The 111,056-nt window shown below is 53.7% G+C and carries 96 protein-coding genes, 1 rRNA gene, 2 pseudogenes and 1 riboswitch; of the genes and pseudogenes, 59 read left to right on the top strand and 40 right to left on the bottom strand.

Features of this window, described 5'->3' with window-relative positions; all coding sequences use genetic code 11:
• A 5S ribosomal RNA gene (gene rrf, locus FN082_RS10275) occupies positions 1–106 on the top strand; the annotation flags it as partial.
• Between the two features lie 108 nt (positions 107–214).
• On the opposite strand, the gene FN082_RS10270 is transcribed toward rrf, so the two are convergent.
• Positions 215–652, bottom strand: coding sequence for an acetyltransferase (locus tag FN082_RS10270; protein WP_142981535.1), 438 nt, complete (start codon positions 650–652; stop codon positions 215–217).
• 156 nt (positions 653–808) lie between these two features.
• On the opposite strand from FN082_RS10270, the gene metA reads away from it, so the two are divergent.
• The 4 genes from metA (at position 809) to aceK (ending at position 6,861) form a co-directional block, all read left to right on the top strand.
• Entirely contained in the window at positions 809–1,738 is a 930-nt protein-coding gene (metA, locus tag FN082_RS10265) for a homoserine O-acetyltransferase MetA (RefSeq protein ID WP_139540778.1), read from the top strand.
• A gap of 259 nt (positions 1,739–1,997) precedes the next feature.
• Positions 1,998–3,599 (top strand): malate synthase A, encoded by a 1,602-nt coding sequence (gene aceB, locus FN082_RS10260; protein WP_142981534.1) that lies wholly within the window; start codon positions 1,998–2,000, stop codon positions 3,597–3,599.
• A gap of 160 nt (positions 3,600–3,759) precedes the next feature.
• Positions 3,760–5,064, top strand: coding sequence for an isocitrate lyase (gene aceA, locus FN082_RS10255; protein WP_139540780.1), 1,305 nt, complete (start codon positions 3,760–3,762; stop codon positions 5,062–5,064).
• 54 nt (positions 5,065–5,118) lie between these two features.
• Positions 5,119–6,861 (top strand): bifunctional isocitrate dehydrogenase kinase/phosphatase, encoded by a 1,743-nt coding sequence (gene aceK, locus FN082_RS10250; protein ID WP_139540781.1) that lies wholly within the window; start codon positions 5,119–5,121, stop codon positions 6,859–6,861.
• Positions 6,862–6,875: 14 nt separating this feature from the next.
• On the opposite strand, the gene FN082_RS10245 is transcribed toward aceK, so the two are convergent.
• Positions 6,876–7,280, bottom strand: coding sequence for an ASCH domain-containing protein (locus FN082_RS10245; protein WP_142462603.1), 405 nt, complete (start codon positions 7,278–7,280; stop codon positions 6,876–6,878).
• Between the two features lie 9 nt (positions 7,281–7,289).
• Positions 7,290–8,117: a glyoxylate bypass operon transcriptional repressor IclR gene (gene iclR / locus FN082_RS10240; protein WP_139540782.1), complete on the bottom strand. Its 828-nt coding sequence runs from the start codon at positions 8,115–8,117 to the stop codon at positions 7,290–7,292.
• A 196-nt stretch (positions 8,118–8,313) separates the two neighbouring features.
• On the opposite strand from iclR, the gene metH reads away from it, so the two are divergent.
• Both metH and FN082_RS10230 read left to right on the top strand, forming a co-directional pair.
• Entirely contained in the window at positions 8,314–11,997 is a 3,684-nt protein-coding gene (gene metH, locus FN082_RS10235) for a methionine synthase (protein WP_142981533.1), read from the top strand.
• Positions 11,998–12,261: 264 nt separating this feature from the next.
• Positions 12,262–13,893: a Na/Pi cotransporter family protein gene (locus FN082_RS10230; protein ID WP_142981532.1), complete on the top strand. Its 1,632-nt coding sequence runs from the start codon at positions 12,262–12,264 to the stop codon at positions 13,891–13,893.
• Between the two features lie 223 nt (positions 13,894–14,116).
• Here the strand turns inward: FN082_RS10230 and pepE are convergent, their stop codons facing one another.
• Complete coding sequence (gene pepE / locus FN082_RS10225; protein ID WP_142981537.1) at positions 14,117–14,806, bottom strand: dipeptidase PepE; 690 nt, start codon at positions 14,804–14,806, stop codon at positions 14,117–14,119.
• A gap of 91 nt (positions 14,807–14,897) precedes the next feature.
• Positions 14,898–15,515 carry a TetR/AcrR family transcriptional regulator gene (locus FN082_RS10220; protein WP_142462591.1) on the bottom strand — a complete coding sequence of 206 codons (618 nt, stop codon included), beginning with the start codon at positions 15,513–15,515 and terminating at the stop codon, positions 14,898–14,900.
• 108 nt (positions 15,516–15,623) lie between these two features.
• Here FN082_RS10220 and FN082_RS10215 point away from each other — a divergent pair, with 108 nt between their 5' ends.
• The 5 genes and pseudogenes from FN082_RS10215 to FN082_RS10190 all read left to right on the top strand — a co-directional run.
• Entirely contained in the window at positions 15,624–17,108 is a 1,485-nt protein-coding gene (locus FN082_RS10215; protein ID WP_208436570.1) for an efflux transporter outer membrane subunit, read from the top strand.
• Entirely contained in the window at positions 17,098–18,213 is a 1,116-nt protein-coding gene (locus FN082_RS10210; protein WP_142981531.1) for an HlyD family secretion protein, read from the top strand. The genes FN082_RS10215 and FN082_RS10210 overlap by 11 nt, the downstream gene beginning before the upstream one ends.
• A gap of 11 nt (positions 18,214–18,224) precedes the next feature.
• Positions 18,225–19,766: a DHA2 family efflux MFS transporter permease subunit gene (locus tag FN082_RS10205; RefSeq protein ID WP_142981530.1), complete on the top strand. Its 1,542-nt coding sequence runs from the start codon at positions 18,225–18,227 to the stop codon at positions 19,764–19,766.
• 358 nt (positions 19,767–20,124) lie between these two features.
• Positions 20,125–20,490 (top strand): hypothetical protein, encoded by a 366-nt coding sequence (locus tag FN082_RS10195; protein WP_142462588.1) that lies wholly within the window; start codon positions 20,125–20,127, stop codon positions 20,488–20,490.
• Between the two features lie 142 nt (positions 20,491–20,632).
• Positions 20,633–20,728 (top strand): annotated as a pseudogene (locus tag FN082_RS10190) (type II toxin-antitoxin system CcdA family antitoxin); the annotation flags it as partial.
• Between the two features lie 194 nt (positions 20,729–20,922).
• Here the strand turns inward: FN082_RS10190 and FN082_RS10185 are convergent.
• The 8 genes from FN082_RS10185 to FN082_RS10150 all read right to left on the bottom strand — a co-directional run bounded on the left by FN082_RS10185 (position 20,923) and on the right by FN082_RS10150 (position 27,690).
• Positions 20,923–21,732, bottom strand: coding sequence for a shikimate 5-dehydrogenase (locus tag FN082_RS10185; RefSeq protein WP_142981529.1), 810 nt, complete (start codon positions 21,730–21,732; stop codon positions 20,923–20,925).
• A complete protein-coding gene (sorE, locus tag FN082_RS10180; RefSeq protein ID WP_142981528.1) occupies positions 21,725–22,957 on the bottom strand; it encodes an L-sorbose 1-phosphate reductase in 1,233 nt (410 codons plus the stop codon). The genes FN082_RS10185 and sorE overlap by 8 nt, the downstream gene beginning before the upstream one ends.
• 178 nt (positions 22,958–23,135) lie before the next feature.
• On the bottom strand, positions 23,136–23,960 hold the full coding sequence (locus tag FN082_RS10175; RefSeq protein ID WP_105889496.1) for a PTS system mannose/fructose/sorbose family transporter subunit IID: 825 nt from the start codon (positions 23,958–23,960) through the stop codon (positions 23,136–23,138).
• An 11-nt stretch (positions 23,961–23,971) separates the two neighbouring features.
• The gene (locus tag FN082_RS10170) at positions 23,972–24,769 is read right to left on the bottom strand and encodes a PTS mannose/fructose/sorbose transporter subunit IIC (protein ID WP_142514418.1); all 798 of its coding nucleotides are present in this window, start codon (positions 24,767–24,769) and stop codon (positions 23,972–23,974) included.
• Positions 24,770–24,956: 187 nt separating this feature from the next.
• Positions 24,957–25,451, bottom strand: a complete 495-nt coding sequence (locus FN082_RS10165; protein ID WP_112215913.1) for a mannose/fructose/sorbose PTS transporter subunit IIB — start codon at positions 25,449–25,451, stop codon at positions 24,957–24,959.
• Entirely contained in the window at positions 25,451–25,858 is a 408-nt protein-coding gene (locus FN082_RS10160; RefSeq protein ID WP_139540797.1) for a mannose/fructose/sorbose PTS transporter subunit IIA, read from the bottom strand. The genes FN082_RS10165 and FN082_RS10160 overlap by 1 nt, the downstream gene beginning before the upstream one ends.
• A gap of 9 nt (positions 25,859–25,867) precedes the next feature.
• Positions 25,868–26,671, bottom strand: a complete 804-nt coding sequence (locus FN082_RS10155; RefSeq protein ID WP_142981527.1) for an SDR family oxidoreductase — start codon at positions 26,669–26,671, stop codon at positions 25,868–25,870.
• A gap of 71 nt (positions 26,672–26,742) precedes the next feature.
• Positions 26,743–27,690: a sugar-binding transcriptional regulator gene (locus FN082_RS10150; protein WP_328592129.1), complete on the bottom strand. Its 948-nt coding sequence runs from the start codon at positions 27,688–27,690 to the stop codon at positions 26,743–26,745.
• A 424-nt stretch (positions 27,691–28,114) separates the two neighbouring features.
• Here FN082_RS10150 and rluF point away from each other — a divergent pair, with 424 nt between their 5' ends.
• Positions 28,115–28,984 (top strand): 23S rRNA pseudouridine(2604) synthase RluF, encoded by an 870-nt coding sequence (rluF, locus tag FN082_RS10145; RefSeq protein WP_112215910.1) that lies wholly within the window; start codon positions 28,115–28,117, stop codon positions 28,982–28,984.
• Here the strand turns inward: rluF and FN082_RS10140 are convergent.
• The gene (locus tag FN082_RS10140; protein ID WP_110277236.1) at positions 28,981–29,253 is read right to left on the bottom strand and encodes a DUF3811 domain-containing protein; all 273 of its coding nucleotides are present in this window, start codon (positions 29,251–29,253) and stop codon (positions 28,981–28,983) included. The genes rluF and FN082_RS10140 overlap by 4 nt on opposite strands.
• 194 nt (positions 29,254–29,447) lie before the next feature.
• Here FN082_RS10140 and FN082_RS10135 point away from each other — a divergent pair, with 194 nt between their 5' ends.
• Positions 29,448–29,804, top strand: a complete 357-nt coding sequence (locus FN082_RS10135) for a type II toxin-antitoxin system RelE/ParE family toxin (protein ID WP_139540800.1) — start codon at positions 29,448–29,450, stop codon at positions 29,802–29,804.
• A complete protein-coding gene (locus tag FN082_RS10130) occupies positions 29,801–30,139 on the top strand; it encodes a helix-turn-helix domain-containing protein (protein WP_139540801.1) in 339 nt (112 codons plus the stop codon). The genes FN082_RS10135 and FN082_RS10130 overlap by 4 nt, the downstream gene beginning before the upstream one ends.
• A 167-nt stretch (positions 30,140–30,306) precedes the next feature.
• Here the strand turns inward: FN082_RS10130 and panS are convergent, their stop codons facing one another.
• Together panS and lysC are read right to left on the bottom strand one after the other, a co-directional pair.
• Entirely contained in the window at positions 30,307–31,257 is a 951-nt protein-coding gene (gene panS, locus FN082_RS10125; RefSeq protein WP_139540802.1) for a ketopantoate/pantoate/pantothenate transporter PanS, read from the bottom strand.
• A gap of 131 nt (positions 31,258–31,388) precedes the next feature.
• On the bottom strand, positions 31,389–32,738 hold the full coding sequence (gene lysC / locus FN082_RS10120) for a lysine-sensitive aspartokinase 3 (protein ID WP_142462582.1): 1,350 nt from the start codon (positions 32,736–32,738) through the stop codon (positions 31,389–31,391).
• Between the two features lie 180 nt (positions 32,739–32,918).
• Positions 32,919–33,152, bottom strand: a riboswitch (Lysine riboswitch).
• Positions 33,153–33,504: 352 nt separating this feature from the next.
• On the opposite strand from lysC, the gene pgi reads away from it, so the two are divergent.
• Positions 33,505–35,154, top strand: a complete 1,650-nt coding sequence (pgi, locus tag FN082_RS10110; RefSeq protein WP_139540804.1) for a glucose-6-phosphate isomerase — start codon at positions 33,505–33,507, stop codon at positions 35,152–35,154.
• Positions 35,155–35,255: 101 nt separating this feature from the next.
• Here the strand turns inward: pgi and FN082_RS10105 are convergent, their stop codons facing one another.
• Entirely contained in the window at positions 35,256–35,711 is a 456-nt protein-coding gene (locus FN082_RS10105) for an acyltransferase (protein ID WP_142462580.1), read from the bottom strand.
• Positions 35,712–36,039: 328 nt separating this feature from the next.
• On the opposite strand from FN082_RS10105, the gene psiE reads away from it, so the two are divergent.
• A complete protein-coding gene (psiE, locus tag FN082_RS10100) occupies positions 36,040–36,450 on the top strand; it encodes a phosphate-starvation-inducible protein PsiE (protein ID WP_110277227.1) in 411 nt (136 codons plus the stop codon).
• 316 nt (positions 36,451–36,766) lie between these two features.
• Here psiE and malG read toward each other — a convergent pair whose 3' ends face one another.
• From malG to malE, 3 genes are all read right to left on the bottom strand, one after another.
• The gene (malG, locus tag FN082_RS10095; protein WP_110277254.1) at positions 36,767–37,657 is read right to left on the bottom strand and encodes a maltose ABC transporter permease MalG; all 891 of its coding nucleotides are present in this window, start codon (positions 37,655–37,657) and stop codon (positions 36,767–36,769) included.
• Positions 37,658–37,671: 14 nt separating this feature from the next.
• A complete protein-coding gene (gene malF / locus FN082_RS10090) occupies positions 37,672–39,216 on the bottom strand; it encodes a maltose ABC transporter permease MalF (protein ID WP_142981526.1) in 1,545 nt (514 codons plus the stop codon).
• 186 nt (positions 39,217–39,402) lie between these two features.
• Positions 39,403–40,593 carry a maltose/maltodextrin ABC transporter substrate-binding protein MalE gene (gene malE / locus FN082_RS10085; RefSeq protein WP_139540808.1) on the bottom strand — a complete coding sequence of 397 codons (1,191 nt, stop codon included), beginning with the start codon at positions 40,591–40,593 and terminating at the stop codon, positions 39,403–39,405.
• Between the two features lie 370 nt (positions 40,594–40,963).
• Between malE and malK the strand changes: the two genes are divergently transcribed.
• The 5 genes from malK (at position 40,964) to ubiA (ending at position 46,058) form a co-directional block, all read left to right on the top strand.
• Positions 40,964–42,073: a maltose/maltodextrin ABC transporter ATP-binding protein MalK gene (malK, locus tag FN082_RS10080; RefSeq protein WP_139540809.1), complete on the top strand. Its 1,110-nt coding sequence runs from the start codon at positions 40,964–40,966 to the stop codon at positions 42,071–42,073.
• 97 nt (positions 42,074–42,170) lie between these two features.
• On the top strand, positions 42,171–43,460 hold the full coding sequence (locus FN082_RS10075) for a maltoporin (protein WP_142462579.1): 1,290 nt from the start codon (positions 42,171–42,173) through the stop codon (positions 43,458–43,460).
• Between the two features lie 112 nt (positions 43,461–43,572).
• Entirely contained in the window at positions 43,573–44,490 is a 918-nt protein-coding gene (gene malM, locus FN082_RS10070) for a maltose operon protein MalM (protein ID WP_139540811.1), read from the top strand.
• Positions 44,491–44,678: 188 nt separating this feature from the next.
• Complete coding sequence (gene ubiC, locus FN082_RS10065; protein WP_142981525.1) at positions 44,679–45,176, top strand: chorismate lyase; 498 nt, start codon at positions 44,679–44,681, stop codon at positions 45,174–45,176.
• A gap of 12 nt (positions 45,177–45,188) precedes the next feature.
• Complete coding sequence (ubiA, locus tag FN082_RS10060) at positions 45,189–46,058, top strand: 4-hydroxybenzoate octaprenyltransferase (protein ID WP_139540813.1); 870 nt, start codon at positions 45,189–45,191, stop codon at positions 46,056–46,058.
• A gap of 57 nt (positions 46,059–46,115) precedes the next feature.
• Here ubiA and plsB read toward each other — a convergent pair whose 3' ends face one another.
• Positions 46,116–48,539, bottom strand: coding sequence for a glycerol-3-phosphate 1-O-acyltransferase PlsB (gene plsB / locus FN082_RS10055; protein WP_139540814.1), 2,424 nt, complete (start codon positions 48,537–48,539; stop codon positions 46,116–46,118).
• Between the two features lie 129 nt (positions 48,540–48,668).
• On the opposite strand from plsB, the gene FN082_RS10050 reads away from it, so the two are divergent.
• The 4 genes from FN082_RS10050 to FN082_RS10035 all read left to right on the top strand — a co-directional run bounded on the left by FN082_RS10050 (position 48,669) and on the right by FN082_RS10035 (position 51,502).
• Complete coding sequence (locus FN082_RS10050; RefSeq protein WP_139540815.1) at positions 48,669–49,037, top strand: diacylglycerol kinase; 369 nt, start codon at positions 48,669–48,671, stop codon at positions 49,035–49,037.
• A 121-nt stretch (positions 49,038–49,158) separates the two neighbouring features.
• Complete coding sequence (lexA, locus tag FN082_RS10045) at positions 49,159–49,767, top strand: transcriptional repressor LexA (protein WP_139540816.1); 609 nt, start codon at positions 49,159–49,161, stop codon at positions 49,765–49,767.
• A 72-nt stretch (positions 49,768–49,839) separates the two neighbouring features.
• Positions 49,840–51,156, top strand: coding sequence for an MATE family efflux transporter DinF (gene dinF, locus FN082_RS10040; RefSeq protein WP_139540817.1), 1,317 nt, complete (start codon positions 49,840–49,842; stop codon positions 51,154–51,156).
• A gap of 136 nt (positions 51,157–51,292) precedes the next feature.
• Positions 51,293–51,502: a CsbD family protein gene (locus tag FN082_RS10035; RefSeq protein ID WP_110274589.1), complete on the top strand. Its 210-nt coding sequence runs from the start codon at positions 51,293–51,295 to the stop codon at positions 51,500–51,502.
• Positions 51,503–51,716: 214 nt separating this feature from the next.
• On the opposite strand, the gene zur is transcribed toward FN082_RS10035, so the two are convergent.
• The gene (zur, locus tag FN082_RS10030; protein ID WP_139540818.1) at positions 51,717–52,232 is read right to left on the bottom strand and encodes a zinc uptake transcriptional repressor Zur; all 516 of its coding nucleotides are present in this window, start codon (positions 52,230–52,232) and stop codon (positions 51,717–51,719) included.
• A gap of 114 nt (positions 52,233–52,346) precedes the next feature.
• Between zur and FN082_RS10025 the strand changes: the two genes are divergently transcribed.
• The 3 genes from FN082_RS10025 to pspG all read left to right on the top strand — a co-directional run bounded on the left by FN082_RS10025 (position 52,347) and on the right by pspG (position 54,323).
• Positions 52,347–52,835, top strand: a complete 489-nt coding sequence (locus tag FN082_RS10025; RefSeq protein WP_139540819.1) for a cupin domain-containing protein — start codon at positions 52,347–52,349, stop codon at positions 52,833–52,835.
• 104 nt (positions 52,836–52,939) lie between these two features.
• Positions 52,940–53,938, top strand: coding sequence for a tRNA dihydrouridine(20/20a) synthase DusA (gene dusA, locus FN082_RS10020; RefSeq protein WP_139540820.1), 999 nt, complete (start codon positions 52,940–52,942; stop codon positions 53,936–53,938).
• 142 nt (positions 53,939–54,080) lie between these two features.
• Entirely contained in the window at positions 54,081–54,323 is a 243-nt protein-coding gene (pspG, locus tag FN082_RS10015) for an envelope stress response protein PspG (RefSeq protein ID WP_142462574.1), read from the top strand.
• A 382-nt stretch (positions 54,324–54,705) separates the two neighbouring features.
• Here pspG and FN082_RS10010 read toward each other — a convergent pair whose 3' ends face one another.
• Positions 54,706–55,689: a quinone oxidoreductase gene (locus FN082_RS10010; RefSeq protein ID WP_139540822.1), complete on the bottom strand. Its 984-nt coding sequence runs from the start codon at positions 55,687–55,689 to the stop codon at positions 54,706–54,708.
• A 61-nt stretch (positions 55,690–55,750) separates the two neighbouring features.
• Here FN082_RS10010 and dnaB point away from each other — a divergent pair, with 61 nt between their 5' ends.
• The 4 genes from dnaB to aphA all read left to right on the top strand — a co-directional run bounded on the left by dnaB (position 55,751) and on the right by aphA (position 60,710).
• Positions 55,751–57,166 carry a replicative DNA helicase gene (dnaB, locus tag FN082_RS10005; protein ID WP_139540823.1) on the top strand — a complete coding sequence of 472 codons (1,416 nt, stop codon included), beginning with the start codon at positions 55,751–55,753 and terminating at the stop codon, positions 57,164–57,166.
• Between the two features lie 151 nt (positions 57,167–57,317).
• The gene (alr, locus tag FN082_RS10000; protein WP_142981524.1) at positions 57,318–58,397 is read left to right on the top strand and encodes an alanine racemase; all 1,080 of its coding nucleotides are present in this window, start codon (positions 57,318–57,320) and stop codon (positions 58,395–58,397) included.
• A gap of 208 nt (positions 58,398–58,605) precedes the next feature.
• Positions 58,606–59,799 (top strand): aromatic amino acid transaminase, encoded by a 1,194-nt coding sequence (gene tyrB / locus FN082_RS09995; RefSeq protein WP_142981523.1) that lies wholly within the window; start codon positions 58,606–58,608, stop codon positions 59,797–59,799.
• 197 nt (positions 59,800–59,996) lie between these two features.
• Positions 59,997–60,710, top strand: a complete 714-nt coding sequence (aphA, locus tag FN082_RS09990) for an acid phosphatase AphA (protein WP_142462570.1) — start codon at positions 59,997–59,999, stop codon at positions 60,708–60,710.
• A 13-nt stretch (positions 60,711–60,723) separates the two neighbouring features.
• On the opposite strand, the gene FN082_RS29975 is transcribed toward aphA, so the two are convergent.
• Positions 60,724–60,861, bottom strand: coding sequence for a hypothetical protein (locus tag FN082_RS29975; protein WP_180349646.1), 138 nt, complete (start codon positions 60,859–60,861; stop codon positions 60,724–60,726).
• Between FN082_RS29975 and FN082_RS09985 the strand changes: the two genes are divergently transcribed.
• Together FN082_RS09985 and FN082_RS09980 are read left to right on the top strand one after the other, a co-directional pair.
• Positions 60,853–61,269, top strand: coding sequence for a secondary thiamine-phosphate synthase enzyme YjbQ (locus FN082_RS09985; protein ID WP_142464662.1), 417 nt, complete (start codon positions 60,853–60,855; stop codon positions 61,267–61,269). The two genes, FN082_RS29975 and FN082_RS09985, sit on opposite strands and share 9 nt — an antisense overlap.
• A 2-nt stretch (positions 61,270–61,271) precedes the next feature.
• Positions 61,272–61,625, top strand: coding sequence for an MmcQ/YjbR family DNA-binding protein (locus tag FN082_RS09980; protein WP_139540828.1), 354 nt, complete (start codon positions 61,272–61,274; stop codon positions 61,623–61,625).
• 2 nt (positions 61,626–61,627) lie between these two features.
• Here the strand turns inward: FN082_RS09980 and FN082_RS09975 are convergent, their stop codons facing one another.
• The 3 genes from FN082_RS09975 to uvrA all read right to left on the bottom strand — a co-directional run bounded on the left by FN082_RS09975 (position 61,628) and on the right by uvrA (position 65,316).
• Positions 61,628–61,945 carry a hypothetical protein gene (locus FN082_RS09975; protein WP_139540829.1) on the bottom strand — a complete coding sequence of 106 codons (318 nt, stop codon included), beginning with the start codon at positions 61,943–61,945 and terminating at the stop codon, positions 61,628–61,630.
• A gap of 2 nt (positions 61,946–61,947) precedes the next feature.
• Positions 61,948–62,358 carry a hypothetical protein gene (locus FN082_RS09970; RefSeq protein ID WP_142981522.1) on the bottom strand — a complete coding sequence of 137 codons (411 nt, stop codon included), beginning with the start codon at positions 62,356–62,358 and terminating at the stop codon, positions 61,948–61,950.
• A gap of 132 nt (positions 62,359–62,490) precedes the next feature.
• The gene (uvrA, locus tag FN082_RS09965; RefSeq protein WP_142981521.1) at positions 62,491–65,316 is read right to left on the bottom strand and encodes an excinuclease ABC subunit UvrA; all 2,826 of its coding nucleotides are present in this window, start codon (positions 65,314–65,316) and stop codon (positions 62,491–62,493) included.
• A gap of 246 nt (positions 65,317–65,562) precedes the next feature.
• Here uvrA and ssb1 point away from each other — a divergent pair, with 246 nt between their 5' ends.
• Positions 65,563–66,090: a single-stranded DNA-binding protein SSB1 gene (gene ssb1, locus FN082_RS09960; protein WP_004097799.1), complete on the top strand. Its 528-nt coding sequence runs from the start codon at positions 65,563–65,565 to the stop codon at positions 66,088–66,090.
• 91 nt (positions 66,091–66,181) lie between these two features.
• Here ssb1 and FN082_RS09955 read toward each other — a convergent pair whose 3' ends face one another.
• On the bottom strand, positions 66,182–67,744 hold the full coding sequence (locus FN082_RS09955) for an MltF family protein (RefSeq protein WP_235892118.1): 1,563 nt from the start codon (positions 67,742–67,744) through the stop codon (positions 66,182–66,184).
• A 608-nt stretch (positions 67,745–68,352) separates the two neighbouring features.
• On the opposite strand from FN082_RS09955, the gene FN082_RS09950 reads away from it, so the two are divergent.
• Positions 68,353–70,620 (top strand): TonB-dependent siderophore receptor, encoded by a 2,268-nt coding sequence (locus FN082_RS09950; RefSeq protein WP_139540833.1) that lies wholly within the window; start codon positions 68,353–68,355, stop codon positions 70,618–70,620.
• A 269-nt stretch (positions 70,621–70,889) separates the two neighbouring features.
• Here FN082_RS09950 and FN082_RS09945 read toward each other — a convergent pair whose 3' ends face one another.
• Positions 70,890–71,237, bottom strand: a complete 348-nt coding sequence (locus tag FN082_RS09945; protein ID WP_139540834.1) for a helix-turn-helix transcriptional regulator — start codon at positions 71,235–71,237, stop codon at positions 70,890–70,892.
• 710 nt (positions 71,238–71,947) lie between these two features.
• Here FN082_RS09945 and bamA point away from each other — a divergent pair.
• A pseudogene (bamA, locus tag FN082_RS09940) lies at positions 71,948–74,371 on the top strand (outer membrane protein assembly factor BamA).
• A 296-nt stretch (positions 74,372–74,667) separates the two neighbouring features.
• Positions 74,668–75,042 (top strand): anti-adapter protein IraM, encoded by a 375-nt coding sequence (iraM, locus tag FN082_RS09935; protein WP_142462564.1) that lies wholly within the window; start codon positions 74,668–74,670, stop codon positions 75,040–75,042.
• Between the two features lie 6 nt (positions 75,043–75,048).
• On the opposite strand, the gene FN082_RS09930 is transcribed toward iraM, so the two are convergent.
• Genes FN082_RS09930 through FN082_RS09920 form a run of 3 tightly spaced genes read right to left on the bottom strand, consistent with a single transcriptional unit; the run spans position 75,049 to position 77,590 of the window.
• Positions 75,049–75,810 carry an inositol monophosphatase family protein gene (locus tag FN082_RS09930; RefSeq protein ID WP_142981520.1) on the bottom strand — a complete coding sequence of 254 codons (762 nt, stop codon included), beginning with the start codon at positions 75,808–75,810 and terminating at the stop codon, positions 75,049–75,051.
• Positions 75,807–76,838: a LacI family DNA-binding transcriptional regulator gene (locus tag FN082_RS09925; RefSeq protein WP_142981519.1), complete on the bottom strand. Its 1,032-nt coding sequence runs from the start codon at positions 76,836–76,838 to the stop codon at positions 75,807–75,809. Before FN082_RS09925 ends, FN082_RS09930 begins: the two co-directional genes overlap by 4 nt.
• Positions 76,835–77,590 carry an MBL fold metallo-hydrolase gene (locus FN082_RS09920; RefSeq protein WP_142981518.1) on the bottom strand — a complete coding sequence of 252 codons (756 nt, stop codon included), beginning with the start codon at positions 77,588–77,590 and terminating at the stop codon, positions 76,835–76,837. Before FN082_RS09920 ends, FN082_RS09925 begins: the two co-directional genes overlap by 4 nt.
• A 163-nt stretch (positions 77,591–77,753) precedes the next feature.
• On the opposite strand from FN082_RS09920, the gene FN082_RS09915 reads away from it, so the two are divergent.
• The 4 genes from FN082_RS09915 to FN082_RS09900 all read left to right on the top strand — a co-directional run bounded on the left by FN082_RS09915 (position 77,754) and on the right by FN082_RS09900 (position 81,731).
• Positions 77,754–78,803 carry an ABC transporter ATP-binding protein gene (locus FN082_RS09915; protein WP_142981517.1) on the top strand — a complete coding sequence of 350 codons (1,050 nt, stop codon included), beginning with the start codon at positions 77,754–77,756 and terminating at the stop codon, positions 78,801–78,803.
• 29 nt (positions 78,804–78,832) lie between these two features.
• Positions 78,833–79,972 (top strand): ABC transporter substrate-binding protein, encoded by a 1,140-nt coding sequence (locus FN082_RS09910; RefSeq protein WP_139540841.1) that lies wholly within the window; start codon positions 78,833–78,835, stop codon positions 79,970–79,972.
• Between the two features lie 71 nt (positions 79,973–80,043).
• Positions 80,044–80,874, top strand: coding sequence for an ABC transporter permease (locus tag FN082_RS09905; protein WP_142462559.1), 831 nt, complete (start codon positions 80,044–80,046; stop codon positions 80,872–80,874).
• Entirely contained in the window at positions 80,874–81,731 is an 858-nt protein-coding gene (locus tag FN082_RS09900) for an ABC transporter permease (RefSeq protein ID WP_180349647.1), read from the top strand. The genes FN082_RS09905 and FN082_RS09900 overlap by 1 nt, the downstream gene beginning before the upstream one ends.
• Before the next feature lie 37 nt (positions 81,732–81,768).
• On the opposite strand, the gene FN082_RS09895 is transcribed toward FN082_RS09900, so the two are convergent.
• Positions 81,769–82,050: a YjcB family protein gene (locus FN082_RS09895; protein WP_004097808.1), complete on the bottom strand. Its 282-nt coding sequence runs from the start codon at positions 82,048–82,050 to the stop codon at positions 81,769–81,771.
• Positions 82,051–82,593: 543 nt separating this feature from the next.
• On the opposite strand from FN082_RS09895, the gene FN082_RS09890 reads away from it, so the two are divergent.
• On the top strand, positions 82,594–84,198 hold the full coding sequence (locus FN082_RS09890; protein WP_142981516.1) for an EAL domain-containing protein: 1,605 nt from the start codon (positions 82,594–82,596) through the stop codon (positions 84,196–84,198).
• On the opposite strand, the gene soxS is transcribed toward FN082_RS09890, so the two are convergent.
• Positions 84,183–84,512, bottom strand: a complete 330-nt coding sequence (gene soxS / locus FN082_RS09885) for a superoxide response transcriptional regulator SoxS (protein WP_139540844.1) — start codon at positions 84,510–84,512, stop codon at positions 84,183–84,185. The genes FN082_RS09890 and soxS overlap by 16 nt on opposite strands.
• Before the next feature lie 85 nt (positions 84,513–84,597).
• Between soxS and soxR the strand changes: the two genes are divergently transcribed.
• The 4 genes from soxR to FN082_RS09860 all read left to right on the top strand — a co-directional run bounded on the left by soxR (position 84,598) and on the right by FN082_RS09860 (position 89,515).
• Positions 84,598–85,056, top strand: coding sequence for a redox-sensitive transcriptional activator SoxR (gene soxR / locus FN082_RS09880; RefSeq protein WP_004109476.1), 459 nt, complete (start codon positions 84,598–84,600; stop codon positions 85,054–85,056).
• A gap of 258 nt (positions 85,057–85,314) precedes the next feature.
• Positions 85,315–85,983 carry a glutathione S-transferase family protein gene (locus tag FN082_RS09875; protein ID WP_142981515.1) on the top strand — a complete coding sequence of 223 codons (669 nt, stop codon included), beginning with the start codon at positions 85,315–85,317 and terminating at the stop codon, positions 85,981–85,983.
• A gap of 388 nt (positions 85,984–86,371) precedes the next feature.
• Positions 86,372–87,721 (top strand): NCS2 family permease, encoded by a 1,350-nt coding sequence (locus FN082_RS09865; RefSeq protein ID WP_139540847.1) that lies wholly within the window; start codon positions 86,372–86,374, stop codon positions 87,719–87,721.
• 147 nt (positions 87,722–87,868) lie between these two features.
• A complete protein-coding gene (locus FN082_RS09860) occupies positions 87,869–89,515 on the top strand; it encodes a Na+/H+ antiporter (protein WP_139540848.1) in 1,647 nt (548 codons plus the stop codon).
• Positions 89,516–89,628: 113 nt separating this feature from the next.
• Here the strand turns inward: FN082_RS09860 and FN082_RS09855 are convergent, their stop codons facing one another.
• Complete coding sequence (locus FN082_RS09855; protein WP_142981514.1) at positions 89,629–90,510, bottom strand: LysR family transcriptional regulator; 882 nt, start codon at positions 90,508–90,510, stop codon at positions 89,629–89,631.
• Between the two features lie 103 nt (positions 90,511–90,613).
• Between FN082_RS09855 and FN082_RS09850 the strand changes: the two genes are divergently transcribed.
• The 7 genes from FN082_RS09850 to FN082_RS09820 all read left to right on the top strand — a co-directional run bounded on the left by FN082_RS09850 (position 90,614) and on the right by FN082_RS09820 (position 97,904).
• Positions 90,614–91,024, top strand: a complete 411-nt coding sequence (locus tag FN082_RS09850; RefSeq protein ID WP_139540850.1) for a CidA/LrgA family protein — start codon at positions 90,614–90,616, stop codon at positions 91,022–91,024.
• Complete coding sequence (locus FN082_RS09845; RefSeq protein WP_142981513.1) at positions 91,017–91,706, top strand: LrgB family protein; 690 nt, start codon at positions 91,017–91,019, stop codon at positions 91,704–91,706. Before FN082_RS09850 ends, FN082_RS09845 begins: the two co-directional genes overlap by 8 nt.
• A gap of 627 nt (positions 91,707–92,333) precedes the next feature.
• Positions 92,334–92,867, top strand: coding sequence for a fimbrial protein (locus tag FN082_RS09840; RefSeq protein ID WP_142981512.1), 534 nt, complete (start codon positions 92,334–92,336; stop codon positions 92,865–92,867).
• A 56-nt stretch (positions 92,868–92,923) separates the two neighbouring features.
• Positions 92,924–93,610 (top strand): fimbrial assembly chaperone, encoded by a 687-nt coding sequence (locus FN082_RS09835; protein ID WP_142462554.1) that lies wholly within the window; start codon positions 92,924–92,926, stop codon positions 93,608–93,610.
• Entirely contained in the window at positions 93,564–96,155 is a 2,592-nt protein-coding gene (locus FN082_RS09830; RefSeq protein ID WP_142981511.1) for a fimbria/pilus outer membrane usher protein, read from the top strand. Before FN082_RS09835 ends, FN082_RS09830 begins: the two co-directional genes overlap by 47 nt.
• Positions 96,152–96,778 carry a fimbrial protein gene (locus FN082_RS09825; RefSeq protein WP_142981510.1) on the top strand — a complete coding sequence of 209 codons (627 nt, stop codon included), beginning with the start codon at positions 96,152–96,154 and terminating at the stop codon, positions 96,776–96,778. The genes FN082_RS09830 and FN082_RS09825 overlap by 4 nt, the downstream gene beginning before the upstream one ends.
• Before the next feature lie 22 nt (positions 96,779–96,800).
• On the top strand, positions 96,801–97,904 hold the full coding sequence (locus tag FN082_RS09820) for a type 1 fimbrial protein (RefSeq protein ID WP_142981509.1): 1,104 nt from the start codon (positions 96,801–96,803) through the stop codon (positions 97,902–97,904).
• Positions 97,905–97,949: 45 nt separating this feature from the next.
• Here the strand turns inward: FN082_RS09820 and actP are convergent, their stop codons facing one another.
• The 3 genes from actP to acs all read right to left on the bottom strand — a co-directional run bounded on the left by actP (position 97,950) and on the right by acs (position 102,049).
• Positions 97,950–99,599, bottom strand: a complete 1,650-nt coding sequence (gene actP / locus FN082_RS09815; protein WP_142981508.1) for a cation/acetate symporter ActP — start codon at positions 99,597–99,599, stop codon at positions 97,950–97,952.
• Positions 99,596–99,910: a DUF485 domain-containing protein gene (locus tag FN082_RS09810; protein ID WP_142462549.1), complete on the bottom strand. Its 315-nt coding sequence runs from the start codon at positions 99,908–99,910 to the stop codon at positions 99,596–99,598. Before FN082_RS09810 ends, actP begins: the two co-directional genes overlap by 4 nt.
• 180 nt (positions 99,911–100,090) lie before the next feature.
• A complete protein-coding gene (acs, locus tag FN082_RS09805; protein WP_139540858.1) occupies positions 100,091–102,049 on the bottom strand; it encodes an acetate--CoA ligase in 1,959 nt (652 codons plus the stop codon).
• Positions 102,050–102,460: 411 nt separating this feature from the next.
• Here acs and gltP point away from each other — a divergent pair, with 411 nt between their 5' ends.
• A complete protein-coding gene (gene gltP, locus FN082_RS09795) occupies positions 102,461–103,774 on the top strand; it encodes a glutamate/aspartate:proton symporter GltP (protein ID WP_139540859.1) in 1,314 nt (437 codons plus the stop codon).
• A gap of 34 nt (positions 103,775–103,808) precedes the next feature.
• Here the strand turns inward: gltP and FN082_RS09790 are convergent, their stop codons facing one another.
• Together FN082_RS09790 and fdhF are read right to left on the bottom strand one after the other, a co-directional pair.
• Positions 103,809–104,492 carry a tetratricopeptide repeat protein gene (locus FN082_RS09790; RefSeq protein ID WP_139540860.1) on the bottom strand — a complete coding sequence of 228 codons (684 nt, stop codon included), beginning with the start codon at positions 104,490–104,492 and terminating at the stop codon, positions 103,809–103,811.
• 222 nt (positions 104,493–104,714) lie between these two features.
• Positions 104,715–106,862, bottom strand: coding sequence for a formate dehydrogenase subunit alpha (fdhF, locus tag FN082_RS09785; protein WP_142462548.1), 2,148 nt, complete (start codon positions 106,860–106,862; stop codon positions 104,715–104,717).
• A 1,157-nt stretch (positions 106,863–108,019) separates the two neighbouring features.
• On the opposite strand from fdhF, the gene alsE reads away from it, so the two are divergent.
• From alsE to tkt, 3 genes are all read left to right on the top strand, one after another.
• A complete protein-coding gene (alsE, locus tag FN082_RS09780) occupies positions 108,020–108,700 on the top strand; it encodes a D-allulose 6-phosphate 3-epimerase (RefSeq protein WP_139540862.1) in 681 nt (226 codons plus the stop codon).
• 72 nt (positions 108,701–108,772) lie between these two features.
• Positions 108,773–109,732 (top strand): transaldolase, encoded by a 960-nt coding sequence (gene tal, locus FN082_RS09775; protein ID WP_142981507.1) that lies wholly within the window; start codon positions 108,773–108,775, stop codon positions 109,730–109,732.
• Positions 109,732–111,056, top strand: a 1,325-nt coding sequence (gene tkt / locus FN082_RS09770; RefSeq protein WP_142981506.1) for a transketolase, incomplete at its 3' end; no start/stop codon positions are given. The genes tal and tkt, both read left to right, overlap by 1 nt.

Below are 111,056 nucleotides of genomic sequence, written 5' to 3'. Positions count from 1 at the left end.
GTAGCGCGGTGGTCCCACCTGACCCCATGCCGAACTCAGAAGTGAAACGCCGTAGCGCCGATGGTAGTGTGGGGTCTCCCCATGTGAGAGTAGGGAACTGCCAGGCATCAATCAAGTGAAGAGCCCATCCTGACGGATGGGCTTTTTGCGTTTTTATGGCTTTGAAAATTTGAAAAATACCGGATGTCGGTTTTACCGCATCCGGTCTCGAACATTACTCATGTACCAAATTGAGCAATGGATAAGGTTTTCCAAGATCATCCGTCTCTGAACGTCCCGTCACCTTAAACCCCATCTTCTTATAAAATCCGACAGCCTGCTCATTCTGTTCGTTAACATTAGTCGTTAGTGTTGGTGTCAGGGTTAGCGCATGCTCAATGAGCAATTTCCCTACCCCACAGCCGCGGACATCGGGATCGACGAACAACGCGTCCATATGTTCACCAGTAAGAAGCATAAAGGCGATAGGCTCATCTTTCTCCGTCACCGCTACCCACAGTGGTGCTTCGGGCAAAAATGATCTCACTAACTCTTCCAGCTCTACCCTATACTCCTTCGACAGGAAATTGTGCGTTGCATCGACCGAACGACACCAGATCGCAATGAGTTTTTCCCCTTCGTCATGCCGTGAACGGCGGATACTAATAACCATATATTCTCCTTTTATTCATTCTTATATTCTAACTCAAATATCTCCGTGAAATTTTTTCACCCTGTACTTGCAGGCTCGACATTCACCAGATTCCTGGGTATCTTCAGCTATCTGGATGTCTAAACGTTTATACGTATGCTATGAGGTAATAAAGTTATGCCTATTCGGGTGCAGGACGAGCTGCCGGCCGTCAATTTCTTGCGTAATGAAAACGTCTTTGTGATGACGACGACTCGCGCGACAACTCAGGAAATCCGCCCGCTGAAGGTGCTCATCCTCAATCTGATGCCGAAGAAAATCGAAACCGAGAACCAGTTTCTGCGGCTGCTTTCAAATTCTCCGCTGCAGCTTGATATCCAGCTGCTACGCATTGATGCTCGGGAGTCGCGCAATACACCGGCGGAGCACCTGAATAACTTCTATTGTAATTTTGAAGATATTTGCGATCAGAATTTTGATGGCCTGATTGTTACCGGCGCGCCCTTAGGTTTGGTTGAGTTTAATGACGTTGCCTACTGGCCGCAGATCAAGCAGGTGCTGGAGTGGGCTAAAGATCATGTTACCTCAACGCTATTTGTCTGTTGGGCGGTACAGGCCGCGCTCAATATTCTCTACGGCATCCCAAAACAGACTCGTTCCGAAAAAATTTCAGGGGTATACGAACACCATATTCTACAGCCCCATGCCTTATTAACCCGTGGTTTTGACGACTCTTTCCTTGCCCCACATTCACGCTATGCCGATTTTCCGGCTGTATTGATTCGCGACTACACGGATTTAGAGATTCTGGCGGAGACGGAAGAGGGTGATGCCTACCTCTTTGCCAGTAAAGATAAGCGCATCGCCTTCGTTACCGGGCATCCTGAATATGATGCGAATACTCTGGCCAGCGAGTTTTTCCGCGATGTGGAAGCGGGCCTCGATCCGCAGGTTCCACACAATTATTTCCCGCAAAACGATCCGCAGAATAAACCGCGAGCCACCTGGCGAAGCCATGGCAACCTGCTGTTTATCAACTGGCTCAACTATTACGTTTACCAGATCACGCCATACGATCTACGCCATATGAATCCGACGCTGGATTAATCTTCTACATAACACGATCCTAAAGCGTTTCAGCATTTTGCCTCTGGCACCTTCGGGTGCCTTTTTTATTTCCGAAATGCGGCTCATATTGTAATTAAACTTTATTTATAATGTTATCAATAGGTTAAATTATAAATTAATTAAAAATGGAAATTGTTTTTGATTTTGAAAAATAAATGCGTAGTCTTAATTGTGCTGAACGAAAACTACACAACGATCTTACGTTCGCGCCAACTGGATCAACCAAGAGGAGCAGCACATGACGCAGCAGGCGACAATTACTGATGAACTGGCTTTTAGCCAGCCCTATGGCGAGCAAGAGAAGCAAATACTTACGCCTGAGGCAGTCGAATTCCTGACCGAACTGGTGAGTCGCTTTACGCCTGAGCGCAACAAATTGCTGGCAGCGCGCATCCAGCAACAGAAGGCAATTGATAACGGCAAGCTTCCTGATTTTATTTCGGAAACAGCTTCCATTCGTAATGGTGACTGGAAAATTCGCGGCATTCCTGAAGACTTGCAGGATCGCCGGGTAGAAATTACCGGCCCGGTTGAACGTAAGATGGTCATTAACGCGCTCAATGCGAACGTGAAAGTCTTTATGGCTGATTTCGAGGACTCGCTGGCACCCGAATGGAGCAAGGTCATTGATGGGCAAATTAACCTGCGTGATGCGGTTAACGGCACTATCAGCTATACCAACGAAGCAGGAAAGATCTATCAGCTCAAGCCAGACCCGGCATTACTGATCTGTCGCGTACGTGGTCTGCATCTGCCGGAAAAACACGTGACATGGCGCAGGGAAGCGATTCCCGGCAGCCTGTTCGATTTTGCTCTCTATTTCTTCCACAATCACAAAGCCTTACTGGCAAAAGGTAGTGGGCCGTATTTCTATCTGCCGAAAACTCAGGCCTGGCAGGAAGCCGCGTGGTGGAGTGAAGTCTTTAGCTTCACTGAAGACCGCTTTGAGCTGCCGCGCGGCACCATCAAAGCCACTTTGCTGATTGAAACGCTGCCGGCCGTCTTCCAGATGGATGAGATCCTGCACGCGCTGCGTGACCATATTGTGGGTCTGAACTGCGGTCGCTGGGACTACATTTTCAGCTATATCAAGACGTTGAAAAATCACCCGGATCGCGTTTTGCCAGACCGCCAGGTCGTGACGATGGACAAACCTTTCCTCAGCGCCTACTCGCGATTGCTGATTAAAACCTGCCATAAGCGCGGTGCGTTTGCGATGGGCGGCATGGCGGCATTTATTCCGAGCAAAGATGCTGAGCGAAATAATCAGGTACTGAATAAGGTAAAAGCCGACAAATCGCTGGAAGCCAATAACGGCCACGATGGCACCTGGATCGCCCATCCGGGGCTGGCGGATACCGCGATGGCCGTCTTTAACGGTGTGCTGGGTGAGAACAAAAACCAGCTGTTTGTCACCCGCGATGACGATGCGCCAATTACCGCCGAGCAGCTGCTGGCCCCCTGCGAAGGTGAACGAACTGAAGAAGGCATGCGCGCCAATATTCGCGTGGCGGTGCAGTACATCGAAGCATGGATCTCCGGCAACGGCTGCGTGCCGATTTACGGTCTGATGGAAGATGCGGCAACGGCCGAGATCTCCCGTACCTCTATCTGGCAGTGGATCCATCACGAGAAAACCCTGAGCAACGGCAAGCCGGTGACCAAAGCGCTATTCCGCCAGTGGCTGGCTGAAGAGATGCGGGTGATTCAGGACGAACTGGGCGAGCACCGCTACAGCAGCGGACGCTTTGATGAAGCCGCCCGCCTGATGGAACAAATCACCACCTCCGATGAGCTTATTGATTTCTTAACTCTGCCAGGTTACCGCCTGCTGGCCTAATTCACCCACAATTTACCCTATGGATTTCGCGTTGCAGGAAGGCGACAAGCATGAGAATCCCCAGGAGCTTACTTAGGTAAGTGACTGGGGTGAACCTGCGCAGCCAACGAACCTGCGGCGCGAAAGATGACGGGTAAAAAATAATATGGAGCATCTGCACATGAAGACCCGTACCCAACAAATCGAAGAATTAAACAAAGAATGGACCAACCCGCGCTGGGAAGGTATTACCCGCCCGTACAGCGCCGAAGACGTGGTGAAGCTTCGTGGCTCAGTCAACCCGGAATGTACCCTGGCCCAACTGGGTGCGGCTAAGATGTGGCGCTTGCTGCACGGCGAAGCGAAAAAAGGCTACATCAACAGCTTAGGCGCGCTGACCGGTGGACAGGCGTTGCAGCAGGCGAAAGCGGGCATTGAAGCGATCTATCTTTCTGGCTGGCAGGTCGCGGCGGACGCCAACCTGGCCTCCAGCATGTACCCGGATCAATCGCTCTATCCGGCGAACTCGGTACCGGCGGTTGTTGATCGGATCAACAACACCTTCCGCCGCGCGGATCAGATCCAGTGGTCTGCTGGCATTGAGCCGAACGATCCGCGTTACACCGATTATTTCCTGCCGATCGTCGCCGATGCGGAAGCTGGGTTTGGCGGCGTGCTTAATGCCTTTGAGCTGATGAAATCGATGATTGAGGCCGGTGCAGCGGCCGTTCACTTCGAAGACCAGCTGGCATCGGTGAAGAAATGCGGCCATATGGGCGGGAAAGTGCTGGTACCGACCCAGGAAGCGATTCAGAAGCTGGTTGCTGCACGTTTGGCGGCAGACGTGATGGGCGTGCCAACGCTGGTGATTGCCCGCACTGATGCTGATGCGGCGGATTTAATTACGTCAGACTGCGACCCTTACGATCGCGAATTTATCACTGGCGACCGTACCAGCGAAGGTTTCTTCCGTACCCACGCCGGTATCGAACAGGCGATCAGTCGCGGGCTGGCCTACGCACCGTATGCTGACCTGGTGTGGTGCGAAACTTCTACCCCGGATCTCGAGCTGGCGAAACGCTTTGCCGATGCGATTCACGCCAAATATCCGGGCAAGCTGCTGGCCTACAACTGCTCGCCGTCCTTTAACTGGCAGAAAAAACTGGATGATAAAACTATCGCCAGCTTCCAGCAGCAGCTGTCGGATATGGGCTACAAGTACCAGTTCATCACCCTGGCCGGTATTCACAGCATGTGGTTCAACATGTTCGACCTGGCACACGCTTATGCGCAGGGCGAAGGTATGAAGCACTACGTTGAGAAGGTTCAGCAGCCGGAGTTTGCGGCGGCTAAAGATGGTTACACCTTTGTCTCTCATCAGCAGGAAGTCGGTACCGGCTACTTCGACAAGGTGACTACCATTATCCAGGGCGGAGCCTCGTCAGTCACGGCGTTAACCGGTTCAACAGAAGAAGATCAGTTCTGATGATTTCCTCCTCTCCCTCTCTCCGGGGGGAGAGGGATGGGTGAGGGGGAAAATATGACGCGTGGCCTGGAATTATTGATTGCTCAGACTATTTTGCAGGGTTTTGACGCCCAGTACGGGCGTTTTCTTGAAGTGACTTCCGGCGCCCAGCCGCGTTTTGAACAGGCTGACTGGCATGCCGTCCAGCAGGCAATGAAACAGCGCATTCATCTCTACGATCACCATGTCGGTCTGGTCGTCGAACAGCTGCGCTGCATTACTGATGGCAAAAATACCGATGCTGACTTTTTGCTGCGGGTGAAAGAGCACTACACCCACTTGTTGCCGGATTACCCTCGCTTCGAAATTGCGGAGAGCTTTTTCAATTCCGTCTATTGCCGGTTGTTTGACCACCGCTCGCTGACTCCCGAGCGGCTTTTTATTTTCAGCTCTCAGCCCGAGCGCCGTTTGCGCTCTATCCCGCGTCCTCTGGCAAAAGATTTCTTCCCCGAGCGCGGCTGGGATACCTTGTTACGCAAAGTATTATCTGACCTTCCTTTCCGCCTGCCATGGCAGGACAGGGGGCGCGATATCGGTTATATCACCGCTTGCTTGCAGGAAGCGCTTGGCAGCGAGCTGCTCTCCCAATCGCATCTGCAGGTGGCGAATGAACTCTTTTATCGTAATAAGGCCGCCTGGCTGGTCGGTAAGCTCGTGACGCCAATGGCGACTCTGCCCTTTCTGCTGCCAATCCATCGTACTGATGAAGGCGAACTGTTTGTCGATGCCTGTCTGACGACGCATGCCGAAGCGAGCATCGTTTTTGGCTTCGCCCGTTCCTATTTTATGGTTTACGCGCCGCTGCCCGGCGCGTTGGTTGAGTGGCTACGCGAGATTCTGCCGGGAAAAACCACCGCCGAACTGTATATGGCGATTGGCTGCCAGAAGCATGCGAAAACGGAGAGCTATCGCGAATACCTGCACTATATCTCCCGCAGCGATGAGCAATTTATCGAAGCGCCGGGGATCCGCGGAATGGTGATGCTGGTGTTTACATTGCCTGGGTTTGACCGGGTATTTAAAGTCATTAAAGACCGTTTTGCGCCGCAAAAAGAGATGACCGCCGCCCACGTGCGCGCCTGCTATCAGTTGGTTAAAGAGCACGATCGCGTGGGGAGAATGGCGGATACCCAAGAGTTTGAAAACTTTGTGCTGGAGAAACGGCAAATTGCGCCTGAACTCATGGCCCTGCTCCAAACCGAGGCCGGAGCAAAAATTACCGACCTCGGGGATCGGATCATCATCAGCCATCTCTATATCGAGCGGCGAATGGTACCGCTGAATATCTGGCTGGAGCAGGTGGACGGCCAGGCGCTGCGCGATGCGGTAGAGGAGTATGGGAACGCCATTCGCCAGCTGGCCGCCGCCAATATTTTCCCCGGCGATATGCTATTTAAAAATTTTGGCGTCACGCGCCACGGCCGGGTGGTGTTCTACGATTACGATGAAATTTGCTATATGACGGAAGTGAATTTCCGCGAAATTCCGCCGCCGCGCTATCCGGAAGATGAGTTAGCCAGTGAGCCGTGGTACAGCGTCTCGCCGGGCGATGTTTTTCCGGAGGAGTTTCGCCACTGGCTGTGCGCCGACCCGCGTATCGGGCCGCTATTTGAAGAGATGCATGCCGATCTTCTGCGCGCCGACTACTGGCGGGCGTTGCAAACGCGGATTCGAGAAGGCCACGTGGAGGACGTCTACGCCTATCGCCGCCGCCAGCGCTTTTGCGTGCGCTACGACAACCTACAGCAGGCGGGTTAAGCAAATGGCCTGGTTCAGGCCACTTCAATAACGGCGAATTCTTCGTAAACCAGCTCCATATCCGGCGCCCAGGTGCCTTCGCGCTCAAAAAACGCCTGATGCGCAGATTGCCAGTAAGCCAGGCTCAAATCACCTTCGCCTTCCAGCGCGGCCAGTTCCGCGTTCATTTCGTTAAAACGGATCAGCCGGAGCGCCAGGGTGCGTATCACGCATACGGCTTTACCTTTGCCGTCCAGCACAATGTGGTATGCCCCTGGCGTCACGGGCGGCTGCTCTTGCTGATAGCTGGCAAGCGAGCCGCAGGTGCCGCGTTTTTTGCCCGTGACGACCAGGGCCGCCAGCTCGTCGGCGAGCTCCGGTGAATCGCCGAAAGACCAGCAAAAAGCAGAAGGATATTTATCCTGCCAGTAGGATTTCAGATCGCTCATTCATCGAACCCCGCCGTACGCCAGCGTCACTTCTTTCGCCGCCTTGATCACCATGGCGCCGAACTCGGTGACGCGGTCATCGGTAATGCGCGAAATCGGCCCGGAGATTGAGATAGAAGCAAACGGCTCGCGGTGTTCATCATAAATACATGATGCCACGCAGCGCAGACCTAGCGCGTGTTCTTCGTCATCAAACGAATAGCCGCGCTTACGCGTCTGGGCCAAATCTTCTTTCAGATGCACCGGCGACACCAGCGTGGCGTGAGTATAAGCATGCAGGCCTTTACGATGCAGCAGGCTGGTCACTTGCTCTTCACTCAACTGCGACAGAAAGGCTTTTCCCGCGCCGGAAGCGTGCATCGGCAGCTTGCCGCCAATTGGCGCCGACATACGCATCAGTTGGGTACACTGTACCTGGTCGATGATAATCGCCTGATGGTCGCCCTGGTCCAGCACCGCGAGGTTTACCGTCTCGCCGGAATCTTCCATCAGTTGGCGCAGAATTGGATGGACGATAGCCAGCAGGTTGCGGCTTTGCAGGAAGCTGCTGCCGACAACAAATGCATGCGCCCCCACCGACCAGTGTCCCAGCTCGCCAACCTGGCGAACAAAGCCCAACTGCTGCATGGTGGTCAGCAGGCGGTGAGTCGTAGAGTTAGGTAAGCCGGCCTGCTGGGCCAGTTCGGTTAGCGCCACGCTGCCGTGAGATTCAGAAATCCATTCGAGCAGCTTCAGCCCACGAGTCAGGGACTGTACTTGTCCGCCAGCCGGTGCGGCTGCGGGGGCTGCAGGTTTTCTACCGCGTTTTGCGGGAACGGGGGTCGCCATTGCTGACTCCTTTTTTCTGTATCGTGGAAATGATTTTCGTTTTATTTGGCGATAATGCAATCACTACCCGACTGATCGGATGAGTGAAGCTGAACATGTCTCATCTTGCCCGCTGTTCTCTTTTCCGCCCCTTCGGTTTGTGCCAGTATGGCCTGTTAAGTTTTTTCGGTCTGGTTGAGCGTTGTCGGGAGCGAGTGTGAGCAGCAAAGTTGAGCAACTGCATCAGCAGTTAAAAGAACGTATTCTGGTTCTGGATGGGGGCATGGGCACCATGATCCAGAGCTATCGTCTGAGTGAGCAGGACTTTCGCGGCGAACGCTTTGCCGACTGGCCGTGCGATCTGAAAGGCAACAACGACCTGCTGGTTCTCAGCAAGCCGGACGTGATAACCGCTATCCACGACGCCTATTTTGCGGCCGGGGCGGATATCATTGAAACCAACACCTTTAACTCGACGACCATCGCGATGGCGGATTACCAGATGGAATCCCTGTCGGCGGAGATCAACTTTGCAGCGGCTAAACTGGCTCGCGCCAGCGCCGATGCCTGGACCGCGCGCACGCCGGAAAAGCCGCGTTACGTCGCAGGTGTTCTCGGTCCAACTAACCGCACCGCCTCAATTTCCCCGGACGTCAACGACCCGGCCTTTCGCAACATCACCTTTGACGGGCTGGTGGCGGCCTATCGCGAATCCACCAAAGCGCTGGTGGAAGGCGGGGCGGATCTGATCCTGATTGAGACGGTCTTCGATACCCTTAACGCCAAAGCGGCGATTTTTGCGGTGAAGGAAGAGTTTGAAGCGCTGGGCGTCGACCTGCCGATTATGATTTCCGGCACCATCACCGACGCCTCCGGGCGCACGCTTTCCGGCCAGACTACCGAAGCTTTTTATAACTCGCTACGCCACGCCGATGCGCTCACTTTCGGCCTCAACTGTGCGCTAGGCCCGGATGAGCTGCGCCAGTACGTGCAGGAGCTGTCGCGCATTGCCGAATGCTACGTCACCGCGCACCCGAACGCCGGTTTGCCGAACGCCTTCGGTGAGTACGATCTGGATGCTGACACCATGGCGGCGCAAATCCGTGAATGGGCAGAGGCTGGCTTCCTGAATATCGTTGGCGGCTGCTGCGGCACCACGCCGGAACATATCGCCGCCATGAGCCGCGCCGTTGAAGGGCTGACGCCGCGCCAGTTGCCGGAGCTGCCAGTAGCCTGCCGCCTCGCAGGCCTTGAGCCGCTGAACATCGGCGATGACAGCCTGTTTGTGAACGTCGGCGAACGAACCAACGTGACCGGCTCGGCGAAGTTTAAACGCCTGATTAAAGAAGAAAAATACAACGAAGCACTGGATGTGGCCCGCCAGCAGGTGGAAAGCGGCGCGCAGATTATCGATATCAACATGGATGAAGGCATGCTCGACGCCGAAGCGGCGATGACGCGTTTCCTCAACCTGATCGCCGGTGAGCCGGATATCGCCCGCGTGCCGATTATGATCGACTCCTCGAAGTGGGACGTCATCGAGAAAGGGCTGAAGTGTATTCAGGGCAAAGGCATCGTCAACTCCATCTCGATGAAAGAGGGCGTTGAGCCGTTTATCCATCATGCCAAAAAGGTGCGCCGCTACGGTGCCGCCGTGGTGGTGATGGCCTTTGATGAACAGGGCCAGGCCGACACCCGGGATCGTAAAATTGAGATTTGCCGCCGGGCGTACAAAATTCTCACCGAAGAGGTGGGCTTCCCGCCGGAAGACATCATTTTTGACCCGAATATTTTCGCCGTGGCGACCGGCATTGAAGAGCACAACAACTACGCCCAGGACTTTATCGGTGCCTGTGAAGATATCAAACGCGAGCTGCCGCATGCGCTAATTTCCGGCGGCGTCTCCAACGTCTCATTTTCGTTTCGTGGCAACGACCCGGTGCGCGAAGCGATTCACGCAGTATTCCTCTACTACGCCATCCGTAATGGCATGGACATGGGCATTGTCAACGCCGGTCAGTTGGCGATTTACGACGACCTGCCCGCCGAGCTGCGCGATGCGGTTGAAGATGTGATCCTTAACCGCCGCGATGATGGCACTGAACGTCTGCTGGATCTGGCGGAGAAATATCGTGGCAGCAAAAGCGATGACAACGCAAATACGCAACTGGCGGAATGGCGTAGCTGGGACGTTAAAAAGCGCCTCGAATACTCGCTGGTGAAAGGCATTACCGAATTTATCGAGCTGGATACCGAAGAAGCCCGTCAGCAGGCCGCGCGCCCGATTGAAGTGATTGAAGGCCCACTGATGGACGGCATGAACGTAGTCGGCGATCTGTTTGGTGAAGGGAAAATGTTCCTGCCGCAGGTGGTGAAATCCGCCCGCGTGATGAAGCAGGCAGTGGCGTATCTCGAACCGTATATCGAAGCCAGCAAAGAGAAAGGCTCCAGCAACGGCAAGATGGTCATTGCGACCGTGAAGGGTGACGTGCACGACATCGGCAAAAATATCGTTGGCGTGGTGCTGCAATGTAACAACTATGAAATCGTCGATCTTGGCGTGATGGTCCCCGCAGAGAAAATCCTTAAAACTGCCCGTGAAGTGAATGCGGATCTGATTGGCCTTTCCGGACTGATTACTCCGTCGCTGGACGAAATGGTCAACGTGGCGAAGGAGATGGAGCGTCAGGGCTTTACCATTCCGCTGCTGATCGGCGGCGCGACGACTTCGAAAGCGCATACGGCAGTGAAAATCGAGCAGAACTACAGTGGCCCGACGGTCTATGTGCAAAACGCCTCGCGCACCGTAGGCGTTGTTGCCGCGCTACTGTCTGATACTCAGCACGATGATTTTGTTGCCCGCACGCGTAAAGAGTATGAAACCGTGCGCATTCAGCACGCGCGCAAAAAGCCGCGTACGCCGCCGGTCACGCTGGAGGCTGCGCGCGATAACGATTTGGCCTTTGACTGGGAAAACTATACGCCGCCGGTGGCCCATCGTCTGGGCGTGCAGGAAGTTGAAGCCAGCATTGAAACGCTGCGTAACTATATCGACTGGACGCCGTTCTTTATGACCTGGTCGCTGGCCGGGAAATATCCGCGCATTCTGGAAGATGAAGTGGTCGGCGAAGAAGCGCAGCGACTGTTCAAAGATGCTAACGATCTGCTGGATAAACTGAGCGCTGAGAAAGCGCTTAATCCGCGCGGCGTGGTGGGGCTGTTCCCGGCAAACCGCGTCGGCGACGATGTGGAAATCTATCGCGATGAAACCCGTACCCATGTGCTGAACGTGGGGCGTCATCTGCGTCAGCAGACCGAGAAAGTCGGCTTTGCAAACTACTGTCTGGCGGATTTTGTCGCCCCGAAATTGTCAGGGAAATCGGACTACATCGGCGCGTTCGCGGTAACAGGCGGTCTTGAAGAGGACGCGCTGGCCGATGCTTACGAGGCGCAGCACGATGACTATAACAAGATTATGGTGAAGGCGATTGCCGACCGTTTGGCGGAAGCCTTTGCCGAATATCTGCATGAGCGCGTACGTAAAGTGTACTGGGGTTATGCGGCGAATGAGAACCTCAGCAACGAGGAGCTGATTCGCGAAAACTACCAGGGGATCCGCCCGGCGCCCGGTTATCCGGCCTGCCCGGAACACACCGAAAAGGCGACCATCTGGGAGCTGCTGGAAGTGGAAAAACACACCGGTATGAAGCTAACCGAATCTTTCGCTATGTGGCCAGGAGCCTCGGTCTCCGGCTGGTACTTCAGCCACCCGGACAGCAAGTATTTCGCGGTAGCGCAAATTCAGCGCGATCAGGTGGAGGACTATGCGTTGCGTAAAGGGATGAGCGTGGCGGAAGTTGAACGCTGGTTAGCGCCGAATTTGGGATATGACGCGGACTGATTCGCCAATCAGTTATCTTTCCTTACAACTAACAGGGCGCTCAATTAGCGCCCTGTCTCTTTATTGTGTTTAAACCCTTATACTGAAAGAAGGCTGTGACCTCTCGGGAAAAGTGTCTACACGCAGTCATTCGAGATGCGTCGAGGCGGCAAACCGGTGAATCTCCAGGAGCTTACTCAAGTAAGTGACTGGAGTGAGCTGGTGCAGCCAACAAAGAGGCAGCTTGAAGGATAAAGTGTATAAATATAAGGAGAAGCTGATTCCGTGTTAACTCTGCTACACCTGCTTTCTGCCGTCGCCCTGCTGGTGTGGGGCACCCATATTGTTCGCACCGGCGTGATGCGCGTCTACGGTGCACGCCTGCGAAGCGTTCTGAGCAGCAGCGTGGAGAAAAAGCCGCTCGCCTTCTGCGCGGGGATCGGCGTCACCGCGCTGGTCCAGAGCAGCAACGCCACCACCATGCTGGTGACCTCATTTGTCTCTCAGGATCTGGTAGCGCTGGCCCCCGCGCTGGTAATGGTGCTGGGGGCGGACGTCGGTACCGCGCTGATGGCAAGGGTGCTGACCTTCGACCTGTCATGGCTTTCGCCGCTGCTGATTTTTATCGGCGTGATTTTTTTCCTTGGGCGCAAGCAAACGCGCGCAGGCCAGCTCGGACGCGTGGGGATTGGCCTGGGGCTGATTCTTCTCGCGCTGGAGCTGATCGTACAGGCGGTGCATCCCATCACCCAGGCCAACGGCGTGCAGGTGATTTTCGCCTCGTTGACCGGCGATATTATGCTGGATGCGCTGATTGGCGCGGTATTCGCGATCATCAGCTATTCAAGCCTGGCCGCGGTGTTGCTGACCGCCACGTTAACCTCGACCGGCGTGATTTCATTTCCGGTCGCACTGTGCCTGGTGATTGGCGCTAACCTTGGCTCCGGGCTGCTGGCGATGCTCAATAACAGCGGGGCGAATGCCGCCGCGCGCCGCGTTGCGCTTGGCAGCCTGCTGTTCAAGCTGGTGGGCAGCCTGATTATCCTGCCGTTTGTTCATGTCCTGGCGGAGGTGATGCATAAGCTGCCGCTGGCGGAAGCTGAGCTGGTTATCTACTTCCACGTCTTCTACAACCTGATCCGCTGTATCGCCATGGTGCCGTTCGCGGAGCCGATGGCCCGCCTCTGTAAGCGTTTGATTCGCGACGAGCCGGAGCTCGACGCGCACCTGAAGCCGAAGCATCTGGATACCTCGGCGCTGGATACCCCCGCGTTGGCGCTGGCCAATGCTGCTCGTGAAACGCTACGTATTGGCGATGCGATGGAGCAGATGCTGGAGGGTTTGCGCAAGATCATGCACGGTGAGTCTCGTGAGGAGAAAGAGCTTCGGCGGATGGCGGATGACATCAACGTGCTTTATACCGCGATTAAGCTCTATCTGGCGCGCATGCCGAAAGAGGAGCTGGCGGAAGAGGAATCCCGTCGCTGGGCGGAGATCATCGAAATGGCGCTTAACCTGGAGCAAGCTTCGGACATTGTCGAGAGAATGGGCAGCGAGATCGCCGATAAATCTCTGGCTGCGCGCCGCGCTTTCTCCATGGAGGGGCTGAAGGAGCTGGATGGGCTGTACGATCAGTTACTGAGTAATCTACAGCTGGCGATGTCGGTCTTTTTCTCCGGTGACGTGCCGAGCGCCCGTCGTCTGCGGCGTAGTAAGCATCGTTTTCGCATTTTAAACCGCCGCTATTCGCATGCCCACGTTGACCGCCTGCATCAGCAAAACGTGCAAAGTATTGAAACCAGTACGCTGCATCTGGCGCTACTGGGCGATATGAAGCGTCTGAACTCGCTGTTCTGCTCGGTGGCCTATAGCGTGATGGAGCAGCCGGATGAGGACGATGAGCGGGATGATTATTAACCGGTGATGTCGCAAAAATCCCCGGTGGCGCTGCGCTGACCGGGCTACAGGTTCACAGCAGTCTGCGGTTTGGTCACCCGGACAAGGCGCGTCAAGCGCCGCCTCCGGGAAATTCCCCGGGTCGCGGCAGACGCCTTACCCGGGGCTACAGGCCCGTGCGGTCTGGGGTTGGGTAGCCCGGACAGGTGCGCAGCACCGCCTCCGGGAAAGTGAGATCAAGGGATCAGAAACGATGCCCTGCGTTTAGAGTTACTGCCTCTTCTCCCGCCCTGAACACCAGCGTCGGGTTCGGGCCGCCGAGGGTCGCGTGGCCCTGTGTCACCTGAATCCAGTTGCCTTCCGGCAAGCCGATAATTGTCAATTCCGGCGCAACCACCAGCAGCTCGCGAATGCGCTGTTCACGGGTTTCGCCTTGATGGCCTTCCGGCAGAGCGTTGGTGAAATGCGGGTTAATTTGTAGCGGGAACAGCCCCAGCGCATCAAAGCCCTGAGGGTCGACAATCGGCATATCGTTAGTGGTGCGGATGGTCGGGCAGGCAAGGTTAGCCCCCGCGCTCCAGCCGACGTACAGCGCGCCGCGCTTCACTACGTCCACTATCGGTGCCAGCAGGCCGCGTTCGCGGCACTCTTTCAGCAACTGGAAGGTATTGCCGCCGCCGACGATAACTATCTCTGCGTTTTCAATCGCCGAAACCGGGTCAGCCACGCTGTGAATTCCGGTAACCGCCACGTCCATTGGGCCAAAGACGGCGGCGGTTTTTGCAGTGTAGTCATCCCAGTTTTGCGTCACCCCGGCGAAAGGAATAAACACCGCTGAGCGACGGCCATTTAGCTGCCCGGCAATCGTCGGTAGCGCATGTTCCAGCCAGGCTTTGCCCGGCAGCGTTGAGTTACTCAATAACAGCAGTTCCATCATTTCTCCATTCAGCCAGATAATTCGTCGGTTGTGGATGTTAGCATAGCTTATCATTCTGCTGGCTGACGTGGCTCACGCTAGAATGAGCTTAACGCGGGAGGTAAGCCGCCATAAACACCTCGACGGCGCGCGCCGTGACCTGCCGCACTTCTTCATCATCAACGCTCTCTTGCTGGCGGAATAAGAACCGGTCCATTAGCTCCGCTTGCAGCAATGCGCTCAGGTGCAACGCCGTAATGCGCGGATCGGCGCGGCGCAGCAAACCATTCTCCATCGCGAGAGATAAAAAGTCGGCGATCAGCTGCTGAACGCGCAGGATGCCGCGCTGATAGATAAGATCGCCCAACTTGTTGTTACCGGAACCGGCAATCGCCAGCCGCTGGTTGGATTGCACATCCGGAGAGTAGATAAAGTGCAAAAAGCGTTGACCAAACTGATTCAGCGCCAGCGTAATGTCGCCGCGCTCCAGCATTGATGGCTCCACCAGCTTGAGCACCGCGGAGAATTCTTCTTCGCACAGGCGCGACATCACCTCAAAAAACAGCTCATCTTTCGAAGCGAAATGGTTATACAGCGTGGCCTTCGAGCCGCCGACGCGGGCGCAAATCTCGGCCATTGAAGCGCCTTCATAACCCAGTTCGCGAAATACCTGCGTGGCTTCATCAAGGATGCTTTGTCGTTTTGCTTCGGTTCTGGTGATTTTCATAATTGGCGACCGGCTGAGAAAAGAAAGGGCTGTTCAATTTTATCACGACTCTGATACACTCCAAAACTGTACCGTACAGTACAGTTCAATATCAGGATAGACATAATTATGGATCAGGATGCCTTACCTTCATTTTTTACGCGCTCGGCCTGCTGCAGAACGCTGATGCCGCTGGCAGCCGCGCTGTGGCTGGTCGGCTGCGCGCAGCTACCGGATGCACCGCCGAAGGCGGAACTTAAGTCTGTTGAAAGCTACGGGGCCAGCACGCTGCCGCTCAATGCTGAAGTCGTCTGGCCGACGCAGCAGTGGTGGCGCAGCTACGGCGACAGCCAGCTCAATACCCTCATTGATGAGGCGCTGGCCAATTCCCCCGATATGACGATTGCCGCCGCGCGTTTGCGCAGCGCCGAGGCCAGAGGCCAGCAGGCGCGATCGACACTGCTGCCGCAGCTCAGCGCGTCGGCGACGGCCAGCCAGCAGCGTCAGTCCTACAACTATTTACTGCCGCGGGAAATGTCGCCCATTGGCTGGAAAGAGTACGGCCAGGCGACGCTCGACCTTTCGTGGGATCTGGATTTCTGGGGCAAAAACCGCGCCTCGCTGGCGGCGGCGACTTCGGTGATTGAGGCGACCCGCGCGGAGCAGTATCAGGCGCAACTGGAGCTGTCCGCAGCGGTCGCGATGGCGTATGCCAATCTGGCGCAATATTACGCCGAACGCGACAGCGTCGCGGAGGTGGTGGAGGCGCGGCGTAAAACAGCTGAGCTGTTTGATAAACGCTATCACAACGGTATGGAAACCCGCTCGGCCCTGCATATTGCCCAGTCGCGGCTGGCCGCCGCGCAGGGCGAACTGCAGGTGCTTGATGAGCGCATCCAGCTTACGCGCTATCAGCTTGCAGAATTGCTGGGGGCCGGGCCGGATCGCGGACTGGCCATCAAGCGGCCGCAAATTAATTTGCACAACGTACGCGGACTGCCGGAACAGCTCCCCGTCAACCTGCTGGGCCGTCGCCCGGATATCGTCGCCGCCCGTCTGATGGCGCAGGCGCAGGACAGCGAAGTCAGCGCCCGCAAAGCGGCGTTTTACCCCAACATCAACCTGTCGGCGTTTGTCGGCTTCCAGGCGCTGGGGCTGGATAACCTCATCGAATCAGGATCGAAATTCGGCAATGCCGGACCGGCTATCTGGCTGCCTATCTTCAGCGGGGGTCGCCTGCGCGGCGAGCTGCGCGGCGCGATGGCCGAGTACGATATCGCCGCCGCCCGCTACAACGCTACCGTCACCCATGCGTTGCAGGAGGTGGCGAGCGCGGGGCTGAGTCAGAAAGCCCTGACGGCGCAAATTGCCAGCGCGCAGACGGCGGCAACCGAGGCCAGCGAGGCCTGGCGGGTGGTGAGTAAACGCTATGAAGGAGGTCTGGCGACGTACATCGACGTGTTGTACGCCCAGGACTCGGTACTGGAATGTCAGCGCCGGCTTGCCGTGGTGCAGTCGCGCGCCTTCTCTGTTGATGTCGCGCTACAGCGCGCGCTGGGTGGCGGCTACCAGCAGCCGCAGGATGAAGAAGCAAAAGGATCTGATGATGTCTAAAACCCCAAACGTAAGCCAACAACGACGTAAAAAGCAACTAGCGATGTTGGCAGGCCTGGTTATCGTCGCCGGGGTGCTATCCGGCGGATACTGGTTTTTTCATGGTTCGCATTTTGTCGCTACCGATAACGCCTATGCGGCGGTGGAAATCACTCAGGTGACGCCGTCGATTAGCGGGACGGTCAGCGAGGTACTGGCCAAAGATACGCAGGTGGTGAAAAAGGGCGATCTGCTGGTGCGTATCGATCCTACCGACGCCCGGCTGGCGAAGGCCCAGGCGGACGCGGAGCTGGAAAACACCATCCGGCGGGTGAAGGGCTACTTCACCACCGACAGCAACCTCCATTCGCAGATTCAGGCCCGTGAAGCGGATGAACTGCGGGCGGCGGCGCAGCTGGCGGTCGCGCAGGCAGATTTTTCCCGCGCCAGTATCGATCTGAAGCGGCGCAAGGCGCTGGTGGCCGACGGCGCGGTATCCGGCGATGAGCTGACGCAGGCGCAGAACGCCTGGGATAGCGCCAAAGCCCGGCTGGCGGCGGAGCAGGCGGCGGCCAGCCAGGCGAAAGCTAACCGAGCGTCGGCCCTTAGCGCGCGGGAAACCAACGCCGTGCGCATCCGCGACACCTCGGTGGAAAACCATCCTGAAGTGGCGCTGGCCCGCGCACGCCGCGATCAGGCCGCCGTCGATCTGGCGCGTACTGAAATTCGTGCGCCGGTCGAAGGCATTATTGCTAAACGTCAGGTTGAACCGGGGCAGCGCGTGCAGGCGGGGATGCCGCTGATGACCGTCGTGCCGGTCCATGAGATGTACGTCAACGCCAACTATAAAGAGGTGCAGCTAACCAACGTTCGCGTCGGCCAGCCGGTGGAGCTGCATGCCGATCTGTACGGCAGCTCCGTGACCTATCACGGCGTGGTGGAAGGCTTCTCCGGCGGCTCCGGCTCAGCGTTTTCCGCCATTCCGGCGCAGAACGCCACCGGCAACTGGATCAAGGTTGTTCAGCGCCTGCCGGTACGTATCAAGCTTGACCCGATCGAGCTGGATAAACATCCGCTGAAGGTGGGGCTGTCAATGCACGCTGAAATCGACACCCGTGGGCGCTGATGGGGGATGGTATGAATCAGTCTGTTGCAGAGCCGCAAATCCAGCCGCTGACCGGCGCTGCGCTGTGGCTCGCCGCGATTATCCTCGCGACCGCCAACTTTATCGCCGTGCTGAATATGACCATCGCCAACGTGGCGGTGCCGCATATCGCCGGTGCCCTGGGGGCCGCCAGCAGTCAGGGCACCTGGGTGATCACCGCCTATGCCGTAGGGGAGGCGATCACCGTGCCGCTGACCGGCTGGCTGGCGTCGCGCTTTGGCTCGGTGCGGGTGTTTATCGCCTCGATGGTGCTGTTTGGCGTCTTTTCTATTATTTGCGGTATTTCCGGTTCGATCGGCATTCTGGTGGTGGCGAGGGTCTTCCAGGGGCTGAGCGGCGGGCCGCTGATGCCGCTGTCGCAGACGCTGCTGATGCGCATCTTCCCGCGCGAGAAAGTCTCTGCCGCGATTGGCCTGTGGTCGATGACGACGATGGTCGCACCGGTGGTCGGGCCGATCCTCGGCGGCTATCTGTGCGATGATTTCAGCTGGTCGTGGGTCTTCTTCCTTAACGCGCCGATTGCCGGGATCAGCGCCTTCTTTGCCTGGAATCTGCTGAAACGCTATACCGATAAGTTGTCGCGCAGCGGTATTGACGTGATCGGACTGGTTCTGCTGGTGGTATGGGTAGGCGCGCTGCAACTGATGCTGGATGAAGGGAAAAACCTCGACTGGTTCTCGTCAAATACCATTATCACCCTCTGTGTTGTAGCGGTGGTGGGGTTTATCGCCTTTCTTATCTGGGAGTGGCACGAGGAGACGCCGGTGGTGGACCTGCGGGTTTTCCGCCATCGCGGCTTTTCGGTCAGCGTGCTGACCATCAGTCTGGCGTTCGCTGCCTTCTTTGGCGTTAACGTACTGACGCCGCTGTGGCTGCAAAACTTTATGGGCTACACCGCAACGCAAGCGGGGTTCGCCACCGCATGGACCGGGGTCAGTTCTTTCCTCGTTGCGCCGCTGGTGGCGATGGCTGCCGGTCGTTTCGACCCGCGCAAGCTGGTGTTCTGGGGCGTGCTGTGGATGGGCGTGGTTTCATTTTGGCGCGCCATCGCCAACACCGATATGGCGTTCTGGGATGTCTCCCTTCCGCTGCTGGTGCTCGGGTTCGCGCTGCCGTTCTTCTTTATCCCAACCACCACTCTGGCGCTGGCCAGCGTCGAGGAACGGGAGATGGACTCCGCCGCCGGGCTGATGAACTTCCTCCGTACCCTCTCAGGCGCGTTTGCTACTTCGCTGGTGACCACCGTCTGGGATAACCGTATCACCTATAACCACGCTGAACTGGTGGGGATTGTGGACAGCGACGGCAGCGTGCGCGAGATGCTGACCCACAGCGGGATGCCGGTGGATGCGGTGAATCAGGCGATTGACGGTTTGATTGTCGGCCAGAGCTCGATGCTGGCGACCAACCAGATGATGATCGGTATCGGCATCGCGTTTGTGATCGCCGCCAGCGTTATCTGGCTGGCGCCGCGCCCTTCACGCGTGGTGGAGGCCGGCGCGGGCGGGCACTAAGTCTTACCTTTACGCTAAACCCCCCCGGCGCAGCGAGGCTGTTTGCGTCGGGGGTTTAAATATCAAACCCCTTCTGTTTTAACTCTTTTCTGATAATTCGCTTAATCCAGGCGGCTAACGATTCGTCTCCATCCAAACGTTGTGCCTCTTCCATTGCCTTTCTCAGTTCCGGGTCCAGGCGAAACTGAAACGGTGGGTTTCCTCTTCTTTCATTCATGTGTGTTGACACCTAAATTACACTGGGGTAGTGTGAGCATGTGTGATGACACATTACTATCACATGCTAAAAATGACAACGCCCCGAAAGTGCAGCAACACGATCGGGGCGTCTGACCACCACATTATACGAGGTAATGCTATGGCTGCTGCTAATCGTACCACTAACGCCTGCCCCGAGTCTTTCTCCACGATCCCCGAGGCTAATCTGCTCCATTTCCCGCTTGTCGACGCGATCCATCATCTCGATTTTAGTCCGTTAACTCCTGAAGAAAATCTGGCGCTCTCTTTTGGCTGCGAGGAGTGTCTGGCGGGGTTGTGCCATACGCTGCATTTTCTGGGTGACAGCCTTGTCACGATGGCTAACGAAGATCCGGTGCCTTTTTCCGCCGAAAGCGTATGTCAGTTAGGGCATAGCCTGGCCTGCATCAGCCAGTTGATTCCTGCGCTGGCGCTGCTGGAAGCGAAGGCAGATCGGCAAGTTTTTGCCAGCGACTCTCTGAATTAATCTGGAAAGCGCCTCGCAGACCAGTGATGTGGGGCGTGTTACATCTCAGGAAATACGATAAGTTTGAGAGGAAGAAATGTTATCTGGAGAGCCTGGTATGCAAAAAGATACGCGAGAAGAAGGGGCACCAGCGGATGAAGCGTCCGGGTGGCAATGGGAAAATCAGCGTTCGATTGATGCCATTAACCAGTGGGTGGCTGAAAATGGCTCATTTAGCGATTTTCAGCGATCATTTTAACTATGTCTTCCCGGTGGCGCTGCGCTGACCGGGCTACACAGGTCCATGCGGTCTGAGGTTTGGTAGCCCGGACAGGCGCGTCGAGCGCCGCCTCCGGGACATTCCGCGGATAGTTTACTGAGCGTTAACCCTCACCCAGCCCTCTCCCTTAAAAAGGGAGAGGGAGCACATTGTGCCTGAGTCTGGGTGGCGACTTACCCTCTGGCAAACGCCGAGGCTTCGGCGACCAGCGCATCGTCAGGGCGTACGCCGGTGTAGAGCGCAAACTGCTCCACGGCCTGTAAGGCAATGACTTCCGCGCCGCTGATCACCTGCTTATCCAGCCGCTGTGCTAGCTTGATAAGCGGGGTTTCTGGCGGCAGGGCGACCACATCAAACACCACGCTGGCCTGTTCCACCATCGTCTGGCTGAAGGCCAGGGTTTCGCTTTCCGCGCCGCCCGCCATACCGAGCGGGGTGACGTTAACCAGAATATCCACCGGCAGCCCCTCCGGCTTTGGCTGCCATTGAAAGCCATACTGCTTCGCCAGCGCCAGACCATTATCACGGTTACGGGCGGCGATAATCACGTCGTGGAAACCGGCATCGCGAAAGGCGGCGATCACCGCTTTGCCCATCCCGCCGCTGCCCTGGATCATCACTTTGGCGGAGGAATCGAGTTGGTTACTGTCAATCAGGCTTTTCACCGCGATGTAGTCCGTGTTCAGCCCGGTCAGTTTACCGTCGTCGTTGACAATGGTATTAACCGAGTCGATCACCTTCGCCGAAGGGTCGATAGCGTCGAGAAACGGCATGCAGCTCTCTTTAAACGGCATCGATACCGCGCAGCCGCGAATACCTAACGCGCGCACGCCTTTGACCGCCGCTTCAATATCCTTGGTCGTAAAGGCTTTATAGATGTAGTTCAGTCCCAGCTTTTCATACAGATAGTTATGAAATCGGGTGCCGAAGTTGCCCGGACGCCCTGCCAGGGACATACACAGCAGCGTGTCGCGATTAATCATGAGTAATATCCTCCGCGTGGGCCAGCAGGTACTCTTCCGCCTCTTTTGACCAGATGCCGTGGTTGTGCTCCATAATCGCCGCCAGCTCCGGGTCGCTAATTTCGCCAAGCGGCGTGAGCGGGATATTTTTCCCGGTGTAGACCAGCTTTTTACCGCCGCCAACTGCCGGTAAATCCAGAGTAGTATCGCCCGCCGCGTTAAGTCCCAGAATATGGGTCACTACTTTGGCGGTCTGAACCTTTTTCGCCTGCATCAGCGCTACGGCGGCGCGCATATCGTCGGTATTACCGCCGGAGGTGCCCACATAGTGGGTGAAAGCGTAATGCACATCGTAAAAGTTGATCGGTGCGCTGAACTGTTTATCCTGCGGACCGGCAAAGAAGTTCAGGCAGCCGTCAGCAGCCAGCAGCGATGAAGCCATGGTGATGAGCTGTTCATTCGGGACGAAAACGAAAATATCGTCAAAACCGTGACCGCCGGTGAGCGCCATCAGCGTTTCGCGGCTGGCATCATTGCCATCAAGATAGTGAATCAGCGTTTGCGGCTCGGATGGATAGTGCTGACGCGCATAGCTGAGCTTTGGCTTATTGGTGTCGGTAACCACCAGCAGCGACGGGTTGATCGGGCCATGCAGCGCGTAATCGATAGCCAGCAGCCCCATCGGGCCAGTGCCGCCGAGGATCAGCGTGCGTCCCTGCGGGCGAATGCCCATCGTGTGATTGTAGGTCCCTTCCTGCAGATGATAGTTAGCGTTGAACGCGCCAATCACGCAGGAGAGCGGTTCCACCAGCGAGCCTTCAAACCAGGTATCGCCTTCCCATGAGAGCAGGCAATCCTGCTCCATCACCTCGTTGGGGATCACCACGTGGGTTGCTTCGCCGCCGATCCAGGGGAATGAATAGCCGGGGCAGTCCGGGCGGTCCGGCAGCTGCAGGTTGGCCTGAATCACATAGCGCTGACCGGCGTGAAACTTGTGCTGCCACTTTTTACCGACGGCGATAATTTCACCGCAGAACTCATGGCCGATGATGATCGGGTTGGTCGCCACATCGTCCGGCACTTTTTTATGGTCCTCGCCCTGATTCGCCTCTTTCCAGGAGGAGAGACACAGACTGTCGGTGACCACGCGGGCGAGGATTTCATCATCCTGCATCGCCGGGAGTTCGAAGGTTTCCAGGCGCAGGTCGCGTTTGCCGTATAAGCGCAGGGCTGTTGTTGTTTGCATGTTTACCACCTCATCCCCTTCATCTTTCGCATTACGGCTGTGTTGGCTTCCTTCACGCACCCTGGTCACGTAGTGGATCTACGCTCCCAGGGATACGTTCAGTTGCCGCCTTGCCGTACTACGAAATCTTTTGGGGCTAACTTGTTGAAGTAGCCCCGGCATCGCCGGAGCGGAATAATCAGGACAGGAAGCCCAGCGCGTTACCGATAATCCCCAAACCAAACAGGGCGAAAATCAGCCATACCGGGTTCACTTTTTTATTAAGCAGACGCACCATCAGCAGCGTCAGGCCAAGGGCCAGCAGGCCGGGGCAGAGCTGATCGAGGATGTTCTGCACGGTCATGGTGACGGTCGAGCCATCGGCGCCCGGCGTTTGCGAAACCACCAGCGGCACGTTGATGGTGGTCCACTTGGTGACCAGCACGCCCATTACAAACAGGCCCAGAATGGAGGCCCCTTCGGTCAGTTTTTGCAGCAGGTTGCCGCCCATATCGCTGACGATATTGACCCCTTTGCGAAAGCCCAACTGCAGTCCGTACCATTTCATGGCCAGACGTACTGCGTTGAAAATAAAGAAGAACAGCAGCGGGCCAAGAATATTGCCGGAGAGCGCCAACGATGCGCCGAGGGCAGCGGTAATCGGCCGCAATGTCCCCCATACCAGCGGGTCGCCAACCCCGGCCAGCGGGCCCATCAGGCCGACTTTGATACCGTTGATTGCGCCGTCGTCGATAGCCGCGCCATTAGCCCGCGCTTCCTCCATCGCCACCGTTACGCCAATGACCGGGCCGCAGACCGCCGGGGTAGTGTTAAAGAACACCAGATGGCGTTTCAGCGCGGCAACCTGATCCTCTTTCAGCGGATAGAGACGCTTAATCGCCGGGATCATGTCGTAGCAAAAGCCAAGCCCATGAATTCGTTCGAAGTTGAATGACGCCTGCTGCAGGTTGGATCGCAGAAACATGCTCACCAGGTCGCCTTGGGTAATTTTTCTCTGTTCCATGTTGGGCTCCATCAGTCGTCAAGCTGGTCAAGGGCGGTGGAAGAGGTGGCTGTGGCCTGTGGTTCAGGCTTACGCCACTGCGGGTTCAACTGGATATAAATCAGCGCGATGATGACCCCCACGCCGCCGAAGGCCAGCAGGCTGAAGTCGAGATAGCCGCCCGCGAGGAAGCCGAGGAAGAAGAAGGGCATCAGATACTTCACGCCCATCATGCGCAGCACCATGGCGTAGCCGACTACGACGATAAAACCGCCAGCGATTTGCAGACCGCGAGTGACGAATTCCGGGATGGCGTTAAGCATATTGCTGACCATATCGGCGCTAACGAACAGCGAGACCACCAGCGCGGGGATAGCGACGCGCAGCGCCTGGACGCCCAGCGCCGAGACGTGCAGCAAATCGATGGTCCCAAAGCGCGCCTCTTCTGCTGCTTTATCCGCCGCATGCTGGAACACCACGGTAATGGTACGGGCGAACACGGTGAGCACCTGGCCCGCGGCGGCGACCGGTAACGCGATAGCTATCCCGGTGGCGATGCTTTGATGGCCGACAATCACCAGGATGGCCGAGATAATACTGGCCAGCGCCGAGTCCGGAGACTGCGCTGCACCGACGTTCATCCAGCCCAGCGCAATGAGCTCCAGGGTGCCGCCGAGCATAATCCCGGTTTTTAAATCCCCGAGAATTAAGCCAATGACGGTACAAGCGATTAATGGGCGGTGGGTCTGGAATTCATCCAGCACGCTGCCCATCCCGGCAATACAGGAAAAAATAAATATGGCTATTATTTGTAGGGTACTAATTTCCATAATTATGACCTTTAAGATGAGTGTAACCCTGCCTGTTACGGCATTTACACGATGTCCTTCAGGCTGCCTCTTTGTTGGCTACATTCTCTCGCTCCAGTCACATAGTTATCTATGCTCCTGGTGACTCGCTCATTTGCCGCCGCGATGCATCCAGAATGACAGTGTGTAATAAAACAGGCGCGATTTATTATTCTGTAACGGACTGCTCTGCTATTTTGTCGAGAATATTAACCGATGGATCGGAGGCCACGACGCGTAAATCGAGTTTAACGCCCAGCTTATCCAGTTGCTGGAAGGCGTTAATATCCGCTTCGTCTAATGACACCGCTTTGGTTAATTGTTTTTTACCCGGTCGCCAGGCCATGCCGCCAATATTCAGCGTCGCTATTTTCACGCCCTGCTGCACCATGGTTAATACGTCCTGCGGGTTAGTGAATAAATAAAAAACCGTTTCGTCTTTATATTGCGGGTTGTGATATACGGCGACGGCTTTTTCGAGATTCACTACGTTAACCTTCATGCCCGGAGGTGCGGCCTGACGCAGTAACGTACGGCGAACTTCGTCGTTATAAACATCGTCATTACAGATAATAATTCGCTGGGCGTTGGCCACTTTTGACCACACGGTGGTGACCTGACCATGAATTAAACGGTCATCAATACGGGCGAGCGTAATGTTCATCAGAAATCCTCCTCAACGGTTTCCGGCTGCCGCCAGGTGACACAGCACTGGCTGGCGATGGCTTCCAGGTGTTGGCACAGTTCGTCAGCGTTCATCGTTTGCTGGTTATCCACCAGTTCCAGAGCCAACGGTAGCGACAAGCCGCTGATGACCCGAAGCTGCGGGTTGCTCATCGCCAGCCCGGCGGCGGCGTTCCACGGGCTGCCGCACTGTAAATCGACGGCAATAAGCCATTGCTCATCACTGTGAGTGCTTACTAACTTTTCAATCTTTGTGGCGATATCCCCCGCGTTCTCGCCGGGGATAAATTCCACGGCGTTGACGTTGACATCGCCGTAGACCATGCGTACCGAGTCGAGCATGGCGCAGGCCAGCTGGCCGTGGGCACAGAAGATGACATTAACCATTTTTCCTCCTTAGCCGCGCGTTTTTCCGCCCGCGATGTTAGTGGTTACTCCGGTGATATAGCTGGCGCGTTCTGAGAGCAGATAGCAAACAAAATCAGCGACTTCAGAGAGGCGACCTGAGCGACCAATCGGAATGGAGTTCTTGGTGTAGCCTTCGCGTAGCTGTTCAACGGTGATGCTGCGGGTCCAGGCCAGCGCTTCTTCGTATTCCGGCGTACGCAGTCCTGTTTTTTCCAGAATGCCGGGCGCAACGCCTACAACGCGGATGCCGTGTTTGCCCAGTTCTTTCGACCAGGAGCGGGTAAAGCTATTCAGCGCGGCTTTGGTTGCGGCATAGCAGCTCTGGCCTTCGGAGCCTTCCAGCCCGCTTTCGGAGGAGACGTTAACGATCACGCCGTCGCGCTGTTTGACCATCTGGCGAGCCACTGCTTGCGACATCAGGAACACGCCTTTCTGGTTGATATTTACCATTTTTTCGAATGCGGCTTCATTTAATTCATAACGACCGGCCGGCGCTTTCTCATCGACAAGTAAACGAGGGAAGTTAACGCCCGCATTATTTACCAAACCATCAATACGGCCAAAATGTTGAATAATACTGTCGACGGTCTTATTCACTTCGCTGGCACTGGAAATATCAGTTGGCCAGAAAGTATAATTTTCACCGTCCTGATGTTTATCACCGCCGTGAATATCGCTCATCTGCACATTGGCGCCCTGGGCTAATAACTCATCGACAATGGCCAGACCAATTCCTGATGCGCCGCCGGTAACAATAATAATTTTGTCTTTTAAATTTAACCACGTTTTCATTATCGACTCCTGTTTTCTTTAGATAAAGGGATCCCCCGCAGCAGGGCTGCGTGAAATCATATTTTTGAAATTTACTTCAGCAATAACTCGGCGGTTTCTCTGTTTGTCACCAGGCAGTTAATGTAATTGCCGTTTAATGCGCCAAGAATACCGGAGTATTTTTCCTCACCCATCGCGATACCTACCGAATAACGCGCCTGCTTAAGTTTTGCCATCTCAATAGAGAGCGTTTTTTCGCTCATCGCGGTTTCAACCATCGCGCCGTCAATATTGTAAAAACGTGAGCAGATATCACCAGCCACGTGACGAGCATTGAGGTCATCACTCTCTTCGCTGCCGTAAAATGCATGCCAGTTGGCGCCGTCGCGAATCGCCGGAGAACCAATCCCTACCAGCGCAACGTCGAGGTTATCCCAATAAGAGGCGATGGTTTTAAAGTGCCTGGACTGCATAATACCGTTGCGAATTAATGTGTTATCCAGCAGCGCCGGAAAGTCGGCGAGATGCGATTCGGCCTTCAGCTTCGCCGCCGCGCCGTAGGTCAGCGTATTGACGTGGTAGCGGCTTTCCAGTTTGCCAGAGGGGCCGCCGATGATCGGCACGCAAATGACCTGACGCGACTGGCTGGCCTGCGGCAGATTCTCTACCAGCGCACGCACCGCGCGACCCCAGGAGAAACCGACGATATCGCCTGGTTCCAGCAACCTGTCGACCAACTGTGCGCCGTGCTGACCGATAAGATTAAGCTGGTCCTCTTCCATCAGAGAGTCGCAGGTGGCGACTACCGCCTCTTTGAGGCCAAACTTTTGTTTGAGTTGCTGCTCAAGCCACAGGTTTTCGTTGTAGTCGTAGTTGATGGCGATAGTGACGATGCCCTGCTCGCGACCGCGTTTCAGTAGACGGCTGATGGTGGTGCGATAAATCCCCAGTTCGCGGGCAATCTGCGCCTGGGTCATATCCTGCTCATAGTAGAGCTGGGCGATTTTCACGATCAGGCGGATATCGTCGCTATTTTCCATCGTCATCTTTCGACTCCTGCACATTTGTGCAAATCACATATTTGCTGTCCTGATCTGATATAACCCTATCGATGCTGTACTTCAAAGCAATTTTCATCTATTTCATAATGATGTACTGGCGGTTTATGTTGCACATTTGATGTGATGGTGGGCGGTTTATGGCACGTTTGTGCGGGTAGTGCTAAGGGTCTGATTCTGCTTTATTTCGCCAGGCAAAGTTGCAGAAGTCTTAAAGGAACACTTTTGTGTTGAAAGGCGCGATAGATCACATTTAGCGCCAGGCAGTGAGTACGCGATTATTTTTTATCGCCCGCAAGGTAGGGTATATTTCGCGTTTTAAACATAAAAGCATTCAAGTTTTATCAAGGCGGCAAGAGAGTGAGCGCCCGGACAACTTGAAGGATGAAGTGTTTCAGGAGACGTTATGCTGCCCGACTCATCAACCCGACTCAACAAATACATCAGCGAAAGCGGAATATGCTCGCGTCGTGAAGCCGACCGCTTTATCGAACAAGGCAACGTTTTTATCAACGGCAAGCGCGCCACCATTGGCGACCAGGTGAAAGCTGGCGACGTGGTAAAGGTCAATGGTCGGTTGATTGAGCCGCGTGAAGCGGATGATTTAGTGCTGATTGCGCTGAACAAACCCGTTGGCATTGTCAGCACCACCGAAGACGGCGAGCGCGACAACATCGTCGATTTCGTTAACCACAGCAAACGCGTTTTTCCGATTGGTCGTCTGGATAAAGACTCGCAGGGGCTGATCTTTCTGACCAATCATGGTGATCTGGTTAACAAGATCCTGCGCGCTGGTAACGATCACGAAAAAGAGTACCTGGTTACCGTCGATAAGCCGGTGACCGATGAGTTTATCCGTGGGATGGGGGCGGGCGTACCGATTCTCGGCACGGTGACGAAGAAGTGCAAAGTCAAAAAGGAAGCCCCGTTTGTTTTTCGCATTACTCTGGTGCAGGGGCTGAATCGCCAGATCCGCCGCATGTGCGAGCACTTTGGCTATGAAGTGATGAAGCTTGAACGCACGCGGATTATGAACGTCAGCCTGACGGGGATCCCGCTGGGGGAATGGCGCGATTTAACCGATGATGAGCTGATCGATCTGTTTAAGCTGATTGAGAACTCCTCTTCAGAAGCGAAACCGAAGGCCAAAGCGAAGCCGAAAACGGCGGGGATTAAACGCCCGGTAGTGGCAATCGAAAAGACGGCTGAGAAATCACGCCCGGCGTCGAACGGTAAACGTTTTGTTCAGCCGGGGCGCAAAAAGAAAGGGCGCTAACGCCTGCCGCGCGTCGGCGTACTTGCCGACCAGGAAAATGATGCTTCACTGTCCGGTTTATAAGCCTGCTTTTTCTTCAACTGGCGGGCTTTTTTTGCCTCTGCTTCGCGTAAAACCATCAGTTTATCGATGTACTCTTTTTTCACGCTGTTGGTTTCCGCGTTAGTCAGCGGACGGCCATGCGCAATGCGCGCGCGGTCGAGTAGAGTTTTCAGTTCGCGCTGTTCGCGTTCGGTCATCTCTTTTTGGGTAATGCGGGGGAGTGCCATAGTGGTGCCCTCAGTTAGCCGATGACTTCAGTGTACGGTATTCGATACAAAATAGAACTAATCCTGAAAGCGACTCGCAGATTATTCCCTTCTGAAGTGACGGGCCGTTCTGGCTGACGTAGCGTAGCAATGGACAAGCGCTCGTCTCGGCTATCTCTCTTTGTTTTGTATAAAATTTTATACAAGAATGTGGTATGCTATTACAGAAGCGAGAACATAAGTCTATTGCATGGATTGGAAGTTCGTTTGAGGACTTGCTTAGTTTTCCTGAAGACGTTCGTAAAGATGCCGGATACCAGTTGCATCGTTTACAAGCGGGCTTAGAGGCTGCCGACTGGAAACCGATGTCGGAAATTGGTCGTGGAGTGGAAGAAATAAGGCTTCGTCAGACGTCCGGGACATTCCGGATTATCTATCTTTCCCGTTTTGGCAATGCGGTGTATGTCCTGCACTGCTTCAGTAAAAAAACACAGCGAATTTCCGACCATGATAAACGCATAGCAAGAGTTCGTTTCCAGGCCGTTCAGCAAGAGCACAGGAGCCATAAATGAGCAAAGTCATCGACAGTAACATTCGCCATATCACCTCTGCGGATGCCAATATTTTTGCCGAATTGGGATTTGATGAGACTCAGGCAAACCTGCTCCAGCAGGGCGCTGAGCGTGAAGTTGAGCAGCTTATTATTCTTAAGCAACAGCTTATGCAGGAGATCTCTGACTGGATTGATGAGAACCATCTGAAACAGACGGAGGCCGCAGCGAAATTAAACATCTCCCGCCCCCGGGTTTCGGATGTCGTTAACCTAAAAACGAATAAATTCACCCTGGATGCGCTGGTGATGATGTTGGGAAAATTAGGCAGACCGGTCACGCTCCTGGTGGGTTAAGACAATGCTTCCAATGTACGGTAAGTATAAAACCCGCAAACTCGTAGCTTTGGTAAGCGCGGCACCATCAGGTGAGATCCCGGAGGCGGTGCTGCGCATCTGTCCGGGCTACAAAACCCGCAAACCGCACGGACTGTAGCCCGGTCAGCGCAGCGCCACCGGGAAAATTACGGATTGTTAGCTTTTTTTCCCGTTTTACGCGATTCATCCGCAATCGGCTTCCCTGACCAGTAACCCGCCAGCAGCGAGCCGGAAAGATTGTGCCATACCGAGAACAGCGCGCCTGGCAGCGCAGCCAGCGGACCAAAGTAGATTTTCCCCAGCGCGGCGGCCAGACCTGAGTTCTGCATCCCTACCTCAATCGCCAGCGTACGGCAGGTGGATTCATCAAAACCAAACAGTCGTCCGCCCCAGTAGCCGCCGAGCAGGCCGATGGTGTTGTGCAGGATAACCGCGATGATTACCACAAAGCCCACGGAGGCGATATGCGAAGCGGAACCAGCCACCACGGCGCAGATAATCGCCAGAATGCAGACCATTGAGAAAGCGGGAAGGAACGGTTCTACCGCCCTTACGACTTTTGGCAGCAGGTGATGCACCACCAGCCCCAGCGCAATCGGGATCACCACGATTTGCAGAATGCTGAGCAGCATCCCCATCACGTCCACCTGAATATGTGCATCGACGTAAAGGCGCGTCAGCAGCGGCGTTGCCACCACGCCGACCAGCGTGGAAACCGACGAGATGGTGACCGACAGTGCCACATCGCCTTTCGCCAGAAATATCATGACGTTGGATGCTGTACCGCTGGCGACGCTACCGACCAGTACCATCCCGGCAGACAGTTCCGGCGGCATATGAAAAATCAGCGCCAGCAGCCAGGCGGCAAGTGGCATCACCAGATAGTGCAGAAAAATCCCCGCGGCCACCGGTGCCGGACGGGAAAGGACGCGTTTAAAATCGTCCACTTTCAGGTGTACGCCCATACCGAACATAATCAGCATCAGCAGCGTCGGGACCCATGGACCAACGGGAGTGAAAGTGGAGGGCGTGTAATACGCGATAACCGAGAGCAGCAGCGCCCATAATGGGAACAGCCGCGTAAGCGTGGCGAGCATGTTGTTTTCCTTACGATTGACGCGCCATACTCAGAAAATCCCGAGTAATGGTGAGTCTGTTGTGTTGATGTTGTTATAAAAAAGCCGGGTTCGAGCCCGGCTATAGGTATTGTTTATCGTGCTAAGCGATATTATTCAAATAAATTATGGTGCAATTTCTGCACCACTTTCTCGGCATCCGCGCCCGGTACCAGGAAGCACAGATTGTGACTGGATGCGCCGTAGCAAATCATACGAATGTTGAACGGCTCCAGGACGCCAAATACCTCTTTACCAACGCCGCATGCTTTCGATAGTTCGTTGCCAATGATGGCGACCAGCGCCAGATCCTGCTCGACCTCTACGCGGCACAGGGAGGAAAGCTCGGTCAAAAGCGCTTGAGTCAGCAGGGTATCGCCAGCGGAGGTTGAGCCGGTGGTATCCATGGTCAGCGCCACGCTCACTTCGGAAGTGGTGATCAGATCCACGGAGATACTGTGACGCGCCAGAATACTGAATACTTCGGCGAGAAAACCGCGCGAGTGCAGCATATTCAGGCTGTGCAGGGTCAGCAGGGTCTGCTTGCGGCGCAGCGCCAGCGCGCGGAACAGCGGCGGATTTTCGGTGTCTTTGCACACCAGCGTACCGCCGGCTTTTGGTTCTTTGCTGGAGCCAACGAATACCGGAATATCGCTACGTACGGCGGGGAGCAGGGTTGCTGGATGCAGGACTTTCGCGCCAAAGGTCGCCATTTCCGCTGCTTCTTCAAAAGCGATCACGTCGATGCGTTTGGCGGCCGGAGCGACGCGCGGGTCGGTAGTATAGATACCCGGAACATCGGTCCAGATATCGACGCGGGCGGCGTTTAACGCTTCGCCCAGCAGCGCCGCGGTGTAGTCGCTGCCGCCGCGTCCGAGCGTAGTGGTGCGGCCTTTGGCTTCGCTACCAATAAAGCCCTGGGTGATCACCAGGCCTTCTGCAAGACGCGGGGCCAGCAGCTGCTGGGTTAATTCAGATAAGGCGGCGATATCGGGTTCAGCACGGCCAAAGCGGTCGTTGGTGCGCATAATTTTGCGTACGTCGAACCACTGGGCGGCGATGCCGCGCTCGCGCAGGATCTCGACAAACAGCAGAGTGGACATCAGCTCGCCGTGGCTGACCAGTTCGTCGGTCAGCGCGGTTGAACTGGCCAGCGATGCGGCTTCCGCCAGAGTGGTAATGTTTTCCAGCAGGCGCTCAATTTCATCGCGAATGACGTTCGGATAGCGCAGACGCTCCAGAATATTGAACTGGATCTGGCGCATAGCATCGAGCTTTTCGAAGCGCTCGCCGGGCTCCAGCCCTTCCGCTAAAGCGACCAGAAGGTTGGTCACGCCCGCAGAGGCGGAAAGCACCACTACGCGGGTGTTGGCATCCAGCAGCGCGACGTCTACGCTGCGGTTCATGGCATCAAAATCGGCAACGCTGGTGCCGCCGAATTTGGCGATCACTAAATCTGTCATAACAACCTCGTGTCAGGGGGCCTGACTTATTAAAACGATTCCTGACAACCAATCCTGGTGAGGCTGGACGCATCCGGATTGCAACAAAATGTCTTAATAAGCCAGGCCAAATTATTCAGCCATGGCACAAGGGAAGAGCGAAAAACAGGGTGGGCGCAGAGCGATAAACAAACTACGATGTCACCCAGAAGTGCTCCACCTTGTAGACCCGCCTGCCGGTGCGTGGCATCAGTTGGCGAGTATGAAACGCCCGACTGCGAACGTTTCTGGTGACAACCCAGGGGATTCAGCCCCTGTGGCCGGTGATGAGCGTAACCAGACGCTTATTCACCTCGGCGTTGCTCCCCCTCACGTATTTTCCCCGGACTGGTTCCTCCAATACGGTTACCTGGGCAACGCACCTCTTCTGGCAATTACCGACGTCTTTCACTTTGCCAGGGGGACGCGGGACATTATACCCCCCTGCAATACCCTTTCGCTGTAGCGTGAAATGCGCGAGCAACATACCTATGTGTATGTATAGGTACTGCCGTTATATAAAGGCTTCAGGCGGAGTATGTCAACGTCAGGGTTATGCGGATTTTTCATGCGCAGGTAGCTGACAGAAAAAAGCCTTATGATGGCTATACTATCAGGGGCGTTTTGCGCCAAATTGGCGCTAATCCTGACGCGTATCATCGGTATAACACAAAAATCATCACAATTTTTCGTCACCGGCGCTACAATCGACCGCAGTCACAATTCTCAAATCAGAAGAGTATTGCTAATGAAAAACATCAACCCAACGCAGACATCTGCCTGGCAGGCATTACAGAAACACTTTGATGAAATGAAGGACGTTACCATCGCGGATCTGTTCGCGAAAGATAGCGACCGTTTCTCTAAATTCTCCGCAACGTTCGACGATCTGATGCTGGTGGATTTCTCCAAAAACCGCATCACCGAAGAGACCCTGGCAAAACTGCAAGATCTGGCCAAAGAAACCTTCCTGGCCGACGCCATTAAGTCCATGTTCTCCGGCGAGAAGATTAACCGTACCGAAGACCGTGCGGTGCTGCACGTTGCGCTGCGTAACCGCAGCAATACGCCGATTCTGGTTGATGGCAAAGATGTAATGCCGGAAGTAAACGCCGTGCTTGAGAAGATGAAAACCTTCTCTGAAGCCATTATTTCCGGTAGCTGGAAAGGCTATACCGGTAAAGCGATTACCGACGTTGTGAACATCGGTATCGGCGGCTCCGACCTCGGCCCGTTCATGGTGACCGAAGCGCTGCGCCCGTACAAAAATCACCTGAATATGCACTTTGTGTCTAACGTCGATGGCACCCACATCGCCGAAGTGCTGAAAGGCGTTAATCCGGAAACCACGTTGTTCCTGGTGGCGTCTAAAACCTTTACCACTCAGGAAACCATGACTAACGCCCACAGCGCGCGTGACTGGTTCCTGGCGACCGCAGGCGATGAGAAGCACGTGGCGAAACACTTTGCCGCGCTCTCTACCAACGGTAAAGCGGTTGGTGAGTTCGGCATTGATACCGCCAATATGTTTGAGTTCTGGGACTGGGTTGGCGGTCGTTACTCTCTGTGGTCCGCCATCGGTCTGTCGATCATTCTGTCCGTGGGCTTCGACAACTTTGTTGAGCTGCTCTCCGGTGCGCACGCGATGGACAAACACTTCTCCACCACCCCGGCGGAGAAAAACCTGCCGGTGCTGCTGGCGCTGATCGGTATCTGGTACAACAACTTCTTCGGTGCCGAAACCGAAGCAATTCTGCCGTACGACCAGTATATGCACCGCTTTGCCGCCTACTTCCAGCAGGGCAATATGGAATCCAACGGTAAATACGTTGACCGTAACGGCAACGCCGTGGATTACCAGACTGGCCCAATTATCTGGGGCGAGCCGGGTACAAACGGTCAGCATGCGTTTTACCAGCTGATTCACCAGGGAACCAAAATGGTGCCTTGCGACTTTATCGCTCCGGCGATCACCCATAACCCGCTGTCCGATCACCATCCGAAGCTGCTGTCTAACTTCTTCGCGCAGACCGAAGCGCTGGCGTTTGGCAAATCCCGCGAAGTGGTTGAGCAGGAATATCGCGATCAGGGTAAAGATCCAGCAACCCTGGAACATGTGGTACCGTTCAAAGTATTTGAAGGCAACCGTCCGACTAACTCCATCCTGCTGCGTGAAATCACCCCGTTCAGCCTGGGCGCGCTGATTGCCCTGTATGAACATAAGATCTTCACTCAGGGCGTGATCATGAACATCTTCACCTTTGACCAGTGGGGCGTTGAGCTGGGCAAACAGCTGGCTAACCGCATCCTGCCGGAGCTGAAAGATGGTTCCGAAGTGAGCAGCCACGACAGCTCTACCAACGGTCTGATTAACCGCTATAAATCCTGGCGTGCATAATTAGAGCCTACGGATGGCGGGGGTTTTGTAGGCCGTGCAAGGCGTTAGCCGCCGCCCGGCAAAAATGCGAGCACAATGCCGACCCATGTGGTCGGCATTTTTTATAGCCGCCGCAGCAGTTTCGCCGGATTCCCCGCCCACACGCCTTTCTCGGTAATCGACTTCGTCACCACGCTGCCCGCACCAATCACCGCGCCATCGCAGATGCTGACCGCCAGGATAGTCGCGCCGCTGCCGATAGACACATCGCTGCCAATCACAATTCTCCCCCAGCTTTCGCGGTCAGCATTCGGCTTACCGTCGCGGAACATATCGTTGGCGAACATCACCCCGTGGCCGATAAAACAACGCTCGCCGATGGTGACGTACTCGCAAATAAAGGTATGGGACTGAATTTTGCTGTCGCGACCGATACGAGTATTTCCCTGAATTTCAACGAATGGTCCGACGAAGACGTTGTCGCCAAGCGTGCAGTCGTAGAGGTTGGTGGGCTGGTAAATCACCACGTTCTCGCCGCTGGTGACGTTGCGAATAGCAGTTTCTCGAAGCGTATGCATGCTGCCTCTCAGATCTGTTTGGCCAGAATATACCCGTCATACTTCAAGTTGCTTATGTGTTGGCTGCGCTCGCTCACCCCAGTCACATAGTTATCTATGTTCCTGGGGACTCACTCCCTTGCCGCCTTTAAGCAACTCGAATTATTTAGGGTATATGTAATGTGCTTTGTTGGGTGGCGGAACGAAATATGATGTTTTTAACCCACCAGCCTGACAAGTGATTGTTACATCTACGCTGCCGGTGGCAAAAAGTTAACGAATAATGTCGATCTGGATCACATTTTTGCGTTATACAGGTCACAAGAAATGATAATGAAGAGGTGTACCTATGCCGCCGGTTTATCGTCCGTTGGTGAGTTTTATTGCAACCGCAATGCAAACCGTTTTAAACCTCGGCCTGCTGTGCCTGGGGATTATTCTGATTGTTTTTCTGGGCAAAGAGACGCTGCATCTGGCGCACGTGCTGTTTACACCGGAGCCAGTCAGCAAGTACAAGCTGGTGGAAGGGCTGGTGGTTTACTTCCTCTATTTTGAGTTTATTGCGCTGATTGTGAAGTACTTCGAATCGGGATTTCACTTCCCGCTACGCTATTTTGTCTATATCGGCATTACCGCTATCGTGCGCCTGATTATTATCGATCATGACTCGCCGATGGCGGTGCTGATTTACTCCGCCGCGATCCTGATCCTGGTGATTACGCTCTGGCTGTGTAACTCCAACCGCCTGAAACGCGAGTAAAAAAAAGCGGCCTCCAGGGCCGCTGACCAACAGTCACAAATAGAATTTATGTAGGGTCCAGTTGAGGATATACACATCATCCTTCAAGCTGCCTCTTTGTTGGCTGCGCTCAGAAACCCCAGTCACATAGTTATCTATGCTCCTGGGGATTTCTTCCCTTGCCGCCCCGATGCATCTCGAATGATTTTGTGAATAGCAGTGGCATTTGCCTTACTTTTTCAGCTGAGGGTGACAGCGGCAATACCCGGTTGGGGTCGTGCATTGCCGCTAAATCGTCATCCCTCCTCTGAAATTTGGGGCGGGTGTTACAAAAAACTTAACCTTTCACTCCGCCTGCCGTCAGACCGTTAACCAACCAGCGCTGGGCCAGCAGGAATACCACGGTAATCGGGATGGCAGAGAGCACCGCCGCGGCGGCAAAGTCGCCCCACAGATAGTTCTGCGGGTTGAGATACTGCTGCATACCGACCGCCAGGGTGTAGCTGTTCACATCGCGCAGTAGCAGCGAGGCCACTGGCACTTCGGTAATTGCGGCGATGAACGACAGAATAAACACTACCGCCAGAATCGGTACCGACAGCGGGAGCAGCACCAGGCGGAAAGCCTGCCACGGGGTCGCGCCATCCAGCGCCGCTGCTTCTTCCAGCGAGCCGTCAATAGTTTCGAAATATCCTTTAATCGTCCAGACGTGCAGCGCGATACCGCCCATATAGGCGAAGATGACGCCGCCGTGGGTATTCAGGCCGACAAACGGCACATACTGGCCGAGGCGATCGAACAAGGCGTACAGAGCGACCAGCGACAGAACCGCCGGGAACATCTGGAAAATCAGCATCCCTTTCAGTAGCGTCGCTTTACCCGGGAAGCGCATGCGGGCAAAAGCGTAAGCGCAGGTGGTCGAGAGCGCGACGATACCAATCGCGGTAATGCCCGCCACTTTGATGGAGTTCCACAGCCACAGCAGGACCGGGAAGGGCGGTGGCGTGACGCGACCATCAGCGTGTTCAACGCTGAAGCCTAACGCCAGCCGCCAGTGCTCCCAGGAGATGCTTTCAGGGATCAGGCTACCGGTGGCGAAGTTGCCTTCGCGCAGTGAGATAGCGATGACCATCAGCAGCGGGAACATAATCGCCGCGATAAAAATCAGTAGCAGGAGGTGCGTTGTCACCAGGCGCAGCTTCTGAGATTTGGGTTGAACCATAGCCATAATCGTTATCTCCCTTAATCAAACTTCATACGTGTGGCTTTCAGGTTAATAATCGCCAGCGCGCCTACCAGCAGGAAGATAAGCGTGGCGATAGCCGCCGCGAGGCCGAAGTCCTGGCCGCCGCCGCCTTCGAAGGCGATACGGTAGGTGTAGCTCACCAACAGGTCGGTATAGCCCGCTGGTGTGGTGGTGCCGAGTCGGTCCGGCCCGCCGTTGGTCAACAGCTGAATCAGTACGAAGTTATTAAAGTTAAAGGCGAAGCTGGCGATCATCAGCGGCGTCAGCGGCTTAATCAGCAGCGGAAACGTAATCTTAAAGAAGTTCTGGAACGGGGTTGCGCCGTCCATTGCCGAGGCTTCATATAAATCATCAGGAATTGCTTTCAGCAGGCCCATGCACAGGATCATCATGTATGGATAGCCGAGCCAGGTGTTGACGATGACAATCATCGAACGTGCGGTGGTTGGGTCGCTAAACCAGGCCGGTTTGATGCCGAACAGCGCGCTGAGCATCATGTTGATCTCACCAAAGCTCTGGTTGAACAACCCTTTGAAAATCAGAATCGAGATAAACGACGGTACGGCGTAAGGCAGAATCAGCAGTACGCGGTAAATTGCTTTACCTTTCAGGGCTTCCCACTGTACGAGACAGGCGAGCACCATGCCGACCGCAACGGTCAGAATAACGGTCAGGATAGAGAAAACCACCGTCCAGACGAAGATTGCGAAGAACGGTTTCTGGATACCCTCATCCTGGAACACGCGGGTGAAGTTATCCCAGCCGATGGTCACGGTGTAGCCCGGGCTCAGCTTCTCGCTGCCCCAACTGCCGTCGGCGTTAATGGCCTGGTAGAAGCCAACGTCGGCATTCGGGCGATATTTCACGCCGCTCTGGTTGTTGGTCAGCGTGCCGTCATTAGCCAATGCATACAGCGGCTGGGTTCCGGAGAACTGACGCAGAGAGCTCATAATGACTTTGCTCTCGTCCGGTAGTACGGCGGTCAGCTGGTTCAGGGCGGTACGGTTTTGCGTAATCACGCGCAAAGTGGCGCGCTCACCTTCCGGCAGGGTGTCAGCCTCTTTTAGGGCCAGCTTCTGCTCGCCGCCGAATTTAAAGGCGTCAGATAGATAGTTTTTGCCGCTCTCACCATCGGTCAGCGCCAGCTTCCACTCATCTCCAGCCGGGTAGAGTGCGAAGTTGTAGGATTTACCCGCCTGGAAAGAGCGGTCCATCAGCACCTGCTGAGCGCGTTCGAAGGTCAGCTGGTTGGTGCTGCTGTAGTTGGTAAAAGCGATAGCGATGGTGCAGATCAACGGGAACAGAACGAACAGCCCCATCCCGGCGAGACCCGGATAAACATAGCGCCAGGCATAGGCCTTGCGATTGGAAAAAATATACAGGCCAACCGAGCTTAAAATCAGCGTCATGATGGCAAACAGGTACTCCCCCTGGGCGTACATCAAAACAACAAGGTAACCCACCAGCAGGCACAGCAAGCCGATCACAGACCATGTGAGCTGCGGGCTTTGCCACCAGTGTTTCTTTTTCACGACATCCATGGGGATCATCCTCTTTACACTTTATCCTTCGCGCTACCTCTTTGTTGGCTGCGGATGCGCACCCCAGTCACTTACCGATGTAAGCTCCTGGGGATTTACATCCTTGCCGCCTCGATGTAGCGCGAATGATTTCGTGTAACAACGTATTCAATAAACCTTACTTCCTAAGAAATAAGGGAAACTGTATTACTTGGTGATACGAGCCTGTGCATCTTTCAGCGCCGCATCGACGGTCTGACGGCCGCTAGCTGCGTTGATAACTGCGGTACGTACGGCATACCAGAAAGCGGACATCTGCGGGATGTTCGGCATGATTTCGCCTTTCTGGGCGTTCGCCATGGTGGCGGCGATACGCGGATCTTTTTCCAGTTTCTCCTGGAAGGATTTCAGCGCGACGGCACCCAGCGGTTTGTCTTTGTTCACTTCATCCAGACCCTGGTCGGTCATCAGGTAGTTTTCGAGGAACTCTTTCGCCAGTTCTTTGTTCGGGCTGGCGGCGTTAATACCGGCGCTCAGAACGCCAACGAACGGCTTGGATGCGTTGCCTTTAAAGGTTGGCAGCAGGGTAACACCGTAGTTAACCTTGCTCTTATCAATGTTAGACCACGCCCACGGACCGTTGATGGTCATCGCGGTTTCGCCCTTATTGAATGCCGCTTCCGCGATGGAGTAATCGGTATCGGCGTTCATGTGTTTGTTTTTGATAAGGTCAACCAGGAAGGTCAGGCCCGCTTTCGCGCCAGCGCTATCAACGCCGACGTTTTTCACGTCATATTTGCCGTTTTCAAATTTGAACGCGTAACCGCCGTCGGCAGCAATCAGCGGCCAGGTGAAGTACGGTTCTTGCAGGTTGAACATCAGCGCGCTCTTACCTTTCGCTTTCAGTTCTTTATCCAGCGCCGGGATCTCTTCCCAGGTTTTCGGCGGATTTGGCACCAGGTCTTTGTTATAAATCAGCGACAGCGCTTCTACGGCAACCGGATAGGCAATCAGCTTGCCGTTGTAGCGAACGGCATCCCAGGTGAACGGATAGAGTTTGTCCTGGAAGGCTTTGTCCGGGGTGATTTCCGCCAGCAGGCCTGATTGCGCATAGCCGCCGAAACGGTCGTGAGCCCAGAAGATGATGTCAGGGCCGTCACCGGTTGCGGCAACCTGTGGGAATTTCTCTTCCAGCTTGTCCGGGTGTTCTACGGAAACTTTAATGCCAGTGTCTTTTTCAAACTTTTTGCCCACTTCAGCGAGGCCGTTGTAGCCTTTGTCGCCGTTAATCCAGATAACCAGCTTACCTTCTTCAATTTTTGCGAGGGCAGAGGCGGAAAACATCATCGTGGTCAATGCAGACAGCGCGAGGATGCGAGCGCCAGTTTTGATTTTCATATACCCGTCCTATTTGGTGATGTGCTCGTGGATACACTTGGGTGGCTTAACGGTGATGAGTTTCCTTTGTTAACAACCTCTTTCCATCCTCCCTATGTCTACGCCCCATCCCCCATTTGTGTGATCTCCATTACAGAAATGCCGGTTATGAGTCCTGGAGCACATAAAAACGAGGCCATTTTTGCAGGCTACATCACGAAATCGGCTTCGGCCTGCGCACTCCGGCGGCGAGAGGCCATCTCTCATCCTCCCGCCTCCTCCCCCATAAAAAAGCCGGGGGGTGGAGGATTTACCACGTTTATGAATACCGCATAGTCAGCCCATCTTGAATGTGTCGTTAAGTGACAGGTTGTAACGAAGGGAGAAGGGCATGGCGAGCGTACAGCTGCGAAATGTAACGAAAGCCTGGGGTGACGTGGTGGTATCGAAAGATATCAATCTCGAGATCCAGGATGGGGAGTTCGTCGTGTTTGTTGGGCCATCGGGCTGCGGCAAATCCACCCTGCTGCGTATGATTGCCGGGCTGGAAACGGTGACCAGCGGCGATCTGCTGATTGGCGATACCCGAATGAATGATGTCCCGCCCGCCGAACGCGGCATCGGGATGGTGTTTCAGTCTTATGCGCTCTACCCCCACCTTTCCGTCGCGGAAAACATGTCTTTCGGCCTGAAGCTGGCTGGTGCCAAAAAAGATCTGATTAACCAGCGTGTTACCCAGGTAGCGGAAGTGCTACAGCTGGCTCATCTGCTGGAACGTAAACCAAAAGCGCTTTCCGGCGGTCAGCGCCAGCGTGTCGCGATTGGCCGTACCCTGGTGGCCGAACCGCGCGTTTTCCTGCTGGATGAACCGCTCTCTAACCTTGATGCCGCACTGCGCGTACAGATGCGTATTGAGATTTCCCGTCTGCATAAGCGCCTTGGCCGCACGATGATTTACGTGACCCACGACCAGGTGGAAGCGATGACCCTTGCCGACAAGATTGTGGTGCTGGATGCCGGTCGCGTCGCGCAGGTCGGGAAACCGCTTGAGCTTTATCACTACCCGGCGGATCGCTTCGTCGCGGGCTTTATTGGCTCGCCGAAGATGAACTTTCTGCCGGTCAAAGTTACTGCCACCGCCATTGAGCAGGTGCAGGTGGAGCTGCCTAACCGTCAGCAAATTTGGCTGCCGGTGGACAGCGCTCGCGTTCAGGTCGGCGCGAATATGTCCTTAGGGATTCGCCCGGAACATCTGCTGCCCAGCGATATCGCCGACGTCACCCTCGAAGGTGTGATTCAGGTGGTGGAACAGCTTGGTAACGAAACACAAATTCATATCCAGATCCCCGCCATCCGTCAAAACCTGGTTTACCGCCAGAACGACGTGGTGCTGGTCGAAGAGGGAGCCACATTCGCCATCGGCTTGCCGCCGGAGCGTTGCCATTTATTCCGTGAGGATGGCACCGCTTGTCGTCGGCTGCATAAAGAGCCGGGCGTGTAAGGCTTCCCATTAAAAAAACGTGCACCCTGGAGCGCCGCAAAACAGGCGCAACAACAGGCGAAACGTTCTAAGAAAAGCAATGATCTCAGGAGATAGAATGATGATTACTCTGCGCAAACTTCCACTGGCGGTCGCCGTTGCGGCAGGCGTTATGTCTGCTCAGGCGCTGGCCGTTGATTTCCATGGCTATGCTCGTTCTGGTATCGGCTGGACCGGTAGCGGCGGTGAACAACAGTGCTTTAAAGCCACTGGTGCTCAAAGCAAATACCGTCTTGGTAACGAATGCGAAACCTATGCCGAACTGAAGCTGGGCCAGGAGTTATGGAAAGAAGGTGATAAGAGTTTTTATTTCGATACTAACGTCGCTTATTCCGTAAATCAGGAAGATGACTGGGAAAGTACCTCTCCGGCGTTTCGTGAAGCTAACATCCAGGGTAAAAACCTGATTGACTGGTTGCCGGGTTCTACCCTGTGGGCCGGTAAGCGCTTCTACCAGCGTCATGACGTTCACATGATCGACTTCTACTACTGGGATATCTCCGGTCCGGGTGCAGGTCTGGAAAACGTTGACCTCGGCTTCGGTAAACTCTCTCTGGCAGCTACGCGTAACTCTGAAAGCGGTGGTTCTTACACTTTCTCCAGCGATGACACCAAGAAATTTGCTGCTAAAACCGCGAACGACGTCTTTGACGTACGTCTGGCCGGTTTGGAAATCAACCCAGGCGGCGTACTGGAGTTAGGCGTGGATTATGGCCGTGCTAACCCGCAGGACGATTATCGTCTGGTTGATGGCGCATCAAAAGATGGTTGGATGTTCACTGGTGAACACACTCAGTCTATTTGGGGCGGCTTTAACAAGTTTGTTGTTCAGTATGCGACTGATTCGATGACCTCCTGGAACACAGGGCACTCCCAGGGGACCAGCATTGATAACAACGGCAGCATGATCCGCGTTCTGGATCACGGTGCGATGGACTTCAATGATGATTGGGGCCTGATGTACGTTGCGATGTACCAGGATGTGGATCTGGATAGCAACAATGGTTCTACCTGGTACACCGTCGGTGTTCGTCCGATGTACAAATGGACGCCGATCATGAGCACCCAGTTGGAAGTCGGTTACGACAACGTGAAATCTCAGCGTACCAGCGAAAACAACAACCAGTACAAAATTACCTTGGCTCAGCAATGGCAGGCGGGTAACAGCGTCTGGTCCCGTCCGGCAATCCGTATTTTCGCCACCTACGCGAAATGGGATGAAAACTGGGGTAATAGCAACACCTCTGGTCTGCAAACTAAAGACAGCAGCGGTAATGGTCTCCTGACTAACAGCCGCGGTAACGATAGCGAAGTGACCTTCGGCGCGCAGATGGAAGTTTGGTGGTAACGCCACCGTAATCATGTAATGACACGGAGGGGCATCTGCCCCTCCTGATTATTCAGGATTAGCGCGCTATTGCCTGGCCACCGCTAAACCTATGCTATCCGAGGTGAGAACAATGAAAATGAAGAAAACTCTCGTCGCTCTGTGCTTATCCGCAGGGATGTTGGCATGTGCGCCGGGGATTAGCCTTGCCGACGTCAACTTTGTCCCGCAAAACACCAGCGCTGCCCCCACAATTCCTGGCGCTGCGCTACAGCAGCTAGTCTGGACGCCAGTCGACCAATCTAAAACGCAGTCCGTTGATTTAGTTACCGGAGGGCAACGTTTAGATGTTGCTGGTATCTCCGGCCCGGTAGCGGCCTGGAGCGTTCCGGCGAATATCGGCGAATTGACGCTGACGCTGAGTAGCGAAGTGAATAAGCAAAAACAGATTTTTGCGCCAAACGTACTGATTCTTGACCAGAATATGACGCCATCCGCGTTCTTCCCCAGCAGCTACTTTACCTACCAGCAGCCTGGCGTAATGACGGCGGATCGGCTTGAAGGCGTAATGCGTCTGACCCCAGCGTTAGGGCAGCAGAAGCTGTATGTGCTGGTCTTTACGACGGAAAAAGATTTACAACAAACGACTACCCTGCTGGATCCGGCAAAAGCTTACGCTAAAGGCGCAGGCAATGCTGTACCGGATATTCCGGACCCGATTGCCCGACATACCACCGATGGCGTGCTGAAGCTAAAAGTGAAAACCAATAGCGGCTCCAGCGTGCTGGTGGGTCCTCTGTTTGGCTCCTCCGGCAATGGCCCGGTGACCGTCGGTAATACCGCAGCGCCTGTCGCCGCTCCGGCTCCAGCCCCGGTGGCGAAAAGTGAGCCGATGCTTGATGATACTGAAACCTACTTCAACAACGGTATCAAACAGGCTGTCGCGAAAGGCGATATTGATAAGGCCCTGAAATTGATGAACGAAGCTGAACGTCTTGGCTCGAAGTCTGCTCGTTCCACCTTTATCAGCAGTGTAAAAGGCAAGGGGTGACCGTCTCCCCACAATGCTGATGTTTAGGCACAGCCTTTAGGTGCGCCCGTTCGGGCGCACTTTTTTTTATCGCGCGGCGGCCGCTGTTGCACGGCTGTTGCGCGGATGATCGTATATTGACGTTTGCCCGCCCTCCTTGTCCCATTCTGCGATACAATACCTGCTCGTTATGTACCGGAGATTCAGGCATGCCACATCCTGCGCTTACGCAACTGCGTGCGCTGCGTTATTTTGCCGCAATGCCCTTGCTGGACGCGCATCTGCGCGATTGGCTACTGCTGGAAGACTCAATGACCAAACGCTTTGAGCAGCAGAGGAAAAAAGTGAGCGTCATCATGGTTAACGAAGGCTTTGTTGGACGTGAAGCGCTGGCAGGTGAAGAGCCTCTGCTGCCGGATGAACCCCGCTACTGGCTGCGGGAAATTATCCTTTGCGCCAATGATGAACCCTGGCTGGCCGGTCGCACTGTCGTGCCTGAGTCGACGCTCAGCGGCCCCGAGCTGGCGCTGCAACAGCTGGGAAAAACTCCGCTGGGCCGCTATCTTTTTACGTCATCTACGCTAACCCGTGACTTTATTGAAATTGGTCGTAATGCAGAGCTTTGGGGGCGTCGTTCCCGCCTCCGACTGAGCGGCAAGCCGCTGCTGCTGACGGAACTGTTTTTGCCTGCATCACCGTTGTATTAAGAGGAAAATAAAATGGAGTGGAGTCTGACGCAGAACAAGCTGTTGGCGTTTCACCGCCTGATGCGTACTGACAAACCGATCGGCGCGCTGCTGCTACTGTGGCCGACGCTGTGGGCGCTGTGGGTGGCAACGCCGGGGATACCGCCGCTGTGGATCCTCGCCGTTTTTGTCGCCGGCGTCTGGCTGATGCGCGCCGCAGGCTGTGTGGTAAATGACTATGCCGATCGCAAGTTTGACGGCCACGTTAAGCGCACTGCCCGCCGCCCGCTGCCGAGCGGCGATGTGACCGAGAAAGAGGCGCGAACGCTGTTTGTTGTGTTGGTGCTGTTCTCGTTCCTGCTGGTGCTGACCTTAAACACGATGACCATTCTGCTGTCGGTTGCCGCTCTGGCGCTGGCCTGGGTCTATCCGTTTATGAAACGCTACACCCACCTGCCGCAGGTGGTGCTGGGCGCGGCGTTCGGCTGGTCGATTCCGATGGCGTTTTCAGCGGTGAGCGAATCCCTGCCGCTGAGCTGCTGGCTGATGTTTCTCGCCAATATTCTGTGGGCGGTGGCCTACGATACCCAGTATGCAATGGTCGACCGCGATGATGACGTGAAGATTGGCATTAAGTCGACGGCGATTCTGTTTGGCGACAACGACCGTTTAATTATTGGGATTTTACAGGTGGCGGTACTGGCGCTGATGGCGGTAGTGGGCTGGCTGAGCGGTCTGGGCTGGGAGTATTACTGGTCATTGTTTATCGCCGCAGCGCTGTTTGTCTGGCAGCAGAAGCTGATATTTAAACGTGAGCGCGACGACTGCTTTAAGGCGTTTTTAAACAATAACTACGTGGGACTGGTGCTGTTTCTTGGCCTGGCGATGGGGTATATGCAGTAGTTTGTGGTTTACCCGGCTTGCGGCGTAAACGCCTTAGCCGGGAGTTTTCTTCAAACGTTACGCTTCATCCTGAGTAACGCTTTCAATCGTTAGACGCACATCGGACGTAATTAGCACTGCCAGCATGCGGTAGATCTTCAACGTTTCTTCTGGTTCGGCATCTCCGGTATCACTGATATAGCCTTTGTCACGCAGGGTCAACACCAGCGTACTGAATACCGCTTTATCGAAGAACTCTGGCGCATTGATGCCGTGCAGCACGGACAGGCGCTGTGCCACGGTGCGGCTCTCTTTTTCCAGCGAGCTGCGGTTGATTGACGGATTAGCGCTCAGCAGCCAGAAGGTAATAGCGTAGCGCTGCAGCGTTTCGCGCGCGCCTGCGGCCAGCAGCTGTAAAGACCGTGCGTGAGATGGATTAACGCTCACCTCATCGTCGTTTACGGCGATCAGCCCCTGACGCTGCATTTCGGCAATCAGTGCATCGACGACACCCGCCAGTTCGGCTTCCTCCCAGCGCAAGAACAGCTCGGCCTTCAGGAACGGATAGAACATCTCGACATGGCGCAATATTTCAGCACGGGTAATACGACGATGCTGGGTGACGATGGCGGCCAACAGCGACGGCATCACCAGCATATGGGCGATATTGTTGCGGTAGTAAGTCATCAGTACCGCCTGCTCGCGCGGCAGAATGATGATATCGCCAATGGTGTCTTTCTCGACTTCGAACTTGTTCATCTGCAGCGCGTGGTCGATAAGCTCGCTGGCCGAGGCCGTTGGTGTGGTCGCATCCGGCGAGTAAGGCACATTGCGCAGCAGGGCGAGATAGCACTCCAGCTGTTCGGTGAGCTGTTCGCGGGTCAGAGAACGCTGACGCGATGCCAGCAGCGCGGTACAGCACAGGTTCATGGCGTTTGCCGCGCCGGCACTGTTGATGCGCACCATCAGATCCGAGGCGATGTTATTCACCGTCGGCGTCAGCCATGACGGACGAACGGCTTCAATAGGATCGATAGCTTCGCGCCAGTCCGGAACATGCTGGTTCAGATAAGCCATTAGCGGCAGCGGCTCGCCGAAGTTAACGTAGCCCTGGCCCAGGTTGCGCAGCTTGCTGAGGCCTTTCAACATCTGCGGCAGGTTCTCTTTCTCTTTCGTCGCCCCGCGCAGCTCTTTGGCGTAGGTACCCACTTCCATCACGTGCTCGTAGCCGATATAAATCGGTACCAGAGTGATTGGACGATTACCGCCGCGCAGCATAGCCTGAATGGTCATCGACAGAGTGCCGGTTTTCGGATCCAGCAGACGACCGGTACGTGAACGTCCGCCTTCAACGAAGTACTCCACCGAGTAGCCGCGACTGAACAGTTCGCCGAGATATTCGCGGAATACCGTTGAATAGAGCTTATTACCCTTGAACGTACGGCGAATAAAGAACGCGCCGCCGCGACGGAAGATCGGCCCGGCAGGCCAGAAGTTCAGGTTGATACCGGCGGCGATATGCGGCGGTACCAGACCCTGATGATAAATGACGTAAGAGAGCAGCAAATAGTCCATATGGCTGCGGTGGCACGGAACATAGACTATCTCGTGGCCTTCATGCGCCAGCTGGCGCACGCGCTCGGCGTTATGGACGTTAATGCCCTGATAGAGACGGTTCCAGGTGAAGCCCAGCACGCGGTCGGTCAGGCGGATCATCTCATAGGAGAAGTTTGCTGCTATCTCTTCCATCAGGGCGATAGCGTTTTGCTGCGCCTTCTCGTGGGAGATTTTTTTACTGCGCGCTTCGTCTTCTACCGCGCGAGCAATGGCTTTTGACGCCAGCAGTTTATTGAACAGATCCTGACGCGCTGGCAGGCGCGGGCCGACGGCGGCCAGCCGCTGACGGGCGAAGTGCATACGCGCCACGCGGGCCAGCTTTTGGGCGATAGTTTTATCGGTCCCGTGTTCGTCCGCCATCTTGCGCAGAGAGACCGAAGGCGAGAAACGCACAAAGCTGTCGCGGCCCAGCCACAGAACGGCGAAGAATTTTTGAATGCCGTTGAGCATGCGCAGAGGAGGATTAACCTCGCCTTTTTCACGCCCCGGCGCGCGGCCGAACATCACCGAAACGGGCACCATCTGCACGTCAAGGTCAGGATGATTGCGGTGCAGATCCAGATAGTCGTGAAATAGCTTGATGGACTCTTCTTTCGGCGTGTAATAGGTGAATACGCGTGGCCCGCCGTGGATAAATACGTAGCGCGGAAGCAGGGCGCCATCGATTTCCAGCGGCTCAAGCGGGTCCGGTAGATCATGCTCCAGACATTGAGCGCGCAGCGTCAGCAGGTCCGCCTTCGAATTGTAAGGCAGGACGTACATAATGGGGCGCGAAGTATCCAGGCCTAATTCCTGAGCAGGTTCTGCCGGAATTGACTTGCTTTTTACCAGCACCCTTAATGGTAAATTCAGTAATTTATAGTAAATTCGTTGCCAGCCAGACATAGACGATGTGAAGCCTCTGGTTAATCATGCAAATGCGCGGCAAGAATAACAGAAAGTGCGCATAATTTCCGTTGTAACGCGGCAAACGCGTACACTCATTGACGTCATTTACATAAAAAGGTTCGTTTGATGGCCAATAATACCACTGGGTTAACCCGAATTATTAAAGCGGCAGGATATTCCTGGAAAGGGTTCCGTGCAGCGTGGGTCAATGAGGCCGCATTTCGTCAGGAAGGTATCGCGGCCATTATTGCCGTGGCGATAGCCTGCTGGTTAGACGTCGATGCCATCACACGAGTTCTGCTGATAGGCTCGGTCCTGATAGTGATGATAGTTGAAATCATCAATAGCGCGATTGAAGCGGTTGTTGACCGTATTGGCCCGGAACATCACGAGCTTTCGGGGCGGGCCAAAGATATGGGGTCTGCAGCGGTGCTGCTGGCGATTATCATCGCGTTGATGACCTGGGGAACGCTATTGTGGGCGAATTACCGCTAAGACAGCCGTAGCTGCTCGCAAAACGGAAAGAAACTCCTGATTTTTGTGTGAAATGTGGTTCCAAAATCACCGTTAGCTGTATATACTCACAGCATAACTGTATATACACCCAGGGGGCGGAATGAAAGCGTTAACGACCAGGCAGCAAGAGGTGTTTGATCTCATTCGGGATCATATCAGCCAGACGGGCATGCCGCCGACGCGTGCGGAAATTGCTCAGCGCTTGGGGTTCCGTTCCCCAAACGCGGCGGAAGAGCACCTGAAAGCGCTGGCGCGTAAAGGCGCAATCGAGATCGTTTCCGGTGCCTCCCGCGGTATTCGTCTGCTGACGGAAGAAGAAACGGGCCTGCCGCTCATCGGCCGCGTTGCGGCAGGCGAGCCGCTGCTGGCGCAGCAGCATATCGAAGGCCACTATCAGGTCGATCCTGCCATGTTTAAGCCGAACGCCGATTTTCTGCTGCGCGTTAGCGGTATGTCGATGAAAGACATCGGTATTCTGGATGGCGACCTGCTGGCGGTACATAAAACTCAGGACGTGCGTAACGGTCAGGTGGTTGTGGCGCGCATCGATGAAGAAGTGACCGTCAAGCGTCTGAAAAAACAGGGTAACGTCGTCGAACTGCTGCCTGAAAATAGCGAATTTTCACCGATTGTGGTGGATTTGCGCGAACAGAATTTTACCATTGAAGGGCTGGCCGTCGGCGTAATTCGCAACGGCAACTGGCAATAATCTCTTCATCTCGCGGCATTATCCTCTCATATATGGTGCCGCGCTGTTTTTCCTCATTCGGGCTCTTCTCTCATGCTTTTTAACGCCGCTGACAAAGCCCTGTGGCGCTTAGCGCTGCCCATGATCTTCTCCAATATCACCGTCCCGCTGCTGGGGTTGGTGGATACCGCCGTTATTGGTCATCTGGACAGCCCGGTTTATCTGGGCGGTGTGGCAGTTGGCGCGACGGCAACCAGTTTCCTCTTCATGCTGCTTTTGTTCCTGCGAATGAGCACCACCGGGCTGACGGCGCAGGCCTATGGCGCAAAAGATCCGCAGCGGCTGGCGCGCGCGCTGGTGCAGCCGCTGGGCCTGGCGCTGATCGCAGGGATAGCGATTGTTCTCTTCAGGATCCCGTTAATAAACCTGGCGTTGCATATTGTCGGCGGCAGTGAAGCCGTGCTTGAACAGGCCCGGCGCTTCCTTGAAATCCGCTGGTTAAGCGCTCCGGCATCGTTGGCGAACCTGGTCCTGCTGGGCTGGCTGCTGGGTGTGCAGTACGCCAGAGCGCCGGTGATCCTGCTGGTGGTCGGCAACGTTCTTAACATTGTGCTCGATGTATGGCTGGTGATGGGCCTGCATATGAACGTGCAGGGGGCGGCGCTGGCAACGGTCACGGCAGAATACGCCACTTTCTTTATTGGCCTGCTGATGGCAAGGCGCGTGCTGGTCCTGCGCGGCGTCTCTCTGTCGATGCTGAAAAACGCCTGGCGCGGTGATATACGTCGCCTGCTGGCGCTGAATCGCGACATTATGCTGCGCTCACTGCTGCTACAGCTTTGTTTCGGGGCGGTGACGGTTTTTGGCGCTCGTCTTGGCACCGATGTGGTGGCGGTCAATGCGGTGCTGATGACGATGCTGACCTTTACCGCCTACGCGCTGGACGGTTTTGCTTATGCCGTCGAAGCGCACTCAGGGCAGGCCTACGGTGCGCGCGACGATAGCCAACTGCTTGAGGTCTGGCGCGCAGCCTGCCGTCAGTCGGGAATGGTGGCACTGGCGTTTGCGCTGATTTACGGCCTCGCTGGAGAGCAGATAATTGCTTTGCTGACGTCGCTACCTTCGCTGCAGCAGCTTGCCGACCGCTATCTGGTCTGGCAGATGATACTACCGGTCATTGGCGTCTGGTGTTACCTGCTGGACGGCATGTTTATCGGCGCGACGCGCGGTGCGGAGATGCGTAATAGCATGGCGGTGGCCGCAGCGGGATTTGCCCTGACGCTAATGACGGTGCCGGTTCTCGGCAACCATGGGCTATGGCTGGCGCTGACGGTGTTTCTTGCCCTGCGTGGCGCATCCCTGGCGGTTATCTGGCGGCGGCACTGGCAGCGTGGGACCTGGTTTTCGTAGTGCATTTTATTGTTATAATGGTTAAAGATTCCGAATAATAAATATTACCCAGAATACTCATCTATAGTTAAGTCATGTCCGGCACACAGCGGGCTGTTCATTCACCGAACTATCACCGAACGATGAGGAATGCATGATGAATAAAGACGAAATCGGCGGTAACTGGAAACAGCTGAAAGGTAAAGCAAAGGAACAATGGGGCAAACTTACCGACGATGATATGACCGTCATCGAGGGTAAGCGTGATCAGTTGGTCGGCAGAATTCAGGAACGCTATGGATACGCCAAAGACCAGGCCGAGAAAGAAGTGAAGGATTGGGAAACTAAAAACGATTATCGCTGGTAGCGAAAATATCGTGTTTTAACCCACTGTTATTGCCTGTTCTAACGATTTATACCCTAAATAATTCGAGTTGCAGGACAAGGCACTCATGCTTTGAACAGCGCTTGCGCTGGCCCCGAAGGGCGAGGCTCATGGATGAGCCGAGTAACAAAGCCAACGCACATGCAACTTGAAGTATGACGGGTATACACCCTTGATTCCCGCTGCGGCTAACGCCTCAGCGGGCTTTCTTTTTAATCTGGATGGTATGATCGTGATGGCAGTGGCCCGGCGTACTGCAGGCTTCAACTTCAACACAGGCGGCGCACAGGCCGTGCGCTTCAATCACGTTGTGGCGCAGGGCGAATCCCATTCTTGCCGCCAGCGTATGCATAATATCTTCTACGCCTTCCGCACACTCTTCTTTGACAACGCCGCAGCGGTCGCAGATAAACATCGCTGAGCTATGGGTCGGCTGATCGAACAGGTGACACAGCACATAGCTGTTGGTGGATTCTACTTTATGCACAAACCCTTGCTCGAGTAAAAACTCCAGCGCCCGGTATACCGTTGGGGGTTTAGCCTGAGGTTCTTTTTCACGAAGGAGATCGAGCAGATCGTAGGCGCTAATTGCCCCTTGCTGCAGGCTCATCAAACGCAATACTTCAAGGCGCTGCGGGGTCAGGCGCACGCCACGCTGCGCGCAGAGCTTTTCAGCATGCGCTAACATTTGTTGCGAAGTGGTCTTATCCATGAGCGTCCTCTGGTTGCGTGAATATGAAACTGTTACTTTATCACGATACAGGTAAAACGCCGAGACCCTGCGGCGTGTGCTATACCTGATGCATCTCATTTTCGGGAGAAAACGATGAAACGACCTGATTGCATTCGACACTGGCGCGAACTGGAAGGTGCAGATGATTCCACCTATCCCGACAGTACTGAGCTTTTCTCCATTGGTGCGCCGCTGGCGCGCGGTCTGCGCTTGAACCGCCTGGGGATCCATCATGAGCGCTTGCCCCCCGGTCGTCGTACCTCTTATCCGCATGCGGAAAGCGATGAAGAAGAGTTTATCTACGTGCTCGACGGATATCCTGAAGTATGGATCAACGGCTATCTCTGGAAGCTTGAACCGGGGGATAGCGTCGGTTTTCCTGCCGGAACCGGGATTTGCCACACCTTCCTTAATAATACCGAGCAGGAGGTTCGTCTGCTTGTGGTTGGCGAGGCAAACAAGAAATTCAACCGTATCTACTATCCGCTAAACCCCGGCTATGCGGCTACGCGTCAGGATCGTTGGGTCGACCATCCGCCGCAGTTTTTTGGCCCGCATGACGGGAAGCCGCGGAAAAAATAGCGTTTATTGCCGGATAGAAAAGGTGAGCGCCGACGCTATGCGCCAGTGGTTTATCTTTGTGCTATAGTAGCGCCCCTTTTTACCCGGATGCTTATTTATTCGCCATGATGTCAGAATCAACGCCTACTGCTTTTGCTGCTCACCGTTTTTCCATCGCGCCGATGCTCGACTGGACCGACAGACACTGCCGCTATTTTCTGCGCCAGCTGTCGCGTCATACGCTGCTGTACACTGAAATGGTGACTACCGGCGCGATTATCCACGGTAAAGGCGACTATCTGGCCTATAGCGAAGAAGAACATCCGGTCGCCCTACAGTTGGGCGGTAGCGATCCGGCGGCGCTGGCGCACTGCGCGAAGCTGGCGCAAGCCCGCGGCTATGATGAGATTAACCTGAACGTTGGCTGTCCGTCCGACCGCGTGCAGAACGGTATGTTTGGCGCCTGTCTGATGGGTAATGCTCAACTGGTTGCCGACTGCATTAAAGCGATGCGCGATGTGGTTTCCATCCCGGTGACGGTTAAAACCCGTATTGGCATTGACGACCAGGATAGCTACGAATTTTTGTGTGATTTTATCGAAACGGTTTCCGGGAAAGGCGAGTGCGAGATGTTTATCATCCATGCGCGTAAAGCCTGGCTTTCCGGCCTAAGTCCGAAAGAGAACCGCGAGATCCCGCCGCTGGATTATCCGCGCGTTTACCAGCTTAAGCGCGATTTTCCACATCTGACCATGGCGATCAACGGCGGTATTAAGTCTCTGGAAGAGGCAAAGCAGCATCTTGAGCATATGGACGGTGTGATGGTGGGGCGTGAGGCCTATCAGAATCCGGGTATTCTGGCTGCAGTCGATCGGGAAATTTTCGGCATTGAAGGCATCGATCCCGACCCGGTTGCCGTGGTTCGCGCGATGTACCCCTATATTGAACGTGAACTCAGCAACGGCACCTACCTCGGTCACGTGACGCGTCATATGCTGGGGCTGTTTCAGGGGATCCCTGGCGCGCGCCAGTGGCGTCGCTACCTGAGCGAAAATGCGCATAAAGCCGGTGCCGATATTAATGTGCTGGAGCAGGCGCTGAAGCTGGTTGCCGACAAGCGTTAATTTTTTCACTAAAACCTGGTCAAATTCACCACGCCCTGCTTTTATTTAGCGGGGTATTTTTCTTTTGATTCAATAATTTATGTTTGGCACGTTTTTTGTAATACCCATAAAGCAATGTAGAAATTTCTTTGGGGAGAAGACGATGCTGGAACTCTTATTTGTTATTGGCTTTTTTGTCATGCTGTTGGTCACCGGTGTTTCATTACTGGGAATTATTGCTGCGATTATCGTAGCGACCGCGCTGATGTTTGTCGGCGGCCTGTTCGCGTTAATGATTAAACTGCTGCCGTGGTTGCTGTTAGCGATTGTCGTGGTGTGGGTGATTCGGGCGATAAAATCGCCAACCGAGAGTCGTTATCGCGGTAATAACCGTTGGCGTTACTAAGGTATTGAGCGGTATGTCACAACCTGAAGATTTTTGCATAAAACAGCGTAGGCTTTGCTTATTAAATCTGTCACTATTAGCGCGTTAACGAATTCATCGAGCTGTACCCTACATACAGCCGAACAAAAAAAAGTAAGGGCTTCCCATGTGGAAGCCCTAAACTTTTCTTCTTTTCCCGTCATACTTCAGGCTACAGGGGCGTTGGTTGCTGAGTGACTCGTCTCATCCATGAGACTCGCCCTTACGGGCCGTCGCTTTGCGGCGTTCAAATCTGTTCCTGACAGATTTGTCATTCACCCCAGTCACTTACTGTTGTAAGCTCCTGGGGATTCATTCACTTACCATCTTCCTGTAGCCCGAATTATTTAGGGAAAAGCCATAACTATGGCAACAGCAAGCTCGAACCCTGCGTCGCCCGGCTTTCCAGCACCTCATGCGCGCGTCTGGCATCGGTTAATGCATATTTCTGGCTCTCTGCCACATCCACTTTTATCACGCCGCTGGCGATCAGCGAGAACAGCTCGTTGCTGGCTTCCGTTAGCTCTTCACGAGTGGTGATATAGCCTTGCAGAGAAGGGCGTGTCACATACAGTGAACCTTTCTGGTTGAGGATCCCAAGATTTACGCCAGTCACCGGGCCAGAAGAGTTGCCGAAGCTCACCATCAATCCTCGACGTTGCAGGCAGTCAAGAGAGGCTTCCCAGGTATCTTTACCGACTGAATCATAAACGACGTGGACTTTCTTACCGTCGGTTATCTCTTTCAGGCGCTCGACGATATTCTCTTCGCGGTAGTTAATGATCTGCCAGGCTCCGGCTTGTCTGGCGCGTTCGGCTTTTTGCGCGCTGCCGACGGTACCGATGAGTTTAGCCCCCAGCGCCTTTGCCCACTGGCAGGCGATCAGCCCAACGCCACCGGCCGCTGCATGAAACAAGAATGTCTCACCCGCTTTGATTTCGTAGGTTTTACGCAGCAGATAGTAGACCGTTAGCCCTTTCAGGAACGAAGCTGCTGCCTGCTCGAAAGAGATAGCCTCCGGCAAAATCGCGGCTTTATCGGCGGGGACGTTGTGCACGGAGCTATAGGCCCCCAGCGCTGATTGCGCGTAGACCACCCGATCGCCAGCTTTAATATGCTTCACGCCGCTGCCGACTTTACTCACTATACCCGCGGCTTCGGTGCCCAGTCCGCTCGGCAATGATGGCGGCGGGTAGAGGCCGCTGCGGATGTAGGTATCGATGTAGTTGATGCCAATGGCCTTATTCTCTACCTGAATTTCGTGCTCTGCCGGATCCTTCGGCGTGAACTCCACCGCTTGCAGAACTTCAGGCCCTCCGTGCTTGTGAAATTCAATTCGTGTTGCCATGCTTCCTCCATAAATGTGGTAATCTTTCGACCCATTCACTATCTCGGTAACTCCATTCACTATGGCAGGAAATAAACCCTTCAACAAACCACAGACTGAACCCCGCGTGCGAGACTATCCGCTCGATGGGTTGAAAGTCCCGCCGCACTCGATTGAAGCGGAACAGTCGGTGTTGGGCGGTTTAATGCTGGATAACGAACGCTGGGACGACGTTGCCGAACGCGTTGTTTCGGAAGATTTTTATACCCGCCCGCATCGCCATATTTTTACCGAAATGGCGCGCCTGCAGGAGTCGGGAAGCCCGATTGACCTGATTACGCTCGCGGAATCGCTGGAGCGTCAGGGGCAACTGGACAGCGTCGGCGGATTCGCCTATCTGGCGGAATTATCGAAAAATACGCCAAGTGCAGCGAACATCAGCGCATACGCCGATATTGTTCGCGAACGGGCGGTAGTACGCGAAATGATCTCGGTAGCCAATGAGATTGCCGAAGCGGGTTTCGATCCACAGGGCCGCACCAGTGAAGATCTGCTCGATCTGGCTGAGTCCAGAGTCTTCAAGATCGCCGAAAGCCGCGCCAATAAAGATGAAGGCCCCAAAAATATCGCCGACGTGCTGGATGCCACAGTCGCGCGTATTGAGCAGCTATTTCAACAGCCGCATGACGGCGTTACCGGGGTTAACACCGGCTATGACGATCTCAACAAAAAGACCGCCGGTCTTCAGCCGTCGGACCTGATAATCGTCGCCGCGCGTCCATCAATGGGTAAGACGACCTTTGCAATGAACCTCGTTGAAAACGCGGCGATGTTGCAGGATAAGCCGGTCTTAATCTTCAGTCTTGAGATGCCCTCGGAACAGATTATGATGCGTTCTCTGGCCTCGCTGTCGCGCGTTGACCAGACTCGTATTCGAACCGGTCAGCTGGATGACGAAGACTGGGCGCGGATTTCCGGCACCATGGGGATCCTGCTGGAAAAACGCAACATCTATATTGATGACTCCTCCGGCCTGACGCCAACGGAAGTGCGCTCCCGCGCGCGCCGTATTGCCCGTGAACATGATGGTATCGGTCTTATCATGATCGACTACCTGCAATTGATGCGCGTGCCGTCGCTCTCCGATAACCGTACTCTGGAAATCGCCGAAATTTCCCGCTCTTTGAAGGCGCTGGCCAAAGAACTGCATGTCCCGGTGGTCGCACTGTCGCAGCTTAACCGCTCTCTGGAACAGCGTGCGGATAAGCGCCCGGTCAACTCGGACCTGCGTGAATCCGGCTCCATCGAGCAGGATGCTGACTTAATCATGTTTATCTATCGTGATGAGGTGTATCACGAGAACAGTGATTTAAAAGGCATCGCCGAAATTATTATTGGTAAACAGCGTAACGGCCCCATCGGGACGGTACGTTTGACGTTTAACGGTCAGTGGTCGCGCTTTGATAACTATGCCGGTCCACAATACGACGACGAGTAAGTAATTTGGCTATTTTATTTGCGATTTTGGGATTGGGCAGTGCTCGCCATCCTCACGTACTTCAGTACGCTCCGGTGGCTGCGCGCTGGCCGCACCCAAACTCGCTGCAACAATAACGCCAAATTTGAGACAAATAACCCAAGGAATTCAAATGCAAGCGGCAACTGTAGTCATTAACCGCCGCGCTCTGCGACACAACCTGCAACGTCTACGCGAACTGGCGCCTGCCAGCAAACTGGTTGCGGTGGTGAAAGCGAACGCTTACGGACACGGTCTTCTTGAGACCGCGCGAACGCTCCCTGACGCCGATGCCTTTGGCGTCGCCCGTCTCGAAGAGGCCTTGCGCCTGCGCGCGGGCGGCATCGCCCAGCCGATCCTGTTGCTGGAAGGTTTCTTTGAGGCCGCCGATCTGCCGGTGATCTCCGCCCAGCGCCTGCAGACGGCGGTACATAGCCCGGAACAGCTGGCGGCGCTGGAAGAGGCTGATTTACCCGAACCCGTGACCGTGTGGATGAAGCTGGATACCGGGATGCATCGACTCGGCGTTCTGCCGGAACAGGCAGAGGCTTTTTATCAGCGCCTTAGCCAGTGCAAAAACGTCCGCCAGCCGGTCAACGTCGTCAGCCACTTTGCTCGGGCGGATGAGCCTGAGTGCGGTGCGACTGAACGTCAGCTGGATATCTTTACTTCTTTCACAGAGGGTAAACCGGGGCTGCGCTCTATCGCCGCGTCTGGTGGGATTCTGCTGTGGCCGCAGTCGCACTTCGACTGGGCGCGTCCGGGGATCATTCTTTACGGCGTATCGCCGCTGGAAAATCAGTCTACTGGTGCAGATTTTGGCTGCCAGCCGGTCATGTCCCTGACCTCCAGCCTGATCGCGGTCCGCGAGCATAAAACCGGTGAGCCGGTTGGTTATGGTGGAACCTGGATTAGCGAGCGTGATACGCGTTTAGGCGTCGTCGCGATGGGCTACGGCGACGGTTATCCGCGTGCTGCGCCATCCGGAACGCCGGTGCTGGTTAATGGCCGCGAAGTCCCCATTGTCGGGCGCGTGGCGATGGATATGATTTGCGTCGACCTGGGGCCGCAAGCGCAGGACAAAGCTGGCGACCCGGTTGTGCTCTGGGGTGAAGGTTTGCCCGTCGAGCGCATTGCTGAGATCACAAAAGTAAGTGGTTACGAACTTATCACGCGCCTGACTTCACGGGTGTCGATGAAGTACGTCGATTAATTTCTACATATTTTTATTTTCCCCGGCTACAGGTTAGTGCCGTTGGGTATCCCGGGTAAGGCGTTTACGCCGCAACCCGGGAAGGACATCGACTCTGTTGTGTCAGACCCTCTCTGGTCCGTTTTATCCACCAACATCCTCTCGATCTTCCTTCGCATCCGGTTTATTGTGTTATGACTTGCCTCATGTAAACCTGGAGAAACATCACGTGTTTCAGAAAGTTGACGCCTACGCTGGCGACCCCATTCTCTCCCTGATGGAGCGTTTCAAAGAAGATCCGCGTAGTGACAAAGTAAATCTCAGCATCGGTCTCTATTACAATGAAGACGGGATTATTCCACAGCTACAGGCGGTTGCCGAAGCGGAAGCTCGCCTGAATGCCCAGCCGCACGGCGCTTCGCTCTATTTGCCGATGGAAGGACTTAATACCTATCGTCACGCTATAGCGCCGCTGCTATTCGGTGCTGACCATCCAGTGCTGGCGCAAAATCGCGTAGCCTCTATTCAAACGCTGGGCGGTTCCGGCGCGCTGAAAGTGGGCGCTGATTTCCTGAAACGTTACTTCCCAGGGGCACGCGTATGGGTTAGCGATCCGACGTGGGAAAATCACATCGCCATATTTGAAGGGGCCGGATTCGAAGTGAGTACTTACCCTTGGTTTGATGATGAAACCAATGGCGTGCGTTTCGAGGATTTCCTGGAAAAAATTAACACGCTGCCGGAGCGCGATATTGTGCTGCTGCATCCGTGCTGTCACAACCCGACCGGAGCCGATCTCAGTGACGCTCAGTGGGATGAAGTGGTTAAGGTGCTGAAAGCGCGTAATCTGATTCCTTTCCTGGATATCGCTTATCAGGGCTTTGGTGCTGGAATCGAAGAGGATGCCTACGCTATCCGCGCCATTGCGAACGCCGGGATGCCAATGCTGGTCAGCAACTCCTTCTCGAAAATTTTCTCCCTGTACGGCGAGCGCGTAGGTGGTTTGTCGATCGTTTGTGAAGACGCAGAAACCGCCAGTCGTGTGCTGGGGCAACTGAAGGCGACCGTCCGTCGTAACTACTCCAGCCCGCCAAACTTTGGCGCGCAGGTGGTTGCTACGGTTCTGGGCGACAGCGAACTGAAAGCTGCATGGCTGGCAGAAGTTGAAGGGATGCGTACCCGTATTCTGGCTATGCGTCAGGAACTGGTTAACGTGCTCAAAGATACGGTGCCGGGCGGTAATTTTGATTATCTGCTTAAGCAACGCGGAATGTTTAGCTACACCGGGTTTAGCGCAGCCCAGGTTGATCGTCTGCGCGATGAATTTGGTGTCTACCTGATAGCCAGCGGCCGTATGTGCGTCGCGGGGCTGAATTCACGAAACGTCCAGCGCGTGGCGCAGGCATTTGCTGCCGTAATATAAGTTTTTACTGACCGCTTTTGCCCTTGCCAATATTTTGGCGAGGGCAATTCCCTTCCTGAAGTGTGATCATTCTCTTTTTATATGACATCTGAGTAGAAAAACCTTCCTATCCGCGCCAGTGGGGGTTAAGGTCTTGATGCATTAATAAGCACACACATTATTGAAAATAATAACGATTCGATTATTTAGGGAAAAATATGCGCAAGATCACCCTGGCCTTTGGGGCCGTCTGCTTACTGTTCACGCTAAATAGCTCCGTCGTTGCACGCGCCTCCACTCCGCAGCCGCTGTGGACGGGCACAAATATGGCGAAACTCGCTGAACAGGCGCCTATCCACTGGGTTTCCGTGGCTCAGATTGAAAATAGCCTGTTGGGGCGTCAGCCGATGGCCGTTGGCTTTGACATTGATGATACGGTTCTGTTTTCCAGCCCTGGCTTCTGGCGCGGGCAGAAAACCTATTCTCCTGGCAGCGATGATTATCTAAAAAACCCGGAGTTCTGGGAAAAAATGAACAACGGCTGGGATGAATTCAGTATGCCGAAAGAGGTGGCTCGCCAGTTGATTGCGATGCACGTGAAGCGCGGCGATAGTGTTTTTTTCGTCACTGGCCGCAGTCAGACCAAAACTGAAACGGTATCTAAAACCTTGCAGGATGATTTCCTCATCCCGGCCGCGAATATGAATCCGGTTATTTTTGCAGGCGATAAACCTGGCCAGAATACCAAAACGCAGTGGCTGCAGGAGAAGGGCATTAAAATCTTCTACGGCGATTCAGATAACGATATCTCCGCTGCCCGCGAGGTTGGTGCGCGCGGGATCCGCATTCTGAGGGCATCAAACTCCTCCTATAAGCCTCTGCCGATGGCGGGCGCTCAGGGGGAAGAGGTGATTGTGAATTCAGAATATTAAGCTGCCCGATGGCTTAATCATACATCGCTAAAACGGTAGCCAGTACGCTGCCGTTTTTTTGTGCAAAATAATGTGCCAGAGGTTTTACCTTTTCGCTTATTGCTGCACACTTAGGAAGATTCATTGGTAAAAGGAGCTGTTTATGTGGCATCAGCAAACCCTGACGTTAGGCCCGAAATCTCGGGGCTTTCACCTGGTCACTGATGAAATTCTCGGTCAAATCCGCGAACTGTCGCGGGTAAAAACTGGCCTGCTGCATTTGCTGCTCCAGCATACATCGGCTTCCCTGACGCTAAACGAAAACTGCGATCCGACCGTCCGCTACGATATGGAACAGTATTTTCTTAATGCCATACCGGATAACGCGCCGTATGAACACGATTATGAAGGTCCTGATGATATGCCCTCGCACATTAAGTCGTCGATGCTGGGCGTATCGCTGATGCTACCCGTTCGTGATGGGCGCGTGAGGCTAGGGACCTGGCAGGGTATCTGGTTAGGGGAACATCGTATTCACGGCGGATCGCGCCACATCATCGCGACGCTTATGGGGGAATAAAAATGACAATTTCGGATTTATTGCTGTACTGCATGGCGAAACCGGGCGCGGAACAAAGCGTACATAGCGACTGGAAGGCGACGCAGATAAAAGCGGCTGACGTACTGTTTGCGATGGTAAAAGAGGTAGAGGACAATCGGCCTGCGGTATCGTTAAAGACCAGCCCCGAGCTTGCGGAACTGTTGCGCCAACAGCATCGTGACGTTCGCCCCAGCAAACATCTGAATAAAGCCCACTGGAGTACGGTGTTTCTTGATGGCTCCCTGCCTGATTCTCAAATTTATTATCTCGTTGATGCTTCATATCAGCAGGCGCTTGATACGCTTCCCGAAAACAAGCGTAAGCTGTTGTCATAACATCAAATTCTACCCAGCAGCGCCAGCAGCGTAATATCAAACAGGCGAAGCAGCGTGGACTGAAGATGCGTCTGCATTGCGATACGCTCGTTGTTGGCGCGAATGCTGGCGATATCGCGCTGCCCTTGCAGCAATAAAATCAGGTCGTCCTGGGTTAACCAGCCGCGGGCATTCTCCTGTAATGCCTGAAGCGTGAGTGTCCCGGCGTCGCGAATACCGCTGTCGTCATCGTTGACGATCTCTTTTATCAGCTGCAACCACTCTGTTGTATTAACACCGGTACCGATGAATTGGGCGCTTAATTCTTCTATGTTGGACATACTTATTTCCCTGAGCGCTGTTGTTCGCCGTTGATGGCCTGCTGATAAAGATTCTCCGTTTGTTGCGTCAGAACGCCGGCTTCGAAAGGCGTCAGCGCGGTATCCCGGCTGGATATATGCGCATATAGCCGCTGGTAGTTTTGCTCCAGCACGTGCAGGTTATTTAGCCTGAGTGCATCGCTATCGCTTAACGCCAGGCTGAAGAGCTGACGAATCTGGATATCCTCTTGTCTTAGCAACGGCTTATCAACCGGTACCGCCGCCGCATCGCTGATAAATTGCAAATGAAGCTGTTCCAGCATAAGTAACTGCTGGTGCGCAGAGCTGTTGTAGCTACCCACCCAGCTGCAGGCGGTAATCACAAACAATGCTGCACTGAGGGTGTAGCGATAAAATCCGTGCTTTAAAGACATGATGCATCCTGCAATTTATGGCCGTGGTCGCTATCTGATGACAGATGCTGCCCGGTTGCAAATCACAAAATATCAGCAGGAAAAATGAGATGAAATGATGCCTCTTCCCGCGATGAGAAGAGGCAGATGAGATTACTTCAGCATTGGTTTGAGGAAGCGAGCAGTATATGAAGCTTCGCACTCGGCGACCGTTTCCGGCGTACCGGAAACGAGGATTTCCCCGCCGCCGCTACCGCCTTCCGGCCCAAGGTCGACAATCCAGTCAGCCGTCTTGATGACATCCAGGTTGTGCTCAATCACCACGATGGTGTTGCCCTGGTCGCGTAGCTGGTGCAGAACTTCCAGCAGTTGCTGAATATCGGCAAAATGCAGACCGGTCGTGGGCTCATCAAGGATATACAGCGTCTGCCCGGTCCCGCGCTTGGAAAGCTCGCGCGCCAGCTTCACGCGCTGGGCCTCACCGCCGGAGAGCGTGGTCGCCGACTGACCAAGGCGAATATAGGTCAAACCGACATCCATCAGGGTCTGCAGCTTACGCGCCAGCGCCGGAACGGCATCGAAGAACTCCCGCGCTTCTTCGATGGTCATATCCAGCACTTCATGAATTGTTTTGCCTTTGTACTTAATCTCCAGCGTTTCGCGGTTATAGCGTTTGCCTTTGCACTGGTCGCACGGCACGTAGATATCCGGCAGGAAGTGCATCTCGACTTTGATTACGCCGTCGCCCTGACAGGCTTCACAGCGACCACCGCGTACGTTAAAGCTGAAACGTCCCGGCGTGTAGCCGCGCGAGCGTGATTCAGGGACACCCGCAAACAGTTCACGGACCGGCGTAAAGACGCCAGTGTAGGTTGCCGGGTTGGAACGCGGCGTCCGGCCAATGGGGCTCTGGTCGATGTCGATGACTTTATCGAAGTGCTCCAGCCCCTGAACGTCGCGGTACGGTGCGGGTTCCGCGATGGTTGCACCGTTAAGCTGGCGCTGTGCGATCGGGAACAGCGTATCGTTAATCAGCGTCGATTTACCCGAGCCGGATACGCCGGTGATGCAGGTAAAGAGGCCCACTGGCAGCGTCAGCGTCACGTCTTTCAGGTTGTTGCCGCGCGCGCCGGTCATCTTCAGCACTTTTTCCGGATTGGCGGGTACGCGCTGTTTCGGTACCTCAATTTTGCGTTTACCGCTCATAAACTGGCCGGTCAGCGATTCCGGCACCGCCATAATATCTTCCAGCTTACCTTCGGCCACGACCTGGCCGCCGTGCACACCGGCGCCAGGGCCGATATCAATCACGTGGTCCGCTGCGCGAATGGCATCTTCATCGTGCTCGACGACAATAACGGTATTACCGAGATTACGCAGGTGGATCAGGGTGCCGAGCAGGCGCTCGTTATCACGCTGGTGCAGGCCGATAGAGGGCTCATCTAGCACGTACATCACGCCGACCAGGCCTGCGCCGATCTGACTGGCGAGGCGGATACGCTGAGCTTCACCGCCGGAAAGAGTTTCCGCCGAACGGGAAAGGGTCAGGTAATTCAGACCGACGTTAACGAGGAATTTCAGACGATCGCCAATCTCTTTCAGCACTTTCTCGGCAATTTGCGCGCGCTGGCCGGAGAGCTTCAGGTTATTGAAGAAGTCCATTGCGTGGCCGATGCTCATGTCCGAGATGGTCGGCAGCGGCGTATTTTCCACGAATACATGTCGTGCTTCGCGGCGTAGACGAGTGCCGTTGCAACTGGTGCACGGACGGTTGCTGATGAATTTGGCTAACTCTTCACGTACTGCGCTGGATTCCGTCTCTTTATAACGGCGTTCCATATTGTGCAGCACGCCTTCGAACGGATGGCGACGCACTGAGGTGTCGCCACGATCGTTCATATATTTGAATTCAATATTCTCTTTGCCTGAGCCGTACAGGACAACTTTCTGTACGTTGGCATTTAGCGTGCCCCAGGGCGCTTCAACATCGAATTCATAATGTTCTGCCAGCGATTTCAGCATCTGGAAGTAGTAGAAATTACGCCGATCCCAGCCGCGAATCGCCCCGCCCGCCAGCGACAGTTCAGGGTTCTGAATGACGCGTTCAGGGTCGAAATATTGCTGTACGCCGAGGCCATCGCAGGTTGGGCAAGCACCAGCCGGGTTGTTGAAGGAGAACAGGCGCGGTTCCAGCTCGCGCATGCTGTAGCCGCAAATCGGACAGGCGAAGTTGGCGGAGAACAGCAGCTCTTCCGCTTTCGGGTCGTCCATATTGGCGACGATAGCGGTGCCGCCGGAGAGCTCCAGCGCAGTTTCAAAAGATTCGGCCAGCCGGGTACTGAGATCTTCGCGCACTTTAAAGCGGTCGATAACCACTTCAATGGTGTGTTTCTTTTGTAGTTCCAGCTTCGGCGGATCGGAGAGATCGCAGACTTCGCCATCGATCCTGGCGCGGATATAGCCCTGTCCGGCGAGGTTCTCCAGCGTTTTGTTATGCTCGCCTTTGCGCTCTTTAATGATTGGCGCCAGCAGCATCAGGCGCTGGCCTTCAGGCTGAGAGAGCACGTTGTCGACCATCTGGCTGACGGTTTGCGCCGCCAGCGGGACATCGTGGTCCGGGCAGCGCGGTTCGCCGACGCGAGCGTACAGCAGACGCAGGTAGTCGTGAATTTCGGTAATCGTACCTACCGTCGAGCGGGGGTTGTGGGACGTGGATTTCTGTTCAATGGAAATCGCTGGCGACAGCCCTTCAATATGATCGACGTCTGGCTTCTCCATCAGCGACAGGAACTGCCGCGCGTAGGCGGAGAGCGATTCAACGTAGCGACGCTGCCCTTCGGCATACAAGGTGTCGAAAGCCAGTGAGGATTTGCCTGAACCCGAAAGCCCGGTGACGACAATAAGTTTGTCGCGCGGGATAACGAGGTTGATATTTTTGAGATTGTGGGTGCGGGCGCCCCGAACTTCGATCTTATCCATTCACCTTTCCCGGTAGATACGCGGATTGCCTGGTTTGTTAGAAGGACAAACGGCAGAAACGGCTAATTATGACACAATTTAACCTGTTTGAATATACAGTATTAGAATGCATTTTCCGATGGGATATGTAAAAATGTCAGACCGCGAGAGATATCTGGAAGCTTCTTCGCAGCTATCAAAAGACCACCTGGAAATGGTACACTCGCGCGTTTACACTATTAAGAAACGCATTCAGGAGACACAAACATGGCCAGCAGAGGCGTAAACAAGGTGATTCTCGTCGGTAATCTGGGCCAGGACCCGGAAGTACGCTACATGCCGAGTGGTGGCGCAGTTGCCAACATTACGCTGGCTACTTCCGAATCCTGGCGTGATAAAGCGACCGGCGAGATGAAAGAGCAGACTGAATGGCACCGCGTTGTGCTGTTTGGCAAACTGGCGGAAGTCGCCGGTGAGTATCTGCGTAAAGGTTCTCAGGTCTATATCGAAGGTCAGCTGCGTACCCGTAAATGGACTGACCAATCCGGTCAGGAAAAATACACGACCGAGGTGGTGGTTAACGTTGGCGGCACGATGCAAATGCTCGGCGGTCGTCAGCAGGGCGCGGGCGCACCGGCAGGCGGCGGCCAGCAGCAGGGTGGTTGGGGTCAGCCTCAGCAGCCGCAGGGCGGCAACCAGTTCAGCGGCGGCGCGCAGTCTCGTCCGCAGCAGCAGGCTCCGGCAGCACCTTCTAATGAACCGCCAATGGATTTTGACGACGACATCCCGTTCTAAGTGCGCCGTTTTGCTTTGTAAATCAAATGTTGTGACGACATATTTGAAAAAGCCCCAGTTTGGGGCTTTTTCTATTTTAAAAAGCAGCCGCTTAACGGTAGTTTACTGAGCGGCTGGTACAATTTGCGTGTTTACTGCCGGGGTGGCCTGTTTTTTTTGACTCCGCAGTTGCCTGCTGCTTACGCGCCATTTCATCCACGATTAGCCGGTAAGCGATGTAATACTTATAGATATTGCTGACATAGCTGACGGTTTCGGAGCCGATCTTCTCGGCGGCCAGATACTCTACGTTGCCAAACCAGACGTTGGGGTCAAAACCGCGCTTTTTAGTCTCGGCGCGTAGGCGTGCGATACGCCCTGGTCCCGCGTTATAAGAGGCGAAGGAAAACAGCGCCTTATCAAGCTGGGTCATCGGCTCATCACCGTAGTAGCGGTCTATCATCCAGCGCATATATTTCACCCCGGCATGGATATTGGGATCAAGCTGCTTAATATCGCCGACCTTCAGCTCCCTGCCGGTGTTCGGCATTACCTGCATAACGCCAACCGCGCCAACGTGACTACGCACCGACTGATTAAGCCGCGACTCCTGATATCCCTGGGCCGCCATCAATAGCCAGTCAACGTCGTAGCGATCGCCGTACTTACGAAAGATCTCGACCATCTCCAGAAACTTACGCCGCTCTTTTTGCGCCGCCGCATTTTTAACGTATCGCGCATCCTTCAAATAGCGCAGCAGAATCGTGTTGCCCAGCTTGCTGCCATGGCGATTCTTATTGATAAAGTTATTCAGCAAGGCGAGCAGCTGCGGGCTGTTGCTACGTACCGCCCAGCCGATATTGCCCTCGTCGCGCAGAACGATGTCCTGATGAACCTGAATTTTGGGGAAGACCTGTTTCCAGAATAGAGCTTTGTGCCGATCGACCACGGTCAATGGGATCAGGCCCGCGCTGAGCATCTCTATCAGGTCTTCATCCTCCAGCGCTTCGGGTGCCGGTTTGATGATAACGGGAGGCAGTGATTGCTGTGCAAAGCGGGCATTGAGGGCGACCAGGCTTTCGTAATAGCTTGAAGAAGTACGTACAAATACCGTTTTTCCGGAAAGCTGTTGCAGGTTTTCCACTTTGGGGGCGCCGGGGCCGGAAAGCAGCAGCTCCTGAACGTGGGAGTAGATAGGCGCGGTAAACGTCATCTCCTGCTCACGTGCAGGCGTAATCGTCAGGTTGGCGGCGATAATATCCCCTTTACCGGCGTTAAGCGCGCTGATGAGCTGGTCGCGGGAAACTGGGACAAAGATGATACGGACCTTCAGATGACGGTGTCTGAGCTTCTTCTCCTTTGCCAGGCTCTGGTTGAGACTGCGCTCAAACTCCATAAAGATATCGTGAGTGGCGCCGCGCTGAGTGCCTTTATTGATAAAGAAAAAGGTTTTGCTGTAAGTGGTTAATACCCGAATCGTTCGCCGGTCGAGCATACCTGGTAAATCTCCCTTCCATGGCTGCAGCATGTCGTCAACGTTGACCTCCAGAGCTTCGCGTTCCTCTGGTTCTGACAGTTTATTTTCAGTAGCGGCGTAAACGGATGTGAAGAATAGCAGGGCGGCAAGGCAGGCGAGCCAGCCGACAAGGTAACGGTAGAATGACAACCTGTTCATGGTGCGGTACTCCGCAGGGAGATTGTCTTATTTTAGTCAATTTCTGGTTGTTAGCCTGCCCGCAGAGCATGTATGGGGTTCGGTAAATCTGCTATTTTAATTATGATATTAATTAACAAGATCAGTATTTATATTGAAATAATAAAATAAAACCCATTTAATTAATTATGGAGATAATATGTTTGAATTGTGTTTTTTTAATGTGGATATGATTCATGTTTTTATTTTTACAATGAATTAAAATCTTGTTTATTTTTATTATCTATCTGTTTTTGTTGGTTTATTTTAATTCATTTGCCAGATAAATAAATATCAACTTGATAATAAATCTCATTTCTAATAACGTTATGTGGCACAATAATCCTATTGCTGCTGTTCGGCGAACGCTATCAAAGAATAGCGTGGCGCGTTTATTTCTTCTTTTTTTGCCAGTGCAATAGATCTATTTTGGTCGCTAAATTTTTATTGCTACCCCGATATTTAAACGGGAAGGCTTTGCTACGCCAAAACCAGAGACGTTGCCCTATGCATGGAAGTCATTACCGTTGTTTATCTGACTGATGAAGAAGGCGTGCCCCGACAGCAAAAAAGAAAACAGGGCATATTCCATGAAACATTATTCACACTACTCGCTGGCCGTGCTGATCCATATGGCTATCTGGGGAGTGACGCTGCCAGCGCAGGCCGCTGACGGTAGCACTTCCAATGAAACGAAGAAAGCCGATACGGCGACTGCCGCGGCAAATAACGACGAAACGATGGTAGTTACCGCAGCGGCGCAGACTCTGCAAGCCCCTGGCGTATCGACCATTACCTCTGAGGAAATCCGTAAACACCCGCCTGCACGCGATGTCTCCGAACTTATTCGTACCCAGCCGGGCGTCAATCTTACCGGTAACTCCACCAGTGGTCAGCGCGGCAATAACCGCCAGGTCGATATACGCGGTATGGGGCCGGAAAACACTCTGATTCTGGTCGATGGTAAGCCAGTGACCAGCCGTAACTCCGTACGCTATGGCTGGCGTGGCGACCGCGATACTCGTGGTGATACCAGCTGGGTTCCGGCGGAAATGATCGACCATATTGATGTGATTCGTGGCCCTGCGGCGGCTCGTTACGGCAATGGCGCGATGGGCGGGGTGGTCAATATCGTTACTAAACCGGCGAGCAGCGAGTGGCACGGTTCCTGGAATACCTATATGAACGCTCCTCAGCACCGTAAAGAGGGGTCGACGAAGCGTACGAACTTCAGCCTTAACGGCCCGCTGTCGGATGAGGTCAGCTTTAATTTATGGGGAAATCTGAGCAAAACTCAGGCCGATGCCCAGGACATCAACTCTGGCCATGAAGCTGCCCGAACCGGTAGCTATGCGGGTTCTTATCCGGCAGGGCGCGAAGGCGTTGTGAACAAAGATATCCACGGTAAGCTGCGTTGGGAGTTTGCGCCGATGCAGGCGCTGGAGTTTGAAACCGGCTACAGCCGCCAGGGCAATCTGTATGCTGGCGATACGCAAAATACTAACACCAGCACGTTGGTGAAAAGTATGTACGGCAAAGAGACTAACCGCCTCTATCGCCAGACTTACGGGGTGACGTGGACCGGCGGCTGGGATAACGGCGTGACCAGCAACACCTACGCTCAGTATGAACATACCCGCAATTCGCGAATGAACGAGGGGCTGGCTGGCGGGACGGAAGGGATCTTCTCCAGCAGCGAATTTTCGGATATCGACCTGTCAGATGTACTGCTGCACAGCGAGGTGAATATTCCGTTTACCCTCGGGGTCGAACAGAATCTGACGCTGGGCACCGAGTGGAACCAGCAGCGAATGAAAGATGGCGTGTCGACCACTCAGTCTCTTTCTTATGGCTCTATCGACGGCATCTCAGCAACCGGGCGCAGCCCATATTCCAGCGCCGAGATTTTCTCGCTGTTTACCGAAGACAATATTGCGCTGACCGACAGCACGATGCTGACGCCAGCCCTGCGTTTTGACCACCACAGCATTGTCGGTAATAACTGGAGCCCGTCGCTGAACCTGTCGCAGGGGCTGTCGGATGACTGGACGCTGAAACTGGGTATCGCCCGTGCCTATAAAGCGCCGAATCTTTACCAGCTTAACCCGAACTATATTCTGTACAGCAACGGTCAGGGCTGCTATGCCAGCAGCTCAGCCTGCTACCTGATGGGAAACAGTGATCTGAAGGCAGAAACCAGCGTCAATAAAGAGATTGGCCTTGAGTACAAGCATGACGGCTATCAGGCTGGGCTGACTTACTTCCGTAACGACTACCACAACAAGATAGAATCCGGCTACTCGGCGGTGAGTACGGCCAGTAACGGCACCACCAATATTTATCAGTGGGAAAACGTACCGAAGGCGCTGGTTGAAGGGCTGGAAGGATCGTTAAACCTGCCGGTGAGTGAAACGGTTAACTGGAGCAACAACCTGACGTGGATGCTGCAAAGTAAGAACAAGACCACTGGCGATCGCCTGTCGGTGATCCCGCAGTTTACGCTCAACTCGACCGTTAGCTGGCAGGTGCGCGACGATCTCTCGTTGCAGAGCACCTTCACCTGGTACGGTCGTCAGAAACCGAAGCGCTTCAATTATAAGGGTGAAGCCGTGTCCGGCAGTGAGCTGAATGAAGTGAGTCCATACAGCATTGTCGGGCTTAGCGCGACCTGGGATGTAAATAAAAACCTGAGCCTGACCAGCGGAGTGGATAATCTGTTTGATATTCGCCACTACCGCGCCGGTAATGCGCAGACGACGGGGAACTCGACGACCGGCGCTTATCTGTATGGTGCAGGCGCAGAGACCTATAATGAGTCGGGACGGACGTTTTATGTCAGCGTGAATACGCACTTCTAATTATCCGTTAATCACCAGTCGGGATATTTGACTATTCCGGCTGGTTTATTTTAGTGCTTGGGTAACATTGTTGCTGATATAAATGATGACAAAATCTCCATAGGCTCTACACAATTAATTCAACTTAGCAGCTTACACTGGTTCCTGTTGATCGGGTCTGCTTGATCCCGGAAACGATTAACAGTGGCATCCTGCCATTTCCATTCTAAAGTCGTCCCTCTTCCCCCTCCCATTCCCAACCGCAGCAATGCGGAGGAGGGGGAGCCTCATCAGGTTATACTCAGATTTCTGCGGAACTGGCTTGGCGTTACGGTATAATACCTCTTAAAGGTGCGGTTAAAGGCGCTGATATCTTCGTAGCCGGCCATAATACAAATATCGACGATGCGAAAAGCAGGTTTAACCTTTAATAAATCAAGGGATAAGCGCATCCGCTGCTGGCGAATATATTCCATTGGTGACATGTTAAAATAGTGGCGAAAAAGGCGAAACAGATGCCACTCCGAGTAACCAGAAAACAGGCTCAGCGCATTCATCGTGAGCTTCTTCTCAAGGTTATTTTTTATCCATTGCACCAGCTCGTTAAGCACCGAAAGCTGAATTTTATTTCGCGGCATGATATCTACTCATTTCATCACTATGGGAACCGGGCTGCATAATTATACCCGTCATACTTCAAGTTGCTTGTGCGTTGGCTTTGTTACTCGGCTCATTCATGAGCCTCGCCCTTCGGGCCGCCGGGATACGGCGTTCAAATCTGTTCCAGACAGATTTGTCGCTCACCCCAGTCACTTACTGGAGTAAGCTCCTGGGAACTCACTGCGTCGCCGCGTTACTCGGCCTGCGGCCTCGCCCCTTCGGGGCCAGCGCAAGCGCTGTTCAAAGCACGAGTGCCTTGTCCTGCAACTCGAATTATTTAGGGTATATTCAATATTTCTTCATTTTATCTACGGGATTATAGGTTAATTTCTCCCTGTTCCTGGTCTATCCCAGAGAGCATCATTCCTAACAAGATCTTTTCCCCCTTTCAACCAATGAGAAAGGGGGCTTTTTGTTTTTTTAATTAAAAAAACAGAAAGGATGAATAACATTGATGTTGCCAGTAAATGCTTATCTGACTTGGTTTTTAAAGGAAGGTTCCGTTAAAAATAATTTTTTTGAACATTCTCGAACATCCACTTTTTCTCCATTTTCTCGTCATAATTGCGTGCAATTCTGCGCCTCGTTCAGGTTATTTCAGGTTACGTCATATTCTGTCCGCCGGAAAGAACACTGTTATTCCCAGCAGGTATCTGCTATTGCCAAATATCTTTTAGACGACACCTCCATGCTAAAGAAAACGAGTATCATCGCCGGTCTATTGATTTCTCCTGTAACGCTTTATGCATCAACCTCATATACGGTCGATGACATTCGTTTTGAGGGGCTGCAGCGCGTTACCGTCGGCGCTGCGCTATTGAGTATGCCTGTTCATACGGGGGAAGAGGTCTCCAATGAGGATATCAGTGACTCGGTTCGTGCCTTGTACGCCAGCGGTAATTTTGAAAATGTGCAGATCCTGCGAGATGGCAGTACGCTGGTGGTGCAGGTAAAGGAGCGGCCAACTATCGCTAAAATTAGTTTTTCCGGAAATAAATCGGTTAAAGATGATGCCCTGAAGGAAAATCTGGCCGCCACTGGCATAGAGGAAGGCAGCTCGCTGGATCGCAACACGCTAACGGAAATAGAAAAAGGGTTACAGGATTTCTATTACAGCGTCGGGAAATACAGCGCCCAGGTTCATGCCGTTGTCACACCGCTGCCGCGTAATCGCGTTGATTTAACCTTTGTTTTTCAGGAAGGCGTCTCGGCAAAAATCGCGCAAATTAATATTATTGGCAACCAGGCTTTTAGTGAAGAAACTTTGCTGGACCAGCTACAGTTGCGCGATAGCGTTCCGTGGTGGAACGTCATTGGCGATAAAAAATATCAAAAGCAAAAGATGGCGGCGGATCTTGAAACTATTCGCAGCTATTATCTCGATCGCGGCTATGCGCGGTTTGCTATTAACTCTAGCCAGGTCAGTATCACACCAGATAAGAAGTCACTGTATATCACTATTAATGTTGTCGAAGGCGAACGTTATAAAGTCGCCAGCACGATGCTGACCGGTGATATGGCGCAGCATAACCAGGAAGTTGAGGTGCTGGTAAATCCATTAGCGGGAAAATGGTATAGTGGTGCAGAAATCACGGCGGTAGAGAACAATATTAAGTCGCTGCTGGGAAAATATGGCTATGCCTGGCCGCAGGTTAACACCGCGCCGGATATTGATGATGCGAAAAAAAACGTGGTTTTGCATATCAATGTTAATGCCGGACGCCGTTACTCGGTACGTCAGATCCGTTTTGAAGGCAATGATACGTCCCGCGATAGAGTGCTACGCCGCGAAATGCGTCAAATGGAAGGGGCGTGGCTGAATGATGAAAAAGTTGAACAGGGAAAAACGCGGCTGGATCGCACCGGGTTTTTTGAAACCGTCGATAAGCAAATCATCCCGGTAAGCGGTAGCCAGGATCAGGTGGACGTGGTCTATAAGGTGAAGGAACGTAATACCGGCTCTTTCAACGTTGGTCTCGGCTTCGGTACCGACAGCGGCGTGAGCTACCAGCTTGGCGTCACCCAGGATAACTGGCTGGGCACCGGCAATAGCGTTAGCTTCAACGGCACGCGCAATAGCTACCAGTCTTATCTTGAACTGGGGGCGACGAACCCTTATTTCACCGTGGATGGCGTCAGCCTTGGCGGGAAAATCTTCTACAACAGCTACGACGCCTCCGATGCCGATACCGGCAGCTACAACCAACAAAGCTACGGCGTTGGCAGTACGCTAGGATTCCCGATTAGTGAGAACAACTCCCTCAATCTGGGCGTGGATTATGTTCATAACCGCCTGACGAATATGGACCCGGAACTGACGACCTAGAGCTATCTTAACTCACGGGGTATTTACCCCAACGTGGTGACCAAGGATGGTGATAGCGGCGCAACCTACAGCGCTAATGACTATTTTGCCAGCATCGGCTGGAGCTATAACGATCTGGACCGCGGCTTCTTCCCGCGTGCAGGGAATAAGAGCAGCCTGACCGGCAAGGTCACGGTACCCGGCTCGGATAACAGCTATTACAAAGTTACTTTTGATACCACGCAGTATTTGCCGCTGAACGAAAACAAAAGCTGGGTGTGGATGGAGCACCTGCGCGCGGGATATGCCGATGGGTTGAACGGCAAATCGGTGCCATTTTACGATAATTTCTATGCTGGTGGCTCATCGTCGGTTCGTGGATTTTCATCGAATACGATTGGCCCGAAAGCGGCTTATTATCGTTGTAATGGTTCTGAAAGCAGCTACAGCACCTGCCCGCTGGACTCTTCATCCGATGCGGTTGGTGGTAACGCGATGGCGGTACTGAACAGCGAGTTTATTGTGCCGACGCCGTTTGTGAATGACAAATACGCCGATAGCCTGCGGACGTCGCTATTCCTTGATGCCGGTACAGTATGGAGTACCTCATGGCAAAATACCGGTCAGACGCTGGCGGCGGGGATCCCGGATTATGGCGATCCGTCGCATATTCGTATGTCCGCCGGGATTGCGGTGCAATGGATGTCGCCGTTAGGTCCGATGGTATTCTCATGGGCAGAGCCGTTTAAAAAATACGATGGCGATAAAGCCGAGCAGTTTCAGTTTAATATCGGCAAAACCTGGTAGTGCCTCAGGTTATTATCCAGAGAATATTACAGGTTATCGTTGTTGGTAGCCTGTAATTTATTGTCAATATATTGTTGTTTATGTATATTCTTTGCCTGTGCGGCTTTGGGGTATTATAGTTAACTATTAATTATTAGAGCTCAATATTCATTGTACGTCTTAGTGAGTATAATTTATGTTGAGTATTGTCTAATGTCACATTATTAATCGGCGACCTTGCGGTTGGCTATAATGGATGCTATCAATATAGAGTCATTTATCAGCAATACATGCATGGATAGAAGCAAGGATAGAAAATGAAATGGACTATTCATAATACTCTTGTCTGCCCGCATTCCGGCGTGGCTTTTTCCTCAATCTCCAGCCTGCGTTTTTTAAAGTTTATTCTTTGGTATGAAGCCGATATTTTATTACTGCCGGGAGAGTCGATGAAACTCTACTCCTCCAGCGTTTTAATTAACGAGCAATATCATGCGGTAAAGGTTTATAACATCACGCGATACGATGAGGCGCAGTGGGAAAAGCTGCGTGAGCGGCCATCCTGTCCGTACCATTCCACCGCTACGACGGCAGAAGCCTGTTCTTACCAGGAACACTGTGCGATAAAGCGCTGCCCGAACGACTTTCCTCGTGGAGCAATATGGCAGTCGTCAGGACAGCGCTGTGCGTAATGCAGGCTATGCGGGCAGCAGAGCGGAAAGCCGCGCCTGAACACCGGCGCATCCGGCCAGCACCAGATTGCCGTTCAGCAGGCCATCATCGGCGAGAAAGTTATTGCTGGCACCGCCCGCTTCGACGATCAGCAGCATTCCTGCCAGCGCATCCCAGCTATTCATATGCTCTTCGTAATAGGCGTGTACCTGGCCGGTTGCAACGTGGGCCAGCATTAACGCTCCTGCGCCAAAACGACGGTACTCCATTCCCGCGTTGATGACGCGAGTGAGGGCTCGGGTATAGTTTTCCGCGGGCGCGCGGCTGGAGCGACCCATACCAATGACGACGGTTTCCGGATCCGGTTCGCGTAACGTCAGGCGCTGGTCGTTAAGAAAGGCTCCTTTACCACGGCGGGCAAAGAAAAACTCATGACGATCAGGGGCATAAATAATCCCCAGCTCAAGCGTGTTTTGCCGTACATAAGCCAGAGAGATGCACCAGTAGTCCATCCCCTGAATGTAGTTAGTGGTTCCGTCGATGGGGTCGAGTACCCAGGTTCCTTGCTCACCGCTTTCCAGCCCACTCTCTTCGCCGAGAAAACCATCCTGCGGGCAGTGAGTTTTCAGCCAGGACTTTATCTCTTTCTCCACGAACAGATCGGCCTGCGAGACAAAATCCTGACGCGCTTTTTTATCTATCTGTAACCCCGCATCGCGCAGCGCTTGTGCCTGCGCACCCAACTGGCGAATCAATTCGCATAATGACTGCTGTTGTTCTTCCGTCATGGCCTGCTCTTATCGGTTGATGGCGACGTGCGCCGATGAATTAACTGTACGCCCACCCATGTGGTGCGCGAAGGTTGTAAAGGATCGCTGGCCCGCTCCAGCAGGCGCGTTAAGGCCTGGCGGGAAATCTCCGCAACGTCCTGGTGCAAGGTGCTGAGCTGATAACTGTATTGCGCCGTTTGCGGCGTATTGTCAAAGCCAATGAGCTGAAAATCGTCGGGAGCCTGCTTGCCGCGCTGGCGCATACCGTCGAGGAAACCGCAGGCCAGTTGGGCATTAGCGCAGAAAATACCCTCCGGCGCGTCTTCAGCGCTGGCGGCGGCCTGGAAGCCGCCTTCGTAGCCCTCAACCGGCGCCAAAAGAGGATGTAAATGGCGTTGAGTGTCGACGCCGAGTGCCAGCAGCGCCTGAGAAAATGCGTCGCCACGCGTTCGCCCGGCCCAGGTTGAATGAGGGTGATTGAGCCAGCCAAAATGCCGACAGCCAGCGTGAACCAACTGCTCAGCGGCAAGAGTGGCACCGGCGGCATTGTCAGAACAAACATAATCAACGCAGGGAATATTGGGCTGACGGTTGATGCCGACTACCGGGATTTGCTGCTGGACGCACTCGTTAACCAGCGATTCCGGCGGCTGCCCGGAGGTGACGATGACGCCGGAAACGCGGAACTGGGCGAACTGGCGCAGGGTATGCGCCAGATCCTGTTCGCTGCGGATCTCGCTCACCAGCGCCTGAAAACCGCGGCGCTGGATCTCGCTGAGCAGTTCATCGAGCAGGCTACTGCGAAAAGGATCGCTGATACGGGAGACGATCACACCGATCAGGTGGCTCCGTCGGCGGTTCAGCCCTTGGGCGAGGAAATTGACCTGGTATCCCAGCTCTTCGGCCGCGCGCAGTACGCGTTCTCTGGTATCGGGAGAGATGCTGCCGTTATTGCTCAGGGCGCGGGAAACCACCGCCCGTGAGACCCCCGCACGCTGGGCGACATCCTGCGCGGTAATACTCTGTTTACGCGGCAACGAAGTCATATTGGGCGTTCCGAATGATGGAGCTCATACTGCAGGCCGTCGTGGCTAACGAACAATCCTTCCCATGGCAGGCAGGCGGATTTCAGCGCGGGCAATATCGTATCGTAGCAGTGGTAGAGCCCCATCGTACGCAAATTGAGCTGCTGGAATAGCGCCAGGCATGAAGGGAAATCGCCGTGCGAGGCGTCATCGGCCAGCGGGGTCAGCGAGGCGCACTCCTGAAATGCCAAATCGGCCCCTGCCATCAGCGCAATGGAATCCGGCGTCGGGCGACCATCACCGCTGTAGAACAGGGTTTGCCCGCCGAAGGTGATACGAATGGCGCGATTGGTCAGCTCATGCTGCGTTTGTGCAGTCTGAATATGCCAGTCATGCCACGTCCAGGCCTCTGCGCTGTCACGCCAGTCGATGGCAAAACACAACGTTGTTTGCGGCCAGTTTGCCAGCGCTGCCAACTGCATCAGGACCGGACGCTGCTGCGGCTGGCTGTAGATAATCAGCGGCTTCTGGCGGGAAAAACTCTTCCAGTAGTTGAGCAGCGCCGTCAGGCCGGTGCAGTGGTCCGGGTGAACGTGGGTGAAATAGATAACGTCAATCTCGTTGATATCGCCGCCGCGCCGCCACAGCGCCCGAGGGATTGTGGGGCCGCAATCAATTAACCACTGCCGGTTTGCATCATCGATAATACGTAGCGCAGAGGTGTTTTGCTCGCTGGAGAAGGCGCTACCGCAGCCAAGAACATCTATTTTCATTTTCCCTCGCCGAAATTTTAGGATGCTTAATTAAATTGTCACAAATACCCGACAAAGTAGGCTCACATCATGTCGAGTCAACGTTGCATTTTTTTTACATTCAGATGAACACGTGTTCATCTGGTAATGAAAATGCAGATACAGAGATTTTTGGGTATCGAATATGAGCTATTTACAGATCTCCCGGCTAAAAATTAGCTACGGCGATAAAGTCGTTTTGCATAATATCGATCTGAGCGTTGAGAAAGGGGAAATGATTGCCCTGCTGGGTCCTTCCGGTTGCGGGAAAACAACGCTTTTGAACGCGCTTTGCGGGTTTATTCCGACGCAGACAGGAGATATTGCTGTTGCCGGACGCGATATTTCTCATAGCGCGCCGGAGCAGCGCAATATCACCATGGTGTTCCAAAGCTATGCCCTGTGGCCGCATCTGACGGTAGCGCGCAATATTGGCTACGGTCTGAAGCTGCGCAAATGGCGGCGCGACGATATTGACCGCCGGGTGGCGGAACTGCTCAACATCGTCAACCTCAACGGTCTGGCGGACGTCAAGGTGACCGAACTCTCCGGCGGACAGCGTCAGCGGGTGGCCCTGGCCCGCGCGCTGGCGATAGAACCGGATGTACTGGTGCTGGATGAACCGCTCTCGAATCTTGATGCAAAAGTGCGACTTAACGTACGCCACGAAATCAAAGCGCTGCAAAAAAGACTTGGCTTTACCTCGTTAATCGTCACTCACGATCAGCAGGAGGCGCTGGTCATGGCCGACCGCATCGCGGTATTAAATAACGGTCGTATTGAGCAAATAGGTTCGCCAGAGGATATTTATCAGCGCCCGGCCACGCCTTTTGTCGCCGATTTTATGGGGGCAGATAATAAAATTCCCGCCAGCGAACTCTTTGCCGTCGAAGGGATGTATTTACGCGCCGCCGGGCAATATTCCGCCGAGCATTTTAACGACCGTATTCTTTATTTTCGTAGCGCCGATGCCGCGCTCGGAGAATTATCTGAGAGCGCCGCGCCGGAGGGGTTAACGCTGAACGGCATCGTTGAGCAAAGCGCTTTTCTCGGCAACTTATATCGCCATAGCGTGCGTTGTCACGATCGCGTCCTGCTGGCGGATTCTGCGCACTGCTGGCCAGCCAGCACGCCGGTCAGGCTACATGTCCCGGCGCCCGCACTGCATATTTTTCCTTCATCACAAGCCCATTAACTTCATCGCGTTCATTCTGGGGATAGACCATGTTTACGAAAACGAAAACTGCGGTAGTGATTGCATTATTTCTGAGCTGCGGCGCGCAGGCCGACACCGTTCTTCACGTCGCTACGGCGGGGGATCAGAATATGGTGGATTACGTCAAAACCTGGCTGGGGCCGAAGTTTGAAGCGGCGCATCCGGGAGTCAAAGTTCAGGTCGTCGGCACCGGTCCGGGAGACGCGGGGTCGAATAAAATCATTGAGAAGCTGACGGCGCAGAAAGAGAGCGGTGCGCAAACCTGGGATATTGATGTGGCGGTGGTGCATCAGAAAGCCGGTGGCGAGCTGGTGGAAAAGGGGCTGCTGGAGAAGTATCGCCAGCAGATTAAGACCGGCTCAATGGTGACTGCCGACAACGCGAAAAACGCCCTTGGGGTGAACGTCGACGGCTACGTTATGCCGATGTTTTTAAGCCAGACCGCCATTGCCTGGAATAGTGATGCCATTAAAACGCCTCCGGCTTCCTACGATGAGCTGGTGAGCTGGGCGCAAAAAAATCCGCAGGCCTTTGGTTACAACGGTATTAAAAACGGCATGTCCGGCGTCAGCTTTGTGGTGGGCTGGATATATGCCTACGGTACCGATGCCCAGCGCTTGTCTTCTCTACCGTACGATAAAGGCGTTGAGAAAAATTGGGGGCAGGCTTACGAGAAGCTGAAAGCGTTTAATAAGAACGTCACCTTCACGCCGGGTAATGCCGGGACGCTCGATATGCTGAGCCGCGGCGAAATCATGATGGGGCCGGTGTGGGTGGATATGTTCTATAGCTGGAAAGATCAGGGCAAGCTGCCGCCGTCGATTAAGCTGTCTCTGCTGGCGCCGGGAATGCCGGGTCAACCGATGTACTACGTGACCCCGGCGAAGGCGGCGAACCCGCAGCTGGCGCGTGAGTTTATCGAACTGGCGACCAGCCCGGAAGTGCAGGCGCAGGGGATCGTGAAGCAGTTTAACTGGTATCCAGGTATTGACGCCGAACACGTGAAGCCGAAGCTTGATGGTCAGACCTGGCAAAAACTGTTTGCTGAAATTTCGCCGCAGGCGCTGGCGGAATACGGCAAGAGCTTCCCGATTACGTCATATTTTGACGACATCAAAGAAGGCTATGAAAGCCAGGTCGCCAATTAATTGACTGCTGCTGCTCAGGCGCGATGCGATGTTGCCCTGAGCTTTTTCTTGTTGCTGACGCCAGGTTTGCTATGCGTACTTCGCTGAAATATCTGCTGCTGGTCGCTCCGGCCGCGCTTATGATCGCCGTGCTCTTTTTATATCCGCTGGGCTTTTCGCTGATCGCCGCTTTTACTGACGACGCGCAGCGCCTCACGCTGGCCCACTTCAGTAAGGTATATACGCTCTATTCCAGCGACGTTCTGTTTACGCTGATTATTGTGCTCGCCTCCGTGGCGCTGCTGGCGGTTCTCTCTATTACCCTTTCGGCAGTGATTACGCTATCACCCTGTCGACCGATTGTCCGCATGCTGGGGTTTTTGTATCGCCTGCCGCTGTTTATCCCTTTTATCGTCGCCGCGCAGATGATGCGTACCTTTCTGGCCAAAAACGGCTTGATGAACAACGCGCTGGTGGCAACTGACCTCATCACTCCGTTGGAGACCGTCTCCTGGCTGGGCTGGAAGGGGATTATTATCACTTTTGTCTGGAAGCAGCTGGCGTTTGCCACCCTGCTTATCTGCGGAGCGATGGCGGCGCTGGAACAACCGCAGATTCTGGCGGCGCGCAATCTTGGCGCGTCGCGACCGCGTATTTTATTCGACATTATTTTGCCGCAGGTGCTGCCTGCTATCGGTGTGGCGCTGGTGCTTTCCACCGTCACTATGATGTCGGTGCTGTCGGTTCCGCTGATGATTGGCGTTGGTTCGCCGACGATGATGACCGTGGATATGGCCTTCCGCGTTAATTCTTATGGCGATTACGCCGTCGCCAACGCGCTTGGCGTGGTATCACTGCTGATCTGCGGGGCGCTGTCGTGGTTTTACCTGCGCCATAGTCTGCGGCAAAAAGGAGGGGAATAATGAAAGAGGCAACCATGACATTATCGGGAACGCTGCTGGCGAAAGGCCGTAGAAAGCTGAGCGCCAGCCTGCCGCTACAAACGTTACTGCTGGTCTTTATGCTGCTGGCGATGTTTGGCCCGCTGCTGAACTTGCTCATCTGGACGGTGGCGGAGAGCTGGTTTTTCCCGCATTCGTTACCCAGCCAGTGGGGGCTGAAATATTGGTATCAGGTATTTAATCCATATAGCGATGTTTCCGGATCGCTGCTGACCAGCGTGCTGATCGCGCTGCTATCGGTGCTGGTATGCCTGCTGATCTCCATCCCGGCGGGATACGCCCTTTCAAGGCGCGGGATGCCGATGCGGGTGTTTTTTATGCTGCTGTTTCTGATCCCGCAGGCGTTCCCTAACCTGACGGTGTACATGAATATCGCCCGGCTTTTCTATCAATGGGGGCTTAACGGCACGATAGCAGGCGTCGTGTTGGTGCACAGCGTACACGGGTTGATGTATTCGGTGTGGATTTGCGTGGCGGCTTTTTCGGCGGTCGACCCGCTGCTGGCCAGGGCTTCACGCAATCTGGGGGCGGGGCCGATTTACACTTTTTGGCACATCGTATTACCCCAGGCCTCGCCGGGAATTATCGCCGCGAGTATTTTTGTCTTTCTGGAGTCGCTGGATGAATTTACCGGCACCTTTTTTGTCGGCGCGCCGGATATCACCACCTTGCCGCTGCTGCTGTATAACGCCAGTATGTCGGGCAACTATCAAGTATCGTCAATTACGGCGCTGATTTTACTGGTTCCGTCGCTGCTGTTTATGCTGGTGATTCATAAATTTATGCGCCCGGAGATGTTGTCGAAGATGGGCAAATAGCGGTAAAAAAAGCTTCCCGTGGGAAGCTTTTTTTACATCAGGTCATCATCATCGGCCATTCAGGCGGGGTCTGGCTCATCACTTCAATCATCACGTCTTTGATATTGCCCCAGATTTTCGCCACGTCCAGCAGCGTAATACCTAACAGACCGGTGGCGAACCAGCAGGCCGCAGCCAGGCCCATACAGCTACAAATTACCGCTAAACCGGCATAATCACTTTTCCGTAGCTGAATGTTCAACGAGCTGGCCAGGAACATCAGCACTGCGCTCACGAGTGGCCAGCGCAAAAGTACGACACTGGTAGTAATGGAAGCCATCAACCTATCCTCAAAGAAATTTGGGAGCCTTTGACAACCTGATGAGACTGACGATGATACGGTGCTCTGGCTATCTACAGGCAAACAAGATAGTAATGAAACAACGTTCTTGTTTCATCAACTAATGTGAACTATATCACAATTGTTCTTTTATTCACCAGCCAAAAAAAGTACTTTTCTTGCGCTTATTAACCCTGTCATTTAAGTGGTTAATAAGGAGGGGGGGAGGTATCTTTCATTCAGAGGTGTGATTATAAGCGATTGTTAGCCACATTTCTTTTTTATTAAGGTTTATGTTCTGCGGATTTTATTACTTATTCCCGCCAATTATACGGATAAACCGAATGAGATAGTGGAGCTAATCTCATTATGTTGAGAATGTTTCTCCAGCCTTCTATAAGTCAGTATTATTCATGATTCATAGTCATGAGGTTTTTACGTCAAAGTGTGGGTTGCTGAATTGCCCTGATTCATATCACAGTAGGTAGAGTCATCGGGGCTTTTCACCTTGATTAAGGCGTATCGCATGGATAAAAAGCGGAAATGAGTCATCGCGCGTCACATAAGGCGTTAAGAGTATTTGGCATCGTGCTGGTTATTCTGCTGCCGGTGATGCTGGCATTGTGGTTTGCGCAAATTCGCGCGAGAGCGGAAACCGCCGATCAATTACGGCTGTTTTCTCAACTGGCGCTGCAAAAAACGGAGATGGTTATCCGGGAAGCCGATGAGGCGCGAGATAAAGCCCGTTTGTTTCAGGGAGAGAAATGCTCACCGCAGCATCAGCAATATATGCTCGGTATTGTTCGCGGCCTGCTTTATGTTGACGATTTAATCTACGCCAACGGCACGCATTTTTTCTGCTCCACTTCGGTACGCCGCCAGACCGGGTGGCAAATTCCGGTCGCAACGTATACCAAAAAGCCGGATATTGCGATTTACTACTACCGCGAGACTCCTTTCTATCCTGGCTATGCAATGAACTACATGCAGCGTGGTCATTATGTGGTGGTGATTAATCCGCTCTCTTACAGCGCATTGATATCCAGCGATCGCGATCTTGCCTGGGGCGTTTTTGATACCAAAACCAACCAGTTTTTTTCCGTTAGCAAGAATGCAGACTCCGGTGAGTTGCATCGTTTGATTCGCGCGCAAGAGGCTTTTTTTCATCAGGATGGCCGCGTTTATACCATTGCGCACTCCACCGTTCGCCCGATAGCCGTCATTATGTCCACCTCGCGGGTCAGCTATTATCAGAATTTTTATAATCAGGCGACGCTGACTCTGCCGTTAGGGCTGATTTGTAGCGTATTGCTTTTACTGGTGTGGTCGCGCACTCGCCAGCAGTATCATTCTCCGCGCAATATGCTGCAGCGAGCGTTAAGCCGTCGCCAGCTATGCCTGCACTATCAACCGGTTATGGATATCAAAAATAACCGCTGCGTCGGTACCGAAGCGCTATTGCGCTGGCCGGGTTTTGATGGCCCGGTGATGAGCCCGGCGGAGTTCATTCCGCTGGCGGAAAACGAAGGGATGATCGCGCAGGTCACGGACTACGTGGTGGACGAGGTATTCTCCGACCTGGGTGAGTTTCTGGCCCGGCACCCGCAGCTGTACGTGGCAATTAATCTCTCTGCTTCGGATTTCCATTCAGCACGCTTGATTGAGAGTATCAACGAGAAGCTCCGCCGCTACGCGATCAGAGCAGAGCAAATTAAAATTGAGGTGACCGAACGCGGGTTTATTGACGTCCCGAAAACCACGCCGGTGATTCAGGCTTTCCGCGATGTGGGGTACGAGATCGCCATTGATGATTTCGGCACCGGCTACTCCAACCTACACAATCTCCACTCGCTCAACGTCGACATCCTGAAGATTGATAAATCTTTTGTCGATACGCTAACGAGCAATACCACCAGCCACCTGATTGCCGAGCATATTATCCAGATGGCAAACAGCCTGCATTTGAAGATTGTTGCGGAAGGCGTCGAAACGGCAGAGCAGGTTGCATGGCTACAAAAGCGAGGCGTGCAATATTGCCAGGGCTGGCACTTCGCGAAGGCGATGCCGCCGCAAGAGTTTATGCAATGGCTGGCTAACGACCGCACCAGCCTCTGCCCTTATCAACAGCGTTATCAGGCGGAAATCTGATGGCGGTAGTCGGTAGGTGTACGGTCGAATTCGCGACGGAACACCCGCGAGAAGGTTTGCTGCGACACGTAGCCGAGATCCATCGCAATATCAAAAATCGGGCGCTGGGTCGTTCTTAACGCTTCTGCGGCAAGCAGCAAGCGGCGCTGGCGAATGTAATCCCCTAGCGTTTGATGCATCACGGCGCGGAACATCCGCTGCAGATACCATTTCGAGTATCCCGATTTTCTGGCGACTACATCAATGTTAAGTGGTTGATCGATATGTTCATCAATCCATTCAATAAGCGTTTGGATAATATCCTGATGGGACATAAAGCGGCCTCTCTCAATTCTCGATTCGTCGTTTTGTCTGCGGGCGAGTATAATTCCTCAAGTTAACTTGAGGTAAAGCGCTTTTATGGAAAAGAAATCACCCCGCATCAAAATGCTGCTGACGCCCGGCGAAGTGGCAAAACGAACCGGCGTGGCCGTCTCCGCGCTGCACTTTTATGAAAGCAAAGGGCTAATTCACAGTCAGCGTAACGCGGGCAACCAGCGGCGCTACCGGCGAGACGTCCTTCGCGCGGTGGCGATCATTAAAATTGCGCAACGTATTGGCATTCCGCTGGCGACCATCGGCGATGCATTCGGCGTGCTGCCGGAAGGGCATAACCTCAGCGCCAAAGAGTGGAAGATGCTGTCTTCCCAGTGGCGGGAGGAGCTGGACCGGCGCATTCATACCCTGACTGCGCTGCGCGATCAGCTTGATGGCTGCATTGGCTGCGGCTGCCTGTCGCGCCGCGATTGCCCGCTACGTAATCCCGGCGATAAGCTGGGTGAAGAGGGAACCGGCGCGCGGCTGCTGGAGGAGGACTAAAAAACTAAAGCGCCACAACAGGGCGCTTTAGTTGTTTTCCGGTCTTGGTCTTTCGCACTATCCCGCGAGTTTGCAGGAGGGTTTCCCCCGACGTCGGCTCCCCTCGGTATTGCGCAATGTGTTGATGGAGGTTCCGGCTTGTGCCGACAACTTAAGTGTGGCTCTTTTCTCTGAATTTGCCTCTTTGGTTTGCCGGAAAATTTCCGTCATTCGCCGCCTGTTTCTATAGTTAATTTGAACAAACAGCGGGAGAAGCCCATGTTGACGGTACATCATCTCAATCAGTCACGATCGCAGCGCGTGTTATGGGCGCTGGAAGAGCTGCAGTTGCCTTACCAGGTGGTCTCTTATCAGCGCGGGAAAGACATGCTCGCGCCAGCGGAATTAAAAAGCGTTCATCCGTTGGGAAAATCACCGATTGTCGAAGATGACGGCCATATTCTGGCTGAATCCGGCGCTATTCTGGAGTATTTGCAGGAAAGCTACGATAGCGCTCATCGCTTCAGGCCGCAGTTGTTGGAGGATAAGCTGCAATATCGTTTTTGGCTGCACTACGCTGAAGGTTCGTTGATGCCTCTGATGCTGATGAAACTGGTATTTGCCAGCCTCGGTAAACCCCCGGTACCGTTCGGCATGCGCACTTTAGGCAACGCATTGGGCAAAGGAGTGCAAAAAGCATGGCTTAACCGGCAAGTTGAAACCCACGCCCGCTTTATTGAAGAGCACCTTTCCCGCCAGCGCTGGTTTGCCGGAGACGAACTGAGTATGGCGGATATCCAGATGAGCTTTCCGGCAATGGCGCTGCTGGCGCGCGGTGGCGTGGAGGATTTACCGCATCTGGCGCAGTGGGCCCAGCGCGTTGAACAGCGTCCTGCATGGCAGAAGGCGATCGAGCGCGGCGGTCCTTTTACCTTACCCGGTGAGTGAACCATTACGAAAGCCGATGACCGGGAAAAATTGCTATCAGCGCAATGCAAAAATGTTACCGGATTGCGCATGGACGATAACGTTTGCGCATCGGCTGGTTATTTCCTGAACGTCATAAGCGAAATTTAGCGAAATACGACAAACTTCAGTTGAAAAGGCCCATCTAAAGGCTGGATAATCGTTTGCCTTTTTATTTTGCTCATCATTTCCTCTGCTGACAGGGGGGAGCAAAGTCATTCTTCACACCGTATTGTGTGCGCGGAGTTAAACGTTTGCTTTTCACAGCCCCTGGCGCTGCGATGTAGCACAAGGAGATCGCGTTTAGCTGGCAGTGGATGGTCCACCTCGCATTCAGACGAACGATAAAAATTCTCAGGGGAAGTTTTCTATGTCTACGCCTTCAGCGCGTACCGGCGGTTCATTAGACGCCTGGTTTAAAATTTCTGCTCGCGGCAGCTCCGTGCGTCAGGAAATCGTTGCCGGTCTTACCACCTTCCTGGCGATGGTGTACTCCGTCATCGTCGTGCCGGGTATGCTCGGTAAAGCAGGTTTTCCACCGGCTGCGGTATTTGTCTCCACCTGTCTGGTGGCGGGCGTTGGCTCGCTGGTGATGGGGCTGTGGGCGAACCTGCCGCTGGCAATTGGCTGCGCCATCTCGCTGACCGCTTTTACCGCGTTTAGCCTGGTGCTGGGCCAGCAGATCAGTATTCCGGTCGCGCTGGGCGCGGTCTTCCTGATGGGCGTGCTGTTTACCGTCATTTCCGCGACCGGTATTCGTAGCTGGATCCTGCGTAACCTGCCGCAGGGCGTTGCGCACGGCACGGGTATTGGTATCGGCCTGTTCCTGCTGCTGATCGCCGCCAACGGCGTTGGCCTGGTTATCAAAAACCCACTGGACGGCCTGCCGGTGGCGCTGGGCGACTTTGACAGTTTCCCGGTGATTATGTCGCTGGTGGGGCTGGCGGTAATTATCGGTCTTGAAAAACTGAAAGTGCCGGGCGGTATCCTGCTGACGATTATCGGCGTGTCGATTATCGGCCTGATCTTCGATCCTAACGTCCACTTCTCCGGTATTTTCGCCATGCCATCGTTAAGCGATGATCAAGGCAACTCGCTGATTGGTAGCCTGGATATCGTGGGTGCGCTGAATCCGGTTGTATTGCCAAGCGTGCTGGCGCTGGTGATGACCGCAGTGTTTGATGCCACGGGCACCATCCGCGCGGTGGCCGGTCAGGCGAACCTGCTGGATAAAGACGGGCAGATTATCAACGGCGGCAAAGCGCTGACCACTGACTCCCTGAGCAGCGTCTTCTCCGGCCTGGTGGGCGCAGCCCCGGCAGCGGTCTATATCGAATCGGCTGCCGGTACGGCGGCTGGCGGCAAAACCGGCCTGACTGCGGTGACCGTTGGCGTGCTGTTCCTGCTTATCCTGTTCCTCTCTCCGCTCTCTTATCTGGTTCCTGCCTATGCGACCGCTCCGGCGCTGATGTACGTCGGCCTGCTGATGCTGAGCAACGTGGCGAAAATCGACTTCAACGACTTTGTTGATGCGATGGCGGGGCTGATTACGGCGGTCTTTATCGTACTGACCTGTAACATCGTTACCGGCATCATGATTGGCTTCGCGGCGCTGGTGATTGGCCGACTGGTATCTGGCGAGTGGCGTAAGCTGAACCTGGGGACGGTGATCATCGCCGCGGCGCTGGTTATTTTCTACGCTGGCGGTTGGGCGATTTAACTTTTTCTGCTAACAGCGGGCGGCTTTGGCCGCCCGTTTAATTTTTAAGCCACATCCTGTTTCCTTTTGCGTTAATCTGAGTAGCGTATTATTTCGAGACATGACGCCTCAGATGTAAAAAAAGAAAACGCAGCAAACAGGGAACACATGGAAATATTTTTTACCATACTCATCATGACCCTCGTGGTCTCTCTCTCCGGGGTGGTTACACGCGTACTGCCCTTTCAGGTTCCACTACCCTTAATCCAAATCGGTATTGGTGCGCTATTGGCCTGGCCGACCTTCGGATTGCATGTCGAATTCGACCCTGAACTCTTTCTGGTTCTGTTTATTCCGCCGCTGCTGTTTGCCGATGGCTGGAAGACGCCGACCCGTGAGTTCATTGAGCATGGGCGAGAAATTTTCGGTCTGGCGCTGGCGCTGGTGGTGGTGACGGTGGTCGGTATTGGCTACCTCATCTACTGGATCGTTCCTGGCATTCCGCTGATTCCGGCCTTCGCTCTGGCGGCGGTACTGTCGCCAACGGATGCCGTGGCGTTGTCAGGGATTGTCGGCGAAGGCCGCATTCCGAAAAAAATTATGGGGATTTTGCAGGGCGAAGCGTTGATGAACGACGCCTCCGGCCTGGTCTCCCTGAAGTTTGCCGTTGCGGTGGCGATGGGGACGATGGTCTTTACCGTCGGCGGCGCGACGGTGGAGTTTTTCAAGGTGGCGGTCGGCGGTATTCTCGCGGGCTTCGTGGTCAGTTGGCTGTACGGGCGCTCAATGCGCTTCCTCAGCCGCTGGGGCGGCGATGAACCGGCAACGCAAATTGTGCTGCTGTTCCTGTTGCCGTTCGCATCCTACCTGATCGCAGAACATATTGGCTTCTCCGGGATCCTGGCAGCGGTGGCTGCGGGGATGACCATCACCCGTTCCGGGGTGATGCGCAGCGCGCCGCTGGCGATGCGTCTGCGTGCGAACAGCACCTGGGCGATGCTGGAGTTTGTGTTTAACGGCATGGTCTTCCTGCTGTTGGGCCTGCAGTTGCCGGATATTCTCTCCAGCTCGCTGGTGGCCGCAGAGGCGGATCCGAACGTCGAAACCTGGATGCTGTTTACCGATATCGTTCTGATTTATGCCGCCCTGATGCTGGTGCGTTTTGGCTGGCTGTGGACGATGCGCAAGCTGAGCCAGCGTTTCCTGAAAAAGAAACCGATGGAGTTTGGCTCCTGGACCACGCGCGAGCTGCTGATCTCCTCCGTTGCCGGGGTGCGCGGGGCGATTACACTGGCCGGTGTGCTGTCGATTCCCCTGCTGCTGCCGGACGGCAACGTCTTCCCGGCGCGCTATGAGCTGGTGTTCCTTGCCGCTGGGGTCATTCTATTCTCTCTGTTCGTCGGCGTGATTGTGCTGCCGATTCTGCTGCGTCATATCGAGTCGAGCGACCATGTGCAGCAGCGCAAAGAGGAGCGTCTGGCGCGAGCGGCAACGGCGGATGTGGCGATTGTCGCGATTCAGAAAATGGAAGAGCGCCTGGCTGCGGATACCAAAGAGAATATTGATAATCAGCTGCTGACCGAGGTCAGCTCCCGCGTGATTGGTAACCTGCGCCGTCGCGTCGATGGGCGTAATGACGTTGAGACCTCAATGCTGGAAGAGAGCCTCGAACGCCGGTTCCGCCTGGCGGCGCTGCGCTCAGAGCGCGGGGAGCTGTACCACCTGCGTGCGACACGGCAGATCAGTAACGAGACCCTGCAGAAGCTGTTGCACGATCTTGACCTGCTGGAAGCGCTGCTTATCGAAGACCAATAACGCCGTACCTGTTCCCCGGCGGCGGCGCTTGACGCGCCTTGTCCGGGCTACCGTCCCTCAGGCGATTGGGAATCTGTAGCCCGGGTAAGGCGTTTACGCCGCAACCCGGGAGCTCACTCCAGCCAGAACGCCTTACTGCACTCCAGCCACGCCCGCGCGCTGTGCGACATGTACACGCCCTCCCGCCAAATCATCCCCAGTTCCCAACGTAGCTCGCTCTGTAGCGGGATCCAGCAGAAGCTCTGCGGGTCAAGGCGCTGGCAAATCGGCTCCGGCAAAATCGCCACGCCAATCCCCGCCTGCACCATCGCAGCCAGAAAATCCCATTGCCCGCTGCGCACGGCGATGCTCGGCTTAACCTCATGCAGAGCAAATAGCTGCATCAACTGCTGGCTGAGGGCAAAATCCTCGTTGTAAATCACCAGCGGATACGCTGCGAGCGCTTCTGGCGATAAAGATGTGACGCTTCCCCACTGCGCCGTTCTTGGCGTCAGCACGCAAAGCGGGTGGCTGAACAGCGATAGTGTGGTCAGGCCGCTGGCTTCATCAACGGGCAGCGCCGTCATGGCTAAATCCAGCTCGCCGTTGCTTACCGCCTGCTGCACGGTCAGGCCGCCAAACTCAGAAATTTTCAGCTCGACGCCCGAGTAGCGCTGGCGAAAGTGGCTAATTGGCTCAGCCATCAGCATCCCGACCATCGGCGGGATCCCCAGACGCAGTACGCCTTTATGCAGATGATTAATATCGCTCAGTTCCGACTCCAGCTGATGGAATTCGCCAAGAATGGCCTGCCCGCGCTCGAAAACCACCCGCCCGGTATCGGTCAGTAACAGCTTGCGCCCATCGCGGATCAGCAGCGTACAGTTCAGCTCATCTTCCAGATTTTTAAGCATCTTGCTGATGGTGGGCTGCGTGACGAACAGTTTCTCCGCCGCACGGGTAAAGCTCTGCTGGCGGACCACTTCAACAAAATAACGCAGCGTTCGGATATCCATAATTATTCCCTGAGACTATACCTGTGATGATTTTAATTCATTTCTGCCCGGCCAGGCGGCTCTCTATACTGCACGCCTGTCTTCTTTTTCAGGAATACCGCTCATGGCCTTCGCGCCAGCTCGCGTGACGCCTTTCGTCATGCAACGTCTGCAGGTACCGGTTCAGGTACTGATCTACGCCGCACTGTTCGTCTGCGCGGAATATTTAGTTAACTGGCTGCATCTGCCCCTTCCGGCGAACCTGGTGGGGATGCTGATGCTGCTGGCGCTGATTGTTTGCCGGATTATCCCCTTAAACTGGGTACGTGCCGGGGCCCGCTGGCTGCTGGCGGAGATGCTGCTATTTTTCGTTCCTGCGGTGGTCGCCGTGGTCAACTATGCGCAGTTGCTGATGGTGGATGGCTGGCGCATCTTCCTGGTGATTGGCTTGAGTACCATGATGGTGCTGGGCGCAACGGCGTGGGTGGTCGATAAAGTGTATCGCTATGAAGTCAGCAGGATGAAACATGAGTGATTTTCAGCTAAGCGTTCTGTGTCTTCTCGTGACTCTGGGACTCTATTTTGCCAACAAGCGGCTTTATCGACGCTTTCATAAACTGCCGCTGATGCCGCTGGTTTTCACCCCGATCCTGCTGGTACTGATTCTGGTATTCGGCCATATCTCTTATCAAAGCTATATGGGGGAAACCCACTGGCTGCTGTGGCTGCTGGGCCCGGCAACCATTGCTTTTGCCGTGCCGGTATATGACAACCTGGCGATTATTAAACGTCACTGGATGTCGCTAACCGCTGGCGTCACTACTGCATCGGTGGTGGCGGTGACCAGTTCGGTGTGGCTGGCGCGATTGTTTACGCTGCCCGATGAGATCCAGCGCAGCCTGGCGGTACGTTCGGTGACGACGCCCTTTGCGCTGGCGGCAGCCAAGCCGCTGGGCGGCCAGCCTGATTTGGTCGCCCTGTTTGTGGTGGTCACCGGAGTATTCGGTATGGCGGTGGGCGACGTACTGTTTCTGCGTCTTTCCATCCGAGAGGGGATGGCGAAAGGGGCGGGATTTGGCGCGGCGTCCCACGGTGCCGGAACCGCGCGTTCCTATGAGCTGGGGCCGCAGGAGGGCGTGGTGGCAAGTCTGGTGATGATGCTTTCCGGCGTGGTGATGGTGCTGGCCGCGCCGCTGGTGCGATGGATTATGTTTTGAGAATTAAATCATTATCACGATTATTATCTTTACGGATGGCTCCGGAGATATATTAAGTATTTTTAATAAAATAGGTTAATTAGTACTACATATTTATGCTTGTATGATTAATGGTTTAATTAGTTATGGTGTTAATATTGGTCAGGGATTTGATGCGTGTTTTCTTATTTTTTTTCGCGAATATTCTTAATTACTTCACATCTCAATTGTAACTAATTGTTTCAATTGAGATGAGATCACAATCACATCTTGAATGTATTCATAATGTGATATTTTTATAGTGAATCACTATATTTTATAATGCCATGATTTTACTTGCTTATTTTTAAATGATATATTGTGATTATTAATTATAACTAATTATACCTTTAAGCTAAGTATATTTATTTTGTTGAGAATACTCCTAGTTTCAGTTACCTTGATGACGTGAGCTTTTATTATTGAATGGATTCATGTGGAACTAAAGCTCTTGCATTTATGTGTTCAGCGAATATTAAATGCAGGTTATTCATTCCCCGTGCGAATGCAACAGCTTATAGCTAAGTTGTTATCCATGTTCATTCTCTAATATATGGCCATAAACAATTGATGGATTGATTGTTAATCTGGATAAATAGGGGAATACCAATGAAAACCAATGTAAAAACTTTAGCTAAAATTCTGGCCTTATCTGCGGGCTGCTCTCTGGTTGCAATGTCCCATGCGGATAACACCATCAAGTTTACCGGGACAGTTTCCGATACGACTTGTACCGCTACTATTGATAATGGCGTTTCGGCGATTGAGATGGGGACTGTCTCAGTAGCAGATTTAAAAGCCAATACCTATAGCTCGGCGAAAAACTTCTCTTTCACTTTGACCGGTTGCCCTACAGATGAAGGTTCTCTGACTAAAGCCAGAATCACCTTTGGTGGTGAAGCTGATACGTTTAATAGTGATTACTTTAAGAACCAGGCTTCATCTCCAGCTGCCAATGTTGCTGTCGCTATTTTTGATAACGCAGGGGTTATTCAGAAGAATAATACCGAAGGTTCTGATGTCGATATCTCCTCTGGCGAAGCCACCGTTCCGTTTACCGTGAAAATGGCTAAATCTGGCGCTTCAGATCCGACTAAAGGTCCGGTGCAGACGACAGTAACTTATAACGTTACCTATTATTAATTAAGTAACAATATATCAAAGGGAAAGTATTTTGCTTTCCCTGTTTGGACAATGCCATGAACAGATTATTATGTTGTGTTTGTTTATTCTCCTGTGTTTCAGTATCGCAGGCTAGTGTGGTTGTTGGCGGTACACGCGTTATCTTCGATGGTACACAAAAAGCAACCACCGTGTCTGTTCAAAATAAAGATAATGTTACAAATATAGTACAGTCCTGGCTCTCCATTGTGGATGAAAACTCGCCTGCGAAAGATTCGTTTATTACGACCCCTCCCTTGTTTCGCCTGAAAGCGGGTGAACAAGGATTCGTACGAATCCTTCGAACGGGAAAACCTTTGCCGGAAGACAGGGAGTCAATGTTTTGGCTAAATATTAAAGGTATTCCTGCAATGGATAACGCACCAGATAAGAACATGGTGCAGTTTGCTATCAACTCCCGAATTAAGCTTATTTATCGGCCAGCAGCCTTAAAAAAAGCTATTCCGGAAAATTTCTCTGAGAAATTGCAATGGTCCAGTGAAGGACGAGAGCTAAAGGTGAAAAATAATTCTCCGCTATATATGAACTTCTCAGGAATATTTGTTAATGGCAAGGCCGTACCCGAAGCTTGGTTTGTCGCCCCTTACTCAACGATAAAAATACCGGTAGCAAGCGCATCTTCATCAGGGAAAAGAGAAGTTACATGGAGCGTGATCAATGATTATGGTATGTCAGGGCCGAAATATACCGCCATCATTCAATAATATTGAGTGTAATAATACATTTGCATTGAAAAGCAGCTACATCGCTATTCTATTTGGCCTTGCCGCAATCCCATTACCGACTGTCGCTGGAGAATACTTCAACCCTCACCTACTTGAAGTGAATGAAACCGGTGCGACAGCCGTAGATTTGACCTATATTTCCCAGGAGTCCGTCCCTCCGGGTCAATACAATCTCGATGTCTACATTAACGACAAGTTTATTGGTTCTGAATCTGTTGTTTTCCAGCCGCAAAATGACGGTAACGACTCTTCCGCTCAGCCGTGTATCAACGTCGCGCGCCTGAAGGAGTGGTCGATTAAAACTGAAGACTATCCCGAACTCACGGTCGCTGGCTCCGGGTGCGCAAAGCTGTCTGCGATCCCCGGATGGGAGATGGCGGTGCAGCTTTCGCGTCAGCGGGTGGATTTTACATTGCCCCAGATTGCTATGCAGCACCGTCCGCAAGGTTATGTCCCCGAAAGCAGGTGGCAGCAGGGCATTACTGCCGGCTTGCTTAATTACAACCTTTCCGGGCAAAAAACCGATCCTCGGCACGGTGGTGAATCGACATCCAGCCAGTTTGTCAGCCTACAGCCGGGTCTGAACGTTGGACCGTGGCGTTTACGCAACTACAGCACCCTTAATCATAATGATGACGGTAACCAATGGGACTCTGTCTACAGCTATATTGCACGTGATATCCACGCCCTGAAAGGCCAGCTGATAATGGGCCAGACCTATACCTCATCAGGCGTATTTGACAGTATCAGCTTCACCGGTCTGCAGTTGAACTCAGATAAAGAGATGCTGCCGGATAGCATGAATGGCTTTGCGCCGGTCATTAAAGGCATTGCCCGCACAACCGCCGACGTGACGGTTTATCAGAACGGATACAGCATCTATAAAACCACAGTATCTCCTGGCGCATTCGAGATAAACGACCTTTACCCAACCGGGAGCGCGGGCGATCTCTATGTGACGGTGAAAGAATCTGATGGCAGTGAGCAGAGCTTTGTTGTGCCTTTTGCCTCGCTGGCGATTCTGCAGCGCGAGGGGCAGGTAGACTATGCTTTCAGCAGCGGTAAAACTCGCTCAGGAAGCTCAGGCGGAAAGGAATATAACTTCTTGCAATCTACCCTTGCCTGGGGGGCATTGAGCAACGTCACGTTGTACGGTGGTTTCCAGCAACTGGAAGACAAATATAGCAATGCGCTACTGGGCGCTGGGTTTAATCTGGGGTCTGTCGGCGCGCTCTCATTCGATGCTTCTCAGTCCTGGGCGGATATAAAAGAAAATCCGAAATCAGATAAAACATCATCCAGCGAAGGGCAGTCTTATCGCGTGCGCTTTAGTAAAGATTTTCCGCTGACGGGAACCAACTTTTCCGTCGCGGGATATCGTTATTCAACGCATGGTTACTACTCGCTGCAAAATTTTATCGATAACGCGAATTCCTACAGCGGCTGTTGTTCATCAAATGGGCGGACGAAAGATCGTTTTGACGCATCGGCTTCGCAGATATTCGCTGGCTTTGGTTCACTCTCCCTTTCGTTGGTCAGTGAATCTTACTGGGATAACTCGCGCATGGAATCGCTGGGGGTGAGTTACAGCAATACCCTTGGTCGGGTGTCCTATTTCATCAATTACTCCTATAACCGAAATGTGCAGAGCTCCAGCCAGAACAATGACAATTCGCACTCCAGCGATAGTATTATTTCACTCACCGTGAGCGTGCCTTTTGGCGCGAATACTTCAGCCAACTACAACATGAACAGTAGTCGGAAGGGGGACACGACGCACAGCCTTGGTTTGAGCGGAGCGGCTTTTGCCGATCGTTCTCTGAACTGGAATGTGCAGGAAGGGTACAACGCCAGTGATAAGAGCACCTCAGGGAACGTAAACCTCAACTACCAGGGCTCCAAAGGCGAGGTGACCGCCGGATATGGTTATGACAGCTATAGCTCTCACTATAATTACTCGCTGCGCGGGGGAATGGTCGCCCATTCCGGTGGCGTCACTTTTTCCCGCTATCTTGGCGAAAGCGTGGCGCTGGTTGAAGCGCCTGGTGTCAAAGATGTGGCGATACGCGGGCAGACCAACGTAGTGACCGATTCTGCCGGATACGCTGTGGTGCCTTTCGTAAGAGCCTACCATGAAAACAATCTCTCTCTTGATGAACAGCAGGTCTCCGGTGCGGAAATTGATAATATCGTCAGAACGGTGGTGCCGACGCGTAATGCGATCGTAAAAGTTAAATATGATACCTGGATTGGCTATAAGGCAATGATGACCCTGCGTTTCCAGAATAAAGACATACCTTTTGGCGCCGTAATTACGTTGGATGACGAAGATCTGGATAGTAAAGAAAAACGCAGCTCTATAGTGGGTGATTCCGGACAAGCCTATCTTACCGGATTACCAGCAAAAGGCCGATTATTTGTAAAGTGGGGCGATGCTCAAAATACCCAATGTTACGCCAACTATGATTTATCATCCAATAAATCAATTGACGATATTGTTTTTTATACGGCGGATTGCCGATGATGAGTCTCAATATATTCGGTTCAGGCCAGAAAGTCAGGATGGTAGCGATGCGGATAAAATATGTTAAAACATCGGCGAAATCTCTATTGCTGTTATTTATTTCCGGTATAGGATTTCTGCTGAGCAGCACTATGCCGGCCTGGGCTTATGATGCGGCGAGTACCGTTAATTTTAATGTTACGGGAACTATTGAAGAACCTGTCTGTGAGGTGTCGATAAAACCTTCGGAGAATATTGATTTAGGCACCGTATCTTATCAGCATCTGACGGGAAAACCGGGAGCTAATAGCGAAAATATCCCTGTTTATCTTGAGTTTGAAAACTGCTCTAAAGGTACGGCATCGGTCACTATTACATTTAGCGGTTCATATTATGATAGTACTTATTCAATGATATATAAGAATGCACAGACGGATAGTTCAGGGGCAAAAGGTGTTGGATTACAATTAGTTAGTCTTAAAGGTGCCAAATCCCTTGGGCCAGGCGATCAGTATACCTACACCTTCAGTGACGAGCCGGGCGGTCATGTTTTTGACATGATTGCCAGAATGTATACCCCCTATGGGCAGATAACTGCAGGGGGCGTTATTTTTACCTCGACATTTAATGTGTCTTATAAATAATTAATAACGTGCAGAGATGAATATGTTCAAGAATATTTTATTACTACTGGCGTTAAGCTTTCCAGTCTATGGGTGGTCGTGTACAACAGGCACCAATTATGGTGATGTGACAATGACCAATCTGCCTGAAAAAATATTAGTGAATGCGGGAAGTTACTCTGCCGGAACGGTTCTTTATGATTCTGGCCAAATTTCACGGTCGCAAACCTATGTTCTTAACTGTCAAGGCAATATCTACGCACAATTTGCATGGTCTTCCGATAATATCATCTCGACTGTTAGCGATGGCATATATACGACCAACGTGCCCGGTATTGGCCTGAGGGTGAAAGTGTGGCTAAACGTGACCGGTGAATATGATGGCGATACGGATGATTTTAATGCGGACTATAGCCAGCATTATATCGGTGATGCGGACTTCTACCTGGGCAAGCCAAGTGGTTTTCTTGATTACTGGGCTGCTACATATTATACCCCAAAATACCAGCTGCAGCTTGTTGCCACCGGCGGCGCCATTGCCAGCAATAGTTCTCTGACGCTAAAGGATCCCATTTCGTCAGTCTCGCTTAAAGATAGCGCCGGAACGATGGTCATCTCCCAACTGCATATAACCGGTACGACAAAAATCCAGCTAACGCCGATGGGCTGCAACGCGAGTACGTCCTCGCTGAATTTCCCGATGGGCACCATTAAAACCAGCGAGTTTAATCTCTCCAATAAAGCAGGTTCCGCCCAGCAGACCCTGACGCTGACCTGCGAACCGGGAACTAACGTGACGATGCGCATTAGCGCGACGGAAGCAGAGGGCGATAACCCGGATCATACCGTGATTGCGCTGACGCCCGGTGAGAATGTTGCGACCGGAGTGGGGGTTCAGTTGAATATCAACGGCTTTCCGCTATCGGTGAATACTACCACCTACAGGGTTTTTGACCCAGTCAACAGAACGACGGTGACGAATTCCGGCGCTGATGCCGGCTATACTATATTCACCGATCCGTCTAACACTGGTGGAGCGGAGGGGACTAATATGCTGAGCTTTTCGACCAATTATTATAAAACCGGCTCTGAGGTGACGCCAGGAACCGCCAACGCAAGCGGAACCATCACGTTTACCTACAACTAACGTATAAAAAATTCCCCGGTCTGCCTACCGGGGAGTAAATCATCATTAATGCGCCTGACCTTTCTCTATACCAATCCCGGTCTGTGAACGAATAAACTGCGCACGGAACAGCTCGCGCTCGCGCAGCCCTTCCTCTGAGTTATCGGTCGCAGAGAAGAACCAGATACCGATAAAGGCGATGGCGATAGAGAACAGCGCCGGATATTCATACGGGAATATCGCCTTTTCGTGACCGAGGATCTGCACCCAGATAGTCGGGCCGAGGATCATCAGAATCACCGCGGTCAGCAGACCCAGCCAGCCGCCAATCATCGCCCCGCGCGTGGTCAGCTTCGACCAGTACATCGACAGCAGGATAATCGGGAAGTTACAGCTCGCGGCGATAGAGAACGCCAGACCGACCATAAAGGCGATGTTTTGATTCTCAAACAGGATGCCCAAAAGAATCGCCACCACGCCCAGAATCAGCACGGTAATCTTCGACACTCTCAACTCTTCGCGCTCGGTTGCGCCTTTCTTAAAGACGTTGGCGTACAGGTCGTGCGAAACAGCTGAAGCCCCCGCCAGCGTCAGGCCAGCCACCACCGCCAGAATAGTGGCGAAAGCAACGGCCGAGATAAAGCCGAGGAACAGGTTGCCGCCGACCGCATCCGCCAGATGCACCGCCGCCATATTGTTGCCGCCGATAAGCTGCCCGGCCGCATCTTTAAATGCCGGATTCGCCCCCACCAGCATGATGGCGCCGAAGCCGATGATAAAGGTCAGAATATAGAAGTAACCCATAAAGCCGGTGGCGTAAAACACGCTTTTCCGCGCTTCTTTGGCATCGCTTACGGTGAAGAAACGCATCAGAATATGCGGCAGACCCGCAGTACCGAACATCAGACCAAGACCGAGCGACAGCGCCGATATCGGGTCTTTTACCAGTCCGCCGGGGCTCATGATCGCCGAGCCTTTAGGATGGACCGCCATCGCTTCGGTGAACAGGTTATTGAAGCTGAAGCCGACGTGCTTCATTACCATAAAGGCCATAAAGCTGGCGCCGAACAGCAGCAGCACCGCTTTGATAATCTGCACCCAGGTGGTGGCGAGCATACCGCCGAACAGGACGTAGAGCACCATCAGCACGCCGACCAGCACCACCGCAACGTGGTAGTTGAGGCCGAACAGCAGCTGAATCAGCTTACCTGCGCCGACCATCTGGGCTATCAGATACAGCGCCACTACCACCAGTGAACCGCAGGCGGAAAGCGTGCGAATCGGCCCCTGTTTGAGACGATAAGACGCGACGTCGGCAAAGGTGTAGCGTCCGAGGTTACGCAGGCGCTCGGCGATCAGAAACAGAATAATTGGCCAGCCGACGAGGAAGCCGAGAGAGTAGATTAGTCCATCGTAGCCGGAGGTGTACACCAGCGCGGAAATACCGAGAAACGAGGCCGCCGACATAAAGTCGCCGGCAATCGCCAGCCCGTTCTGAAAGCCGGTAATATTGCCGCCTGCGGTGTAATAGTCGCTACGTGAGCGCACGCGTTTTGACGCCCAGTAAGTGATGTACAGCGTCAGAGCGACGAAAATCAGGAACATGATAATCGCCTGCCAGTTAGTCGGCTGGCGCTGTACCGCGCCGGTAATGGCGTCTGCGGCGTTCGCGGTAAAAGGGAGCGTGGCGGCAAGCGCCGTCAGGACTTTCTTCATGATGCTTTCACCTCGCTGAGAATGCTCTTCGTCAGCTGGTCAAATTCACCGTTTGCCCGCCAGACGTAAATTCCGGTTAGTACGAAAGAGATAACGATCACGCCGATACCAATCGGAATTCCCCGGGTGACGCTGGTTCCCGCATGCAGCGGCGCGCCCAGCCAGCCGGGGGCGAAGGCAATAAGCAGAATAAAGCCCACATAGATCACCAACATAATCAGTGACAGGATGGCGGCAAACCTTTGCCGGGCTGCAACAAGCTCCCTAAAATGCGCACTATTTTCTATCCGCTGACAAATCTGATCGTTCATCGTAGCGTCTCCAGAGGTTCCCTTTCGTCATCCACGCGCGAGTCATCGGCAACACTCATCCGCCCGGCAGTTAACTGTCGGGAATCAGCCTGTTTACCGCTTTCCTGCTACCTGAAATCCTTGGGGAGTATTTTTATGTCCTCTCCCCTGGTGGGGAGAGGGTGTAGGGGATCGGTTGATTTATGATGGCATAGCGATGGCCTGCTTCTCTTCGAGCAGTTTTTCCACCACGCCTGGATCGGCGAGCGTTGAGGTATCGCCGAGATTACTGGTATCCCCCGCGGCAATTTTGCGCAGAATGCGGCGCATGATTTTGCCCGAACGGGTTTTCGGTAAGGAGTCGGTCCAGTGCAGTACGTCCGGCGTCGCCAGCGGACCAATCTCTTTACGCACCCAGTTGCGCACCTCGGCGTACAGTTCCGGTGTGGGTTCTTCGCCGTGGTTAAGCGTCACGTAGGCATAGATGGCCTGGCCTTTGATGTTATGCGGAATACCGACTACCGCTGCTTCGGCGATTTTCGGGTGCGACACCAGCGCTGATTCGATTTCGGCAGTGCCCAGACGGTGCCCGGAAACGTTCAGTACGTCATCGACGCGACCGGTGATCCAGTAGTAACCATCTTCATCACGACGCGCGCCGTCGCCGCTGAAGTACATATTTTTAAAGGTAGAGAAGTAGGTTTGCTCAAAGCGTTCGTGATCGCCGAACAAGGTGCGCGCCTGGCCTGGCCAGGAGTCGGCGATCGCCAGGTTGCCCTCGGTCGCGCCTTCCAGCGGCGTGCCTTCGTTATCCACCAGTACCGGCTGGACGCCGAAGAACGGACGCGTGGCGGAACCGGCTTTCAGCTCAATGGCGCCCGGTAGCGGAGTGATCATAAAGCCGCCGGTTTCGGTCTGCCACCAGGTATCCATCACCGGGCACTTCTCGTTACCGATCTTCTTCCAGTACCACTCCCAGGCTTCCGGGTTAATCGGCTCGCCGACGGAGCCGAGAATACGCAGGGAAGAGCGGTCAGTACCCTCAATGGCTTTATCACCTTCCGCCATCAGCGCACGGATCGCCGTTGGCGCGGTATAAAGAATGTTGACCTGATGCTTATCAACCACCTGGCACATGCGCGCCGGAGTCGGCCAGTTCGGCACGCCTTCGAACATCAACGTCGTTGCACCGCAGGCCAGCGGGCCATACAGCAGGTAGCTGTGGCCAGTGACCCAGCCGACGTCGGCGGTACACCAGTAGATATCGCCCGGATGGTAGTCGAAAACGTATTTAAAGGTCGAGGCCGCATAGACCAGGTAGCCGCCGGTAGTATGCAGTACGCCTTTTGGTTTACCGGTCGAGCCGGAGGTATAAAGGATAAACAGCGGGTCTTCGGCGTTCATCTCTTCCGGCTGATGCTCCGCGCTGGCTTTCTCAATCAGATCGCTCCACCACAGGTCGCGACCTTCATGCCAGTCGATTTTGCCGCCGGTACGTTTGAAGACCACCACGTTCTCAATGCTTTTGACGTTTGGGTTTTTTAACGCGTCATCAACGTTTTTCTTCAGCGGGATCGCGCGACCGGCGCGCAACCCTTCATCTGAGGTAATGACCAGACGGGAATTGGAGTCAATAATGCGACCAGCAACCGCTTCGGGCGAGAAGCCGCCGAAAATCACCGAGTGGATTGCGCCGATGCGGGCGCAGGCCAGCATCGCTACCGCCGCTTCCGGCACCATAGGCATATAAATGGCCACCACATCGCCCTTTTTAATGCCGAGGTCGAGCAGGACGTTGGCAAAGCGGCAGACATCGTGATGTAGCTCGCGATAAGTGATGTTTTTACTTTGGCTGGCGTCGTCGCCTTCCCAGATGATCGCCGTCTGGTCGCCGCGCTCCGCCAGATGGCGATCGAGGCAGTTAGCCGCGAGGTTCAGGGTACCGTCTTCGTACCATTTGATGGAAATATTCCCCGGTGCGAACGAGGTGTTTTTCACGCGAGTATAGGGTTTGATCCAGTCAAGGATTTTGCCCTGCTCGCCCCAAAAGGCATCGGGGTCGGTGACGGACTGCTGATACTGCGCCTGGTACTGTTCCGGGTCAATCAGGCAGCGTTCCGCAATATTAGCGGGAATAGAGTGTTTGTGTATTTGGCTCATGGCTTTTTTTCTCCTGTAGGTTGTTAAATATATGTCAAATAAACGTTAAGAGTAGGGGCTTTGGCGGCTTTGTTTGCTATTTGGGGGGCAGATCACGCAATAATTAAATTGAATGAAAAGCAATCAAATGAAACTTTGAGGTGAAATAATTTCCGATATGTATTTATAGAAATTGAATATATTAAATATTTTTTATAACAAATACTTATGCAAGGTAAGTTGGGGATATTAGCGAGTTTATGCATAAAAGCAGAGTAAACCGCTGTTCTTAAAGACTTGCGCAGCATGCCGTGCAAATGATACTGATATTGCGCGTTAAATAACCCCATAAAGCAACGCAACACAATTCATACCCCTTTCAGTGGGCGTCATTACCTTCTGGAATGGTGCCTTTCATTGAGGAAGTCTGTAGTGAAGAAAAAAACAAAAGTCAGCCTGGCCTGGCAAATTTTGCTGGCCCTGGTGCTGGGCATCCTTCTGGGCAGTTACCTGCATTACCACGCCGAAAGCCGTGATTGGTTAATCTCAAATCTGCTGACGCCTGCCGGCGATATCTTTATCCACCTGATTAAAATGATCGTTGTGCCGATTGTGATTTCGACCCTGGTAGTCGGTATTGCGGGCGTGGGCGATGCGAAGCAACTGGGCCGTATCGGCGCAAAAACCATCATCTATTTTGAAGTGATCACCACGGTGGCGATCGTGCTGGGGATTACCCTGGCTAACGTCTTCCAGCCTGGGACCGGGATCGATATGTCGCAGCTGGCGGCAGTGGATATTTCAAAATATCAAAGTACCACGGCAGAAGTGCAGAGCCACGCGCATGGCCTGATGGGCACGATCCTCTCGCTGGTGCCGACCAATATCGTCGCTTCGATGGCGAAAGGCGACATGCTGCCGATCATCTTCTTCTCGGTGCTGTTTGGTCTGGGCCTCTCTTCGCTGCCTGCGACCCACCGTGAACCGCTGGTCACGGTGTTCCGCTCCATCTCTGAAACCATGTTCAAAGTGACGCACATGGTGATGCGCTATGCGCCGATCGGGGTATTTGCCCTGATTTCGGTGACCGTCGCGACCTTCGGCTTTGCCTCGTTGTGGCCGCTGGCGAAGCTGGTGATTCTGGTTTACTTCGCCATCCTGTTCTTCGCGTTGGTAGTATTGGGTATCGTGGCGCGTGTATGCGGGCTAAGTATCTGGATCCTGATTCGCATTCTGAAAGATGAGCTGATTCTGGCGTATTCCACCGCCAGCTCTGAAAGCGTGCTGCCGCGAATTATCGAGAAGATGGAAGCCTATGGCGCGCCGGCGGCGATCACCAGCTTCGTGGTACCGACCGGCTACTCGTTTAACCTCGATGGCTCAACGTTGTACCAGAGTATCGCGGCCATCTTTATTGCCCAGCTGTACGGTATTGATCTGTCCATCTGGCAGGAAATTACCCTCGTGCTGACGCTGATGGTGACGTCGAAAGGGATTGCGGGCGTACCGGGCGTCTCCTTCGTGGTGCTGCTGGCGACGCTGGGCAGCGTGGGGATTCCGCTGGAAGGTCTGGCGTTCATTGCTGGCGTTGACCGTATCCTCGATATGGCGCGTACCGCGCTGAACGTAGTGGGTAACGCGCTGGCGGTACTGGTTATCGCCAAGTGGGAGCACAAGTTTGACCGCAAAAAAGCGCTGGCGTATGAGCGTGAAGTGCTGGGCAAATTTGATAAAACGGCGCAATAAAAACAAAGCCCGGTGCATCGCATCGGGCTTTTTCTTATCTTTTACTTATCCTGTCGAACTCTTCGCACCCGGTATCAAACCCTTCCTGACAGCTGACGTTAAGCCAGTGCAGCGCTTTCTGCTTGTTCGGTTCGATAAAGCCTTTTTCCCCCTGCTGGAACAGCATTCCGGCCCAATATTCGGCATAGCCGGTGCGGGAGAGGGCGGAGCTCTCTTTAAAATACTGTGTCGCTTTCGCGTCATCTTCCGGTGAGTGAACGCCGCTGGCGTAGATTAGCCCCAGCAGCATCTGGGCGTCGACGGCGGAGTCGCTTTCTGGATCCTGGGCCGCATCCTGTAACAGGGTGATGGCGTGCGGATAGTTCGGCGTACCGGCCTGCTGGTTTACCAGCACCCTGGCGAGAACAATTTCTCCCGCCTTGCTGCCAGTCTGCACGGATTTTTCCGCCAGCGCTTTGGCCTGGTGGTAGTCGGCCTGCTGCGGATTGCGAATTTTGAGCTGAGCGAGCAGCGCCAGCGCGTCGCCGTCGCCATTGTTTGCGGCTTTTTGCGCCCAGTACTCGGCCTGCGGAAAATCACCGAAGCTAACGTAAGTATCAGCAAGGTAATATTGCGCGCGCGGGTCGCCCGCTTCGGCCTGCTGTTTGTACTGGCTGCCTGGTTCCATGGCGCCTGCGGCGACGCTTGCTATCACCAGCAGTAAATAGAGGTATTTCATTTTTTATTATCGGTAGAGGACATAGTGCGCAGTATAAAGGGAGGCGAAGAAGAAGAAAACGACGGGAACTTGTGGGGAATACTCATGCTTTGCCCGAACAATCGTGCCGTCTGTTTCCCGGGGGCGGCGCTAACGCGCCTTGCCCGGGTTACAAATTTCCAGCCGTTTGCCGTCCGGTAGCCCGGACAGGTGCGAAGCACCGCCTCCGGGGAGGCGGCTTGATTAACCCATTGCGCTTTCGCGCAGGCGGGATTTCAGCTTGTTGTACTCGTCAATCACGTACTGCTCGGCGGCACGCTGGTCGCTAATCCGCTCAATGTTGACGGCGCAGTATTTATACTCCGGCGTTTTGGTTATCGGACTCAGGTTCTCGGTCACCAGCTCGTTACAGGCGCCAATCCACCACTGGTAGGTCATATAGACCGCCCCTTTGTTCGGGCGATCGCTAACCTGCGCGCGGGTGATGATGCGGCCTTTACGCGAGTTAACCCACACCAGCGCTTCATCCTCAATGCCCAGACGCTCGGCGTCGGCGGTATTGATTTGCGCATAGCCTGGTTCATCCGCCAGTGCCGCTAGCGCCGCGCAGTTACCGGTCATCGAGCGGCACGAGTAGTGGCCGACTTCACGCACCGTCGATAGCACCATCGGATACTCATCGGTGAGCTTGTCAATCGGCGCGACCCAGTCGCAGGTGAAGAACTGCGCCAGACCGTTCGGGGTATCGAACTTCTCTTTAAACAGATAAGAGGTTCCCTGGTCGGCATCAGACTCATCGCGACATGGCCACATGATATAACCCAGCTCGCCCATTTTCTCGTAGGTGGCGCCGTAGAAATCCGGGCACAGATGACGCAACTCGTCCCAGATCTCCTGGGTGTTGTTGTAGTGCATCTTGTAACCCATTCGGGTGGCGATTTCGCTGATGATCTGCCAGTCGGTTTTCAGGTCCCACTTCGGCTCTACCGCTTTAAAGAAGCGCTGGAAGCCGCGGTCCGCTGCGGTATAGACGCCTTCGTGCTCACCCCACGAGGTGGACGGCAGAATGACATCGGCCGCTGCGGCGGTTTTGGTCATGAAAATGTCCTGGACGATAACCAGCTCCAGCTGTTCAAACGCTTTACGCACGGCGGACAGCTCGGCGTCGGTCTGGAGCGGGTCTTCCCCCATGATGTACGCCGCCCGCACTTCGCCGTGGTCTGCGCGATGCGGCAGCTCGCTGATGCGATAACCGGTGTGTTCCGGCAGGCTGTCCACGCCCCAGGCTTTGGCGAACTTCTCGCGGTTTTCCGGGAACTTAACGTATTGATAGCCCGGATAGGTATCCGGTAGCGCACCCATATCGCAGGCGCCCTGAACGTTGTTCTGACCGCGCACCGGGTTGACACCAACGCTCGGCTTGCCGAGGTTGCCGGTCAGAATCGCCAGGCTGGTCAGCGAACGCACGGTCTCCACGCCCTGATAGAACTGGGTCACGCCCATGCCCCACAGAATGGCGGCAGATTTCGCGCTGGCGTACATGCGGGCACAGGCCCGAATCTCCTGAGCGCTGACGCCGGTAATCTCTTCCACCGACTCTGGCGTATAGCCTTCGACGATTTTGCGATACTCCTCGAAGCCTTCAGAACGGCTGGCGACGAAGGATTTATCGTAGAGATCCTCTTCGATAATGACGTGCCCAATAGCGTTGAGCAGCGCGATGTTCGAGCCGTTTTTCAACGCAATGTGCATATCGGCAATGCGCGCGGTTTCGATTTTACGCGGATCGCAGACAATAATTTTCGCCCCATTGCGTTTGGCGTTAATCACGTGATTCGCCACAATAGGGTGTGAATCTGCCGGGTTGTACCCGAAGATAAATACGAGATCGGTATTGTCGATCTCAGTGATGGCATTACTCATAGCGCCGTTACCGACCGATTGGTGCAGACCTGCAACCGAAGGGCCGTGTCAGACGCGAGCGCAGCAGTCAACGTTATTGGTACCAATAACGGCGCGCGCGAATTTTTGCATCACATAGTTAGTTTCATTACCCGTCCCGCGGGACGAACCGGTAGTCTGAATCGCGTCCGGGCCATACTTCTCTTTAATGGCGCTGAGACGGGTGGCGACGTAATCGAGCGCCTCATCCCAGGAGACGGATTCCAGCTTGCCGCCGCGCTGGCGACGGATCATGGGGGTTTTCAGGCGCGGGGTGAGGATCTGGGTATCGTTAATAAAATCCCAGCCATAATAGCCTTTCAGACACAGGGTTCCCTGGTTGGTTTTCCCCTGTGCCGCCTCAGCCCGGACGATTTTGCCGTTATCGACCACCAGGTTGATTTTGCAACCTGATGCGCAATACGGGCAAACCGTGACGACTTTTTTCATCGGTCTTGCTCCAGTTAATCAATTGGCGCATACGCGCTATCGCGCCATCAATATGCATCTTCTATGCCATGTTTTCATTGTGGGTATCGACTGATGATACGTTGTTTTTTTGGGCGAAATGCTGACGAAAAACAGGCTATCGTCAGTTTTGACGTGTCGAAGCGGAGGGATGTGACAAACGCTGCCGGGCGTGTCGGGGTAGCCCGGACAGATGCGTAGCATCGCCTCCGGGGATTTGGGAAGAAGTAGACTCGGAGACAGTATTGCATTTATCGGAGTAATGGGGGTCAGGCCAAATAACGCCTGCCCGGTATAAACGTATAAACTATCGTTAGATTCTACCTGAACAGGGCAAACCAATGTTCCCATTGGATGTTTTCTTTCGAGCTACCGTCTAAGTCTGAAGCCTATATGAAACCGCATAATTGTTTTAAAAACAAACAAATAGCATTGTAGTGTCTACGATATGCTGCAAAACCCAGCGCAGATGTGAGCACACGATGATTTTTGTTAGCGGTAACTCTATTTTTAACATTTTTTCGTGTTAGCGCTAACTCTGAGAGGTCGATCACAGTTGTATTTTATTTGACTGTTTATAGTCTGCTATATATGAGGTCCGGGGGAAGAAGTATGATTAGCAGCTGGTTAGCATTCGATAAAATAAAAGTTATTGGCTCGATTGATAACTGTGGTAAATACAATTCGGCTTTCAGTAGAACCCTTGTTGGCACATGAACAGATTATTGAAAATTACATAGAGGCTATTTTAAAAAGCCGTGAAAAATAGGTCAATGTTATATATTGGCCCCAGGCTTAGCTATGCTATATGTCCGATCAAAGAATGAAAAAATAATGATCGTGAGTGGCAATAGTTGGAGCAGGGGTTGGTCATACTATCTGTGGAAAACGAACTGGCAGATATTCTTCTTAGTGCAAGAAATCTTACTGAGACATCTTAATGTCTATTCCACAAACACTTTAGTGTTCAGCAACTTGCTGGACAGAAATAAAATAAAAGAAATTTCAGGATGATGGGCGACATAGGGCCAGGGCTTGCTACGTTTGCTAATGCTAACGTCGGAATCGTGGGGGTTATTATTAGTAATATCACCACAATTTTTCACTAACTCTTTAAACTAATATATCGGAGGTGGCTTGTGGGTGCTAAATTTTCACCATCATTAATGTGTATGGATTTGACTTTGTTTAAAGAACAAATTACGGCAATGAATGATAAAGCGGATTTTTATCATGTCGATATTATGGATGGGAACTACGTTCGTAATATCACACTCTCTCCATTTTTCATTGAGAATCTGAAAAAAATCACATCTGTACCTATTGATGTCCATCTGATGGTTAACCATCCAGAAGACATCATCCCAATGTGTCTTGATGCTGGGGCTGATATTATTAGCTTTCACCCGGAAACTGCAAATAATAAAATTTTCCGACTTCTTAATCAGATTAAGGATGCGGGTAAAAAATGCGGTGTTGTTCTTAACCCTGCAACCCCAGCGGAAAGTATTGTAGAATACGCACACTTACTTGATAAAGTTACCGTAATGTCGGTTGATCCTGGTTATGCTGGTCAGAAGTTTATTCCTGAGTCACTGGACAAAATTAAAAAACTCATCAATATGCGCCAAAATAATGGCTATCATTATCTGACAGAGATTGATGGCTCATGTAATGAAAAAACGTATGGGCAGATTGCCTCGTCGGGTGTGGATGTATATATCGTTGGAACTTCTGGACTATTTTCTTTAGACGCTGATGTTAGTCGGGCATGGGATAAGATGATCGATATTTTCCATCGCGAAACCGTAGCTGCATAACATTTTATTAATGTCTTAAGTTTGCTGCATTTTGTTGTGAAATGCAGCATATGTTTAAAGCCTGGAGTTAACATGTCGGCACTTGACACCTTGAAAGAACTCACCAGCATTGTGGTTGACAGTGGTGATCTGTCCTCGATTGTACAATTACATCCTGAAGACGCTACGACTAACCCTTCTCTTATTCTCAAGGCCGCAGCCATTCCAGAATATGAGCCACTAATTAATAATGCAGTTCAGTTCGCCAAAGAAAAAACTAATAGCCAACAATCGCAGGTCATTATTGCCTGTGAAAAGCTGGCTGTTAATATCGGTTGTGAAATCCTTAAACATATACCTGGGCATATCTCAACGGAAATAGATGTCCGTCTTTCGTTTAATACTAATGCCTGCATCGAACGAGCAAAACGTATTATTGAACTTTATCAATTACAAGGCATCGATAAATCACGCGTACTTATTAAAATCGCCGCCACGTGGGAAGGGATTAGGGCGGCTGAAATACTCGAAAAAGAAGGTATCAACTGTAACCTGACGCTTATTTTCGCTTTCGCCCAGGCCAGAGCATGCGCAGAAGCAAACGTTTTTTTGATTTCGCCATTTGTCGGTCGCATTTATGACTGGTACCAGAAAGTAAACCCGGTCAGCGAGTACGATCCTGAACAGGATGAAGGTGTTAAATCTGTTCGCGCTATTTATAACTACTTTAAACAGCACGGTTACTCAACCGTGGTCATGGGAGCAAGCTTCCGCAAAGTAGAGCAGGTGCTGGCCCTGGCGGGTTGCGACAAACTTACGGTTTCTCCGCAATTGCTTCAAACGCTTGATAAAGGTCACTACAGCATTGTTAAGCATTTACATGTACCCGGCCAAACTCATGCCAGACCTTCATCCATTACTGAGGCGGATTTCCGTTGGCAATTTAATGAAGATCCAATGGCTGTAGAGAAGCTTGCAGAGGGGATCCGGTTATTCGCAGAGGACCAGCGCAAACTGGAAGCCATGATTACACTTCATTTAGAGAAAGCATAATGACGACACGTAAAGATCTTGCCAATGCAATACGCGCACTCTCAATGGACGCAGTACAGAAGGCCAACTCCGGCCACCCCGGCGCGCCGATGGGGATGGCGGATATTGCCGAAGTCCTGTGGCGGGACTTCCTGAACCATAACCCGCAGAACCCGTCCTGGGCTGACCGCGACCGCTTTATTCTCTCCAACGGTCACGGCTCGATGCTGATTTACAGCCTGCTGCACCTCACAGGTTATGATCTGCCGATTGAAGAGCTGAAGAACTTCCGTCAGCTGCATTCCAAAACGCCGGGCCACCCGGAAGTGGGCTATACACCGGGTGTTGAAACCACGACCGGTCCGCTGGGTCAGGGTATTGCCAATGCGGTGGGGATGGCGATTGCGGAGAAAACCCTGGCGGCGCAGTTCAACCGTCCGGGCCACGACATTGTTGACCACTTCACTTACGCGTTTATGGGCGATGGCTGCATGATGGAAGGTATCTCTCACGAGGTATGTTCTCTGGCCGGTACCCTGAAGCTTGGCAAACTGGTGGCGTTCTATGACGACAACGGCATCTCCATCGACGGTCATGTTGAAGGCTGGTTCACCGACGACACGGCAAAACGCTTCGAAGCCTACGGCTGGCACGTGGTGCTCGGCGTGGACGGTCACGATGCTGACTCGATTAAACGCGCGGTGGAAGAAGCGCGTGCAGTCACTGACAAACCGTCCCTGCTGATGTGTAAAACCATCATTGGTTTCGGTTCGCCGAACAAAGCCGGTACCCACGACTCCCACGGCGCGCCGCTGGGCGACGCAGAGATCGCGCTGACCCGCGAAGCGCTCGGCTGGAAACATCCGGCATTCGAAATCCCGTCCGACATCTATGCGCAGTGGGATGCCAAAGAAGCCGGTCAGGCAAAAGAGTCCGCGTGGAACGAGAAATTCGCCGCCTACGCGAAGGCCTTCCCGCAGGAAGCGGCAGAATTCACCCGTCGTATGAAAGGCGATATGCCGTCTGACTTCGATGCGAAAGCGAATGAGTTCATCGTTAAGCTGCAGGCGAATCCGGCGAAAATCGCCAGCCGTAAAGCGTCGCAGAATGCGATCGAAGCCTTCGGTCCGCTGCTGCCTGAATTCCTCGGCGGCTCCGCTGACCTGGCACCGTCAAACCTGACCATCTGGTCCGGTTCTAAAGCCATCAACGAAGACACTGCCGGTAACTACATCCATTACGGCGTGCGTGAATTCGGTATGACCGCTATCGCTAACGGTATTGCGCTGCACGGCGGTTTCCTGCCGTACACCTCCACCTTCCTGATGTTTGTCGAATACGCCCG

The organism is Klebsiella spallanzanii, from assembly GCF_902158555.1.
GTDB classification, from domain to species: Bacteria; Pseudomonadota; Gammaproteobacteria; order Enterobacterales; family Enterobacteriaceae; genus Klebsiella; species Klebsiella spallanzanii.
The sequence above is the reverse complement of the archived record's forward strand: the minus strand, read 5'-3'. Positions and strand labels throughout refer to the sequence as shown.

What these genes read in the sequence shown, in the direction of transcription:
- FN082_RS10270 (WP_142981535.1), bottom strand. Translation starts at nt 652, where the DNA reads ATGGTTATTAGTATCCGCCGTTCACGGCATGACGAAGGGGAAAAACTC.
- metA (WP_139540778.1), top strand. Translation starts at nt 809, where the DNA reads ATGCCTATTCGGGTGCAGGACGAGCTGCCGGCCGTCAATTTCTTGCGT.
- aceB (WP_142981534.1), top strand. Translation starts at nt 1,998, where the DNA reads ATGACGCAGCAGGCGACAATTACTGATGAACTGGCTTTTAGCCAGCCC.
- aceA (WP_139540780.1), top strand. Translation starts at nt 3,760, where the DNA reads ATGAAGACCCGTACCCAACAAATCGAAGAATTAAACAAAGAATGGACC.
- aceK (WP_139540781.1), top strand. Translation starts at nt 5,119, where the DNA reads ATGACGCGTGGCCTGGAATTATTGATTGCTCAGACTATTTTGCAGGGT.
- iclR (WP_139540782.1), bottom strand. Translation starts at nt 8,117, where the DNA reads ATGGCGACCCCCGTTCCCGCAAAACGCGGTAGAAAACCTGCAGCCCCC.
- pepE (WP_142981537.1), bottom strand. Translation starts at nt 14,806, where the DNA reads ATGGAACTGCTGTTATTGAGTAACTCAACGCTGCCGGGCAAAGCCTGG.
- FN082_RS10220 (WP_142462591.1), bottom strand. Translation starts at nt 15,515, where the DNA reads ATGAAAATCACCAGAACCGAAGCAAAACGACAAAGCATCCTTGATGAA.
- FN082_RS10215 (WP_208436570.1), top strand. Translation starts at nt 15,624, where the DNA reads ATGGATCAGGATGCCTTACCTTCATTTTTTACGCGCTCGGCCTGCTGC.
- FN082_RS10210 (WP_142981531.1), top strand. Translation starts at nt 17,098, where the DNA reads ATGATGTCTAAAACCCCAAACGTAAGCCAACAACGACGTAAAAAGCAA.
- FN082_RS10205 (WP_142981530.1), top strand. Translation starts at nt 18,225, where the DNA reads ATGAATCAGTCTGTTGCAGAGCCGCAAATCCAGCCGCTGACCGGCGCT.
- FN082_RS10195 (WP_142462588.1), top strand. Translation starts at nt 20,125, where the DNA reads ATGGCTGCTGCTAATCGTACCACTAACGCCTGCCCCGAGTCTTTCTCC.
- FN082_RS10185 (WP_142981529.1), bottom strand. Translation starts at nt 21,732, where the DNA reads ATGATTAATCGCGACACGCTGCTGTGTATGTCCCTGGCAGGGCGTCCG.
- sorE (WP_142981528.1), bottom strand. Translation starts at nt 22,957, where the DNA reads ATGCAAACAACAACAGCCCTGCGCTTATACGGCAAACGCGACCTGCGC.
- FN082_RS10175 (WP_105889496.1), bottom strand. Translation starts at nt 23,960, where the DNA reads ATGGAACAGAGAAAAATTACCCAAGGCGACCTGGTGAGCATGTTTCTG.
- FN082_RS10170 (WP_142514418.1), bottom strand. Translation starts at nt 24,769, where the DNA reads ATGGAAATTAGTACCCTACAAATAATAGCCATATTTATTTTTTCCTGT.
- FN082_RS10165 (WP_112215913.1), bottom strand. Translation starts at nt 25,451, where the DNA reads ATGAACATTACGCTCGCCCGTATTGATGACCGTTTAATTCATGGTCAG.
- FN082_RS10160 (WP_139540797.1), bottom strand. Translation starts at nt 25,858, where the DNA reads ATGGTTAATGTCATCTTCTGTGCCCACGGCCAGCTGGCCTGCGCCATG.
- FN082_RS10155 (WP_142981527.1), bottom strand. Translation starts at nt 26,671, where the DNA reads ATGAAAACGTGGTTAAATTTAAAAGACAAAATTATTATTGTTACCGGC.
- FN082_RS10150 (WP_328592129.1), bottom strand. Translation starts at nt 27,690, where the DNA reads ATGGAAAATAGCGACGATATCCGCCTGATCGTGAAAATCGCCCAGCTC.
- rluF (WP_112215910.1), top strand. Translation starts at nt 28,115, where the DNA reads ATGCTGCCCGACTCATCAACCCGACTCAACAAATACATCAGCGAAAGC.
- FN082_RS10140 (WP_110277236.1), bottom strand. Translation starts at nt 29,253, where the DNA reads ATGGCACTCCCCCGCATTACCCAAAAAGAGATGACCGAACGCGAACAG.
- FN082_RS10135 (WP_139540800.1), top strand. Translation starts at nt 29,448, where the DNA reads ATGCTATTACAGAAGCGAGAACATAAGTCTATTGCATGGATTGGAAGT.
- FN082_RS10130 (WP_139540801.1), top strand. Translation starts at nt 29,801, where the DNA reads ATGAGCAAAGTCATCGACAGTAACATTCGCCATATCACCTCTGCGGAT.
- panS (WP_139540802.1), bottom strand. Translation starts at nt 31,257, where the DNA reads ATGCTCGCCACGCTTACGCGGCTGTTCCCATTATGGGCGCTGCTGCTC.
- lysC (WP_142462582.1), bottom strand. Translation starts at nt 32,738, where the DNA reads ATGACAGATTTAGTGATCGCCAAATTCGGCGGCACCAGCGTTGCCGAT.
- pgi (WP_139540804.1), top strand. Translation starts at nt 33,505, where the DNA reads ATGAAAAACATCAACCCAACGCAGACATCTGCCTGGCAGGCATTACAG.
- FN082_RS10105 (WP_142462580.1), bottom strand. Translation starts at nt 35,711, where the DNA reads ATGCATACGCTTCGAGAAACTGCTATTCGCAACGTCACCAGCGGCGAG.
- psiE (WP_110277227.1), top strand. Translation starts at nt 36,040, where the DNA reads ATGCCGCCGGTTTATCGTCCGTTGGTGAGTTTTATTGCAACCGCAATG.
- malG (WP_110277254.1), bottom strand. Translation starts at nt 37,657, where the DNA reads ATGGCTATGGTTCAACCCAAATCTCAGAAGCTGCGCCTGGTGACAACG.
- malF (WP_142981526.1), bottom strand. Translation starts at nt 39,216, where the DNA reads ATGGATGTCGTGAAAAAGAAACACTGGTGGCAAAGCCCGCAGCTCACA.
- malE (WP_139540808.1), bottom strand. Translation starts at nt 40,593, where the DNA reads ATGAAAATCAAAACTGGCGCTCGCATCCTCGCGCTGTCTGCATTGACC.
- malK (WP_139540809.1), top strand. Translation starts at nt 40,964, where the DNA reads ATGGCGAGCGTACAGCTGCGAAATGTAACGAAAGCCTGGGGTGACGTG.
- FN082_RS10075 (WP_142462579.1), top strand. Translation starts at nt 42,171, where the DNA reads ATGATGATTACTCTGCGCAAACTTCCACTGGCGGTCGCCGTTGCGGCA.
- malM (WP_139540811.1), top strand. Translation starts at nt 43,573, where the DNA reads ATGAAAATGAAGAAAACTCTCGTCGCTCTGTGCTTATCCGCAGGGATG.
- ubiC (WP_142981525.1), top strand. Translation starts at nt 44,679, where the DNA reads ATGCCACATCCTGCGCTTACGCAACTGCGTGCGCTGCGTTATTTTGCC.
- ubiA (WP_139540813.1), top strand. Translation starts at nt 45,189, where the DNA reads ATGGAGTGGAGTCTGACGCAGAACAAGCTGTTGGCGTTTCACCGCCTG.
- plsB (WP_139540814.1), bottom strand. Translation starts at nt 48,539, where the DNA reads ATGTCTGGCTGGCAACGAATTTACTATAAATTACTGAATTTACCATTA.
- FN082_RS10050 (WP_139540815.1), top strand. Translation starts at nt 48,669, where the DNA reads ATGGCCAATAATACCACTGGGTTAACCCGAATTATTAAAGCGGCAGGA.
- lexA (WP_139540816.1), top strand. Translation starts at nt 49,159, where the DNA reads ATGAAAGCGTTAACGACCAGGCAGCAAGAGGTGTTTGATCTCATTCGG.
- dinF (WP_139540817.1), top strand. Translation starts at nt 49,840, where the DNA reads ATGCTTTTTAACGCCGCTGACAAAGCCCTGTGGCGCTTAGCGCTGCCC.
- FN082_RS10035 (WP_110274589.1), top strand. Translation starts at nt 51,293, where the DNA reads ATGAATAAAGACGAAATCGGCGGTAACTGGAAACAGCTGAAAGGTAAA.
- zur (WP_139540818.1), bottom strand. Translation starts at nt 52,232, where the DNA reads ATGGATAAGACCACTTCGCAACAAATGTTAGCGCATGCTGAAAAGCTC.
- FN082_RS10025 (WP_139540819.1), top strand. Translation starts at nt 52,347, where the DNA reads ATGAAACGACCTGATTGCATTCGACACTGGCGCGAACTGGAAGGTGCA.
- dusA (WP_139540820.1), top strand. Translation starts at nt 52,940, where the DNA reads ATGATGTCAGAATCAACGCCTACTGCTTTTGCTGCTCACCGTTTTTCC.
- pspG (WP_142462574.1), top strand. Translation starts at nt 54,081, where the DNA reads ATGCTGGAACTCTTATTTGTTATTGGCTTTTTTGTCATGCTGTTGGTC.
- FN082_RS10010 (WP_139540822.1), bottom strand. Translation starts at nt 55,689, where the DNA reads ATGGCAACACGAATTGAATTTCACAAGCACGGAGGGCCTGAAGTTCTG.
- dnaB (WP_139540823.1), top strand. Translation starts at nt 55,751, where the DNA reads ATGGCAGGAAATAAACCCTTCAACAAACCACAGACTGAACCCCGCGTG.
- alr (WP_142981524.1), top strand. Translation starts at nt 57,318, where the DNA reads ATGCAAGCGGCAACTGTAGTCATTAACCGCCGCGCTCTGCGACACAAC.
- aphA (WP_142462570.1), top strand. Translation starts at nt 59,997, where the DNA reads ATGCGCAAGATCACCCTGGCCTTTGGGGCCGTCTGCTTACTGTTCACG.
- FN082_RS09985 (WP_142464662.1), top strand. Translation starts at nt 60,853, where the DNA reads ATGTGGCATCAGCAAACCCTGACGTTAGGCCCGAAATCTCGGGGCTTT.
- FN082_RS29975 (WP_180349646.1), bottom strand. Translation starts at nt 60,861, where the DNA reads ATGCCACATAAACAGCTCCTTTTACCAATGAATCTTCCTAAGTGTGCA.
- FN082_RS09980 (WP_139540828.1), top strand. Translation starts at nt 61,272, where the DNA reads ATGACAATTTCGGATTTATTGCTGTACTGCATGGCGAAACCGGGCGCG.
- FN082_RS09975 (WP_139540829.1), bottom strand. Translation starts at nt 61,945, where the DNA reads ATGTCCAACATAGAAGAATTAAGCGCCCAATTCATCGGTACCGGTGTT.
- FN082_RS09970 (WP_142981522.1), bottom strand. Translation starts at nt 62,358, where the DNA reads ATGTCTTTAAAGCACGGATTTTATCGCTACACCCTCAGTGCAGCATTG.
- uvrA (WP_142981521.1), bottom strand. Translation starts at nt 65,316, where the DNA reads ATGGATAAGATCGAAGTTCGGGGCGCCCGCACCCACAATCTCAAAAAT.
- ssb1 (WP_004097799.1), top strand. Translation starts at nt 65,563, where the DNA reads ATGGCCAGCAGAGGCGTAAACAAGGTGATTCTCGTCGGTAATCTGGGC.
- FN082_RS09955 (WP_235892118.1), bottom strand. Translation starts at nt 67,744, where the DNA reads ATGAACAGGTTGTCATTCTACCGTTACCTTGTCGGCTGGCTCGCCTGC.
- FN082_RS09950 (WP_139540833.1), top strand. Translation starts at nt 68,353, where the DNA reads ATGAAACATTATTCACACTACTCGCTGGCCGTGCTGATCCATATGGCT.
- FN082_RS09945 (WP_139540834.1), bottom strand. Translation starts at nt 71,237, where the DNA reads ATGCCGCGAAATAAAATTCAGCTTTCGGTGCTTAACGAGCTGGTGCAA.
- iraM (WP_142462564.1), top strand. Translation starts at nt 74,668, where the DNA reads ATGAAATGGACTATTCATAATACTCTTGTCTGCCCGCATTCCGGCGTG.
- FN082_RS09930 (WP_142981520.1), bottom strand. Translation starts at nt 75,810, where the DNA reads ATGACGGAAGAACAACAGCAGTCATTATGCGAATTGATTCGCCAGTTG.
- FN082_RS09925 (WP_142981519.1), bottom strand. Translation starts at nt 76,838, where the DNA reads ATGACTTCGTTGCCGCGTAAACAGAGTATTACCGCGCAGGATGTCGCC.
- FN082_RS09920 (WP_142981518.1), bottom strand. Translation starts at nt 77,590, where the DNA reads ATGAAAATAGATGTTCTTGGCTGCGGTAGCGCCTTCTCCAGCGAGCAA.
- FN082_RS09915 (WP_142981517.1), top strand. Translation starts at nt 77,754, where the DNA reads ATGAGCTATTTACAGATCTCCCGGCTAAAAATTAGCTACGGCGATAAA.
- FN082_RS09910 (WP_139540841.1), top strand. Translation starts at nt 78,833, where the DNA reads ATGTTTACGAAAACGAAAACTGCGGTAGTGATTGCATTATTTCTGAGC.
- FN082_RS09905 (WP_142462559.1), top strand. Translation starts at nt 80,044, where the DNA reads ATGCGTACTTCGCTGAAATATCTGCTGCTGGTCGCTCCGGCCGCGCTT.
- FN082_RS09900 (WP_180349647.1), top strand. Translation starts at nt 80,874, where the DNA reads ATGAAAGAGGCAACCATGACATTATCGGGAACGCTGCTGGCGAAAGGC.
- FN082_RS09895 (WP_004097808.1), bottom strand. Translation starts at nt 82,050, where the DNA reads ATGGCTTCCATTACTACCAGTGTCGTACTTTTGCGCTGGCCACTCGTG.
- FN082_RS09890 (WP_142981516.1), top strand. Translation starts at nt 82,594, where the DNA reads ATGAGTCATCGCGCGTCACATAAGGCGTTAAGAGTATTTGGCATCGTG.
- soxS (WP_139540844.1), bottom strand. Translation starts at nt 84,512, where the DNA reads ATGTCCCATCAGGATATTATCCAAACGCTTATTGAATGGATTGATGAA.
- soxR (WP_004109476.1), top strand. Translation starts at nt 84,598, where the DNA reads ATGGAAAAGAAATCACCCCGCATCAAAATGCTGCTGACGCCCGGCGAA.
- FN082_RS09875 (WP_142981515.1), top strand. Translation starts at nt 85,315, where the DNA reads ATGTTGACGGTACATCATCTCAATCAGTCACGATCGCAGCGCGTGTTA.
- FN082_RS09865 (WP_139540847.1), top strand. Translation starts at nt 86,372, where the DNA reads ATGTCTACGCCTTCAGCGCGTACCGGCGGTTCATTAGACGCCTGGTTT.
- FN082_RS09860 (WP_139540848.1), top strand. Translation starts at nt 87,869, where the DNA reads ATGGAAATATTTTTTACCATACTCATCATGACCCTCGTGGTCTCTCTC.
- FN082_RS09855 (WP_142981514.1), bottom strand. Translation starts at nt 90,510, where the DNA reads ATGGATATCCGAACGCTGCGTTATTTTGTTGAAGTGGTCCGCCAGCAG.
- FN082_RS09850 (WP_139540850.1), top strand. Translation starts at nt 90,614, where the DNA reads ATGGCCTTCGCGCCAGCTCGCGTGACGCCTTTCGTCATGCAACGTCTG.
- FN082_RS09845 (WP_142981513.1), top strand. Translation starts at nt 91,017, where the DNA reads ATGAGTGATTTTCAGCTAAGCGTTCTGTGTCTTCTCGTGACTCTGGGA.
- FN082_RS09840 (WP_142981512.1), top strand. Translation starts at nt 92,334, where the DNA reads ATGAAAACCAATGTAAAAACTTTAGCTAAAATTCTGGCCTTATCTGCG.
- FN082_RS09835 (WP_142462554.1), top strand. Translation starts at nt 92,924, where the DNA reads ATGAACAGATTATTATGTTGTGTTTGTTTATTCTCCTGTGTTTCAGTA.
- FN082_RS09830 (WP_142981511.1), top strand. Translation starts at nt 93,564, where the DNA reads ATGATTATGGTATGTCAGGGCCGAAATATACCGCCATCATTCAATAAT.
- FN082_RS09825 (WP_142981510.1), top strand. Translation starts at nt 96,152, where the DNA reads ATGATGAGTCTCAATATATTCGGTTCAGGCCAGAAAGTCAGGATGGTA.
- FN082_RS09820 (WP_142981509.1), top strand. Translation starts at nt 96,801, where the DNA reads ATGTTCAAGAATATTTTATTACTACTGGCGTTAAGCTTTCCAGTCTAT.
- actP (WP_142981508.1), bottom strand. Translation starts at nt 99,599, where the DNA reads ATGAAGAAAGTCCTGACGGCGCTTGCCGCCACGCTCCCTTTTACCGCG.
- FN082_RS09810 (WP_142462549.1), bottom strand. Translation starts at nt 99,910, where the DNA reads ATGAACGATCAGATTTGTCAGCGGATAGAAAATAGTGCGCATTTTAGG.
- acs (WP_139540858.1), bottom strand. Translation starts at nt 102,049, where the DNA reads ATGAGCCAAATACACAAACACTCTATTCCCGCTAATATTGCGGAACGC.
- FN082_RS09790 (WP_139540860.1), bottom strand. Translation starts at nt 104,492, where the DNA reads ATGAAATACCTCTATTTACTGCTGGTGATAGCAAGCGTCGCCGCAGGC.
- tal (WP_142981507.1), top strand. Translation starts at nt 108,773, where the DNA reads ATGTCGGCACTTGACACCTTGAAAGAACTCACCAGCATTGTGGTTGAC.